Genomic DNA, 115,343 nt, shown 5'->3' with positions numbered 1-115,343 from the left:
TTTAAGACTTTTGTCATGTGTCATATTCGTCGCATCAAACAATGATATGCTAGGACTGAGCAGTATAAAATCGTCAGGGTCATGAAAACAATCTTAATTGCAAATCAGAAAGGTGGATGTGGCAAAACCATTACCGCAATCAGCCTCTCTGCTGCGTTAGCACAAAAAGGTTACCGTGTTGCATTGGCGGATGCCGATAAGCAGAAATCAACTTTGCAATGGCTTAAACACCGCCCTGAAGATGCTGCCCCGATTCAAAGCCTGGACTGGCGTCCGGGAAAATCCATGAATAATGTGCCTAAAAATTTGGAATATCTGATTATAGATGCGCCCGGAGCACTTTCTGGTGAACATTCAGAACAGCTGATTGGTGAAGCTCACGCCATTATTACCCCATTACAGCCCTCATTTTTCGACATCGATAGTACGCGCCGTTTCTTGAAGCATTTACACGACATCAAGCGTATTCGTAAAGGCAAAGTACAGATTTTACTTTTGGCCAATCGGGTTAAAGCCAACAGTGCCAGTACCAAAGAAATTCAGGAATTTTTCAATAAAATTGAACAACAACCTGTCGCCTGGATTTCTGAACGAAGCGCTTATAGTCAACTGGCCATGCAAGGTTTAACCATATTTGATAAAACGCAAAAAAACTATTTAAGCATGCAAAATCAGTGGCAACCGGTTCTAAATGCCATTATTGATGATCCGACCAAATGGTTTTAGGTTCATCTAGGCCATGCCTTCGCACCTAGAAAGCAGAGTTGTTTATTCATTATTCACTAGAACTTACTCGGCTTTCATTCTCGCGAGCTTTTTTTTCAGTTAAGATGGCATGGACCTTAGAAACAAATCAGTGAATGCAGTGCAACAGTACGCGCCAACATTACAAAAAGTATTATTATTTGGATTGTTTTTCATCCTCCTTTTCTTGAGTTTTAACGTCCTCAAATATTTTATTGTGCCTGTACTTTGGGCAGCTATTATTGCTTATATGACCTGGCCTTGGTATCAATGGATTTATCGCAAGACTGGCTCACGTGCCATGCTGAGTGCGACCATTATGATCACCCTGATCATTTTGCTGATTGGCATTCCGCTGACCTTCGGTATTTTCATGCTGCAGCATGAAGGTCGAAATTTATATTATGAATTGCAAAAACAGGTGTTCTCGGGTCATTTAAATGTTCCGCAATTTATTCGCGATTTACCGTTTATAGGCAAGGAAGTGAATCGCACCTTACATGACATCAATACTGACCCGAACAGTATTGTGCAAACGGTTTCCAGCTGGATTCAAGGTCATCTCAATTACGGTCGTTTCGTTTTAAATGAAATTGGTAAAAACATCGTTAAACTGTGTTTTGCCGTATTGTCACTGTTCTTTTTTTACCGCGATGGCCAAACCATTCTGAACCAGGTCAGCAAAGCCTTGGAAATGATTATTGGTCCACGTGTCCATCATTATTTAGATACCATTTCTGAAACCACGCGTGCTGTGGTGTATGGCGTAGGTTTAACCGCAGTGGCACAGGCTGTTTTAGCCGGTTTAAGCTATTTTGTTGCCGGTGTGCCCAATCCGATGGTACTCACTATCGTCACCTTCTTATTGGCGCTGATTCCATTTGGAACACCACTGGCTTATGGCTCAGTCGCATTATGGCTGTTCTCGCAAGGACAAACTATGGAAGCCATTGGAGTGATGGTCTGGGGTGTCTGTATTGTCAGTACTTCGGATAATGTGATTCGTCCTCTGGTGATTTCGGGTGCCACACAAATTCCCTTCTTGCTGATTATGTTCGGGGTATTGGGCGGTATTGCGAGTTTTGGTCTGGTCGGTCTGTTTATTGGTCCAGTGATTCTTGCAGTCTTGCTGGCGATTTGGCGCGAATGGCTTCATGAAACCAATGAAGTGGGGCCATTCATGCTGCCAAAATCCACCATGGCCTATGATCTTGACGATGATAAAGACCTATCCAATCCAGATCAAAGCTAAGCTTTAAGTTTAAGAAACTCATACATTCAAATACTTAATCCTTATTGAATTGCATCTGATGCCTTGTTTGAATGGTCAAGGTCATAATAAAACAAAAGGATGTAATTCAATGTCGTCTTCACTGTTCAAATTAACGACGCTCTGCGCCCTTGCAGGTGTTGCAATGCTAGGCTGTACACACTCCCCGACCTCATCTACAAATGCTGAACATAAAGCCACTGTTCACGCCGTGTCTGCTCAAGGCGTAGGTAAAGAAATTGGTACCATTAAGTTCAAAGACAGCCCAGCAGGTTTAGTCATTAATACTCATTTATCTGAACTGCCACCCGGCCCTCACGGTTTCCATATTCATGAAAAAGGTTCATGTGACCCTGCTGAAAAAGATGGAAAAATCGGGGCTGCGATTGCAGCGGGCGGTCATTTCAACCCGAATCAGGCACCGCATCACGGCACACCGATTACTGGTCATTTAGGTGATTTACCGCTGTTAAATGTCGATGCTCAAGGTAACGCTAAAGTCACTTTAGTGGCACCTCGCTTAAAACTGGCCGATGTTCAAGGCTTGGCAATCATGGTTCATGCCGGTGGCGATAACTATGCGGATCAACCTAAACCTTTAGGTGGCGGCGGAGACCGGATTGCCTGTGGCTTAATTCAATAATTATTCTTCAAAAACATCAACAAAAAGCAGGCTTAATGTCTGCTTTTTTTGCTCCCTAAATTGCAAAATAACTCAAACAAATCCCGCAATTAAAACGATCATAAATTGACAGCACAGCGAAAAAAGCTCACGCTATATTCACAATAATTTATCTTTAGAAAAAACGTGAATAGCCTGAAAGATTTGCTTCAACGCTTTAAATCCAATTCCATTCTGATCTATTGCTTCCAGATTTTTATTGTTCTGACGGGCACAACCTTAGGCTTGCTGTTTTTAGGTTATGAAGCCTTAATTGTTCCGGTAACCTTAGGTGCTATTGCCACGGCTCTGACCGATTTTGATGATCGCCTAAGTATTCGCCTGCGCAATCTGGTCTATGTCTGCATTCTGTTTTTTGGCGTCAGCAGTATTCTTGAATTTCTCTATCCCTATAAACTGCTTTTTATTCTGTATTTATCGCTGTCGAGTGCCGCTTTTATTTTAATGGGCGCTTTGGGGCAGCGTTATGCCACCATTTCTTTTGGCACCATTTTATTGTCCATTTACACCATGTTTGGACTGGGTGAATACAGCGAATGGTACCAGCAGCCGAGCTATTTCGTGCTGGGTACAGTGTGGTATGGACTGACTTCAATCATCTTTTATTTACTTAAACCGACTCAGGCCGTCCAAGACAATTTGGCTGCCAACTTCAATGCCATTGCTGCATTACTGCTTGCTAAAGCCCGTCTGTTTGACCCGGATAATACCGACAATATTGAGCCACTCCTGTATGAACTTTCCTTAAAAAATAGCGAAGTAGTACAAAGCCTGAATACCACCAAGGCCTCTTTACTGACCCGTTTAAAAGCCTCTCGCGCCAATAAAAATACCATTTACTGGCTGAATCTTTATTTTCTGGCGCAAGACATTCATGAACAGGCGACCTCCAATTATCTGCATTATGAAAATATTCATAAAAACTTTAGCCGTACAGATCTGATCTTCCGCATTCAAAAGAATGTAAAACTGCATGCTTTATCCTGTCAGAAACTGGCGCGAGATATTCTCAGCCATCAGAGCTATCAGTCGAATCCGGATACAGATATTGCCATTGCCAATCTGGAAAGTTCCATTCAATTATGGATTGAAGAAAATCCGCAGAATCTGGAAGTGAAAAATCTGCTGCTGATTTTAAGGAATTTGAAAAAAATTCAGGAACAGTTCATCAATTTAAGTCATGAGCAAAATAACTATCGTCAAAACTACCTTCAGCATCAGGAAAATATAAATCTGCTCGACGATGATATTCATGATGTGCCCGATTTATGGCTGAAACTCAAACAGCATCTCACGCCTCATTCAGCGCTATTTCGTCATGCGGTGCGCATTGCCTTTGTTTTTGCCGTAGGTTATGCCATCTCATTGCTGCCATTTGCCAAAAATGGTTACTGGATTTTACTCACCAGTTTATTTGTCTGCCAGATCAGTTATTTCGCCACCAAAAGCCGTTTAAAACTGCGTACTTTAGGCACGATTTTAGGGGTACTTTTAGGCATTCCGGTTTTATATTTTGTTCCGAGCATTGAAGGACAACTGGTGCTGACCATTATTTCCGGGGTGTATTTTTTCTATTTACGTTCCAAAAAATATGCCATGGCAACGCTGATGGTCACTTTAATGGTTTTACTGATTTTCAATTTAAAAGGTGCCGGTTATGCCATTATTTTACCGCGGATTGTCGATACCATTTTAGGCTGCTTAATTGCATGGTTTGCAGTCAGTTTTATCTGGCCAGACTGGAATTTCCGTAATATTTCCAGCACCATCAAAAAAAGTAACCAGGCCACTTTGGACTATTTCGATGCGGTGGTGAAGCAGTACCAGTTCGGCAAAAACAACAGTCTAGATTACCGCCGTGCCCGTCGTACCGCACACAATGCGCAAATTGAACTGTCGAGCATGATTTCCAGTTTAAGTACCGAACCCAATCCCAATCAGGCGCTGATTCATTCTGCCTTTCGCTATCTGGTCTATAGCCACAGTCAACTCAGTTATGTTTCAGCTTTGGGCAGTCACCGTGAACAGGTAACGGATGCGCAAGTGCTAGATTTAATGCTGTGGTGTAAAGACACATTGTTCGCCGTGCTGTTACAGCAACAGCCTTTAGCTGAAGATAAAATTCAAGATAAACTTCAAGAAATTAAACAGATGAGTACGCAGGAAAATCTGTCTGAAGATTTATTATTGGTACTGAAACAAATCAGCTTATTACTGGAAACACTGCCTGAATTATTGAAATTAAGAACCGAGTTATGGGCACAGGAAATTAAATAATCCGAGTTAAACAGTTGGATATAAGTGATTGATATATTTTATAAATATATTTATTTTTAATTCCCTGCTACTGCAATATTCAGTACACTCATGCTTGATTCTGATTAATTTAAGCATGAGCATGAATATTCAAACTTTACGTATCATTGGTCTTTTGGAAGGAATTTCCTTTCTGCTGCTTTTGTTTATCGCAATGCCGATGAAATATATGCTGGATAATCCGGTCTTGGTGAAATATGTCGGCATGGGGCACGGCGTACTGTTCATGCTGTTTTTAATCGTGTTGTTTACGGTATGCGAAAAACAGAAATGGTCAATTTATATGTTTATTCTGGGCTTAATGGCATCCATTCTACCGTTCGGCACTTTTGTTTTCGATCGGAAATTAAAAACTTTTCAGCAGCCAATTGCTGAGTCCAAGATATAGTTTCTAATTAAAGAGTTATTCCCTTTTTCAGCAAATAATAATGTTCCCTTTCCTTCTAGAAGAGGTTGTTTATTCAATTTGTAATTTTATTTTTTGATAAAGCGATCTGATCTTGAATAGAATGCTTGGAAAGTGAGTTAAACAAATTCCCTCACCCCAGCCCTCTCCCTGAGGGAGAGGGAGTATTTTTTATTAAAAAAATATAAAGACATTAATTTCAAACCCATATGTTCCCTCTCCTTTTAGGAGATGAGCAGCGCTGCTGCGCAAGGGAGAGGTCATTTTACAATCTAAATAAACCTTCATCCCTTGCAGGATATATTCCTCGTCTCCCACAGGGAGAAGGTGCTTTTCTCTTTTTAAATGGTAAAGAGCTAAAACCTTCCCTGCTCTACCCGTTCTTTTAAAATCTGTTTCAGCATGCTTCGGGGAAAACTAAACCATAGCACGATTAAAACAAAACACGCCACGCTATATGCCCACAAATGGTACTGTTCATACATCACCCGCACCAGTTCAATAATAATAAAGAAGCTGAACATCAGCAGCATCGACACGGCTGCTGCAACTGTGCCTTTGGATACTTCTGATGACATCAGTGCAAAACGGTAAAGCACCGAAAAACTAATCCCTTCACCAAAACTGATTAAAGTCATGCCTGCAATCAAGCACCAGATCAGATAATCCGTCCAAATCACACCGGCAATTAAAACCACTGTTCCCAGCAACATAACCGGTAAACCAATCAATACTGATTTACCCAAAGCCAGTTTGTCGATAATTTTGATCAACACGATATTGCCGAGGATTAATCCACCCAAGACCGGAAATTGTGCCAAGCCATATTGCATGCTGCTAAAGCCCAATTCTTCGACCAATATTACAGGTGAAAGTGCAATCCACAGCATCAGCGGCATACTGACCATAGGTAGTGCCAAAGTCATGCCTAAAAAACGTTTATTTTTATAGACCTGTTTAAAGTCATCCAGCACATAACTCAGTGGCTGTTTCGGAATGCTTAATTTGGTGTCCGGCATTTTGGCGTTTAAACCAAACCAGCTTAAAAAAGCCAAAAATGCGATACCAATAAAGCCCCAATGCCATGACACATGATCAATCAGGAAGGCACCGACCACAGGACCGAGCAAGGGTGCAAGCAAGGAAATATTTGCCATCAGCGCCATGACTTTAATCGCGTCACGTTCTTCAAAAGTTTCCTGAATAGCGGCATAACCGACAGCGGTGATTACAGTTAGACCGATCCCCTGTAAAAAGCGCAGCGCTAAAAAGCTTTCAATATTTTGTGTGAATAAAATCAGTAAGCAACATAGTACAAAGAACAGCACACCCGAAAGTAATACTTTTCTGCGTCCCAAACGGTCGGACAATGGACCCAGTAACCATGCCACGCATGCCCCACCCAGCAGGTAAAATGACATGGAGGATGGTGCCCATGAACTGCTCACGCCAAAGTCTTTGGTAATGGCGAGCATGGCGGGTTGAACCAAGTCGTTGCCGATATAGACGGAAAATTCAAACAGGACCAATGCCAATGGAAACATGAGCGTGGCACGGTTTAAGGTGGTGGTTTGAACTTTTTGCATTGTTTTTCTACATAGGGTTATAGGCTTGCGGGACGAAATACTATTTTTAGGGAGATCAGCATTCGCCCAATGACAAGCATTGAGTATTTAAATTAAATTTTGAAAATATATAAAGCAATAAAAGGTTAAGAGCATGATTTTTAAGTCATGTTTCATTCATAAGACAATTAGATTTCAAAGATGGGCACTCAAACAAAAACACCTACTTGGCTGAGTAGGTGTAGTTTAGCAGAGGCAGTTTAAAGCGTCGATCAAGCTTTAAAATTCAACTGAGATTTTGCTTCATTTTCAGAGATTCTGCCAGAACTTTATTTACTTCAGCTATTAACTTAACCTGTTCAATTGAAACATCATTGAAATTTTTGATATTTGATGAGTCATTATAAAGTTCCTGTCCAAAGAAGCGATCAGCAAGAATTTTACGTAATTCAAGTCGATCTTCATCTTTAAACTCACGTGCATATAAAGGGAATGAGGCGAGTTCAGTACCTAACATTTTTGCTTTATAAGCTACTTTTCGATGCTTAGAAGATTCTCGAGTTAAATACCAAGCAGGTGTTGTTAAGCTAAAAAGCATCAACGTTTTTAATAAACTGTCCCAGCCAAAAGGAATATAAATATAAGAACTATCTCTCAAGTGATTCCAATTTTGAATTGATAAATTTAGGAATCCAAGTAATAGGAATGCACCTATCACAGCGAAAATTAATAATGCCCAATTTCTATATTTGTCTGCTAACAAAATTTCTTGGTCAGAAATATTATCATATAAACTCTGTATCTCAGAGTTGCTTCCTTTATCAATCAACTCATTTAAAAAGCTATTTTTATTCTTTATTTCTTGAATAATATTTTCAGCATCTTGTGCTAATGATTTTATTTCTTTATTTTCCTCGACTACTTTTTTAGAAGTATGAGTGATAATCTCCATTTCCTTTTGTAAGGATTGAATTTCTTTTTTAAAACTTTCCACGTTATTAGTAAGGTAATAATAATTTTTAAACTGTCTTAAAAATTTCCTTAAATTTTCCGCTGAATTTTTGTCTATATTATTAAAATCTTTAATATCTATATTTTTTAAGTCATCAATTAAAATTGAAGATATTTTCTCTAAATTAGATAGAATTTGATTAATTTTTTCTTCAGCACTATGATCATATAAATAATATAAATCACTTAGTTGAGCTAACCAATCTATCAATATTCTTTCATTTGGTAAATGATAAAAATATTCCCATTCATTATTAGCATTATCTATATTTTTGTAAAAGTTATTTAGATTTTCAAAATTGATTAAATTAATCCCTGTATTAGACAATACATATAATTTCTCATGAATTTCTCTAATTATTTCATTGATTTCCAATTGATTCATATTTCCCCCAAACGTAAAAAAGCGCATCAATCGATACGCTTTTTATGAGGCATCACAGCCTAATTTTCAACTATAAATCAAATATTTATTAAGAGCATTTTGCTTTTTGAAAAGACTTGGTATTTTTGCTGCGCATACATTGATACTCAGCTTGCGTACCTGTTTTCTTCCAGTCACCATCTACATTTTTAAAACTGTACGTGGTACGAATCGAACGAACGGAATCATCCCTTAAACCTGTTTCGGTTACTTTTACCTGTGCAGCTGTTGGTGACTCAGCACTGTTAAAGTATTGACGAATCTCAACCGTTGCCGAGTCCTTACGCAAATCAGGTCTTTTTTTCAAGACTTGCTGCAATGGCGTACCGGATGAACCAAGATTCACTTTAGAGGCTAATTTTTGGGTCGTTGCACAGCCCGACATTAACCCTAAACAAATGACTGAGGCAGAGAGTAGACGTAACATTGGGAAATCTCCCCCATAAAAAAAAGGCACTGCATCCATGATGCCATGCCTTTTTTTCTGACTCGATAACAGTTATGTAGTCATCGGTAAAACAACTTATAGATCAAATATTAAAGATCGAATAATTTACCTGGGTTCATAATACCGTTTGGATCGAATACCTGTTTCAAAGCTTTCATGTAACCAATTTCTTCTTCAGAACGGGTGTAATCAAGATATGGCTTTTTGGTCATACCCACGCCGTGTTCCGCAGAAATCGAACCGTCATATTTTTTCACGGTTTCGAACACGTATTTATTTACCACCTGACATTTGGCAAAGAATTCATCTTTACTTAAATCAGCAGGTTTCAAGATATTCAAGTGCAAGTTACCGTCACCAATATGACCGAACCAGCAGATTTCAAAGTCTGGGTAGTTTTCAGCAACAATTGCATCAATTTCTTTAATAAATGCAGGAACGTGAGTAATCAGTACTGAAATGTCATTTTTATATGGTGTGAACGGTGCGATCGATTCAGAGATATCTTCACGTAAACGCCATAAGCTATGCACTTGGTCCAGGTTTTGGCTCATTACGCCATCAAGCACCCAACCTTGTTCCATACAATGCTCGAAGATTTCCATCGCAGCATCCATGATTGGTTCAAATGGCGCTTCAAATTCAAGCAATACATAGAAAGGACAAGCCGTTTCAAATGGACGTTGTACATGACCATTGTCCAGCACTTTCTGCATTGCGAGTTCACCAAAGAATTCGAATGCAGTTAAATCGATTTTCTTCTGGAATGCGTGAAGTACCGGCATGATCGCATCAAAGTCAGGCACACCCAGTACCATCACTTGTAAATCATGCGGTTGACGCTCAAGCTTAATTTCAGCTTCAGTGACTAGACCTAAAGTACCTTCACCACCAATGAACAAATGCTGTAACGCATAACCGGTCGCGTTTTTAATCATGCCTTTGTTCAGGCGCAGGATGTCACCTTTACCTGTCACGACAGTTAAACCCAGTACCCAGTTACGTGTCATGCCGTATTTAATCACTTTAATACCGCCTGCATTGGTACCAATATTGCCGCCAATGTGTGAAGAACCTGAAGATGCAAAATCGACCGGGTAATACATGCCCTGATCGGAAGCATAATTCTGCAATTGTTCAGTCACTACACCGGCTTGCACACGGACCATACGGTCTGCAGGGAAAAACTCAAGAATCTGGTTCATCTTTTCCATGCTAACGACAATTTCACCGTTCGATGCCACAGCACCGGCAGATAAACCGGTACGGCCGCCAGATGGGGTAATCGCAACATTAAATTGATTTGCCAGTTTTACAATCTGTTGCACTTGTTCCGTGCTAGATGGAAAAACGATGACCGATGGATTTGGATCAAAATGTTTCGTGTGATCTCGACCCCAATTTTGAAGGCTATCCGCATCAGTTTTAATGCGGTTTTCACCGACAATGGCTGTCAATTGGTTTAATAACTCAGGTGTTAAAGCGACTGGAGCATTCATCGTTTGCAGACCTAGCAAGAAATATACAAGTGGTGGATGGTCTATAGAGCATTCATTTGTAAAAAGATTAACAATGCAATGGTGTCCTAGACTGGCGTGAACATAAAAGCAACAGCATGGCTGTGGCCTTTTTCACTGCACAGCATTATAAGGCATTTTCCACTGAAACCCTGCGGAAATAAACATTTTGACAATCTCGCCTTAAATATTACAGCTTTAGTTAGACCAAAATCTGTAGGGCACGGCGTATGTATTGTAAAAATACCTATGCTCTCCGTCATAAAGGAAATGTATATAGACCCTCCTCGTATGTTATCATATCGCGACTAAATTTGGCCTTTGTAGCGGAGCCGTAATGAGCCAACATCTTTCTCTACCTAAAGATAAAATTCGTTTCTTGTTGTTAGAAGGCGTTCATCAAAACGCAATCGACACATTAAATGCTGCTGGATACACCAACATCGATTACCGTAAAACTGCGCTTGAGGGTGAAGCGTTGAAAGAAGCGGTTAAAGATGCTCACTTCATCGGTATTCGTTCACGTACTCAACTGACTGAAGAAGTATTTGAAGCAGCCAACAAGCTGATCGCTGTTGGCTGTTTTTGTATCGGTACTAACCAAGTTAATCTGAATGCTGCGATGATTCGCGGTATTCCAGTATTTAACGCACCGTATTCAAATACCCGTTCAGTTGCTGAACTTGTACTTGCTGAAGCAATTCTTTTACTTCGTGGCGTTCCTGCGAAATCTGCTTCTACTCACCGTGGTGGCTGGAACAAATCTGCAGTGGGTTCGTTTGAGACACGTGGTAAAACTTTAGGTATCGTGGGTTACGGCTCAATCGGTTCTCAACTTTCAGTTCTTGCTGAAAGCTTGGGTATGCACGTGATTTATTACGATGCAGTGACCAAACTTCCTATGGGTAATGCGCGCCAAGTCGGTTCTCTTGCCGAGTTGCTTGCAAACGCTGACGTTGTATCTCTACACGTTCCAGACGTTCCATCAACACGCAACTTCTTTGGCAAAGACCAGTTTGCACAAATGAAAGAAGGTTCGATCTTCATCAATGCTGCACGCGGTACATGTGTGCTAATTGAAGACCTTGCTGATGCGATTAAAACAGGTCACATTGCCGGCGCTGCAATTGACGTATTCCCTAAAGAACCTAAAGCCAACGGTGAAGAATTTGTTTCTCCACTTCGTGGCCTGGACAACGTGATTTTGACTCCTCACGTGGGTGGTTCGACCATGGAAGCACAAGCAAACATCGGTTTAGAAGTTGCAGAGAAATTTGTGGCTTACTCAGATAAAGGTATGACCTTATCTGCTGTGAACTTCCCGGAAATCGCGTTGCCGTTGACTGAAGGTAAACACCGTTTACTTCACATTCATAAAAACATTCCTGGCGTTCTTTCTAAAATCAACAACCTGTTTGCTGAACACGGCATCAACATCTCTGGTCAATCATTGATGACTAAAGGTGACGTTGGTTACTTGGTGATGGATGTTGACGCAACTGCTTCTAAAGAAGCGCTGGATACACTTCAGGAAGTTGAAGGTACTATCCGAGTTCGCGTATTGTTCTAATTTAAGATTTAAAAAAAACCACAGCATTCGTGCTGTGGTTTTTTATTTTTTAAGCCCAAAATTTAATATCCTGAACGGAATTGAATTTCGTGACAAAGCCATTCGCAACTGTTCGAGGCAGATCAACATTTCAGTAAATTATGTTTCTGCGATAAATAAAATTAGATGGAAACATTTGACGAGTTTTGCGATGAGAACATTTGAAACATGTTTCAAATGTTCGTAAAGTGGTTTTGTTCTTGCGCAGTTTTGCTGCTCATGCCAAAAAAAAAGTAATAAAGTCTTTCAAGAAGGATTACCCGTCCCAATGGAAAGACTCCGTCGTGGAATTTATTCAATGTTTTTGAATATAAACAAAGGCTATGAATTTTTTACAGTTTTTATTGCTGATCTCCCGCTATTCGAGAAATCGAAACAAATTTAGTCGATGTTGAATTTTAAAAATACCCCCCATGTTCAGGCACTGCTGTTATTGCTGATTGCAATGATCAGCGTGCAGAGCAGTGGCTCGCTTGCCAAAATCCTGTTCGGCCAGTTTCCCATTCTGACCGTTGCTGCTATGCGTCTGTTACTTGGTGCTGTTATTTTGGCGCTTATTTTTAAAATTTGGCAGATCAATTTCAGACAGGTGAAATGGAAAGCCATTATCAGCTACGGTATCGCGCTCGCTGGTATGAATGCCATGTTTTACCTGTCGATTAATCGTCTCCCCCTCGGTATTGCCGTTTCTTTTGAATTCATTGGTCCACTCAGCGTCGCACTATTTTATGCGCGGCAAAAATTCGATTTTGTCTGGGTTGGACTGGCCATACTTGGCCTGATTTTATTGTTTCCGTTCGATCAGGTTTCACAAAATCTGGATTTGATCGGGATTGCTTTTGCCTTGGCTGCAGGCGCTTGCTGGGCGCTGTATATTGTTGCCGGACAAAAACCTTCGGGTATTTCAGGCAATCATACCGTGTGTCTGGGCATGTTTATCGGCATGCTGTGTTTAATGCCCATTGCGCTATTTTCAGGCATGTCACCCCATGTTTTTGAACCGTCAAATTTGGTTTATTTTATTACTTTGGCGGTGCTTGCCAGTGCCCTGCCTTTTACTTTGGAAATGATTGCACTTCGTAATTTGACTGCGCTGAGTTTCGGTACATTGATGAGCGTAGAACCTGCGATTGCCGCATTATCTGGATTTATATTTTTAGGCGAGCAGTTGTTATGGAATCAGTGGCTCGCATTGGCAACCATTATTGCTGCATCCATTGGCTGCACCTATACCACGCAACAAGCCAAGAACAAGGCTAAAGATAAATAGAAAATACATCATTTAAATTCAAATCAATCGAGCCAAATCTACGCGCTGATTTTTAAATTCAAAGTTTTAAATTTAAAGCATTTAAGCCTGTTCAATCCCCTCAAAAATTAAACAGAATTGCTATACTGGCGCCATCTTTCCTAGTGGATTCACCTGACTTGGTGATCCTGCGTGTCACATGCCTAATTCACAACTTACTGCTGTCCTATTCATGGTTTTGTCCATGGTGGCATATCAGATCAGTGCCTCTTTTGCCAAGCAACTGTTTGAAGTGCTCGACCCACTCACTGTGGTGACTCTACGCCTCTGCTTTGCCTCCATTTTAATTGTGCTGATGTTCCGTTCTTGGAAAATCATCAACCGCCTCCCCTATTTAAAATGGAAAGACTTGCTGTTTTATAGTGGTTCTGTCTGCTTAATGAATGTGTTGTTTTATGCATCCTTAGGCAAGTTACCGCAAGGGATTGCAGTCGGTTTAGAATTCTTGGGCCCGCTGACACTGGCGCTACTTTCGATTAAACAAAGAACTGATTATCTTTGGGTCTGTCTGGCTATTTTAGGCGTTGCGCTGATGGTGCCATGGCAAGATACATCCGCTGACAACTTCTCATATTTAGGGGCGGCTTTTGCTTTGGGTGCAGGGATCTGCTGGGCGATTTATATTTATTTCGGACAACGTGTGGTACGGCAAAATATTGGCATGCATGCACTGAGTATTGCCATTGTGCTGTCTGCCATGGTGATGTTGCCGATCAGTGCAGTGCATAACCCTACAGCACTGATTCAAACCCAATATTGGGGACAAGCCTTGGTCATTGCCCTGCTCGCCACCGCGATTCCTTATGCTTTAGACCTGATGGCACTGAAGCGATTAAGCAAGCTCAGTTACGGCACACTGTCCAGTTTATCCCCGGCCCTCGGTGCTTTGGCAGGCTGGTTCTTGCTTAAAGAACAGATCACCGTTCTGCAAACTATTGCCTTAGTTTGCATCATGATTGCTTCGGTGGGTGTGACCTTTAGAGCCAGTAAAAATAAACCGCTTCAAGCTGAATAATCAGGAGTTCAGCATAAAAAAGATGGCAATCATGCCATCTTTTTTATCATACAAGCTTGAATTTAAATTTTAGCTTTGTACCAGCATATCTTTTTTCATGTCTTTATAACGCTGATATTCATTCTTGTACTGCACGGCTAAAGCTGTTTTCTGATCCTCTCCCAGAATTTTTCCCGCCTGCTGAAAAAAGCTGTGCTCTTCCTCTTTCAGGTGATGATGCACCTTATCAGAAAGCTTTTTGGCTATCGCGATCCAGCCGGGATTGCTGAAATCAGTTTCACTCAGTTCTTCAATCATCTCATCCATTTCATGATGTTCTGCCAAGGCATGACGGGTAATGCTCAGTCCAGAATCTGTCATCATCAGCGGAATATAAAAATAACGGTCTTCAGCCGTTTCATGGGCAAATAATTCATTCTTGAGTTGTTTAAACAGCTCATGGCGTTCTGGGCTATCTCCAGAAGTTTGCAGTAATTTTTCTGACAGATCACGCTGGATTTCATGACTTTCACGTAATGCTTCAAATATATTCATTATTTTAATGACCTCTGGCTATAGGCTATATGATCGCGAAAAAATTTATATAAAAGGGCGAATCCACCCTTTGTAGATCTCTTATTCTTATGCCAGACGATTCGAAAAAACTGTTAATTTTTGTGAATGTTTTTATTAACTTACAAATAACATTTGATAACTTAAGCGTAAAATCAGCATGGAAACCAGAATCAAAAACAGAATCCGGATAAAACCGCTACCGTATTTCAGGGCCATTTTCACTCCGACCAATGAGCCTGCGACATTGGCAACAGCCATCATCAAACCTAGGCCAAACAGCACATGACCCGTCGGGGCAAAAAAGCTCAGCGCAGCCAGGTTGGTGGTTAAATTGGCCACCTTAGACAAAGCGGAGGCATGCAAAAAGTCAGCTTTCAAATAACGAATAAAAAAGAAAATGAAAAAACTGCCGGTTCCCGGACCAAAAATACCGTCATAAAAACCAATCGCAAGACTACCAACAGCGGCCAGAAGCAAAATTTTAGGCGTTAATTCCTGCTGCACATGCACTTGCCCAAACTGCTTTTTCATAAAGGTATAGATTGCAATCACAATCAGCATAACCAGTACAAACGGACGCAACACTTCTTTGGGAATCATGGTGACACAGGCCGCACCAGCAAAGGAGCTGATAAAAGCACAGCTGGCAATAATCGCCAGCAGCTTCCAGCGCAATTTGACCTTGCGCACAAATGAATAGGCGGCCGATGCCGTACCGCAGATGGATGACAGTTTATTGGTGCCGAATACAGTGGCCGGCGAGAGTTGCGGCATGGCATTCATAATTGCTGGAATCTGAATCAGACCACCACCGCCTACTGCTGCATCAATTGCACCTGCACAGAATGCAAAAAACAGTAGGCTGATGATGATATCGATTTCCATATAGTTTTATCTACTCTGAAATAATGATTAGAGATTTAACACGCGTTTTGGCACCAGGCGTTTTTTATCGGTGATTTCAGCCAGACCTAAACATTTCTCACCATCAAATACCAATACTTCTGCGACTGCTTCATGCTCAATATTGCTTTCCATACCATGTCCGAAATATTCTGCACGCCCTTCAGGAATCTGAACCCGAGGGAAATGCTCGACCGGTGCAAATACAGGGAGTAACAAGGCTTCACGTTCCCATTCAGTCAAGCTTTCCAGATACTCAATGGTATAGCTTGGAATCAGATCAAACTGACCGGTTTTAATCCGGTGCAGATAAGTCAGATGTCCAAAAGTGCCTAAGGCTTTGGCAATGTCTTCACCCAACACCCGAATGTACGTGCCTTTAGAACAGGTAATATCCAAAGTCAGGCTATTTTCGGTAAAGGACAGTAATTCAATTGCTTCAATGGTGATTGGGCGTGCTTCACGTTCAATCTCAATACCTTGGCGCGCCAATTCATACAGCGGACGCCCTTCCTTTTTCAAGGCAGAATACATCGGTGGAACTTGCTGAATCTCGCCGACAAAGCTTGCCAGAACCTGCCCAATTTTTTCTTCAGTCAGCGCAGGAACAGCCTGTTCCAACAGCACTTCACCTTCGACATCACCCGTCGTTGTGCTATGACCTAGATGAATAGTGGTTTGGTAACGCTTGGTCGAATCTAATAAATAGTGGGAAAATTTAGTCGCTTCACCTAAACAAATGGGTAACAACCCGGATGCCAGAGGATCTAAAGCACCGGTATGCCCCCCTTTTTGTGCTCGATATAAGCCACGTACTCGCTGTAAGGCAGCATTAGAACTAATTCCCAAAGGCTTATTCAGTAAAAACACACCGCTAATATGCCGGCGTTGAATCTTAGGTGAAGTCTTTTTCATAGCGAAAGATCAAGCAAGTTGAAACGGCTGACATGTTAACAACCGCTCACTATTCTTTACAACTTATCTACGTTGCATTTACGTCTTTAATGGCAAATTTAAGTCCTATTTTTAAACTTATAAAAACAAAACAATAAGGTTGCATAGGAAATGCAGAGATATAAGTTATGGATTATTTTGGCGCTTATTCTTGTGGGGATTGGTGCACTCTTATTTTGGCTAGCTCCCTCGCAATCGAGTGCCGAAAAAGCGCCTACCGCACAAACTGCTCATCCTCAAGGAAATACCTTAGCCGAAAATACGCCAGAAAATTTAGTTCAAGGCGGGGCTTTTATGAGTAAAAGCCAACAGGACACTGAAGTAAACTGTCAGTTGCGCCTCGATGGGGCCAACCGTTTAATTGTAAATGAACAAACACGCAACTGTTTTGAATATTTTATTACCCAGTATGGGGAAAAAGATATCCAGCAGATTAAAAATGATTTTAAGGCTTATATCCAGCAAACCTATAAAGCACCTGCCCGTGCACAAATTCTAGATTTGTGGAATCGCTATATCGATTACCGTGAAAAACTGGGTGACTTACAGGCACCCAATATTGATAAAGAAGATCCGAAATATTATCAAAGCATCTTTGCCAATATGAAAAATTTGCGCAAACAACTTTTCTCGGACTACGAAATTGAAGGCTTATTCGGGACTGAAGATATTTACCATGAATACACCTTAAGCCGTATGACAGTGATGGATGACGAAAGCTTAACTGAAGCGCAAAAAGCACAAAAATTAAAAGACTTGTTTAATCAATTGCCCCAAGACTGGAAAGAAAATTTAGAGCAGCTCAACAAACTTGAAGACTTGCGCAAACTGACCGCAGACATTAAAGCACGCGGTGGTTCAGCGGAAGAAATTCATCAAATGCGGATGAATCTGGTCGGTCCCGAGGCCACACAGCGTTTGGAAAGCCTAGATGGAGAACGCAGTGACTGGAAAAACAAGGTCGATGGTTATTTAAAAGAACGCGATAACATCATAAAAAGTGGCATGAGTGATGAGGCCAAGCAAAAAGCCGTTCAACAATTAAGGACGCAGCATTTTAGCAAACCAGAAGAACAACTCCGGGTAGGAACGTTTGAATCCGTTCATGATCAGGGAGGAAAATTACCCTATGGCGAGTAATCGCAATGTAGCCCCATCAGGTGACTAGATTGATCATCTGATTTATGTGCTTATATAAATAAAAACAAAAATATTTAAGGAAAAGTCGATGAAAACTTTAAAAAACAAAAAAGTAATCATGCTTGCGCTAATGACCACCCTGACCATGGGTCTAACCGCTGAAACACAAGCAGCAAAAGGAATTTTGCAAATCAAAGAAACGGTCAAATCTGACTATGCAAAAACCCGATATCCCATTGTCATGACCCATGGCTGGCTGGGCTGGTCACGTATCGGAAATGATAGTTTCAACATTGATTATTGGTATCAAATTTTGCCCGATATGGCGCGTAATGGTTCAACCGTATTTGCAGCCCAGTTATCCCCTGCCAATACCACCGAGTTTCGTGGTGAACAACTCATTACTCAGGTTGAAGAAGTGATTGCCCTTACCGGTAAAAACAAGGTAAACCTGATCGGTCACAGTCATGGTGGTCCAACCGTACAATACGTAGCAGCAGTGAAACCTGAATACGTCGCATCGGTGACCGGCGTGGGTGGAACATATCGCGGTTCTAAAGTGGCCGATGATATTCAAAACAATATGCTTAGCCGTACTGCCTTCAATATTTTGGGACAATATATCATTGGGCCACTGATGACCTGGGCTCAAGCCAATCCGGATATTCCAGTGAACTTTGATGCTTCGATGAAGTCATTGACCGAAGTAGAATCGGCAAACTTCAATAAACGCTTCCCGACCGCTGCTTTAGCTTCTGACTGTAACAAGAGCGGGGCGGAAGTGGATAAGGAAATTTACTACTATTCCTGGGGTGGAACTGCGCAAACCACCAACCTTCTGGACATTGATAGCATTCTGATGCAACTCGGACCATTGTCTTATGGCAACAAAGACAATGATGGTATGGTTGCCCGCTGTAGTTCACATATCGGTCAAGTCATCCGTGATAATTACAACCTCAATCATACTGACCTTGCCAACATGATGTTTGGTTTAAAAGGGATGTTTGCTCCTGATCCAGTGGCCCTGTTTAGACAACATGCCAATCGTCTAAAACTTAAGGGTTTATAAACCGAGCTTCTAAACAAATCCATGCCCATAAAGGCACTATTTTTATGGGCATTTTCATATTCATACCTTGTTACAACTCTATATTGCATTGGTCTGTTAAATTTAGAAATCAGACCACTTATATTCAATACTAAATTTTGACAATTTAAATTGTCTAATAAAACAACTGGTTTAAAACAATAATATTTTGAGGATTCAATATGAAATACGGACTCTTCATTGCTGGCCTAATGTCACTCAGTGCTTTTAGCCAAGTACAAGCAGGTAACGCTACCCAAGTCACGGGAAAAGCAACCTCAAGCTATGCAAAAACCAAATACCCGATTGTTTTTAGTCATGGGATGGCTGGTTTTATCACTGTAGGAACCGACCAGTTTGGTCTCGACTACTGGTATCAAATTCTGCCGGACTTGGCCCGTAACGGTGCCAACGTCTGGGCAACCCGTGTATCGCCATTTAATTCATCTGAAATTCGTGGTGAACAACTGGCACGACAAGTCGAAGAGATTCTGGCATTGACCGGGGCAGAAAAAGTCAATCTGATTGGCCACTCGCATGGAGGTCCAACCATTCGCTACGTTGGTGCAGCCTTACCGGGTAAAGTTGCCTCAATGACGGGAGTAGGTGCGCCACATAAAGGCTCGCCTGTAGCGGACTTGATCTTGTCTGCTGAAGGTACGGCTATTGAAGGCCCACTCATAGGTATCATCAATTTTGTTTCCAAAGCGATTACCTGGGCACAAGATCTTGACCCGCAAAGCTTTCCGCATGATTCTTTAGCCGGTGGTAAAAGTTTAACTCTTGAAGGCTCTGCACAGTTTAATGCCAATTTCCCCATAGGCATGCCAAGCACAGCATGTGGAGAAGGCAAGTTCCTAGATCAGGGTATTTATAACTATTCCTTTACCGGTATCGGTACAGTGACCAATTTACTGGATCCTGATGGTGCTTTAAAGGTCACCAGTTTGTTGATTAATGGCGGTAAAGAAAATGATGGCCTGGTATCCCGTTGCAGCGCAAAGTTTGGTAAAACCATCCGTGACAATTACAATTGGAACCATTTAGACGAAGTCAATCAGGTACTCGGTCTGAAATCGTTATTTGCACCCGATCCGGTCGATGTCTATCGTCAGCATGCTAACCGCTTAAAAATGCAAGGTTTATAAACTAAAAAGATTCAGACATAAAAAATGCGCCTTTAGGCGCATTTTTTAACTCGTAATAAAACTTAACTTTAGCCTAAACTTAAGAAGCTTTAACTTTACGAGCTGGTAATTTTTCACGAATACGTGCAGCTTTACCAGACAATTCGCGTAGGTAGTAAAGTTTAGCACGACGTACGTCACCACGACGTTTTACTTGGATACCAGCAACGATTGGAGAATGTGTTTGGAAAACACGTTCAACACCAACACCGCTAGAAATTTTACGTACAGTGAATGCAGAGTTCAAACCACGGTTTTTGATTGCGATTACAACACCTTCAAAAGCCTGAAGACGTTCACGGTCGCCTTCTTTTACTTTTACTTGAACTACTACAGTATCACCAGGTGCAAAAGCTGGGATATCAGTTTTTAATTGAGCATTTTCAATAATTTGAACTAAAGGATGTTTACCACTCATGTGGGAATCTCCAATGTGCGGGACAGAAGAGGTCTGTTACCGCTGGGGACAGAGGCTAAAGCGCATATCGACCCGTTTATCTTTCCCTTTACCACCTCAGTCTTCACTTCGGTCGATAAAGAGCCTGTTTAAAAATACTTAAAGTCGACTTTAAGTATTCGAATCTTTTAGCCATTTTTTTTGCTGCTTGGTCAACTCAACTTTCTCAACAAGCTCAGGCCTGCGATCGAGGGTTCGTTGATAGCGCTGCAAGAACCGCCATTTATCAATGTTTGCATGATGCCCAGACTTTAACACCTCAGGCACATCCAAACCTTCAAACTGGTCTGGCTTGGTATATTGCGGGCAGTCTAAAAGACCATCCACAAATGAGTCTTGTATTGCCGATTGTTCATCCGACATCGCACCCGGAAGTCTCCGGATAATACTGTCTAGTAAAACCATCGCAGGAAGTTCGCCACCCGACAAAACATAATCACCAATGGACCATTCCTGATCAACATATTGCTGGATCAAACGTTCATCAACACCTTCATAACGACCACACAGCACAATCAATCCGTCATATTCAACAAACTGCTGTACTGCCGGTTCATTTAAGGTTTTTCCTTGTGGAGACATATACACCACAGGAACCTGAACACAACCCGCTTGCACTGCAAGCTCTTTGGCATGGTTAATTGCTTGAGACAAAGGCTCAGCCATCATCACCATACCCGGACCACCGCCAAATGGACGTTCATCCACTCTTTTATAGTTGCCCGTTGCAAAATCGCGTGGATTAATACAAGTGACTTGCACTATTTCACGTTTTGCCGCACGCCCGCTAATACCGTAGGCTGTAATCGCTTCAAACATTTCAGGAAAAAGCGTAATGACTGCAAAAAACATCGCAGACTCCTCTATTTTCCTGCTGCGTTCATCCTTAAAGGATTAATAATCTACGCCCCAATTGACGTAGATACGACCAGCTTCAAGATCAACGCGCTGCACCACATCTTTATGCCATGGAATCATGCGCTCTTCAGCATCAACGCTGTCTGGTGTTGCGTGAACCACCATTACGTCATTGGCACCGGTCTCGAACATTTCATGGATTTTACCGAGATTTACTTCTTGTTCAGCATCATCCAAACCTAACACTGTTAAGCCTTTCAAATCTGTCCAGTAAAACTCGTCCATTCCTGCTTTCGGAAGTTGCGATTTTGAAATCCAGACATTGGTGCCAACCAAGCCATCTGCCGCAGTGCGATCGCTCACACCTTTTAAGCTGACAACCAAGCCTTTACCATGCGGTTTCCAGCGTTTTACATCTACTGTTTGCCAACCTTCTTTGGTCTCAATGTACCAAGGAAGATAGTCAAAGATGTTGCTCATGGGTTCTGTATTGGAATAGACCCAGAGCCACCCATTTAATCCATATGCTGAACGTAGCTGTCCAATCTGAATACGATCTTCGGGAACATTCTGTGTTGGTGTCATGGGTTACCTACTACTTAATTCGCAATAAATTATGCAGTAGCTGCAGCAGCTTTCTTAGCTTGAGCAGCTAAAGAAGCAACACGTTCAGACGGTTGAGCGCCTTGAGCAACCCAATGAGCAAAACGATCAGCATCTAAACGAAGTTTTTCTGCTTGACCTTGAGCTGTAGGGTTAAAGAAACCAATACGTTCGATGAAACGACCGTCACGCGCATTGCGGCTATCAGTTACAATAACTTGATAGAACGGACGTTTTTTAGCACCACCGCGTGCTAGACGAATTACGACCATGATACAACCTTATAGTTTTTACGGATTATCCCTGTGCCGACCATCGGCAGCATTTCAAACCCCTTTCATAGAGGGCAATATTTTACGTTATATTTGCTATGAAAGAAAGATCAAATTTTAAGTTATCCACAGTTTAAATTTAATTAACGACCGTCCCAGTTGGAGGTGGCTGAAGGAACGCAAGCTATACCACCACTTTTATCACTACCTTTAGTCCAACAGCGCTCTCCACGATGATTGAGAACAATATGACCATCTCCCAATTGAGCCGAACCGGACTTTGGTGTAGCTATGAGAGTCCATGTTCCGGCATTCACATTGGTTAAAGTTAAATCGTATAATGGTGAAGCCGATGTTGGTAGTACTGAAGGTACCCCCGCATCAACCAATGTTATTGCTGTTGTAGTACCTGCCTTAAAAAATGTAAAGTTTGCTATTTTATAGCGTTGTAATTGTCCGGCAATTTGCAGCATAGAAGCTTGTGCATCTGTTCTCTTGGTCTTACGCACAGACTCTTGATATGAAGGATAAGCCACCATTGCAATAATCGCGATAATTGCCACAACGATCATAAGCTCTATGAGAGTGAAGCCTTTTAGATTTTTTACCATTCTTCACGTCCTGTAACATCGGTTCCACAAGTCGCATCTGTAATGTTATTTGCAGTGATATTTGCAAGGGTTTTATTTTTGCAACGTGTTCCCACACTGGTCATTAAAAAGTTAAAGTTTTTTGTATCCGTACTTTCAGCACGGATTACCCAACTCTGCCCAGCAGCAGCATTATTTGTAAGAGTTCTGGTGGTATTTTCCCCATCTCTTACAGTAATCCGGTATTTAATGGAGCTGCCTGTAGCACCAACCGGTAATATTAATGGATCAGAAGTAGTCGAAAAACCTAAATAATTAAAATTACGTGTTTTATTTTTTTCTAGTAAATTTGCTAATTGTTGAATTTCCTGTTGAGCCTGAGTAGCAAATGTCCGTCGTACATATTCCTGATAACCGGGGATAGCAATAGCCGCAAGAACTGCGACTATTACAACCACGACCATTAATTCAATAAGTGTAAAGCCAGATACAGGGTGCTTTTTTTTAAAATTTATCATTTATCCCTCTTATCTAAGACCAGAAAACTCATACCAACGTTGTGGTACCAAGCAAATTTTACTGCTACCCGCCGAAATAATACCCGCTATTGTGGTCGCGCCACGATTTCCTGTAGAGATACAATAATTTGAATTATTAGTTGGTGGTGGTGGAATCTCCTCACACGTTTCAACCGCAGGGTTACATTTCTTATCATCAACAACGGTTGTCAGTTGAATACCTGAGCCCGTTGAACATCCATCTGGTGATGTACATTCTGGATCTTGCGAATCTCCAGTTCCACCATTATTACCAGTTGCTTTAACGCACTGACCATATGGCATACAGAACTGTTGTAAGAAACTTTCACCTTTAACCCCAGCACCACAGTCGCCCGATAAACCAGGCTTACTACCATCAAATGTTGAAACAAACATTCTTGAGTTTATAACAATTGGGGTCGCAAAGACTTTGGCACTTTGCAGTTTCGCAGCTGAACCTGACGATTTAAAACGATAGAACCACCCATTACCAGTATATGGTGCAACAAGTGTTGTAGCATCATTCCGATTAGCTTGAGTAATTTCGCCTAGATCGGCTTTTGTTAATGTCTTGGTAAATGTAGTAGCGGTATATAAGTCTTTACGCGCCACATCTTTATCATAAATATTATAAACTGCGTCATAATCATAACCAGATATTCCTACAGTATAATCTTTCAAAGGTTGACTACGGTTACCCGTTCCAATAGAAATTGCAGCAAAGGTTTTTCCTGCATAATCATAGATAGAGAAACCTGGCATTTCGTAAAATCTTGGGCTTTTTTCAGCAGCATTTAAAGTCAGTAACAGCCTCGGAGTCTTCGCAAATGCGCCTAATGTTGCTGCATTATTATTAAGATCGATACGGAATAACTGACCACCCAAATCACCGAAATAAAGATGATCAACTAACCCATCAGCATTTCTATCTTCAGTGCGTATTTCGCTGACTACGCTATATTTTAAATTGGCGTCATTTAAACCAATTACGCCGCTGTCTGTTGAAACTCCACTGGTTGTTGCATTTTTACTAGCCCACCATAACAAATCACCAGTATCAGCATCAAACATATAGACACCGCCACCTTTGGCATTGGTTTGATTATATGTATCACTTTCATAACCCGCATATGCACCTTTAACACCATTGGTACGAGCATCGCCATCGTCACCACCTGCATCATATCCTCCACCTACAAACATGACACGTTTGCGACTTTTACCCCATTTCACCCAGGCAATTGCAGGCTTAGACCAACTTTGCCCCATATATTGTAAGGCAGGTACTGGTTTACTGCTTCCGTTGTAATACACTTTTTGATCTGAAGGAGAAATTTGGAACTGAAGTTTAGGGTTATTTATATCTGCCAGATCTAGAGCATAGTAACTACGCCCCCCCATACGTAAACCACCATAAGCGATCTGTTTACCTTTTTGTGAGTTACGACCTGTACCAACTGTTAAGTTATTTGAACTATCAATGGCATATTCAGTATAAGTTGTCCATGGAGCATCAATACCATAATACAATTTACTCAAACCACCATTTGTACTGTCATATTTCAGAAAAGTATCCTTTTGATTTTCAACCATTTCATTGGGCACAAATGCAAATTTCTCTTTTCCTGTTTTTGCATCTACCACATGTAAAAGTCCTTGAGTAGTACCAAATAAAACATAATCCTCACGGTTTGTAGAACCTAAAATATTATTCGTATAGGTAATTTTACCTTTGTTTGTGACCAGTAAAGGTGATGAATGCATAACGGCACCTATCTGGCGTAACTCTGGTGCTGTTGTTAAATTAATCCCTGTTGGATTCGCTGCATCCACACCATAACCCAACAAACTAATGAGATAACCGCGATTCGAATCATTTTTATAAGTTGTATCGGTTAAATCTGCAATTCTAACTTGACGTAAAGTGGTGCTACTGCCAAAAGTTGCTGTCGTTCCTGTCCCATTTGCTATACGATTTGTAAGCAGTTTACGATTTTCTGTGTTTGCATCGGTACGTAATTTGAGTTGTGACTTTACACCACCCATTAATGCAAATTTGGTACTACCATAAGTTGTCTCATCTGCATCCTTAACACTTGGATCCACAGCAGGCGCCCATAGGTCATAGTTATCAATAATACGGCCTTTATCATCGATAATTTTATTACTGCCTTTATCTCTTAGTATACCTTCAATCACATTGTATTTCTTGAGGTTACCTGCCCAGAGTTGATAGGTTTTATCAGGGGTTGGTTGAAATTGTGGATAATAAGCTTCTTTTTGTAAAACTGATGGATTAAGACTATCTCTAGGCACAGTTGGAGAACCAGTTGTAACTGCAGGGATATCTGCACTCAAACTACTGATAAACTCATTGACGCTATCAACAACGTCCTGTGAACTTGCCCCAGAGTACCATCCTCCTTCACCAATAATTCCCCAATAAGCAGCTCGCTTTACATTGGTATTAATTGTGCCTAAATTAGTAATATTCTGTTCTTGAGTTAAATTTTTACTAAAAGAAGCAACATTATTAAAGCTACTTCCAAATCCTACAACTGCTGTTTTAAATTTTATGTTTGCAGGGTTTTTAGTAGGATCAAGTAAAACTAAAGCTAGTTTATTCAGACAATCATAACTACTGTTATCACAAGTGAAATTTTGTCCCTGCAAACCTAATGCACCCTGAATTAGAGGTAATGAGTTAGTATCTTCTGATGGATCACCATCAGTCAGAACATAAACACCTTGCCCACTACATTTTTTAATATCCTCTTCTTGAGTTAAAGAAGTTGGTGCACTATATAAAGTTTGATCTACATTTTTTGTATCGGTTGTCGAATAAGTAAAACCAGAATTACTATTCGTGATATCAATCACCCCTGTATAATTATAACAAATTTTATTTTGATAATAGCTACCTGAAGTACTAATGGTACACGCAGAACTGTTAATAGAATCATTTAATTCTGGTAAGCTTTCCGCACTAGAAAAAGCACTCCATGTATTACACGTAGAATAACTCGTATTCCACGCTGTACACTTACTCACATATTGCACCCAGGGATTAGTAGTCTTAGATCTATACTCGTACGATCGATAATAAGGCATATCAGATACAGTTCGCTGTCTTGAGGCAGTTGTAGTACCCATTAAATATGATACAGTTTCAGCATAAGATCGAGCCGTTGGTGTATTGGTAGATGCTGAAAGCCCTTTCACGTAACTTAATAAAATATCTCGTTGTTTTTGACTTCCTACATCAACTCCCAAAGCTCGTGCTGGTACTAACACGCGTCCCGTATCATAGTATCTGCTTGTATAAACCCCGAGTGTTGAAAGTCCAATGATTTTTCGATCATCAAGCTTAGTTATTCCTTTAGTGGTATTCCCTTGTAAAAGATCAAAAACACCATCTTTAAGTCTTGAAATCCGATCATAGCAACGGTAAGAAGTACCCACTAAGGTACATCCAGTTTTTGTATCTTTTACTGTTGCTGAAGCACTACTTTTACTAACGGAACAATAATTACGAGTATAGCCACCTGGCGCAGTATCTGCACTTGTAGTACAACTAACTCCATAGTCATTACTAATTGATCGGGTATCCATACTTCCAGAAATATCAAGCAAAAGCATGAGTGTAATATCACCTGACTTTGCTTCCTGATAAATATCAATATCACTTGCCTGAACTGTACTATTAACAATAAGACCTGTACACAATGCAGTAATAGTCGTTGCCAATAACTTTTGACCACATTCTTTAAACTTCATTTTATTTTTTAATCTCTTCATTTCCCCTTCCCCCATTATGTAAAGTTCTGCGCAATGGTGTACTCACTCACCTGAGTCGTGAAAGGTACATTTAAACTAGTTAAACAATCAGTTACGCTAGTCAATGGATTATCCTTAACTGCTGTTCCTGAAGAGATTGTTGGTTTTGTCGTATCACTAGGTACAGTGACCTCATTCATATGAGATTGAAGACAAGTATTAATATCTGCACGAGGAACACTTGTAAGAGCAGGCATAAGTGATACCGAAAATATTTTTACCCGTTTAGTCTCTTCAACTTGCCCTGTTTTGGTATCTGTAGCCCGTGTTCGGTCATAGAAAGGATCCAGCTCTTCAGCTGTTGAAAATTTAACTGAAACCTGGGTCATTACCGCGCGGCGCCCACTTGTAAACCAGTTATTACTACTTTGTGTAGCATCACAATATCCATTTACACCGAAATTATTATTTGTTGGTTTCGTCCCAGCAGGCTCCCATTCAATGATATTTGCTCGGCCAATATCAAAGAAGTCAGATTGGTCTCCACGATAACAAAAGACCAGTTCCTTATTTTTATCGTTAGCATTACTCACATAGCCAAACATTCCACTTCCGCTCAAAGCTTGAGCCAAGTTATTAATGTCTTCTGTACTAAAAAATGCTGAATCTGAATTTTGAGTTAATAACTGCTGAACCTGACTGTTTGTTGCAATGCTTAAGCCCACCATACTTTGACGAATCGCAATTGTTCCGATCACCATAATAGCCACGAGAAAAACAAGTACTACGATCAAAGCTGCTCCTGATTGAGTTCTTCTCATTTTCCGCGCTCCCCTAAAGAATTTCTTAAGGCCACTGTTTGTGAAATAACTTGACGCACGTATTTTGTGGTCGTAGTGGGTTTCTTCACTTTTACAGTTTGATCCAATACGACAAACTCTTGATCGTCTTTAATCAAAGAATCATTTCCGACATTTTGAGAAGATCGGGTTAATAAACCAATTTGTAGCGAAATTATTCGAGGTCTTGGTGCAGGTAGCCCCATATAATCATTTATTGATACATATCTATGCTGAGTGCCATTCTGAACACCTAATAACACACGAAAATGATCAACCCGTTTCATCATAATTTCACCCGCATCTCCATATCTGTTGATAACATTAGGATTGCCTGTGGTTGAATAAAATCCTGAATCACAAGCAAGTGCCAAAGGCTGGTTAGGTTCAGCTTGCTGATTGTTAGCATCTACACGTAAAAAATAGCGTTGAACAATGACCTGTGGACCAAAAGCAGCTTTTTTTGTTAGATCTGGTTCTGTAGGCTTAGGATCATTTAATAAAAATTCTAATCGATTACCTTCACAATCAAAGCCACCAAATAAAACGTCATCACTTGTAATGGTGGGCGTATTTTTTTGATCTGTAATGTATTGCGGAATATATTGAATTACTAGTTGGTCACTTGATATATCAGAACTGCTAACTTGAACATTGGATGCCCCTGACCAAGCCGGCGCTGTACTCACCGACATCCCATTACTTCTCGAAAGTAAATTGACTGCAGCCGTATTTCCTACAATAGTATTAGCGAAATTACTTAAAGGCGTAGCAGGAGTAGTTTTTGTATCTTTAATTGCATTCACTGATGAAGTAAGGACAATTCCACCAAATGCTGTTTCATCATTTAAAATTGATTTTTGATTATTTAAGTTTGCTATTCGAATATCTTTAGTTAAATAATTTAAGCCGAAATTTGCATTATCTTGAATATCGGAAATACCCTGCTGCATAGACAAACTTCTTTGACTTGTCAAAAACAATAAAATTGCAGCTGCAGTAATAATCAAACCTAATGTTAGAGAAAGCATCAGCTCAACTAAAGTAAAACCTGATTGTCTGATCATTTTAATACGCCTCCATAATCACGCAGGTTGAGGCAGGATTGTAAGCATTACCATTTGTACAATCTCCTGTTCCTGTTCCATCTGTGGCGCTCGAATCTCCCCAAGCAACATATACACAGCTACGGTTATTATTATTTCCCTGACAATTCATAATATTCATGGTCATACCAAAAGAGGCAGCCTTATTCGTGACTTGAGCTACATCAAAATCTGCAAGATCTGTTTCAGAACAATTAGAAGTAAAACAATTTGTTTTATATGCCTTTTGATTGGCGGGAGTTTTTATTTGAGATTCATAAGCTGTAACAGCAAAACGATTAACACGTATTTTTTCAGCTAGATCTCGCGCTATACTAATTGCCTGTACACGTGAACTGGCCTCAGAAGTTGCTTCTACTGCACGATATTGCAATGCAACAAAACCGAGTACGCCTATCGCTAATATCAATAGAGCTACGAGAATTTCAACCAAGCCGACGCCTTTCTGTGTTGTCATTGATTTCACGAACAAGTCCCCTCTGTCGTCTGCTGAATTGTTCCCATTCTAGAAAGCCTTACCGTTTTCGATTTCGTACCGCCTGATTTATTACAAATCTGAAATACATCAGTATTCTGATCAAGTGGTCTTAAACACTTTGCTGGATTGCCTGAATCTGAAATACAAACGCCCCCATTGAAATCAAATAGTAGTGAAATAGGTACTCCTGTTTTTAATTGTGCTTTACCTTCAGGTTTCCAAAGAAAAAACGTTTTTCTTGTTAAATTATCTCTTTGAACGGCTGTTAAGTTATTATCAACTATATCTTGATAATCTTTATTTTCAGGTACCAGATAAATTTCAAAGGACATACGCTTAGTGACTGCCTGGGAACGCGCTTCATTTAAAGTAAGAATTAAATTTTGTGTACTTTTATTTAAATTTTGACTTAACATCATATCGCCAAAAGAAGGAGCTGCCATCATTGAAATAATTGCAAATATAGCTATTGTTATCATCAGCTCAATTAAAGTGAATCCCTGTTCTTTTCTTTGCATACTCCCCCCAAGGCAACAAAACTTTACCCTATTAAAAATAATATCTAATTAACTTACAAAACTGACACAAATAGAGATAAAAGGTATAAAAAAACAGATAATTGTCAAAATACAATTATCTGTCAATTTTTTAAAATTTTCAGAATGTTAATTCATTCACGCTTTAAGCCTGTGTTACAGAAATACGTAACTCTTTCGGTAAACTAAAAGTAATATTTTCTTCACGCCCAGCCAGTTCTTCAGGTGCTTTAGCACCCCAATCTTGTAAACGCTGAATCACTTGCTTGATTAAAATTTCTGGTGCCGATGCACCAGCAGTAACGCCAATTTTCGTATTTTCATTAAACCATTTTTGATCAAGCTGATCTGCATTATCTACTAAATAAGCCTGTTTCCCCATACGCTCAGCCAATTCACGCAAGCGGTTTGAATTCGATGAATTTGGCGAACCTACCACTAAAACAACATCACACTGCAGTGCTAAATCACGCACTGCATCTTGCCGGTTTTGAGTGGCATAACAGATATCATCTTTGCGTGGACCCTGAATTTCAGGAAATTTTGTACGCAATGCATCAATCACTTTAGCTGTGTCATCAATTGACAATGTGGTCTGAGTGACAAAAGCCACTTTTTCAGGATTATGTACTTTTAAAGTAGCAACATCTTGCTCATCTTCGACTAAATAAATCTCACCACCATTTTTTTTGTCATATTGCCCCATCGTCCCTTCTACTTCAGGATGACCTTCATGACCAATTAAAATCGCTTCAGTCCCTTCACGCGCATATTTAGTCACTTCAATATGAACTTTAGTCACCAATGGACAAGTTGCATCAAAGACTTTTAAACCACGACGTTCAGCTTCAATTTGTACCGCTTTAGAGACCCCATGAGCACTAAAAATTACGATATTATCATCGGGAACTTCATCCAGTTCATCGACAAAAATTGCACCGCGCTGACGTAAATCATCGACCACAAATTTGTTGTGCACCACTTCATGACGGACATAAATCGGAGGATTAAAACATTCAAGTGCCCGATTAACGATCGCAATTGCTCGGTCGACACCTGCACAAAAACCACGTGGATTGGCCAATACAATTTCCATAAGACCCTCAATGTTCACTTGAATTTAGACTGAATAATTTGAAATAAATGCAAACAACCTACGAACAGCTATTTAGTTTGCGGGCTGTCTGCTCTAAAATAGAGAAGATATTTTATCATATCAGGAAAAATATCATGTCGGGTCTCTTGTTTGTCGTTTCTGCTGCATCTGGAACAGGCAAAACATCTCTCGTTAAAGCCCTACTTGAGCGTGTGAACAATTTACACGTTTCTGTCTCTCACACTACTCGTGGTCAACGCCCTGGTGAACTCGAAGGTGTGCATTATCATTTTTCCCAAAAAGAAGATTTTCTTGCTTTAGTTGAGCAAGGTGGTTTTATTGAGTATGCCGAAGTTTTTGGTAACTATTACGGTACAGCTCAAGCCACAGTAAAACAGCAACTGGCTAAAGGTCATGATGTTTTACTTGAAATCGATTGGCAAGGTGCAGATCAGGTTCGTAAACTTTTCCCGGAATCTAAACAAATTTTCATTTTACCGCCAAGCCAGTTTGATTTGCGTCAACGTTTGTCGAACCGCGGCACAGACTCTGTTGAAGTGATTGAACATCGTTTAAGCTGTGCAGTTGAAGATATGCGACAGTATACAAACTTTGACTATGTCATTATTAATGATGACTTTAATAAAGCATTACATGATTTGGAATGTGTGATTATTGCCAATCGTTTGGTGCTGTCTCAACAAGCGACTCGTCAGCAGGAATTGATTCAAAAATTAATTACTCCTGTTGAATTGTGATTAAAACTTGAGTCTACAGGCAAAGCCTTTTATACTGCTCAGTCTGTTCAAATTTAATATTCAAACGAGAATTCTTATGGCACGCGTAACCGTTGAAGATTGTTTAGACCATGTAGACAACCGCTTTGAGCTTGTACTAGTGGCAAGCAAACGCGCGCGTCAATTGGCACGTCAAGGTATCGAACCAACTGTAGAGTGGGATAACGACAAACCGACCGTTGTTGCTTTACGTGAAATTGCAGCGGGTCATGTATCTAAAGATATTTTGAAACAGCGTGATCAGGACTATCAAACATCTAGTCTTGACCTTGCACTTTCTGCAAACAACTTGAATTTAGATGGCTTTTCTTTCCAATAAGAAAATAAATCTTAAGAAAGCCTAGTTTTTAACTAGGCTTTTTTTATTGGATAACTTTTATATTTGCTCAATAACCGTTATAACATAAGTAGAAAGATACGTTATTCACGATGTATCTTTTTGCTTTTTTTTAAATGAAAAATTTGACAAGTCATGCAATATGTTTTTCATTAAAGGGCTAGCGATTTAAACTGTAAAAACTGAAGTAATAAAGGTGTTATATGCCAGGCCCACAGGTCAGCCAAGCCAGACAACAGCTCAAAATTATTATCGACGCTTACTTAAGTGCAAGCGATGTCGAGCGCGTGCTTGTGGCTTGCGATTATGCCGATATTGCACATGATGGAATCACCCGAAAAAGTGGTGAACCCTATATCCTGCACCCTATCGCGGTGAGTAGCATTCTTTCGCATATGCGTCTGGATGCAGAAACCCTGATGGCTGCGCTTTTACATGATGTCATTGAAGATACTGACTTCAATAAAGAAGACATCACTGAAAAATTTGGACGTACCGTTGCTGAACTGGTTGATGGTGTGACTAAACTCAGCCATTCCAGTGATAAAGAATATAATAAAGCCGCCTCTTTCCGTAAAATTCTGCAAGCAACCCTACAAGATCCACGTGTCATTATTATTAAACTCGCAGACCGTTATCATAATATGACTACATTGGGTTCATTACGCCCCGATAAACGTCGACGTATTGCCCAGGAAACCTTTGATATTTTTGTTCCGATGGCACGTATTGTCGGCATGAATGAGATGGCCGATAACTTGGAACATCTGTGCTATCAAAATCTCGATCTGGATATGTTTAATAATGTGCAAGAAGCATTATTTCAAACCAAACCTAAACGCTGTGAATATCAAAGCATTTGGGAAAAAAATCTTACCCAACTGCTGCAACAGCATCAAATTGCGGGTCGTATTAAAAAGAAAAATAATAATATCGAATTACTGCGTCACTTCGTTAAAAATGATATTAATCTGCAAGAACTGACACATAGCCATGCTTTTGAAATTATTTTACAGAGCATTGCCGACTGTGACCGCCTGGCAGAAATTTTGCGAGAGAATTTCCAGATTCTGCATTATGAAGATCATATCCGCCGTCCCCTTCCCGGTGGCAATCAATCGCTGATGATGCGTTTAAAAGGTGAGAAAACTACTTTATCACTAACCATTCAAACTGAACTGATGCGCAAAGCTGCCCGTTTTGGCGTGGTCTTAGGTGAAAATGCGCCTCAAGCCTGCCGTTCAGCCATTCAAGCTTCCATGCAAAATCTGAATGTGCTGGTAGATGGCGAATGTGCCAAAACCACCTTTAGTGATCTGTTAGATTATTTACATCAAGAAAAAATTTGGGTTTATACGCCACATGGCAATTTGCATGAACTCCCTCAAGGCGCAACAGCCGTCGATTTCGCCTATTCAGCCAGTCTATTTTTAGGCAACCATGCTGTGGGTGCCAAAGTAAATGGTGAAACCAAACCACTTTCAACACCATTGATTAGCGGACAAGTAATTGAAATTATTACCGATGTTCTAGCAACACCAAATCCAGACTGGCTTAGTTTTATCAACACCCAAAAAGCTCGCCGTGCCTTACAAAATATTTTACGTGATCAAGACATTGAAGAGCAGCAACTGGTCGGTCAACAGGCACTGAATCGTGCCCTAAAACTGTTTAATCGCTCAGTGAAAGATTTAACAGAAGCCGACTGGATTGATATCTTGCAATGGCGTCACATCGAATCTAAAGCGCAGTTATTTGAACAAGTCGCTGTGGGAGACCTACTTCCACAACTGGTTGCCAATCATCTGTTTGCGCAAGATCAGAGTTTAGAGACTCAATCTTCAACCCGCCTGATTCAAGGCACTGAAGGTGTGGATGTCAAATATGCCCATTGCTGCAACCCTGTTCTTGGGGACCCAATTCAGGGACATTTATCGCGCCGTGGATTAATCGTGCATCGTGCCCGTTGTCACAACCTTCTACATGAACAACACCAGCATCCAGAAAATATTATGCCTTTGCACTGGGCTTCTGAAGATGCCGATGATATTAGCTTTACCGCCTATTTAAGCATTGATATGGTCATGAATGATGAACAAATTTCTGAACTCATCTACCAATGCCGTAAAGAAAAAACCGGTGTAGAAATGGTGCATAACCATGAAGGCAAAACTTACGTGAATATTGTGGTGCATAACCGCAAACAAATTGCGCAAATTATTCGTGATTTACGTATGCATTTTGGTTTCCCGCGCATTACCCGTTTAGCCCAACCGATTAATATTACAGAAACATCTAAAGCAAGTTAATTCAATCATATGCAACTTTTTTGACTGATATACGCTATGATGTATGAAGATGATATAAGGAGAAATCAATGTCCCGCCAAGTAATCCATACGGAAAATGCACCAGCAGCAATTGGTACATATTCTCAAGCGATTTTAGTGGAGAATACACTGTATCTTTCAGGTCAAATTGGCTTAGATCCTTACAGTATGGAATTGGTTGAAGGTATTGAGGCACAGATTCGTCGCGTATTTGATAATTTAAAAGCAGTCTGTGAAGCAGCCGGTGGCTCTTTGGCGGATATCGCTAAACTGAACATTTTCCTGACTGATCTTTCGCATTTCCAGCTGGTGAACCAGATTATGGGTGAATACTTTGCACAACCCTACCCTGCACGCGCAGCATTAGGCGTGGCTAGTCTGCCTAAAGATGCTTTAGTGGAAATGGATGGCGTAGTTATTATTAACAAATAAAATCAAATAGTTAAAAAATTGTCTAAAATACCACCGATTAGGTGGTATTTTTTTATTCAAAAACTCAATGAATAAGAATGATATTTCAAATGAATTTCATTGACAAACGATAATAATTATCAATAATATCACTTATCCTATTTCACTATTGTGGCTAGTCGAAAATGTACGTTTGTTTATGCCGTGGTATTACCGATCAAGATATTAAAGATGCCGTAGCCAATGGCGCTGAAAGCTATCGCGAAATTCGTGATTTACTTGATTTGGGTACCTGTTGTGGCCGTTGTGCTCCAGAAGCGCGCGCCATCATTAGCGAAGAACTTTCGGAAATCGCTGCCCGCATATCCATAGCGGCTTAAATACTATAGCCATAATAATTAAAGTTTAATGATCGAAAGATCATTTTCCTCCCCCGCTTATGACTCTAAGCGGGTTTTTCTTATCCATTATTCCATTTAACCTTTAGTCGTTTTTGATTCCGATTTTCATTTGCCGTTCAATAAATTACTCGCCATTATTTCCCGAGTTGTTTAAGATAATTGAAATAATAATTTTTTGATTGCCTGACACATGGTTAAGGCAGAAATTGTTGATGGAGAACTTACAATGAAAGGCAATCGCGATGTGATTAATCAGTTAAATCAGGTGCTCTTTCACCATTTGACGGCAATTAACCAGTATTTCCTGCATTCACGCATGTTTAATGACTGGGGAATTGAACAGCTCGGTTCTGCCGAATATAAAGAATCGATTCGCCAAATGAAACATGCCGATAAAATTATCGAACGTATTTTATTTTTAGAAGGTCTGCCTAATCTGCAACATTTAGGCAAGTTATACATTGGTCAACATACTGTTGAAGTTTTAAATTGCGATGTGCGCAAAGTAAACGAAAACATTGAAGCGCTACAAAAAGCTGTCAGCCTGGCAGAGCAGGAAATGGATTATGTGACCCGTGATCTTGTGCAGGAAATTTTAGAAAAAGAAGAAGAATATTTGGACTGGACCACCACGCAGCTCGATTTGGTTGAGAAAGTCGGTATCGAAAATTATATTCAAAGCCAAATCTAATACTATATAAAAAAGCCAGTCAATTGACTGGCTTTTTTAGTTTTAAGTCTTACTTTTCGGAAACCGGTTGGGCCAATGATGCATAGTCCAGATCAACTTTACGTAATGTTTTTAATAACCAAAGCTGATGTCGAGCTTCTTGCTCATAACCATTAAAAGCCAGAACTTTGGCATATTTAATCAGATCATATTTGGTCGGATAGTTAAGCACCATTTCCTTAATATCTTCTAATTGTTCTACATTCACTTCGCTATATGGATTCATCCGAATCCACTCAATACGCCGGTTAAATTCTTCTAGCAGATAAATTTGATCTTGATTGGTGATTTTCTCAGGCGTTTGCTCATTACGCATCGACTGGTTCAGTTTGGGTACCATCACCGAATAATCTCTGACAATTAAAATCAGCAATACTAAAGAGACTGCATATCCTGCACGCATATAGTTGGGTGAAAGTGTAATGGTTTTAATATTGGATTGCTGAGACTGAACCAGACCAATAATAAAACCTACTGGAAGTAGGAAATAGGCATAATACTGCGGAAACTCTAGCATTGAGTGAATCAACACCGCCCCAATCATTAAAATACCAATCACAGATTCAACTGAATTGACATGCTTGTTGAGTTGATAGCCCCAATAGCCAAAGTAGGCTAAGAATGGTATGCCAATAATTAAGCCATTCCACAGAATAAAATCTAGAATAAAGTTATGTGCGCTACGAACCCATACTGGTCCCTGAAAATGCTCACTAACGAGCGTATAAGCAACGCTGGTCTGATTCCAGCCGTAGCCAAACCATGGACGATCTGCAATCGCATGCAGCATTTGATTCCAAATGGCTAGGCGAGACATATCCCCTGTGGCACGCGCAATTACATCTTTAGTCTGAGCAATATTTGCATCGGTGATTTGTCCAATTAACTGAGTAACAGCAGGCAATATTAAAATGAAGCCAATAAATAATCCAAACCAAGCTAAAGCGTAATACCATTTTAAGCGGATAAAACCTTTATATTGTTGATAAGCTCCATAAATCAAAATACAGCAACACGCCACCCATGAAGTTCTAGACTGACTTAATGCCAAAGCCAACAACATAATCAAAGAACACAGACAGGTTATCCAGATTTTTAATTTCTGTTTTTCATATAAATACAGACAGCCTAGTAATGACATAACCAAGAAGGTCGCCATATTATTGGGTTGAGCAAAATTTGCATAGGGACGAACCGCATTTTGCATATTCACCATACCGGGAATATAAGCATCCAGTGTTAACCACTGGCAAATGGCAATAATTCCGGTCAATGTTCCACATAAGAGTAAAACTATACTAAAACCAGTGAATATACTTTCTCGATCTGACTTTTCTACCGACAAGTTATAGCCGATGACGATGCTCAGCCAAAATCCAAAGACAAATAGCGTACTGGTCAAAGCTTTATCGAAGAAAAATAATTCACCACCCAAGCATTGAATTAGCGGGATAGTAGCAAGAAACAGTAAAGGCAAACTTAATACAGGCAGTTTAATTTTGTCTTTTAAATAAATTGCAACTAATGAAAAAAGAGATAAGAAGGCAAATAGCTCGCCTGTATAAGTGACCCAAGGTCGGTAATGGATAGGCAGGAGCCAAGCCAATGCAATAAGTACACTGGCTAAGAGGAGCAGAAGGAATTTCATATATGAGACATTAAAATAAACTGACGCTATGATAATGAAAAAATAGATAGGATATCAGTTGATTTTTCATTCTAAGTAAATAATTAAATTTTATTTTTAAAATAAAGGCTTAAATTTAAACTCTTATAAATTCATTACTTTAAGCCTGTAATCCATAATTATGAATAGATGATTTATCTTATTTCCAAGGTCTTAAATCAACAATTTTCACGATTTTTGCAGTATCTTTATTAATTAAAACAGTCATATCTACGATACTTGCTTTTAAAGGTAAATATGCATTTGCTTCAGGATATTTCACCAGAACATTTGCAACTTCTTCCTTATCATTTACATCATTTAATTCTTTTAAACTGATCCCGCGTTGTTGAATTTGAGATTTTGCTTGACTCAGCCCTACATAACGTTCTGGTCGTTGGGCAACTGAAATTCCAGAGGTAATTTCTGCAAACATTTCTTTATTTTTTTGTTTTTTATCTTTTGCAAATTCAGCCCCAACAAATTGTGGTTTCAACCAAGATGGCTGCTTAAACTGTGAATGAATCTGTTCAGGATTTTCCATCACAATTTCATTGTTTTTAATTAATTCAAAACGGTCAACATTATAAACCAGCCAGGTTGGGCGACCGTCTGCAATTTTATAGACTCCATAAAACAATGCGATGACTTGTATAAAAATAATCACGATTAAATCAAATTTAAGACTTTTCTTACCTTCCTTGTAAACCAGCCAAGTAAAGAATGGCCCCAGTACCATATCAATGCCGAGCATCATCAGAAAAATATGGGTCACACCTACTGCTTTATTTAAAGGAAAGGGATACCAGCATAAAAATACGATAGCTGCAGTTATACATGCTACACATATAGAAACAATTAAATGGACAGTAACAAACCTAGCTTTAGCTGTTTTCATGTTCTACCTAAAATACTTTCTCAAAAAATCTTTATTTATTATCGACAAATAGAAGGAACAAATTTAGGTTGCATTGTACCTAAAGTTGCACCTGTCATACCATTTAAACTTGCGGTCTGCTGAGTCTTTGAAGAACAAGCCCAATCTACCACCCCACTTTCCCCTGCAGCCAAAGCATTTTTTAATGGCTTGATTACATTTCCATTGACTCTAACAAACGGGCTAATAATTAATGTATTTTCTGTGGGCGCAACACCAATCATAGAAGCTTTAAATGTAATCGTAATTTCCCCAGTTTGGCCATCCGTTAATACACTTTCTACATATTTACTGGTTGCACCTTTATTCATCGCTTGATCATTCCCAGCCTTTGCAACACGCTGTAAATCTCCTGCTGATACAATGGCCTCTGCAGCCATCGATGCTTTTGCACTACTCGCTAAAGTTACGCCTTCTAGCACTCGTGATCGTATGCTGTAGTCCTGATAAGCAGGCAAAGCAATTGCAGCAAGTAGTCCAATAATGGCGACAACTACCATTAACTCAATTAAAGTAAATCCGCGTTGCATAATATTGCCCCTCTATTATTCTTATGAATTTCCTTTTCAAAAAACATACCAATAATTAAATTAATAATTTTCAAATACTTAATAAATAAAATAAAAATAAAGAGGCATAATTTGTCACTTATTCCCACTTTAGTTAACAAACTGTAATTTAAGACACAAAAAAACAGCCCGCAGGCTGTTTTTTATTTAACTCAACACCAATATTAACGGCATTGTGATGGCGCGTATTTCGCACGTACACCAGTTGCACCTACCGCAGCAGCAGCAAGTGATTGTGCAGTTGCAGTCGCATTAGTTTCAGACGTACATGCCCAATCCACAGAACCAGTACGACCAGCAGCTAAAGCAGCAGCTAAAGTTTCAGCAGCAGCTTGAGATTGAACATATGGGCTAAGTCGAATAATATTTTCTGTCGCACCCACACCGACAGCTGTAGGAGTATAAGTAACATCAATAATGCCTGTTGTACGACCAGCTAGAACTGAAGTCACATACTTAGACTTAGCACCAACACCACCAACCTGAGCATTCCAAGTATCTACTGCAACACCAAGATCAACAAGAGTAGGTGCACCTGCAACTTGCTTTTGTACATCACCAGCGATTGTTAAACCTTCAGTAATACGCGTACGAATGGTGTAATCTTGGTACGCAGGAAGTGCAATTGCTGCCAAAATACCAATAATCGCTACTACGATCATTAATTCAATAAGAGTAAAACCCTTTTGTATAGATTTCATAACATTCTCCACAAATGTTTTTTGTTTATTTATAAGCTTTGTAAAGCTAATTTAGCTTAATTTATAGTTAGCACTAACTGTGCCAAAACTGATTATAATAAAATTAACAGAAAAAACAGCAATTTAAAAAAATAAAATTGTTACAACGTAGTTTTAATGTTTTTTTTGGTAAAAAAATGACATTTTTTGTCACTTAAATACGATTTCCTAGCCCAATATGATTGGCTTATTACTCAATTCATTATTCTGATCATCTATTGAGTGCGCATAAAACTCATTTAACACTTCACCTATGCTAAATACACCTGTCATAACAGCTTCTCGATATTGATGTTGTGAAAGTTTTTCAATCATTTTTTGGCAAATCTCATCCCAAACTGCCTGTTCAGTTGCGTTCCTTATTCCTCGATCAATCACAATTTCTACTTTTCGTTCACATAAATTTAGGTATAAAAGTACACCACTATTATATTCAGTATCCCACACGCCCAGTTCAGCAAAGAGTTGTCGTGCACGTATACGTGTATTTTGGTTATACGCTTGATTAGCGGGTATACAACCTTCAATCACCACCTGAATTTCACCCACATGCCCATGCTCTGCCTCAGTAACAGCTTGCGCAATTGCATGTTGATCTTGCTTGGAAAAATAACGTTTAGCCGCAGGCATATAAAGAAAATGCTTTAACCAGCGCTTCAAACTGGGTTGGTTTACTTCTTCTATTTTAGGTTGCGTGACAATCTCTGTCGTTTCTGTTTTTATTACCATGAGCCTGATGCCCCTCCACCGCCAAAGCCGCCACCGCCGCCACTAAATCCGCCACCCCCACCAAAGCCGCCGCCTCGACCTCCGCGACCTCCACCAGAAGCCAAGAACAAATGGAATATAGTTTGTGCAATAGCCGTAATCAGTAAAAAGAAAATCCCACCGCCAATCAATAAACTGGTGACTAATCCTGCACCATTCACCAAACCAGCTACTGTTCCAGCCACTGCGGCAGTCGATGCACTTAGACCCTTGCCAAAAATAAAGGAACCAATAATCCCGGCAATCAAAATAAATAAGGCTGTACTAAAAGTTTTTTCTTTGGCTTGTTGTTCATGCAAAGCTTGCTGTTGGCGTTCTTTAAGTTCTTCAGCTGCTTTCTGTGCGACTTCGGGATCCATATTTAAAATACGTTCTATTTCTACCAGACCTGCATCAATCCCCTGTGCATATTGAGCCTGTTTAAAATAAGGCGTGATCTGATTTCGAATAATCCGGCTTGCCACAATATCCGGTATGACTCCTTCCAAACCATAACCTGTCAGAATTTGAATACGACGGTCATTTATAGCAATCGCCATCAACAAACCATTATCCTGTTTTGCCGAACCCAATTGCCATTTTTCAGCAACTCGCATAGCAAAGTCAAAAATATCTTCTTGCCCTGTGCTTGGAACAATCACCACACCAATTTGTGCCTTGCCTTGTTGATGAAGCGCCAGAATTCGCTGACTAATTTCCTGCTTCTGGCTTTCAGTTAATATATTTGCCTGATCAACAACTGGCTCATTTAAGGTCGGCAATCCACGTATGGATTCTCCTTCCGCCATATCATTGGCAATTGGTAGAGATTGAACCGTTGTTTCAGTATTTTCTTTTCTGGTTGTTTCATTTTGAGACGTCTGCTGTTGATCCTGAATAATTTTGCCGACCACGACAGCATCTGCACCCTCTTCTGTAGCAGTTGCAACTTCACTCCATGTGAGTGTACTCATCAGCACACTACAGCCCAGCAAGAAAACTGCCACTAATCTTGTTATGGGTGAAATGTATTCTTTATAAGAATCAGACATCGGCAATCCTTATTCAGTAATCTATGATTTAGTCGAAAGATACTTTAGGTGCGTTTTGTGCACTTTGTTCCGCACTGAAGTTCGGCTTAGTATCCATGCCAATCACTTTAGCCGTCATGACTTGCGGGAACTGGCGAGAATAGGAGTTGAAGTCTTGGACTGTCGTAATATAACGGTTACGTGCGACTGCAATCCGGTTTTCAGTACCTTCAAGCTGCACTTGTAGATCACGGAATTGTTCATTGGCTTTTAAGTCAGGATAATTTTCAGACACTGCAATTAAACGTGACAATGCACTGGTCATCTGCGCCTGTGCTTCTTGATATCTCTGGAATAAGGCAGGATCTTCCAGAACTTCTTTATCTACTTTTAGGCCTGCAACATTGGCACGTGCTTGAGTGACTTCTGTCAGCACTTGCTCTTCATGTTTGGCATAGCCTTTCACCACATTCACCAAGTTCGGTACAAGGTCTGCACGGCGCTGATATTGGTTTTGTACTTCAGACCAAGATGCCGTCACCGCCTCATCTTTAACTTGTAACGTGTTATAGCCACAACCCGATAATGTTAAAGTACTGACTAGAGCCATAGTGACTAAACTTTTTTTCATTACATTCATATATCTATATCCTCTATATTTCTTTGTATTTGTTTGAATATTTTTATTGTAAACATATTTAGGCCTAGTTTTGTTTATTTTCAGTATTTCAAATCTTTTATAAAAAAAGGCGAATAGATCTATTCACCCTTTATTATTTCACCTATTAACCGAGTAAAACTGGCTTTAATTCATGTTGAAAACTTTCCATCTGATAATCTTCTGCCAAGCGCTCTTTCCAATAATTCACAATTTTAGTGTAATCAATTTCTGAAGGATGAAAATCAGCTTTAAAGTAAGACAGGTATTCTGGTAAAAGCTGGATAAACATTTTGCCGAGTAAATAAAGACCAAAAATATTCCCGCCCACTTTAGGCAAACTTTTCCCTTTGTCTTGTAGAAATAAACGCGTTGCAGAATAAAAAGTTAGGCTGGCAAAACCTGTGGTGACACTTCGCATGATCATACGTCGGATTTTATCATCGCCATATACAGCTTGATACACATCGAAAGCCACTGCACGATGTTCAATTTCTTCAATGGCATGCCAGACCCAAAGTTTCGCAGCATCCTCATCTAAAGTGGCTAAAACTTCCGGATGGCGAAGAATATACCCGCCAAGCAAGGCAGTGAAATGCTCAAAGGCACAGGTAATGGCAAGCTGAATTTTAGGATGCAGATTTTTGACATACTCATTTTTACGTGCAAGCCAAGCCTGAAAGCGATCTAAATTATAATCATCACTTCGCCAGGCATCGTTGAATTCGGCATGTGCTTTGGAATGCATCGCTTCCTGTCCAATAAAAGCCGTGATCTGTGCCTGCAACTTTTCATTTTTGACTTTATCACGCACATTGCGAACGCTATGCACAAAGAATTGCTCACCAATGGGAAATGTCGAAGAAAGTGCTGTGAGCATATGTGACATTACTGGAGAATTGGCGAAATAATGTCGGCGAATTGCTTTGGGGTTAAATTGTAGTTTTCTGACTGTAATCCCGATTGCTTTGGGACGATTTAAATATGATTTTTCTGTCGCCACTTGTGTCATGTTGTTAATCCTAAAAATTTGATCGGACAATGACATCAGTATGGACAGCAATTTTTGTGACAGATATGGCAAAAGCGCTTGTTGAATTAGCGAAAAGGTTCAAAAGTTTATTTTTCTAAAACGCTCCCTATCCTTCTACGCGATGTGTTTTCAGATTCTCATAATCCACTCTTAAGATTCGCCCCTCTCTCTAACTCTCTCCCAAAGGGAAAAAGAACATCCATTAAATTTACTACTTTTTCATTTTCTAATTTTTTAATTTTCTCAAAATAAAAACCCACCGAAGTGGGTTTTTAAAATTCATTTAAAGCTTAATCAGATGAGATATCCTGCTTATATATCCAAGTAATCCAGGATACCTTCAGCTGCTTCACGACCTTCCCAGATTGCAGTCACAACCAGGTCAGAACCACGAACCATATCACCGCCGGAAAAAATTTTCGGGTTAGAAGTCTGGAAGCGGTATTGCTGCTTTTCAGCTGCAACTACACGACCTGAGCCATCCAGACCAATGTTTGCACCAGCAAACCAGTCTGCAGGGCTGGCACGGAAACCGAAAGCTAAAAGCACTGCATCGGCAGCTAAAACTTCTTCTGAACCCGGAACTGGTTCTGGACTACGACGGCCACGGCTATCTGGCTCGCCTAATTGGGTAGTGACCACTTTAACGCCAGTGACTTTGCCGTTTTCACCGACAATTTCAATGGGCTGACGGTTGAACATGAAGTCCACACCTTCTTCGCGTGCGTTTTTCACTTCGCGGCGAGAACCCGGCATATTTTCTTCATCACGGCGGTAAGCACATACCACTGATTCAGCACCTTGACGAATTGAAGTACGGTTACAGTCCATCGCAGTGTCGCCACCGCCCAGTACAATCACCTTTTTACCTTCAACACTGATGTATTCAGCTACGTCTTTTTCCCAGCCTTGCGTACGATTCACGTTGGCAATCAAGAAATCAAGAGCGTCATACACACCATCCAGGTCTTCACCAGCGAAACCGCCTTTCATGTAGGTATATGTTCCCATACCCATGAACACAGCATCATAATCGGCAAGAAGTTGCTCAATGGTAATATCTGTACCAATTTCGGTATTTAAACGGAATTCAACCCCCATACCCGCGAAAATTTCACGGCGGCGTTTCATGACGTCTTTTTCCATCTTGAATTCTGGAATACCGAAAGTCAGTAAACCACCAATTTCAGGACGCTTATCAAATACAACCGGTTTAACACCATTACGCACCAGAATGTCTGCACAGCCTAAACCTGCAGGACCGGCACCAATAATCGCGACTTTTTTATTCGTCCATTTTACGTTGGACATATCTGGACGCCAGCCCAGAGCAAAAGCAGTGTCATTGATGTATTTTTCAGCATTACCAATGGTGACAGCCCCAAAGCCGTCATTCAAGGTACAAGCACCTTCACATAAACGGTCTTGTGGGCATACTCGGCCACACACTTCAGGCAATGTATTGGTTTGATGGCAAAGTTCAGCTGCCTGGAAAATACGACCTTCAGCAATCAGTTTTAACCAGTTTGGAATGTAGTTATGTACCGGACATTTCCATTCACAATATGGGTTACCACAGCCTAAACAACGGTGCGATTGATTACCCGCAATTTCCGCTGTAAAAGGTTTATAAATTTCCACAAACTCTGCTTTGCGGACAGTTAGATCTTTTTTCTCTGGATCTTGGCGTGCTACATCCAGGAATTGAAAGTCATTGTTTAGGCGCTCTGCCATGTCTCTCTCCGTGGGTAGGTGTAGTCGGTTTATTTATCCGCTACACCTGCCTATCAAATCTGCAGTAGTGGAATTATTGTGGATCAGCTTTAGTCGTTTTCAAAAGCGTTTGCAAATTAGCAGCTTTTGGTTTTACAAGCCAGAATTTACGGCTGTAAAAATCAAACTCGTTGCGGATCTTGTACGCCCAAGCACTACCTGTCTCAGCAATATGTTCATCCAAGATGCGGCACAAGAACTCTTGATGTTCTTCCATCGCTTCTGTAGAAATACGATTTAACTCGATCAACTCATGGTTATAGTGGTCAACAAAGTCATTATCAAGGTCAAGTACATAGGCAAAACCACCTGTCATACCTGCACCGAAGTTATGACCAACTTTACCCAGTACAGTCACAATACCACCAGTCATATATTCACAGCAGTGATCGCCCGCACCTTCAATCACGGCAAATGCACCCGAGTTACGCACTGCGAAACGTTCGCCTGCCGTACCTGCAGCAAAGATTTTACCGCCAGTTGCACCATACAAGCATGTATTACCAATGATTGCGGTATTTTGAGTCTGGAACGGTGAACCTTTTGGTGGGAAGATCGAAATACGACCGCCAGCCATACCTTTACCGACGTAATCGTTGGCATCACCTTCAAGCTTGATATGCAAACCACCTGCATTCCAAACACCCAGTGACTGACCTGCAGTACCTTTCAAGTTCATGACTACAGGATGCGCTTCCATACTCAAGTTGCCATAACGTTTTGCAATTTCACCTGAAATACGTGCACCAATTGAACGGTCACAGTTCACAACATTGAAGCTAAACTCACCCGTCTTACCTGCTTCAATGGTCGGAAGCATCTCATCAACCATTCTCTCTGCAAGTAAGCCTTTATCAAATGGTGCATTACCCTGAACTTGGCAATATTGCGCTTTACCTTCAGCAGAAGGATGAGAAGTTAACAATGCACTTAAATCCAAGTGAGCATGTTTATCCGTTTCACCTGGCAATACTTCAAGCAAATCTGTACGGCCAATCAAGTCTTTCAGGCTTGACACACCTAAAGCTGCCAACCATTCGCGGGTTTCTTCTGCAATAAAGTGGAAGAAATTAATCAGCATTTCTGGCTCGCCAATATAATGCTCTTGACGTAAATGATCTTGCTGAGTTGCTACACCGGTTGCACAGTTGTTTAAGTGGCAAATACGCAGGTATTTACAACCCAACGCGATCATTGGTGTTGAACCAAAACCGAAGCTTTCTGCACCCAAAATAGCCGCTTTAACCACATCTAAACCTGTTTTTAAACCACCATCGGTTTGTACGCGTACTTTGCCACGCAGGTCGTTTACGCGAAGCGCTTGATGTGCCTCACTTAGACCCAATTCCCATGGCGAACCTGCATGGTGAATTGAAGACAATGGCGATGCTGCCGTACCACCGTCATAACCAGAAATGGTAATGAAGTCGGCATAGGCTTTTGCAACACCTGCCGCAATTGTACCGACACCGGGTTCAGATACCAGTTTTACCGATACCATCGCTTGAGGATTAACTTGTTTTAAGTCAAAGATCAATTGTGACAAATCTTCAATTGAGTAGATGTCATGGTGCGGTGGAGGTGAAATCAGGGTTACACCTGGTACGGAGTAACGTAAACGTGCAATTAAGCCATTCACTTTACCACCCGGTAACTGACCACCTTCACCCGGTTTCGCACCTTGCGCGACTTTAATCTGCAACACTTCAGCAGACGTTAAATAAGCCGGCGTTACACCGAAACGACCTGATGCAATCTGTTTGATTTTCGAGTTACGGATGGTGCCATAACGTGCAGGATCTTCACCGCCCTCACCAGAGTTTGAACGGCCACCAATGGTGTTCATGGCAATGGCAATCGCTTCATGCGCTTCCGGAGACAAGGCACCTAAAGACATCCCTGCAGAGTCAAAACGTGGCAGAATTTCTTCTACAGATTCCACTTGATCAAGCGCAATTGAATTGTCTGTTTTCAGTTTGAATAAATCACGAATCGTGGTAATCGGACGGTTATTGACCAATTCCGCATATTCTTTAAAGTCAGCATAATCGCCTGAGCGTACTGCTTTATGAAGTGAATTGATCACATCCGGATTAAATGCATGATATTCCTTGTCGAATACAAATTTCAGCAAACCACCCTGATCGATTGGCTTACGTGCTTTCCACGCATTTTCAGCCAATTTTTTAAGATCATTTTCAAGGTCTGCAAATGTTGCACCTTGAATACGGCTTGGCACGCCGGTGAAGCATTTATCAACCACTTCATTTGACAAACCAACAGCTTCAAATAACTGACCACCACGATAAGACGCAACAGTGGAGATACCCATTTTAGAAAGAACTTTCAATAAGCCTTTCTCAATACCTTTACGGAAATTCGCTTGTGCATGAATTGGATCGCCCAACAATTCACCTTTGGCGATCAAATCATTGATCACGTCATAAGCCAGGTATGGATAAATCGCGGTCGCACCAAAACCTAAGATCACGGCAAATTGATGTGCATCGCGTGCAAGACCCGTCTCAACAATGATATTGGCATCGGTACGTAAACCGGCTTGAATCAAGTGATGATGCACCGCACCTGTTGCCATCAAGGCATTGGCAGGTAAATAACCTTCACGGATTTTCTTATCAGAAAGCACCAGTAAAGTTTTGCCATCACGAATCGCTTGAGCCGCTTCCTCACAGATACGTGCAATCGCAGCCTGCAAACCTTCACTTGCAACATAGTTCAAGTCGATGTCTGCAATTTCATAGCCTTTACGACCCAAAGTACGCATTTGGTGCATTTTTGAGTTTGAAAGTACCGGACTTGAAATGATCAGGCGATCTGCATGTTCAGGGCTTTGTTCAAATACATTTTGCTCACGGCCCAAACACGTCTCTAAAGACATCACGATCGATTCACGTAATGGATCGATTGGCGGATTGGTCACCTGTGCAAACTGCTGACGGAAGTAATCGGACACATGACGAACCTGACGTGACAATACCGCCATTGGCGTATCATCACCCATTGAACCCACTGCTTCCTGGCCGCTTTCTGCGATTGGACGAAGCAATTGATCACGTTCTTCAAAGGTTACCATGAACATTTTTTGTGAGGCTTTTAGGGCATCGCCTTTTAAGCCTTGATCACATAAATATTCTTCAAGTTCTGGGCTACCTTGTAAGCGAATTGAGTTTTCACGCAACCATTCACGGTAAGGACGCATTTTTTTCAAATGGTTGCTGACGTCTTGAGTATCAAGCAATTTACCAGTAAGGGTATCAATCACCAGAATTTGCCCTGGACCAACACGACCTTTAGAAATCACGTCTTCAGGTTGATAGCCCCAAACACCAATTTCTGATGCAAGGGTGATGTAACCATTTTTAGTGATCACCCAACGTGCAGGACGCAAACCATTACGATCCAGCATACAGATGGCATGACGACCATCTTGAATCACCAGGCCTGCAGGACCATCCCATGCTTCCATATGTTTAGAGTTAAACTCGTAGAATGCACGAAGATCGGCATCTAAAGTTTCAACATTTTGCCAAGCAGGTGGAACAAGCATGCGTAGCGCACGGAACAGGTCCATGCCACCGCCGACCAGGATTTCCAGCATATTGTCCAGGCTTGAAGAATCCGAACCGGTACGGTTCACAATTGGATTGAGCTCGGTTAAACCTGGAAGTAACGGGTTTTCAAATTTTGGCACACGTGCCATTGCCCAGTTACGGTTTGCAGTAATCGTGTTGATTTCACCATTGTGTGCAAGATAACGGAATGGCTGTGCCAAAGGCCAACGCGGCAATGTATTGGTCGAGAAACGCTGATGGAAGACCACAATGTGTGATTCCAGACGCGGATCTGCTAAATCGGTATAAAAGTCTGCGATTGCTTCAGGCATCATCAAACCTTTATAGGTGATGACTGTTGAACACAATGTTGTGACATAGAATGAGGAATCATTGCTCAGCAATTGTTCCGCACGACGACGCGCAAGGAATAGCTTACGGTTAAATTCAACTTCAGTCACACCCATTGGGCAATTGACAATAACTTGTTCAAATGCCGGCATCGATTGAAGTGCAATTTCACCCAAAGCATCAACATTGGTTGGGATCACACGCCAAGCAAGCACTTTTAAGCCTTCAGATTCAATTTCTTTGGCTAAAACCTGTTTTGAATGCGCAGCAATTGCAGGATCGAGATTTAAAAATACCGTACCGACTGCAAAGACTTCACTTAAAGTGATGTCACTGAGTTTTTTTGCTTCTTCACGGAAAAATGCTTTCGGCATAGCCAGCAATAAACCACAACCATCCCCTGTCTTGCCATCTGCGGCAATACCACCACGGTGGGTCATACAACTTAAGCTATGAATCGCGGTCTTGACCAGATCATGGCTTGCATCGCCCTGCATATGGGCAATTAAACCGAAACCACAGTTATCTTTAAACTCATCCGGTTGGTATAAACCTTGAGCGGGAGCTACAGTATTAGGCGATGGCATGTGCATAGCGTACCCTTCTTTCAACATGGCCCATAAAGCGGGCATCTAACAATCAAATATCTTCTTTGCGATTTAGTCCAATTTACTCACACGCAGATCAAGACTGGGCAGAATCATTTTCTTCACATACTTAAGATAATCGCATTTCATCTTCTATGCATGGATCAATTACAAAAATGTTTTTACTGATGTTACGCACTCTTTTAAAGCAGGTAAATTCAGCAACTTCGCACAATCTTTGAATCTTTTCGCGCCAAAATAGGGACAATAACTCAATTCATGCACCAATAAAGCAAAAATGATGCCAATTAAGAAAAGATAAAGCTAAATGTTTTAAATATAGAAACATTAAAGCTTCATCTGGTTTAGTTTATTTTTTTGGCAGCATTTTTCGCACTATTTTTGTGCATTGAATTATTTTTATAGCTTAATTTGCTCTATTTTAGAACTCTATTTTTAATTAAATGGATCGCTAATTTCAGTTTCTGCTGCTTTATTGCCATTTCTTTTCGGCGCAGGTTCAACTGAGGAATGTGACTGCTGAACATCAACCACATTTCCTTCTTCATCACGACGCGTAACAGTGGTGGTTGTCGTTGCTGCTTTAGGATCAACCACAGGTACAGTCGGTTTGGGTTTAGGTACGACCAACAGACTCTCATCAATGCGAGGCAATGGTGCAGACTTCAAATTGACGGCATATAGTTTGCTATTTGAGCCCATTTCATCTGCGCCCATATCATTGACTAAGGCAGCATAATCTTTAATGTCATAAACTTGAGGTTGAATAGACTTGGGAAACTGGAACGGCAATTGTTGAAGGGCCTGTTTTGCCTGATCACTATTCCGATAGATCCCATAAAGCAGAACATATTGTTCAATTTGATTTTCGCCACTTAAGCGAATGTAGAAAAAGTTCTTACGATCAGACTGTTTTTTTAGAAAACTTCGAATTACATCGTCTTTGCTTGCTCGAAACAGTTCAATCGTGGTGGCATTTTTATTGTCACTGATAAATTTACTGCCACGGAATTCAGGTTCATAGCTTCCCGTATTGACCACACGTGTGGTCATTTCCAAAGGACGTACTTCTTCTTGAAGTGCGCCAAGAAGGCTGGTTGCAGCAACTTTTTCCGGTTGAATTTGCAATTCAGATTCAGTTTCAGCAGATTTTTCTACTTCTACCAAAGCATCACTATCGGTAATTGCCCAAAATATAAGTGCTGCAAACAGGCACACCAACCCACACACCAGCCAGATATAGTTTTGAATACGTTGCCATTGTGTACGGAGGGTTGCCATGACTTATGCCTTCTCTTGATTCGCTAAAATCGCTTGTTTCATCAATTCCACATCAAATTCCTTGCTAATTACAGCCTGCCCTAAAGATTTCATTAGAACCAGACGTAACTGTCCATTCAGCACTTTTTTATCATGTGCCATATATGCGAGAAATTCATCCAGTGGAATAGCGGGGCATTTTACGGGTAAATGGGCACGTTGAATGATTTTTTTTGTACGTTCTAAATCTTCCGCTGAAATCCAGCCCATGCGTTGCGATAAATCCGCAGCCATCACCATACCTGTTGCGACCGCTTCACCGTGAAGCCAAACGCCATATCCTAAGTAAGACTCGATAGCATGACCAAAGGTATGACCTAGATTTAATAAAGCCCGTTCTCCTTGTTCTTTTTCATCATTCGCAACAATACGTGCCTTATGTGCACATGAACGGTAAACTGCTTCAGCCAGTAATGCCGAATCACGCCCAACCAGGCCATCCATATTTTTTTCGAGCCAAACCAAGAAATCCAAATCACCCAACAAGGCATATTTAATCACTTCTGCCAGACCTGCTGACAGTTCACGATCAGGCAAAGTGCTTAATTGCGCCATATCGGCCAATACCACTTGTGGCTGCTGGAAAGCACCAATCATGTTCTTACCCAAAGGATGATTAATACCGGTTTTCCCTCCCACACTCGAATCCACTTGTGACAGAAGCGTGGTCGGAACCTGAATAAAATACACGCCGCGCTGGAAACAGGCAGATGCAAAACCAGCCATATCTCCAATTACGCCACCACCCAGTGCCAGAACGGTAGCATCGCGGTTAAATCCGGCTTCTAACAAGGCATCAAAAATCAAATTTAAATGTTCAATATTTTTATATTTTTCACCATCAGGCAAAATACATGTTGCAACTGTTTTCCCTAAAGCTTCAATCGCACTCACATAATGTTCTAAATACAAAGGCGCAACCGTTGTATTGGTCACAATCATCACTTGCTTAGCTTTAATATAAGGTTCAAGTAATGATTGTGGATTTAAATCACTGCCAATAAAAATAGGATAGCGGCGATCGCCGAGTTCAACATGTAAAGTTTGCATGAAATTAAAACCGTTAATTAGACTAAATCTGCTTCTTGAGAAACTATCAGATGTAAGATTTTTTGGGCTAAATCACGAGCAGCCCCCTGGTTGGTTTCAATAATATAATGCGCAACTTCTCGATACAAAGGATCGCGAAGTGCCAATAAATCACGTAACTTTTGTTCAGGATTTTCAACTTGCAGTAAAGGACGGTTTTTATCCCGGTAGGTACGCTGTAATTGAATTTCGACAGGAGTATAGAGATAAACAACGATTCCGCGTTGTTTTAAAAATTCGCGATTGGGCGCTTGGGTCACTGCGCCACCACCAGTTGCCAGAACCAGTTGCGTGCGAGCAGTGAGTTCATCGATCACCATGGTTTCACGGTTACGAAATCCCTTTTCACCTTCTTTTTCAAAAATCCAAGGAATTGTCGCTCCTGTTTTGCGTTCAATTTCATGATCACTATCAAGAAACTCTCGACCTAACAGTTCCGCTAAATGTCGACCAACAGTTGTTTTCCCAGCCCCCATTGGCCCTACCAAATAAATATTTGGCAGGGTTTCAAACTCATTGCTTGGCAAGGAGTCACCTATTTGTTTTGCTAAATTCAAAATATATTAATGATTTCTTGAAACACTGTCATTAACAATTCGTGGTGTAACAAAAATCAATAGCTCACGTTTATTGTCAGACTTGATATCTTTACGGAATAAACGGCCTACATAAGGAATATCACCCAAGAATGGCACCTTGGTTTGACCATTACGGGTTTCTTGTTCAAAAATACCACCCAGTACTACAGTTTCTCCATTATCAACCAGGACATTGGTATTAATTTGATTTTTATTAATCGTCAATTGGCCGGTTGGTGTCGGATTTCCTGGTGTATCGCTGGTGATGTTGAGTAGCATCTGAACTTTGCCATCAGGCGTAATACTTGGTGTTACATCCAAGCTTAGTGTCGCGTCAATAAATTCAGTGGTTGAAACTGCATTTGCACCGCCACCTTCTGAAGATTGATATGGAATTTGCGTACCTGATGAAACTTTAGCCGTCTGTTTGTCTGCAGTTAAGACTTTAGGTGTGGAAATTACTTCACCATAACCATCTGCTTGTAATGCAGAGAGTTCCAAATCTAACATAAAGTCAGACAAGCTGATTAAACCAAAGGCAATTTTACCTGCTGCATTAGCTACACCTAAATCCACATTTAAGTTCTGTGGACGTTCAATCGTATATTTACCGTCATCATCAGGTGTTTTTAAATCCCATAAAGTTTGATCACTACCGCCGACTAACAAATCATTATTTTGATTAATGCCTTGCGACAAGATCCCCCACTTCACACCCATCTCTTTACTAAACTCTGTTGAAGCACGGACAATACGCGCTTCAACCATCACTTGCTTGACTGGAATATCTAACAAATCGACCATTTTGCGGACTTTATCAATATTCTGGGCAGTATCATTAATAATCAGTGTATTGGTACGTGCATCAGCGGAGATTGTGCCACGTGAGCTTAATAAACTTTCACTAGAATTATTATTGTTACCACTATTCCCAGAATTAGCATTGTTTGAAGATTTTGTCTGCGTAATCAGTTTTTCAATATCAGCCACCTTTGCATAGCTGAGTTGCATATACTCGGTTTGTATTGGCGCCAACTTGACACTTTGCTCTATGGCCTTCGCCTGCTCTTCTTCTGCTTTGATTAATTCCGAAACTGGGGCAATCCAGATGACATTACCATTACGACGTTTATCTAAATTTTTGGTTTTTAGAATAATATCTAATGCCTGATCCCAAGGTACATCTTTTAAACGTAAAGTAATATTGCCTTGTACACTATCAGCGGTCACCATATTAATTTCAGTGAAGTCTGCCAACAACTGCAGCACACGACGTACTTCTATATCCTGAAAATCTAGAGAAATCTTTTTACCAGTATAGCTATTGGCTGCTTTCGGTTTAAGCGGATTCTTATCTTCAGGTCGTTTTAAACTGATGGTCAGTTTATTGTCCGCCTGATAGGCCATATATTCATAGCTACCAGCAGTTTGAATGGTAATTACACCATTTCCACCATTATTATTTGCATCAATCGTAGAAACTGGCGTTGCAAAATCATTCACATTTAAACGACGCGCCAAATGTGCAGGAACTTTGCTTCCTAAAGTACGCACCACAACTTTACTGCCTTGCTGCTGCACATCAACTGGTGTGTTTGTGCCGAGCAAATCAATCACAACCTGCCCTTCACCTTGACCACCGCGCTGGAAGCCAATATTGGAAATGCCTTGGGTTGATCTTTGGCTCTGAGCTGCAACCTGCTGAGGAGCGAATGCATTGCCCGCGGCAGAATTAATTTTTAAAATAAAAGTATTACCTTCCATGCGTGTGGTAAAGGCACCGGCATCCGCTAAATTCACTGTTAAACGTGAACGCTGAGCATCAGAACTCACATCAACAGAACTCGCTTCTTTGGTTGCAACTGCAATGCTATTTTGTTTTAAATTGTGCTGTGCTTTATCAAAATCCAGAATCAGACGTGATGGTTGTTCCAATTGATAAGCTTGTGGTTGTGGCGGCAAGCCGTTAAACATGACACGAATTTCTGTACCCTGACCTGCAACCTGCATAGGTACAATATTGGTAATACTGACTTGTGCATTGGCAACTTGCATTACTGCGATTGCCACAGCACCCATAGAAAATTGACGGAACAAATGGTTCATTGTATTGCCATCCCCAAATATAAAATCTTTCAAACTATTATTCATTTTTATTCCTTTAAACTTAAGGCGCGGGTCCAATTAATATCAGACTTCTTGGACGCTCTACATATCCTTCCCGTCCATCTGGAATAATTTCCATAAGATCGATTTGTGTTGGCGTGATACGCACCACACGACCATGATTCACACCCATGTAGCTACCACGTTGTATACGCTCTATTTCACCATCTGGCGTTTGAATTAATGCCAGAATCTGCCCCGACTGGTTACGCATGCTTCCTTTCATATTCAAGGATTCGATGGCATAGCTTTCTAAAGGCTGCAGTTGACGTGACAGGTTAGGATAGACACGTTTTCCTGCCATAACCCTTAATTCAGCAGCCAGTGAGCTCGGCAAAAAAGGGCTTTTCAGCTGATGCGCTGCATAGTCAAATGTTGGTACAGGTGGAAAAACTGGGGCTGGTTCAATCGGTAATGGTGGCTGATTACGAATACTGGCCATTTGCTCATTGACTGCATCAATACGAGAATCACACCCCACCAATAACAAGCCTAACATCAGGCTCAAAGTCATTCTTTCTATTTTCATTACTGTGCTCCTCCAGCCGGAGCAGCTGAATTCGCATCTGCTGCTTGAGTATCCGTAGCACCGATATAACGATAGGTTTTGGCTTTAACGCTATAGGTAATTTGAGGAATATCGGTTTTTTTCTCTTTATTTTCCGTTCCCGTAATATCAAAATCATGCAAAGTGACAATTCGTGGAAGTGCCGCTATGCCACTCACAAAAGAACCAAAGGCATGATAATCACCTGTTGCTTCAATCGAAATAGGCTGCTCAATAAAGAACTCTTGCTTAATTTCATTTTCTAAACGGATATTTTTAAATTTCAGACCTGAATTCACCCCACTGACGTTGATATCTTCAACCAGTCCTGGAATTTCAGTTTCTTTAGGTAATTGTTCAAGTTGCTGATTAAAATTCGCTTCCATTTCCTGCAACTGCGCTTGCAACTGTTGCAAGTTACGCAGCTTTGAATCTTTTTCACGAAATTCATTGAGCAAGTTTTGCTCTTGAGCGCTGGCATTGGAAATCGCTTCTATCTGACCTTTAATCAGCGCAAAATATCCCAGAATAGCAATCATCATCACAATTAAAATCCAGCAAGTGATTTTAACGGATAATGGCCAGCTCCCGTAGTTATTCATATCCAAGGTATTGAACTGCTGAAGAAACTTATCTAAGGTCATCTTCTTTTTAGGAGCAGCAACACCTTCATTTGGGTTTAATTCATCAAATTCGTCGAGACTCATTGTGCTGCCCCCGCTGCTGAATTAGCTGGATTTTGTTGTAATTCTGGCGTTACCGGTTGTGCGATTTGATCCAAGTCAGCAGTAATCACGAATGCGCCATAACGCTCTTCAATACGTGGAACTACAGAACTAGGTGCCTTGTCTTTTGGCTCTTCAACGGCTAAAAAAGAATTCATAAAGGCATTTCTATACCAGGCTGATGCTTCTAAACTACGCAAAAATTCTGCAACCGTGTTCGGACTTTCTGCCTTGCCTTCAAGGGTGAATTTATCACCGGTACGGACAAATTTGGTAATGTACAAATTGCTTGGTGTCACACGTACCATTTCATCAATCAGGCGAACCGCAATCGGTCGTTGCCCTTGTAAACCTTGAATCAACTTCATGCGTTCAATAATGGCATTTCGTTGAGCTTCCAACCCTTCCAGGGATTTTAATTGCACATCCAAGTTTTGGTTGGTACTGGTAATCAATTGATTCGCTTGTTCTTGATCTTCAAGTTTATGGCCATAATAAAACCATGCCAATGTGACTGCTAAAGCCCCGATTAATGCCATTCCTATACAAATTGTAATAAATTCTTTTTTTCGTTTCTCTCTTAGCTCATCACGCCAAGGGAGCAGGTTAATTCTCGCCATTAATCAAAACTCCTCAATGCCAAACCACATGCCACCATGAGTGAGGAAGCATCGTTCTCTATCTTTTTAATATCAATTTGTGGAGAAAAGCCCATTTGTAAAAATGGGTTGGCAATAGTTACACGGTAACCAAGTTTTTGTTGTAGGAGCTTCGCGAGCCCCGGAATATTAGCATTCCCCCCTGCCAATAAAATATGATCGATCTCATTAAATTGTGAAGATGAGAAAAAGAACTGTAATGATCGTGCTGCCTGCTGAACCACCGCTTCCAAGTAGGGCTCCAGAACTTCAACATCATAATCATCAGGTAATGAACGACTTTTCTTGGCACGGCCGGCTTCTTCAAAAGACAAACCATAACGATTTTGAATTTCTTGAGTCAGTTGTTTCCCGCCAAACACCTGTTCACGCGTATAAATGACTTTATTGTTTTGCATTACAGATAAGGTGGTCATGGTATGACCAATATCTAAAATACCGACAGTATTTACCCCCATAGGCAAAGTATCGGAAAATACTTGATACGCATTTTCGATTGCAAAACTTTCAACATCAGCAGTTTTTGGGGTTAGACCAGCAAGTTCCAACACTTCAGAACGTGCTTCAACATTTTCAAGACGGGTCGCAACCAAAAGTACATTCACCCGATTCGGGTTTGCCAAACGCTCAGGCAACACCTCAAAATCAAGACTCGCTTCATCTAATGGGAAAGGAATATATTGCTCGGCATCCATACGAATCTGAACTTCTCGTTCATCGTCCGTCATGTCCGCATCCATCTCAATTGTTTTGGTAATGACCATTGAAGTTGGAACTGCAAGTGCTGCAGCTGTAGATTGGGTATTGGCTAGATTGAGTGCTCGCTCTAATGCATCCCCGACCGCCTCTGGATTTAATATATTTTTTTCGACAACACTGCCTTCAGGTAAAGGCACCAGCGCATAGCTCTCCACCCAATACCTGTTACCGCTTTTAACAGAAAGTTCTAACAACTTAACAGAAGTAGAACTAATATCTACTCCAATTAACCCCTTATTCGGCTTACGATATAACCTGAGCACTATATAATTCCTATTATTTTTTTATCCCCAATAAAAGTAACCTACTAATCAGTCTTGGTCTATAATTTTATACAGATACAATAACGCATCTAACAATCTGTATGTGTAAAGGCTATACTGACCGCCAATTAGTTTGCCATTAGCTCTTATTAAAACTTACTTGTTATGAAAAAGCTATCTCGTTCGGGCCATGTTCATCCATTTTTTTTGATCATAATTATAGCCTTGGTCGCAATTCCGATGGGATTCTATGGCATGTATCTCTATATTGCCCCATCTTTACCTAAAATGACCACTTTAAAAAAGGCGCCGTTACTCAAGCCCTTACAAGTGTATAGTGCTGATAATGAACTTATTGCAGAGTATGGTGGCAAGTTATCTGTGCCTGTAGAGTACAAACAAATTCCCAAACCATTTGTTTCTGCCTTTCTCGCAGCTGAGGATTCCTCTTTCTTTGAACATAGCGGCATTAGCTTCAAAGGCCTAGGACGAGCAGTCAGTGAAACAATCACAGGATCGAACGTGCAAACAGGTGGTTCAACCATCACCATGCAAGTGGCAAAAAACTATTATTTAAGTCCTGAACGCACCCTCAAACGCAAACTCACAGAAATCTTCCTTGCTCGAAAAATAGAACAAAACTTAAGCAAAGAAGAGATTTTAACCCTTTATGTGAATAAAATTTTCTTGGGGAAAAATGCTTACGGTATTGCTGCCGCAGCGAAAATTTATTACAACAAAAGCCTGGATCAGCTGAGCATTGCCCAAATGGCGATGATTTCAGGCCTACCCAAAGCACCGTCTAAATATAATCCTGTGGCCAATCCAACACGCGCGCTGGAACGTCGCAACTGGATTCTTGGACGTATGCTGCAATTGGGCTATATCAACCAGTCGCAGTATCAAAAAGCCATTGCCGAACCGGTTAATCTGGATATGCCAGACCGCGGCATTAATAATAAATATCCGTACGTCGGGGAAATGGTTCGCTCGGAACTGGTTGAAAAATTTGGCGAACAAGCCACTGATTCTGGTTATAAAGTTTATACAACCGTTGACAGCAAACGTCAGGCCTATGCAGAACAGGCGGTACAAGAAGGCTTAGAGGCGTATGATCGTCGCCATGGCTGGCGCGGTGCTGAAGCAAATGACAAACCGCTTAGCGAATTCAGCGCTTACGCAAACACTTATCCCGCGAAAGTGATTAAAGTAAACAGCAATTCTTTTGATGCACTGATGCAGGATGGCTCTACCGTGACTGTGCCCTGGTCAGGGATGTCATGGGCTTATCCTTATAGAAATGCCAACAGTGTCGGCCCTGCCCCACGTCAGGCTTCTCAGATTGTTAAACTTAAAGATATTATTCGATTACGTCCCAATGACAATAAAACCTCATGGGCACTGATACAAGTTCCTAAAGCGCAAGGGCAGCTGATTGCGATCAATCCAAATAACGGTGCAATTGAAGCCATTGTTGGTGGATACAATTTTTACCAATCTAAATTCAACCGTGCGCTACAAGGCTGGCGTCAACCGGGCTCAACCATTAAGCCCTTTGTTTATGCTTTGGCACTCGAACGTGGCATGACGCCTTATAGCATGGTCAATGACAGCCCGATTACCATTGGCAAATGGTCGCCGAAGAACTCGGATGGGCGTTATTTAGGCATGATTCCTTTACGTCGTGCTTTGTACCTATCTCGAAATACGGTTTCTGTTCGATTGTTACAGACTGTCGGGATAGAACGTACACGCCAATTATTCATGGATTTTGGTCTGCACGAAAATCAAATTCCACGGAATTACACTATTGCGCTAGGCACACCGCAAGTTCTCCCTATTCAAATGGCAACCGGTTATGCAACCTTTGCCAATGGGGGTTACCGTATTCAGCCGCATTTTATTGATCGCATTGAAGATGCGTATGGCAAAGTGATTTATCAAAGCAATCCAGAATATGCGTGTATTTCATGTATCAATCAAAATGATCCAGAACAGGAATCAGCTGAACCCGCAACTCCAGATGATGAAGTGATTGAAGTCACCAATCAAACGTTGCAAGCAGAAAAAGAACTGGCGAAACTGCAATTGGATGAATCGAAAAGTCAATATCGTCAGGCACAGCGTATTTTAAAATCCAGCTCTGCTTATGACATGGCCAATATTCTGCGTGATGTGATTCAGCAAGGTACAGGCCGTGCAGCCCTTAAAATTGGTCGTGGCGATATTGGCGGTAAAACAGGAACCACCAACGATGCTAAAGATGCCTGGTTTGCCGGATTCAATGGCAAGCTGGTGACTGTGGCATGGGTCGGTTTTGACCAACCGACTACACTGGGTCGTCGTGAATATGGGGGTGTTGCAGCTTTACCAATCTGGACCAACTTTATGGGCAATGCCTTAAAAGGCACACCAGCAGCATGGGTTCATTTCGATAAAAATGCCAAAGCACCGACCAACCACACCCAGACTATCACTGTTGGTGAACCAGTCAGAGGGGATCGCTCTTCTCCCCCATTGGCTCGCCCACTGTACCGCCCTGCACCAGTAGCACCGGTACGAGCACCAGAACGTGACTTTGACGACCTGCCTGGAGAAGAAATACAGACTCCAGATCCTGCAGACTCTTCAAACACGCAAAAGCAAAACAATAAGCCGGATGCGCTTGAACGTTTAATTGATGTATTTGAATAAACTCATAAAAAGCCCTCAAATGAGGGCTTTTTATTTGGATTATTTCTTTTTAAACAAATAAATTTGAAACTGCCCTTTTAACTCGAATTGCTCATTCTGCTCTAGCGCCTGGCGGCGTTCTGGTTTTGCTTTATAAGCATACGGTGTCATCGCAACCAGGTTTTTTAAATCTGCCTGTTGCACAGTAAAAGGCGCATCAACAATACTTCCATCTATTAATTCAAAAGCATCTGCCAATTGATCAACAAACTTATGTGGTTCATGCGGGTTCACTTCTTCAAACAAGGCTTCACGCATCGCATATAAGTGTTCAGTCGCAGGGGTCACGACCATCAAATAGGCATTCGGCTTCAGTACGCGCAATATTTCCTGCTTGGGAATAGGGCTAAACAAACTGGTACATAAGTCAATCGAGCTATCTAAAACAGGAAGTGTTGCACCGGTTCCCACCACCCAGGTCACTTTTTTATTCAACTTAGCCGCAACCTGAACCGCATTTTTTGCAATATCCACACCGACACATTGCAGCACTTCTGCCTGCATGGCATTGGTGTAATATCCTTCGCCACAGCCAATATCCAGCAGGTTTTCAATGCGTAAGTCACGAATTTTTTCGACCACCGCCTGTTGTAGCGGTGCATAAAATCCGGCACTTAAAAATGCACGGCGTGCCTGCACCGATTCCACGGTATCGCCCGGGTTTTTACTGTGTTTATGCTGCACCACATGCAAGTTCACATACCCCTGTTTTGCCACGTCATAACTGTGGTTATTGGCACAGCGCCATGTTTTCTCGGTCAGTTTCAGCGCTTCACGACATACAGGACACATCAGCAGATTCATATTTTCTCCAGTGCCTGAAAATCAGGCGTTAAAAAAGCCGGCAGATGTGGGAGCAAATGCCGGCTTTTTCGAATATTTGCTTAACGCAATTTTAAGGTCATTAAGCCTAAAACTACCAGCATAATCGTGATAATCCAGAAACGAATCACCACTTGAGTTTCACGCCAGCCTTTTTTCTCGTAATGGTGATGTAAAGGCGCCATCAGGAATACACGTTTATTTCGCATACGCAGTGAACCAATTTGCAGGAACACAGAAATGGCTTCGACCACAAATACACCGCCCATAATCGCAAACACGATTTCCTGACGAACCATGACCGCAATGGTTCCCAGCATCGCACCCAAAGACAATGCACCGACATCACCCATAAATACCTGAGCTGGATGTGCGTTATACCAAAGGAAGGCCAAGCCCGCACCAATCATTGCTGCGCAGATCACCACCAATTCAGATGAATATTTTACATAAGGCATATGCAGATAATTGGCAAAACGAACATCACCTGCAAGGTAGGCAAATACCCCTAAACCTGCTGCTACAAGCACGATTGGCATAATCGCCAAACCATCCAGACCATCCGTCAGATTGACCGCATTGGATGCACCGTTAATCACCAGATAAGTAAAGATAATAAAACCGATACCGAGAGGAATTGCGGACAAAGGAATACTGATATTTTTAAAGAATGGAATCAGCAGATCCAGCATATTCGCGGTATGCACAGGATTGGCCTGTTGGGTCGCAATCACATACAGCGCAATACCAGCACCCAATGATCCGACTGAAGTCCAGAAGAATTTCTTGCGTGCAGGAAGTCCAGCATTGTCTTTATAACGGACTTTAATCCAGTCATCCGCCCAGCCCACGGCACCGAAAATCACCATAACCCCAAGTACAATCCAGACATAGGGATTGGATAAATCAGCCCAAAGCAAGGTTGAAATACCAATTGAAAGCAGGATCAATACCCCACCCATGGTTGGGGTACCCATTTTTTTGGCATGACCTTCAGGAGCAAACGAACTGACTGCTTGGCCGTATTTGAGAGCTTGCAACCTGCGGATCATCACCGGACCCAAGACCAGTCCAATAGTCAATGCGGTTAAGACACTGAGCAAAGCACGTAATGTTAAATAACGAACCACCTGAAACGAGCTGTGGTAGCCCGCCAGTTGTTCAAATAGCCATAACAGCATTAAAGTTTCTCCATCAAATCAGCCATCAATGTTTCCATATGGGTATAACGAGAACCTTTAAACAGGAAACTCATGGATTGAGGTTGATGTGTTTCAATTAGACTCAGTAAAAAAGGAAGGGCTTGTTCCTGATTCAGGAAAGCCTGCATTTTTTTACCATATTGGGTACTGCGTGCCCCTTCTTGAGTGGCAGGTGAAAATTCACCCACAGCCACTACAAAATTGACGCCTGTCGCAACCAGATCTCGGCCCAACATATAATGTTGTTGCGCCGCACTCGTCCCCAACTCACCAATATCGCCAATCACCATCACTTTTACCCCGTCTTGCTGCGCAAGCACTTCAGCTGCTGCACGCATCGAGGTTGGATTGGCGTTGTAGGTATCATCAATAAATAAATGGTTTTTTGCCTGAATGAAATTCAAGCGACCTTTGGCACCTTTCGCCTGTTCTAAACCCGCCACAATATCGTCTAGAGCAACGCCGATGGCGAGGGCAAAAGCAGTCGCAGCAGTGGCATTTTGCACATTATGTTCACCAGCAAACGGCAGGTTGACCTGGCGTACACCTTGCGGGGTATTTAAAGTAAAACTGGAGGATTGCGGATGTAATTCAATTTCTGTAGCAAAAATATCCCCATTTTCACCAAAGCTTAAGACCTGTCCGGTTTGTACGGCTTGGCGAATCGTATCGGCAAAATCATCTGCAGCAGGAACAATCGAGGTACCGGTTTTGGCAATATGTGCATAAATTTCAGATTTAGCCCGGCAGATGCCATCGCGGCCGCCAAATTCTCCCAAATGCGCAGTACCAATATTAATGATCCCTGCCACATGCGGTTGAACCAGATTCGAGGTGTAATCAATTTCACCCTGATGACTTGCACCGAGTTCCATCACGGCATACTGATGTTCAGCGCGAAGCTCAAGCAACATCATTGGCACACCCAAATCATTGTTCAGGTTACCGCGAGTAATTAGGGTGGGTGCCAAGCGCGATAAAATACTGCCAAGCATTTCTTTAGTGGTGGTTTTACCGCTACTGCCGGTCAGCGCAATCACTTTCAACTGTGAATTTTGTGCGCGGCGATAAGCCCCTAAATGACCGAGGGCCAAACGCGTGTCTTCAACCACGAGTTGGCAAATATCTGCGTCAACCGGATGACTGACGATGGCAATTTCACAGCCCTTGGCTGCGACTTGAGCAACAAAATCATGCGCATCAAAGCGTTCACCTTGCAGCGCTAAAAAAGCATCGGCTTTTTCAGCATTGCGTGAATCTGTCAAAATCCGTTTAATGTTGCCTTGAGGCACTTTCTCATTCAACCAGTAACCTTGAGTGGCATCCGCAAGCTGTGCAGCTGTCCATGGCTCTAAAGGCACTGTACTGGTAGTCGATGTATGCATTGTTGTTTCCTATTGAGCCGGATAAGCTGAATCTGGGGTGTGATGCTGTGTATCGATTGCTGATTGCACTTCGATCACATCGTCAAACCAGTGACGCACACCGTCAATTTCTTGATAATTTTCATGGCCTTTACCTGCAATAACGACAATATCGCCTGCCTGGGCGTTTTGCACGGCAAATTTAATCGCTTCACGGCGGTCATGAATTTCATGCACAGCATGGGCTGAAAAATCGATGCCAGCTTTCATGTCCGCAAAGATTTGTTCCGGGTTTTCGGTACGTGGATTGTCTGATGTAATCAAGGCAACATCTGCACCATCTAGCGCTGCCTGAGTCATCAGTGGACGCTTGCCACGATCACGATCGCCACCACAACCAAATACGGCCCACAACTGACTGGATACATGACGTTTTAAGGTTTTCAGCACCTGAATTAAGGCATCAGGCGTATGCGCATAATCCACCACAAATAACCGCTCTGCATCACGGATGACCTGCATACGGCCCGGTGCACCTTTCAATTGTGCAACGGTCGAAATCAGTGCTGCAAGATCAAAGCCGGCTTGCTCTGCACTCACCAAACTTGCAACCAGATTTTCCACATTAAAATGACCCAGCAATGGACTCTGAACTTCAAATTCACCTTGTCTGGTAATCAATCTAAAGTTTGCACCATTCAAACTGTATTGAATATCTTCAACCTGATAATCGGCAGTTTGCGTGGTTGAATAGGTCAGAATTTTCGGTTGCGCAGGATTGGCTTTCGCAGCATCGATCATGACCTGGGCATGCTCATCATCGATATTGATAATCGCCACTTTTAAACCCGGGAATTTAAATAAGCGCGACTTGGCTTCCGCATAGGCTTCGAGCGTACCGTGATAATCCAGATGATCACGGCTTAAATTACTGTAGGCCGCAATTTCAATATCACAGCCATTCAAACGGCCTTGTTCCAGACCATGTGAACTGGCTTCAATCGCGGCAAATTCAGCACCTTGCTCTGCATAATCATGCAAGGCATTTTGCAAATGCAATGCATCCAAAGTGGTATGCGAAGACGCTTCCAGATTCGGTAAAATTCCGTTTCCGGTGGTTCCCATCACTGCACATTTTTTTCCCTGCAACATTAATAATTCAGCAACAAGTCGTGAAATAGTGGTTTTACCGTTGGTCCCGGTGACTGCAAGAATTCGTGCCGCTGGTATGGGCTGAGTCGCTTGTAAATATTGCTTTTGCCACGCTCCCATCAGATGACGGACATTCGGCACAACAACACTATTATCCAAGCCTAAATCGGCTTCGCTGACCACAGCCAAGGCACCGTTCGCCAAAGCTGACTGTGCAAATTGCAAGGTTTTTTCCGGTTGAGAAAAACTATTCAGGGCAATAAAAATTTGCCCTGGCTCAACGTTACGACTATCTAAACCAAAGCCACTGAATGGCTTGGTCATCCATCCAGTGATTTTGTCAGCGGTGTAGAGATCTTGAAATGTAATGGACATTCATCACCTATTACTGAATTTTGGGAATATCTAAAGGTCTATCTAAAGGCACATTCATTAAACGTAGTGATTCTTGCATTACGCGTGCGAATACAGGCGCAGATACCGTCCCCCCATAGTAAGAACCTTGAGGGTTTTCCACCACGACAATCATGGCCAAACGCGGATCGCTCACTGGGGCCACACCGGCAAATAAAGCACGATATTCGCTGGTTGAATAACCTTTTCGGTCAGCACGCAGTTTATGTGCGGTACCTGTTTTACCGGCCACACGATAGCCCGGAATAGTGGCACGTGTAGCCGTTCCGCCTGGCAATGTCGCTGTTTCCATCATCAACAGCACTTGATCGGCAATTTTCGCATCAATGATTTGCTCACCCTTGGGTGGCTGTTCCAGTTTATATAAACTTAAAGGAACCTTGACACCTTTATTGGCAAGCATGGCATAGGCATCCGCAATTTGCAGCACGGTCGCATTCAGGCCATAGCCATAAGCCATGGTGCCCACTTCAGAGACATTCCATTTGCTGGGCGGCAAGATTAAGCCTCCACTTTCACCTGGGAATTTCACTGCTGAACGCTGGCCCATTCCTACACGCTTATAAAAAGTCGGCAAGGTAGCATAAGGCAAGGACAGTGCCAGTTTAGCAACACCCACGTTAGATGATTTCTGGATAATGCCGCCTAAAGTCAGCGCGCCATAGTTATGCGTATCACGGATGGTATGGTTACCAATACGCATACTGCCCGGTGAAGTATTCACTATGGAATTCGCAGTGTATTTGCCACTTTCCAAAGCCATCGCCACAGTCAACGGTTTCATGGTTGAACCCGGTTCAAAGGAATCGACGGCACCACGGTTACGCATGGCATCTTTATTCCCCAGACTTTTTTTATCATTCGGGTTATAAGAAGGCCAGCTGCTCATTGCCAGAATTTCACCGGTTTTCACATCTACCGCAATGGCTGTTGCTGAACGGGCATTATTGGCCACACCGGCCGCCGTCAATTCACGGTACATAATATATTGCAGACGTGAATCAATACTTAAGGTGATATTTTCCCCTGCTTCAACTTCTTTAGTCACTTCAGGATCTTTAAAACGATTGCCTTTTTTATCTCGCACCACTTGTTGTGCACCATCCTGACCGGATAAAGCAGTATTGAGCTGCATTTCCAGACCTTCAATCCCCATCCCTTCACTATTGGTTAAGCCAATAATCTGTGCATTCGGCTGCGGCTGAGGATAGTAACGTTTATAGTTTTTCTCGGTATAAACCCCTTGGAACTCCCGTTTGGCAATCAGTTCAGCTTGCTGCGGTGGGATTTCTTTTTGCAGAACCAGATAGCGTGAACGAGGTTTCTCGTTCATTTTCTTTTTCAACTCGGCACGATCCATGCCCACAGCGTCGGCAAGTTCATCCAGGTTTAAGTTTTTATTCGGTAATTGACGTTTTAATTTACGGTTAGTCGGGTCTTTGGCCAGTTCAGCAGTAATGTCATCAAACTGTTTCTTAGTTTCAAAATAATCACGCGGATCAATCACCACTTTCATGACCGGTGTACTAATCGCCAAAGGCACCCCATGACGATCATAAATCACGCCACGCATCGCCTTGACTTTTTCCGTTCTTAAAATGTTGGCATTGGCTTTGTTTTGCAAAAAGTCCTTGTTGATAACCTGCACATAAAATGCACGACCGACCAAAGCTAAAAAGCAGAGTAAAACCACACTCCACATCAAATAAAAACGCCACATATCCACGCTAAGGGTGTTTTTATCCGTAATAGACTGCTGTTTTTTACGCACTTGCTTGTTTCTCTTGTCCACCATATTACAGCTAGCCTTATTTTTTATCTTCTGAAGTCATTGGTAAAGAAATCACAACCGTCTGTGTTGCAGGTGGCGAATACATCCGCAACTGGGTCACAGCACGTGTGCCAATTTGCGCTGTCGCACCAAAGGTTTGCTGCTCGATGAGCAAACGCCCCCACTCTGCATTCAGATCATCCTTTTCTCGGTTAAAGGCACTTAATTCACGGTAATCATGACGGTATTCAAAGACTTGAAACACCACCATAATTGCGCTAAAAAAGACCAATACCAGTAAAACGACATAACTGATGAGTTTTTTCATCGCCAATTTTTCTGTTTTCTTTTCAACAACTTCAGTTTTCATTATTCGCCTTTTGAAGCTAAGCGTTCTGCAACTCTAAGCCATGCACTACGTGAACGAAAATTGGCTTTAATCTCTTCTTCACTGGCACGTACTCGGGAAATTTTCTTTAAACGACGGGTATCTTCCCGTTCTTGTGGCATACCCCAACTGGTATCTTCCGCTAAAGTCGATTCTTTTTGAATAAACTGTTTAATTAAACGATCTTCCAGCGAGTGGAAACTAATGACAGCTAAACGCCCCCCAGTTTTTAGCACATCCACCGCTTGCGGCAAGAATGCTTCAATATCTTCTAATTCTTTATTAATGGCAATACGGATCCCCTGAAAAGTTCGGGTTGCCGCATGTTTATTTTTTTCCCATTTCGGATGGGCAACTTTCACAATTTCAGCCAGTTGTGCAGTCGTTTCAATATAGCCAGCAGCTTTAATGGCTTTGGCAATACGGCGACTATAACGTTCTTCACCATATTGGAAAATAACATTGGCCAAGGCTTCTTCTTCAATATTCACCAGCCATTCAGCCGCAGTCGGACCTTTTGAATTGTCCATGCGCATATCAAGCGGGCCATCTTTCATAAAGCTAAAGCCACGTTCAGCCTGATCAAGCTGTGGAGATGACACGCCTAAATCTGCCATCACGCCATCAACCAGACCTATACCTCGAGCTTCAAGTTCTTGTTTTAAATCAGCAAAACTGGCATGAATAATTTTAAAACGTGAATCTTCCTGTTCCAGTATGGCCGCAGCTTCCAGCGCCTGTGGATCTTTATCAAACCCATATACCCGTGCATTTTCATCTAATTTGGAAAGCAATAAACGGGTATGCCCCCCTCGGCCAAAAGTGCCATCGACATAAATTCCTGTATTTCGATCTGCCAATAAGGCATCAACAGTTTCGTGAAGTAATACAGAAATATGCGACATAAGGGTTCTATCAAGACTAGGAAAAATTTAACTGCACATTATTACCTTGTTTTGACAAAGCTCCAAACGACTTTTTGTAGGGAAATATTACTTTTCATGGGGAAAACCGTTTCTGGATTTATTCCACTCAAGTTCATGTCATATTTCATGTGCTTTTAGAGCATTTTAAAATGCTTAATACTGATGCGGATTGTTTATTAAAATAAAGTGCTCTACCACGATTAAGCAAAGAAAATTTATATTTTTAATTCAAAATTTTTTTTAAAAACAAATCTTATCAGAAATAAAAAAGCCCCCAATGCAGGAGACTTTTTAAATCATAAATCAATTATTTACGTGTGTTATAAATCTGATCGAAAGTCGCACCATTCACAAAATGAGTTTTTTGTGCCTGAGCCCAGCCACCAAATACTTCATCAATGGTAAACGTTTTAAGTTTAGGGAATTGAGCAGAATATTTAGCGAGCACTTCCGGATTACGTGGACGGTAGAAATATTTTGCTGCCATTTCTTGACCCAATGGTGAATACAAGTAGTTGATATAGCCTTTGGCTAACCACTTGTTGCCATCTTTTTCGACATTTTTATCCACGATTGCTACTGAAGGTTCAGTTAAGATGGACATAGAAGGATAGACAATGTCGAACTTGTTTTTACCCATGGTTTTTTGAGTGACTAAAGCTTCATTTTCCCAAGTCAACAACACATCACCAATGCCACGTTCAGCAAAAGTCGTCATCGATGCACGCGCAGCAGAATCCATGACTTTTACGTTGTGGTACATTTTACCGACAAAATCTTTAGCCTTAACGTCAGTACCACCCGGTTGTTTAAGTGCATAACCCCAAGCGGATAAATATACCCAACGTGGTAAACCGCCAGTTTTTGGATTTGGGGTAATAATTTGTACGCCCGGTTTGGTTAAGTCAGACCAGTCTTTAATATGCTTTGGATTGCCTTTACGTACCATAAATACGATGGTAGAGGTATAAGGCGCAGAGTTATGCGGGAATTCTTTTTGCCAACCGGGCTGGATTTGACCTGATTTTACAATTTCTTCAATATCATTGGCCAAAGCCAAGGTCACCACGTCAGCTTTCAAGCCATCCACGACTGAACGCGCTTGTTTACCTGAACCACCATGCGACTGTTTGAAATTTACGCTACGGCCGGTACGTTCTTTCCAGTAAGCACCAAATGATTTATTGAATTCATCGTAAAATTCACGAGTTGCATCATAAGATACGTTTAAAAATTCACGATCTGCTGCCTGAGCAGTGGTTGCAGTAAAAGCAATGCCGGTTGCCAGCAATGCCGCACTGAATAACGCTTTAAATTGAGTTTTCATCACAGTACAGACAAGTTATCTTCATTACTGCTAAATATATGAAATAAAATCATAAATCGCAATGAATTAAACCCTTTAGCATTCAACCAAATACTTCTCTCGCATATTAAATTCATGTTTTTATTCAAAATAAATTAAACAGTTTACTTATTCCGTATATATACTGTTTTCTGAATTACATATGCAAAAAAACGGATAAACATTATTATCTGTTTCTTGTAAAAATCTTTACTCATCAATCCAGTTTATTTTTTCTCACTGTAAATCTGATCGAAAATCGCACCATTCACAAAATGGGTTTTCTGTGCTTTTGCCCAACCGCCAAAAACATCACCGATGCTAAACAGTTTAATTTTTGGAAATTGTGCTGCATATTTTGCTGCAATTTGCGGATTACGTGGACGGAAGAAATACTGGGCTGTCAAATCCTGTCCTTTGGGTGAATATAAATAGTTAAGATAACCTTTGGCTAAATTACGGTTACCGTCTTTATCCACGTTTTTATCGACAATCGCGACCGATGGCTCTGCCAAGATTGAAATGGATGGATAAACAATTTGGTATTTATCTTTACCCAAGCCCTGAGTCGCCAGTAAGGCTTCATTTTCCCAAGACAGTAATACATCTCCAATACCGCGTTCAGCAAAAGTGGTTAAAGAACCACGTGCACCCGAATCAAGCACCTTCACGTTTTGATAAAGTTTTTTCACCAATTCTTTGGCTTTGGCATCGTTACCGCCCGGTTGTTTTAGCGCATAAGCCCCAAGCCGAAAGATAAATCCAGCGTGGCGCGCCACCAGTTTTAGGATTTGGCGTGATAATTTCAACACCCGGCTGGGTTAAATCATTCCAGTCCTTAATCCTTTTAGGATTGCCTTTACGTACCAGGAACACTACGGTTGATGTATAAGGTGCTGAATTATTCGGGAACTGTTTTTGCCAGTTTTTATTGATCAATCCCACATTTACAATTTCTTCAATATCGTTGGCCAAAGCCAGAGTCACCACATCGGCTTGCAAACCATCAATCACTGAACGCGCTTGTTTACCTGAACCGCCATGTGACTGTTTAAAATTCACTTCTTGTCCAGTGCGCTGTTTCCAAAATTCACCAAAAGCCTGATTATACTCCTGGTAAAATTCACGCGTCGGATCATAGGAAACATTGAGAAAATCTTTTGCAGCGATGCTATGTGAAGTGATTCCCCCTAACACCGCAAAAATGGTTGATGCTATTATTTTTTTCATGCGCTTTAAGCTCATACTTAATGATCAAAGCACTATATAAATCTAAAAAAATTTTAACAATCATATGCTTATATTGTTTTATTGATTAAAAATCAGTTTTAGAGATATTCACTAAAATGCTTTTCTACGCATTTTTACTACTAAAAGATGCATAAACTGCTGCATATCTCCATCTTTCGCCTGGTTCTCCATGCTGTCTCCATAGTTTTTTGATACAAAGTAGCTACATTGAATTAGTTTCTTATCATTTTGTAATAAAGTGTGACCTAGTTCTACTTTTGTATTTTTTTATGTGTTTAAATGGTATCTCTAGAATAGAAAAATAATATCTAGGGAATTCCAACACCAGTAAGGGGAATGTGGAAATGAAATTTACACCAGTTATTACAGCATTGAGTTTAAGTCTAACTTTAGGGTTGATGGCCCAAATCGGACACGCGGCTGCCATTAAAGCCACCGATACCAAACTCAGTCTTTCACCTGAAAAATCTTCACTGATTGAAAAAGCATTGCAACAGCAAAAGCAAGGCACAAACACTTTTCGTAACGACAATGATTTAAAAGTCCTGACTGAAATTAAAGTTGCCCCTACACAAAGCTTTTTTGCTTCACAAAATCAAAAATTTACCCGTTTTGTTCAAGTCTTCTTCCCGCAAAATAATTCTTAATTTAATACCGAACTTCTTGCCCCTTTAAGAAGTTTAGATGAAGCCTAATCATTGCAATGTTGAATTTAACATTAAGTGATTAGGCTTTTTCGTTATAATACTTTCCATTCACATTCTGAAAAATATTGATTATGACTGTTCGTACTCGTATTGCCCCTTCTCCTACAGGCTTCCCACATGTAGGCACTGCATATATTGCCTTGTTCAACTTATGTTTTGCCAAACAGCATGGTGGTGAATTTATTCTTCGTATTGAAGACACCGATCAACTTCGCTCAACCCCTGAATCTGAAAAAATGATTTTAGATTCATTACGTTGGTTAGGTTTGAATTGGTCAGAAGGTCCCGATGTCGGTGGTCCACATGCGCCATATCGCCAATCGGAACGAATGGACATCTATAAAAAATATGCTTTAGAACTGGTTGAAAAAGGTCATGCATTTTACTGCTTCGCAACGAGTGAAGAACTGGATCAAATGCGTGCTGAACAGCAAGCCCGTGGTGAAAGCCCGCGTTATGACGGCCGTGGTTTACTTTTATCTGAAGATGAAGTTCAACGTCGTTTAGCTGCAGGCGAAGCACATGTGATTCGCATGAAAGTGCCTGCTGAAGGCAGCTGCAAATTTGACGATATGCTACGTGGCGAAGTGGAAATCCCATGGGCACAAGTTGATATGCAAATTCTGCTTAAAACAGATGGCTTGCCAACTTACCATTTGGCCAATGTGGTCGATGACCATTTAATGGAAATTACTCACGTGATTCGTGGTGAAGAATGGATTCCATCTGCACCTAAACACCAGTTGTTATACCAGTACTTTGGTTGGGATATGCCTGTGCTTTGTCACATGCCATTATTACGTAATCCGGATAAATCAAAATTATCGAAACGTAAAAACCCAACCTCAATCAATTATTACAAAGACATTGGTGTACTTCCAGAAGCGTTGTTGAACTATCTGGGTCGTATGGGCTGGTCTATGCCGGATGAAAGTGAAAAATTCACTTTGGCAGAAATGATTGAACATTTCGACATTAAGCGCGTATCCCTTGGTGGTCCAATCTTCGACGTTGAAAAACTCAACTGGTTGAATGGCCAATGGATTAAAGCGCTTTCTCCTGCTGAATTGTTAAATACACTGTTGGCTTGGAAATCAGACCGTAAAACTCTGGAAGATATCGCTGCTGCGATTCAACCGCGTATCAACTTGTTGTCTGAAGCAGTCAACTGGGCCGGTTTCTACTTTAACCAATTCCCTGTGCTGTCAAAAGAACAGTTTGAAAGCAAAAAACTGTCTGAAGAACAAGTGCGTCAAAGCCTGCAATTCGCGATTTGGCGCCTGGAAAGCCTATTTACTTGGAATAATGACACGGTTAGCCAAACTTTAATGGACTTGGCAAGCCAGATGGAAGTTAAGCTGCGTGATTTCATGCCAACTTTCTTTATTGCAATTGCGGGTTCGACCAGTTCGACTCCGGTTATGCAATCTATGGTGACAATTGGCCCTGACTTAACTTTCGCACGTTTACGCCATGCGCTTGAAATTGTCGGCGGTCCGAGCAAAAAAGAAGCAAAAGTTTGGGAAAAACTCAATGAAAGCTTAAAATTGCCGAAAAATGACGCAGTTGATGAAGCATAATTGATTTTATAGTTGACGTATGAGCGCAATGCCCCTAATATTGCGCTCACACAGACTGGGGGTTATAGCTCAGTTGGTAGAGCGCTACAATGGCATTGTAGAGGTCAGGAGTTCGATCCTCCTTGACTCCACCATCTCATGTTTTACCTGTGTTGCCTCGATAAGTCCCTATCGTCTAGAGGCCTAGGACATCGCCCTTTCACGGCGGTAACCGGGGTTCGAATCCCCGTAGGGACGCCAAATTCAAAAAAGCCACTGACCTATTCAGTGGCTTTTTTATTGTCTAAATTTTTTATTCACGGTATTTTATGAGCGGTATTTTTGCTTTCCGTGACATTCAGATTAGAATAACCCATAGATTAAAATTCTGGAGTTGTAATGCAATACCGTTGCCCAAAATGCCAAAGCCCTAAAATTATGCCTGTTGCACAATCCGGCGGACCTGCGGTACGACCAGTGGTACCTAAAAGCTTAGTCTTGTTAATTCCTGCTGTTTTCATCTTATTGCTGTTGGTTTTAATTAGTATTGCAATGTGGATTTTTGGTGATGGTGCAGGAACAACACTACAATCTGCAACTGTGGTTGTATTTGTGCTGTGTCTGATTGCAGGCTTTATGTTCTACCGCGATCTGCCCGATTTTAAAATTTCGATGCAAGGCTTTATGCAGTCACAAAAGAAATGGAAATGTCGTGAGTGCAACCACGAGTGGGAAATTTAAAATAAAATTCATTTCACATCAGTCCCCGGTTCTGTCTCGGTGCTGATGTGAATCTTCAGCATGATGATGGGGATGCTTTGCTTGGGTATCTGGTTGACAATGTGAATGTGCAAGACATTCATCTTCTTCAATCTGTAGCGTCATTTCAGTGATACCATGAATATGGCTTAACATTTCCAAAGCTTGCTGATACAAGGCATTACGGTCTGCCTGTGGTGCATATAAATGCACAGTCAGATGCACATTTTTTGAAGTAATTGCCCAAACCTTGAGTTGATGAATGCTTTCAACATCTTTCAACCCCAAAAGATCATTCCGCAATTTTTCAATATCAATTTCTTCCGGTACACCTTCAAGCAAAATATTGATGCTTTGCTTCAGTAAAACCCATGTTCTAGGCAACACCCAAAAACCGATCAGCACCGCAATGAAGCTGTCGACCCAGACCCAGTGAGTAAAATAAATAATCACTGCCCCAATAAACACACCTACAGAACCCAGAGCATCACTGAAAACTTCCAAGTACGCGCCTTTTACATTCAGACTTTCCTGGCTACTTGAAAATAGGATTTTCATCGAAATCAGATTAATCACCAAACCAATCATCGCGACAATCATCATGCCGATACTTTGAATTTCAGGCGGGTTTGAAAAACGCTGATAAGCCTCGTACAAAATATACATCGCCACCACAAACAGCATAGATGCATTGAACAGGGCCGCTAAAATTTCAAAGCGCTGGTAGCCAAAATTGCGTTTATCGTCGGCCGGAAGTTTGCCTATTTTTATGGCGACAAGCGCTATCGCAAGCGCGGCAGCATCGGTAAACATGTGGGCTGCATCGGAAAGTAGAGCCAAACTTTGCGTGATAAAGCCTGCGACCACTTCAACAATTAAAAACGTGGTGGTCAGCAACAAGGCAAAGCTTAATTTTCTGGCATTATTTTCGGTCACAACCGCATGACTATGGTCATGTCCATGATGTTCACCCATTGCACCTCCTGTTTATTTTTATTTATGTCAATAACTTATGTAAGCACATAGATGAATGCTCTATTTTTTTAGCATCCATCCCCTATAAATCGATCTCTTTAGCAGGGTCTAATATCTTTAACAGGCAGTAAAAAGATCTATGTAAAATATGAAAACTATTCACTTTGATATTATATGAATAAACAACATTGAACCCTTTTCATTTTTTTGAATTAACAAAAAAAATTCATTTACTTACAAACAGCTTGTGCTTAGAATAAAAAATAACCGTTTCATTAAAATAATTAGATTATGATAATTCAATGCTTAAAGAGGAGTTGATTATGATCGTGAATAAGATAAAAAAAATAGTAAATAGTTTACTTAGTCCTTCAGATCAACCTTCGCAAGGTATGCAAAATATAAAAATAAATGAAGCAAATCTGGCATTTGAACAAGGCCAAGTTTTCGAGCAGCTTGCAATCAAACATCATTACATGCTTGATCATGATCAATCCGTTCATAATAATCGAAATGCAATGTGGAACTTTTTAAGTGCTGCATTAAAAGGCCATAGTGAAGCGCAATATAAATTAGGTTTAGGTTATCTTCAGGGGCAATTGGGCCTAGATAAGAACCCTACCCATGCGCAAGAATGGCTAACAAAAGCGGCTAAGCAAGGTCATAGTGAGGCGCAATATAAATTAGGTGTAGCTTATCTGCATGGGCAATCAGGCCTAGATAAAAATTATACCCTTGCGGAAGAATGGCTAAAAGAAGCGGCTAAGCAAGGCCATCATGAAGCACAAATGACCTTAGAAAAGGCATATAGCCAATTGGCATTTTCCTAAAAATTATCAATAAAAATCACCAACAAAAAAACCAGCCCGCAGGCTGGTTTTTTAGTCATACAAAAACAAGCGGTTAAACGCCGATTTTTTTGTATTTAGAACGCTTTTGTACAGCAGCATCACCCAAACGTGACTGGCGATATGCTTCATACTCAGCATAGTTACCCGCGTAGAATTCAGGCTGTTCATTTTCAAATGACAAGATGTGTGTCGCAATACGGTCCAGGAACCAACGGTCATGCGATACCACCATTACCGTACCCGGGAATACAAGAATTGCATCCTCAAGCGCACGTAAAGTTTCAATATCCAAGTCATTCGATGGTTCATCCAGCAAGATTACGTTTGCACCTTGCTGCAAGATTTTTGCAAGTTGCAGACGGTTACGCTCACCACCAGACAAGCTGCCAACACGTTTTTGCTGATCTTGACCTTTAAAGTTGAAACGGCCGATATAAGCACGTGATGCGATTTCGTAATCGCCCACTTTCAAGATATCCAAACCGCCAGAAATTTCTTCCCAAACGGTTTTATTGTCATCTAAAGTATCACGTAACTGACCCACGTAAGCCACTTTAACCGACTCACCCAGCGTTACCGTACCGGTATCTGGCTGTTGCTCGCCCGTCATCATACGGAACAATGTGGTTTTACCTGCACCATTCGGACCAACAATACCCACAATCGCAGTTGGTGGCACAGAGAAAGTTAAGTTCTCATAGAGCAAACGACCATCAAACGATTTACTGATTCCTTCAACGTCTACAACCTTGTTGCCTAAACGTGGACCAGGTGGAATGTAGATTTCAGAGGTTTCGTTACGTTGCTGGAACTCTTTAGAGTTTAGCTCTTCAAAACGCTCCATACGTGCTTTGTTTTTCTTTTGCTGACCTTTAGCATTCGAACGAACCCATTCAAGTTCTTTCTTCAATGCTTTGGCAAAAGATTCTTCCTGCTTGTTTTCTTGCTCTAAACGGGCATTTTTCTGTTCCAACCAAGAAGAATAGTTGCCTTGGTAAGGAATACCATGTCCACGGTCAAGCTCCAGAATCCACTCGGCCACGTTATCCAAGAAATAACGGTCATGCGTAATCGCAACGATTGTACCGGCGAAGTCTTTCAAGAAACGTTCCAACCAAGATACAGATTCTGCATCCAAATGGTTCGTCGGTTCATCAAGAAGCAACATGTCTGGTTTAGATAGCAATAAACGACAAAGTGCAACACGACGACGTTCACCACCTGAAAGCAAGGCTACGTCTGCATCCCAAGCTGGAAGGTTTAATGCAGCTGCTGCCTGATCCATCTGGTTGCTTAGGTTATGTGCATCCCAAGTCTGGATAATCGCTTCCAGTTTCTCTTGTTCTTTTGCAAGTGCATCAAAGTCAGCATCTTCTGCTGCATATTCTGCAAATACTTCATCCAGACGCGCCAAGGCATCTAGCGGTTCACGCAAACCATCTTCAACGTTACCACGAACGTCTTTATTTGGATCTAATGGTGGTTCCTGCTCAAGATAACCGATTTTAATACCCGGTTGAGCACGTGCTTCACCTGAGAAATCTTTATCTACGCCCGCCATAATACGAAGCAAGGTAGATTTACCTGCACCGTTTAAACCAAGCACACCAATTTTTGCGCCTGGGAAAAATGATAAAGAGATGTCTTTCAGGATTTCGCGCTTAGGCGGAACCATCTTCGACACACGGTTCATCGTGTAAATATATTGGGCCACGTAGGACTCCTCTATAGAAAAAACAACATTCGCATAGCAATAATATTATGCGAACAAATAATTGCCGGCATTATACGATGAAAGTGCCGAAAAAATAAGGCATAGCTTGCATCTTCAATAGAATGTTACAACTCAGGGCATGTTTATTTTTTAAACATATTCATACACAGTTAATTTTGTTCAGCTTGTACTAAAATTAGCATCATATGAATATTTAAGATAACAATTTCACTTAAATAGCACTTTGACTTATATATAGAAATGCTAAACTCGATCAATATTTAACTCACGAAGATGATGTAAACATGACTTATAAAGACGAAACCCTGGCCATCCATGCCGGTTATAGCCTGGACCCAACAACGAAAGCCGTGGCTGTACCGATTTATCAAACCACATCTTATGCCTTTGACAATACGCAACATGGGGCCGATTTGTTCGATTTAAAGGTTCAGGGAAATATCTACACCCGTATTATGAACCCGACTACAGCTGTTTTAGAGCAACGTCTGGCTGCGCTTGAAGGCGGTATTGGCGCATTGGCTTTGGCTTCGGGCATGTCAGCCATTACCTATTCCATTCAGACCATTGCCGAAGCCGGTGACAATATTGCCTCTGTGTCCACTTTATATGGTGGAACTTACAACTTGTTTGCACACAGTTTGCAAAAACAAGGCATTGAAGTACGTTTCTTCGATTATCAAGATCCTGAAGCGCTACGTGGTCTAATTGATGACAAAACCAAACTGGTGTTTGTGGAATCGATTGGTAATCCCCTTGGCAATATCATTGACCTGGAAGCCATTTCGAAAATCGCCCATGAATATGGCGTACCCGTTATTGTCGATAATACGGTTGCCACCCCTGCTCTGCTGAAACCCTTCGAACATGGGGCAGACATTGTGGTGCACTCACTCACCAAATATATTGGCGGTCACGGCAACTCGATTGGCGGCGCCATTGTAGATAGCGGCAAATTCCCTTGGGGCAAATATCCTGAGCGTTTTAAAGTGTTGAATACACCTGATCCAAGCTATCATGGGGTGAATTATGTGGAAGCTTTAGGTGAAGCAGCTTATATCGCGCGTGCCCGTGTGGTGCCATTACGCAATACCGGTGCCGCGATTAGTCCTCTCAGCGTATTCCTTATCCTGCAAGGTTTAGAAACTTTGAATTTACGCATGGAACGCCATACTGAAAATGCGCAAAAAGTAGCGGAGTATTTAAAGCAGCATTCAAAAGTGAAATGGGTCAATTATGCTGGCTTAAAAGATCATCCGCAGCATGCTTTGGCGCAAAAATATGTGAAAGGCAAACCATCTGCGATTCTGTCTTTTGGTGTACAAGATGGCCTTGAAGGCGGCACTCGCTTTATTGATGCGCTGCAACTCTTCACCCGTCTGGTGAATATTGGCGATGCAAAAAGCCTTGCTTGCCACCCGGCTACCACAACCCACCGCCAGTTGAATGAAGAAGAATTAAAGTCGGCTGGCGTCAGCACGGATATGGTTCGCTTGTCAGTTGGAATTGAGCATATTGATGATTTAATTGCAGATTTAGAACAGGCGCTTGCTCAAGTTTAATGTTTGGTCATCCATTTTAAATCTGGCCTTCTTCCTCATCGGGAAGAAGGTTTTTTATTTCTTAATTACTTTGTGCTTATTTCTCTTTGCTTTGTTTTGAATTCGTGGTAAAAATTAAGTTATAAGAAGAACAATAATAGAGCAATTACTCTAATTATATTTGTAAATTCAATAACTTATTTATAGATTTTTTTTCAACATTGGTTATCATAACCCAGATGAGAAGAGCTCAATTCCCCAATATTTTGAGCCAAATAATCAACTACAAAAAACATAATCTAGAATTTAGTTTTATTTAAATCAGGAAAAAACAGCGTGAATTCAAGACTAGAGAAACTCTTTCGAAACCGAGTCAACGGTAAAGTGGTTTTAATTACAGGTGCATCCAGTGGTATTGGCTTAACTGCTGCACATAAACTTGCCGATGCCGGCGCACATGTTTTATTGGTTGCACGTACCAAAGACACATTAGATCAAGTTAAACAAGAAATTGAAGCAAAAGGTGGACAGGCTTCAGTCTATCCATGTGATTTAAATAACATGGAATCCATTGATGAAGTCTCTAAACAAATTTTAGCGTCTGTCGATCATATTGATATTTTAATTAACAATGCAGGACGTTCTATTCGTCGTGCAGTACATGAATCATCAGACCGCTTCCATGATTTTGAACGCACCATGCAGCTAAATTATTTCGGTGCCATCCGTTTAGTGATGAATATCTTGCCACAGATGATGATTCGTCGTGATGGCCATATCATTAACATCAGCTCGATTGGTGTATTGGCCAATGCGACCCGTTTTTCCGCTTATGTCGCATCTAAAGCCGCACTGGATGCATTCAGCCGCTGTCTGTCTGCTGAAGTTCACTCACATAAAATTGCGATTACTTCGGTTTACATGCCGTTGGTGCGCACACCTATGATTGCACCAACCAAAATTTATAAATATGTGCCAACCCTTTCTCCTGAACAGGCAGCAGATTTAATTGCTTATGCAATTGTGAAACGTCCGAAGAAAGTGGCAACTCACTTAGGCCGTCTGGCTTCTATCACTTACTCTATTGCGCCAGACATCAACAATAAATTGATGTCGATTGGTTATAACCTGTTCCCAAGCTCTTCAGCTTCGGTAGGTCAGCCACAGAAATTGAATTGGGTTCAAAAAGCGTATGCACGTTTGTTCCCGGGTGAACATTGGTAAGATTGTGCAATATTAAAGCCAGTCATTAGACTGGCTTTTTTATGTTATAAACACACATCATTTTTTGCTTTTAGATTTTTTATGCGGATTGCTGCTGTTATTTTTCAATGTGCCTGTTTGGCTTTTGCCCTGTTCCTTTGCTACCAAATAGCGACTTCTCTCTATCAACAAGATTATCAATTGATGGATATCGTCAGTGATGTCGGCAGTATTTTAATTTGTATCGATCTGGCTATATTTTTACATTTCAATAAGTCGATGGCATCGATAAAACTGAAAGGGACTTCTCAACAGCCTGCTGTGCAAGTTTCAACATTAGAAAAAGTGAGCCGCAAGTTGGGACATTTAGGCATTATGCTGATTATTTGTAGTTGGATTGTGCCAAAGCTGGTATAAAAAAACCTCCCTTAAAGGGAGGTTTTTTAAATCTTAAAGAACTCTAAAAATTATTTAGAACCTTTAATCCCCGCTTGTAATAACAATGCACCCAAACCACCAATTTTTTGCTCTTGTGGTTTAGCAGATTGAGGTTTTTTCGCGTGTGGACGATCACCCTGAGGACGTGCATTTTGTGGACGCTTCGCTTGTGGCTTACGTTCACCACGTTGTTCAGTATGAGCATTTTGCTCACGGCGTGGCTGACGTAGTGCTTTCGCCGGTGCTTCTGAACCTTCAGGACGCATAGACAAGTTGACACGGTTACGTTCAGCATCTACTTGTAATACACGTACTTGAACGATTTGACCCGGTTTCACCACTTTGTGTGGATCCGATACAAACTCATTGGCAAGTTCAGAAATATGCACTAAACCGTCTTGATGTACGCCGACATCCACGAATGCACCGAAGTTGGTCACATTGGTGATCACGCCTTCAAGTTGCAAGCCTTCAGTCAATTGCGATACTTCGGTAATGTCTTCACGGAATTTTGCAGTACGGAATTCTGGACGTGGGTCACGACCTGGTTTTTCCAGTTCGCTCAGTACGTCTTGAATGGTAGGCAGACCGAATTTGTCATCTGCAAATGCTTCAGCATCGACTTGGCGAATGATTTCAGAATTACCAATAATATCTTTTACAGTGGTTGCTTTTGCTTCAACAATTTTGCTCACCAAAGCATAAGATTCAGGGTGAACCGCAGATGCATCCAGTGGCTCAGAACCGTCTTGAATACGCAAGAAACCCGCTGCCTGTTCAAAGGTACGCTCACCTAAACGAGGTACATTTTTCAAGGCCTGACGGTTGTCAAAACGGCCATTTTCTTTACGGTATTCATAAATTTGTTGCGCAATCGATTTGTTCAAACCTGCGATATACGACAGGATTGCAGGAGATGCGGTATTTACATCCACACCAACCGAGTTCACACAGTCTTCAACCACAGCTTCAAGGGTTTTCGCCAAGCCTGTTTGGTTCACGTCATGTTGATATTGACCTACACCAATCGACTTAGGATCAATCTTCACAAGTTCAGCCAATGGATCTTGTAAACGACGGGCAATTGAAACTGCACCACGAATTGAAACGTCTAGCTCTGGCAATTCTTGTGATGCCAATTCAGACGCTGAATAAACCGATGCACCCGCTTCAGATACTGAAACGCGAGTTAAGTTTAAGTCTGCGTTTGCAGCCATCATTTCAGCAACAACTGCTTCAGTTTCACGGCTAGCGGTACCATTGCCAATTGCGATTAAATCGACATTGAATTCACGGCAAAGACGTGCAAGTTCAGCAATTGAACCTTCTTTGTCTTCTTTTGGCGCAAAGGGGTAAATGGTGCTATGGGCAACTACATCACCTGATGCATTGACTACAGCCAGTTTCACGCCGGTACGGATACCTGGATCGACACCCAAAGTAGTACGCGCGCCTGCTGGTGCAGAAAGCAATAAATGACGCAAGTTTTCTGCAAAGACTTCCATCGCCTCGCTTTCAGCAGCCAAACGTTTTTCAGTCAGTAATGAATGTTCGATTTGTGGACGAACCTTACCTAACCAGAACAGTTTAGCGGTCTGTTTCAAGTAATCTGCACGCGCTTGTGGTTGAACCGAATCAAGATTGTATTCAGTTTCAATACGCGCCAATAGTGCATCATCTTCACCATCAACCTTTAAGCCCAATACGTTTTCTTGACGGCCACGTAACATTGCCAGTAAGCGGTGTGAAGGGACTTTGTTGAAGTTTTCAGAGAAATCGAAGTAATCACGGAATTTCTTGCCAACTTCTTTTTTCTCTTCACTTGCAACTGCACTTTTTAATACTGCTGTTTTGGCAAAGGTTGCTTTTAATTCTGTGGTTAAAGCAATGTTCTGCGCCCAGTCATCAATCAGGATGTGCTGGATCGCATCCAACTGACTTTCCACATCAGGATAATTTTCATGGCTAAAACCGGCTAAAGCTTCGGCTGGATCAATGGCTTCAGCAAAGATTTTTGCCGCGATTGGACCTAAACCTGCTTCTTTGGCTTTAAACGACTTGCTGGTACGTTTTGGACGGTACGGTGCGTAAAGTTCTTCTAAAGCATTCTTGGTTTCAGCAGCGTTTACGCGGTTCAGTAAATCATCTGACAATTTATTTTGTTCTTTCAGAGATTCAATTACTTTTTCACGGCGCTCAAATAAATCGCGTAAATACGATAAACGCGTATTGAGTTGGCGTAACTGCGTATCGTCTAAGCCCTGAGTTACCTCTTTACGGTAACGTGCAATAAATGGAACGCTTGCACCTTCATCAATCAGCTTGATGGCAGCTTCTACTTGATTTGGACGTACGGCAATTTCTTTTGCTAACTGCTGAACTAAGTCAGTCATCGTGTTTGATCCCACAAGGATAAGTACTAAATGGCATGATTATAAAGACCAAGACCATAAAATCCACAATTGTTTTTATTAAATTTATAAGTGGTCAATATTGCCAATTCATGGCATTTTCATAATTCCCTACAAAATTAAGTGATAAGTCGTTTTTTAAAGGGCATATTGGGCGGGATTTACCCTAATTTAGATGTATACATTTGGTATCTATGTCTTGATTTTACCTGCTATATTTGTTGCTTTAGAGCATAGTAAACAGATGCAAATGAATCGTATACTCAAGGCTATCCGAACTTTTGTTTACGATGACAATAAAGAATAAAGGAGCACATCATGAGTTTAGTTGTACCTGCTGAAAAAACAGATCCAGTACAAAACGAAACTGATCGCGTCGAACGCATTCTCGTTGTAGATGATGATGTGCGTTTACGTACGTTATTACAGCGCTTTCTAGAAGATAAAGGCTTCGTGGTCAAAACTGCACACGATGCGACACAAATGGATCGTTTATTACAGCGCGAACTTTTCTCCCTGATCGTGCTCGATTTCATGTTACCTGTGGAAGATGGCTTAAGCATTTGCCGTCGTTTACGCCAGTCCAATATCGATACACCTATCATCATGCTGACTGCACGTGGCAGCGACTCTGACCGCATTGCAGGGCTTGAAGCCGGCGCTGATGACTACTTGCCTAAACCATTTAATCCAAATGAGCTGTTAGCGCGTATTCGTGCAGTACTGCGTCGTCAAGTACGTGAAGTTCCGGGTGCGCCTAGCCAGCAAATGGAAGTGGTCAGCTTTGGCCCATGGTCACTAGATTTGTCTACGCGTACGCTGACGCGTGAAGGTCAAGTGGTGACACTGACTACGGGTGAGTTCGCTGTACTTAAAGCACTGGTACAACATCCGCGTGAACCGTTGACGCGTGACAAGTTGATGAATCTGGCGCGTGGTCGTGAGTGGGGTGCAATGGAACGCTCTATTGACGTTCAGGTGTCCCGTTTACGTCGTCTGGTTGAAGAAAACCCTGCCCGCGCACGTTATATCCAAACGGTTTGGGGCGTAGGTTATGTCTTTGTTCCAGATGGTGCGGAATAATGACTACTATGTTTGAATACAAAGCTATTTGTTATTCAAACTGAGATTAGATACGCATGCACGCCATTCACAACCGCCCTTCATTCGATAAATATTGTTTCTGCGATGCGCTGAGTAAACAGATAACAGTGAACAGGTTTTGTGAATGGCAAAAGTTTTTGGTTACTTTTTAAAAGTAACACAACAAGCTCCTTCCATCGAAGGTACAGGCAGTCAAATTCCACACCGCGAATATTATTACTGCTCAATTTAAAAAATACCTACAGGAAGCTGGTGTGAAACTCGAACCCATCGACCCACAGAAATTTACTGATTTTGAGACTTATTCGGAAAAGAAGCGCACCCGTTCGGAACGCTTTTTTGACAAAATCAAGCCGCGTTCTGCTGCAATGCGTACCACAGTGCTCGTGTTATTCATTGTATTTTTCAGTTTATTTATGTCGTTATGGTTCTTCTGGCGCACCCTATATCTTCCAGAAATTCAGCAACACGCCCGATATTTAGGTGTTGAACTGGAAATCCTCAACAACCCCGACTTACGTATTTTTCATAATGATGCCGAAGTGGATGTCGATACCTGGCTAAAAAACCGGGTTGGGATTGAATACATTACCGATCCGAAAGAATATCCGAGTGTTCGTGACAAAGTCATTGCCGAATTTTTTACCAATCAAATTGAAAAAAAGTTAGCCAAGGAACTGAAAGTTAAGCAAGTAACGGTTTATTTCCAGTTTAAACCCAGCCCGCGTATTTGGATTCAGACCCCGGAAATGAACGGACATTGGGTGCGCGAACCGTTAAAAACCTATGCCAATTATAGTCCTGAACTGGTGTTTGGCTGGTTGCTGGGTGTACCCCTTATTGCCGCTGCCATCATTTTGACTCTGGTTCGCCAGTTAAATCGCCCCTTACGCCGCCTGCAACATGCGGCAAACAATTATAGTAAAAAGGGTTCTGCACCTTATCTCGAAACCAATCATGGTCCCCAAGAAATTCGCGAAGTCAACCAAGCCTTTAATCATATGATTTATACCCTGGATCAGACTGAGCGTGACCGCCGTATTATGCTGGCCGGGATTTCCCATGACTTGCGAACACCACTGACCCGAATTCGCTTAAGCGCCGAAATGATGCCGGATGAAGACTTTCTGAAAGAAGGCTTAATTTATGATGTCGAAGATATGGATGCGATTCTTGATCAGTTCATCTCATACATGCGAGATGGCTCAGATGAGGAACTTCAAGACACTGATATTAATATGCTATTACAAGAATTAGTCATTCAGTTCAAACCCTTAGATATCCGTTTTACCGTCCAAGATGTTCCGATCATTCAGGCACGTAGCCAGTCTTTAAAACGTATGATTGGCAATTTAATTAACAACTCGAGACGTTATGGCGCTGAACCGATTGAATTGTCAGCGAAAGTGGAAGATGAGCAAATTTTTATTCGTGTTGCAGACAATGGGGAAGGTATTCCTGAAGATCAGATTGAAGACTTGATGCAACCCTTTGTGCGAGGTAATGAAGCGCGTACGGTGCAAGGCAGCGGTTTGGGTTTAGCCATTGTGAAGCGTATTGTCGACATGCATCAAGGGCAACTTAGCATTCACAATCGCCCTGAGGGTGGTTTAGAAGCAGTGATTTGTTTACCTATACTTCACGATGAAATTGAGGAAAATGTACCCCACAGTGCCTTGGGAAAAATTAAGCAAACTTTCACCGGACACTTTTAGCCATTGATTAATTAATAAACAAACAGTTTTGTTTAACTATTAAGCTCTTGGTTTTTACATGATTTAAATCAATCAATTAAAAACCATCAAAAATTGTTATACCCACATTTTTTCAAAAAATTAGACCTTAGCCTAACAGGCATGCACAATTCCTTTTTGGGACGGTACAATCCGTCTAGTTTTGAACAAGAATTGAGCGTAAACCATGTCTTTAGATCGTATTCGTTTAGCGTCACTTCATGACAAAGTCATGAGCGCAGAACAAGCTGCTACTTTTATCCAAGATGGTATGACTGTAGGTATGAGTGGATTTACTCGTGCAGGTGAAGCAAAAGCTGTTCCTTTGGCACTTGTAAAACAAGCTCACAGTAATCCTTTGAAAATTACTTTAATTACTGGCGCCAGTCTGGGTAACGACTTAGATAAACAATTAACTGAAGCTGGTGTTCTTGCTCGCCGTTTACCTTTCCAAGTAGATAGTACTTTACGTAAAGCCATCAACAAAGGCGAAGTCATGTTCATCGATCAGCATTTGTCTGAAACCGTTGAACAAATGCGTAACCTTCAGCTTAAAAAACCGGATATTGCAATCATTGAAGCAGTTGCCATTACTGAAGATGGCGGCATCATTCCAACGACCTCTGTGGGTAACTCTGCAAGCTTTGCCATTTTTGCTGAAAAAGTAATTGTAGAAATTAACACTAATTTAAGCCCTGCTTTTGAAGGCTTACATGATATTTATATCCCGACTTACCGTCCAACACGTCAAGCGATTCCTTTGACTCAAGTCGATGAACGTATTGGTACGCATGCAATCAATATCGATCCTTCTAAAATCGCAGGGATCGTATTTAACAACGATTACCACGATTCCCCATCAACTGTGACCCTTCCGGATGATGAAACTCAAGGGATCGCCAACCATTTGATCAATTTCTTTGAACAAGAAGTTGCTGAAGGTCGTTTACCGAAAGATCTTGGCCCATTACAGGCAGGTATTGGTTCGATTGCCAATGCGGTATTGACCGGTCTTAAAGACTCTAACTTCGAAGATCTTGTGATGTATTCAGAAGTCCTTCAAGACTGTACTTTTGAATTGATCGATGCAGGTAAAATGAAATTTGCGTCAGGTTCTTCTATTACACTTTCTGCTAAATATGGCGAAAAAGTATTTAACAACCTTGAAGCGTACAAAGACAAGTTGGTACTTCGTCCACAAGAAATTTCAAACCACCCTGAATTGGTTCGTCGTTTAGGTATTATCGGCATCAACACTGCGCTCGAGTTTGATATTTACGGTAACGTAAACTCAACTCACGTTTGCGGTACTAAAATGATGAACGGGATCGGTGGTTCAGGTGACTTCGCACGTAATGCACACTTGGCAATCTTTGTAACCAAGTCGATTGCAAAAGGTGGCGACATCTCTTCAATCGTGCCAATGGCGTCACACGTAGACCATTCTGAACATGATGTGGATATTCTTGTGACTGAACAAGGTCTTGCAGACTTACGCGGTTTAGCGCCACGTGAACGTGCTCGTGCCATCATCGACAACTGTGCTCACCCAATGTACCGCGATGCATTGAATGATTACTTTGACCGTTCATGTGCAAAAGGTGGCCACACGCCTCACCTTCTTCGTGAAGCACTTTCATGGCACTCTAACTTTGAAGAAACTGGTCATATGCTAGCAGCTCAAGCAGAAGCTAAAATTGCTTAATTGAATGCTCATAAAAAAACGCCCCGAGGGGCGTTTTTTTATGAGCATGTTTTAATCAAATTTCATCTGATCAGCGATTGCATTACCCATCTCTGTGAGACCATGAATGGTTAATGAAAACTCAAGAATGCCTATACTCACAACATCACGATTTATCTGAAAAACTCTAGCCCCCGTTCATTGGTATAAAATATATTGCTGAATTGATTTAAATCTCCATCGATTTCTCGATCAACCCATTAATTCAAGACTTTAATAGTTTTATATCCATATAAACGATGCGGATCCGTCGCAGTCTGTATTGAGTCGTCTTGACCTAAAATCCAGGCCAAACCCTCATCATCTAAACTTTGCAGACTTGCCGAAGAATAGAAGCGAGCCATGACCGATGTCGTCATACCCATAACCAAAGTTATGAAAATATTGATACGTTACTGCTAAACAGGCAAGTTTATAACTTGAAGTCATTGGTATCTATCTTGAAATATCAAATTCACTAATGATTTATTTAAGATAAAACCCAACTCAAATGTTATAAGCGCTGCTCAACCGCCTTGCGATTTTGCTTTTTAATTTTTTCCATTTCTGCATTTAACTGCAACACTTCTTGATACAAGGCATTAAACTGCTTTAAAGGCTGATCTTCATAAAACATAAAGGTTTTGTTCTTTTTCTGCCATTTATTATTTTTCAGAATTTCAAACAGAGCATCGGCTTTAGTTAACATTTGCAATTCCAAAGCAAATAAAGCGTGGGTTTTATCGTTATCACGACTTTCGCGTAGGCTGTCCGTTAATTGATGGCGCAGATTAGATCTAATTGATAAATGTTTGGCTCTTGCCAAGGTATCTTCTTCACGTTGCTGGGTTTGCTCTTGATACTGCGCAGCCAGAAGATGGGCCTGTTTCAGCATCTGTTCCGTTTCTACATACTTCTGTTTACGGTCTTTGTCTAAGCGGTCGATATTTAAAAACTCATCCCAATGGATCGCTTTAAGCTGGCGTAGATACTCATTCCTGGCTTCAGCATTTTGAATCATCTGACTCAGCACAAAATCTGCCATCACTTTATAATCGCCCTGTAAACGCTTATCTGCCACATTGACATCAATCGGCTCAGACCAGTCTTGGGCTTGCTCATAAATGAGTTCAGCCTTTTCATACAATACAGTTTGGTAATTATGGAGTTGGCCCAGGTCATTTTGCTGTACTGAATACTGATAAAACATCCAGCCAAATACGGCACATGTCGCCAATCCTAAAATGAGAAAAATCCTTGGCACGTAAAACTCCGTTCTACTGACTTTTGAATAGCATAACCCGATTCAGAACCCTTCTGGTTATTTATTCAGCTCAAACTTATTAGGTTTTTCTCGCTCCATTCAGCTTTAATTCAATTTTCATGCTTTAAATTTTGCTCCGCACCCCCATCAATATAGGCAATAAAAGATTAGAGATTTCCCATGCGCGTAGATATTTGGTCAGATGTGGTGTGCCCTTTTTGTTATATTGGCAAAAAACGTCTTGAAGCTGCTGCTGAACAAGCAGGTTTAGAACTTGAAGTTCATTGGCATAGTTATGAACTTGATCCAGAAGCACCCATCCGTCAGGAAGTTTCAAACTCTGAACGTCTCGCGCAAAAATATGGCCGTACAGTTGCAGACGTTGAAGAGATGCAACGTAATATTGCCGCTATGGCCGCTGAAGAAGGCATCCAGTTCAATTGGGAAAATGCCAACTCGGGTAATACCTTCAATGCACATCGCATTATTCACCTGGCTCAAAGTAAGGGCTTGGGTTCAGAAGCCAAAGAAGCCTTTTTTTATAGTTATATGACCCAAGGTTTACCGATTGGCGAACGTGAAACAATTGAAGATGTTGCTGCACGCATTGGCTTAAATCCAGTGGAAGTGGAAGATGTTTTAAATTCAGAAGAATATGCAGATTTTGTCAAATTTGATGAAGAAGTGGCGCGAGATCAATTAAAAGTGACCGGTGTACCGTTCTTTGTTTTTGATCAACGTATTGCATTAGCCGGTGCACAACCGCGTGAAGTGTTTTTGCAAGTCTTTGAAAAAGCCTTGGAAGCACCGCAAGCGAAAATGGAAACTGAAGACGCAGCAATCTGTAAAGATGATATCTGCGATGTTCCAGAAAAATAATCTATTTTCTGATTAAGGACCTAGATTTACTGCAACTGCTCGTAAAAAAATCCCCATATCAGGGGATTTTTTTATTTTATCATTCATCAATCTAGTCGACCAAAAAACTAATTTTCAAATTCACGCGATACTCAGTAATTTTATTGTCCTTAATCACTACTTTTTGCTCGTTGATCCAAGCACCCTGCACATTTTTTATTGTTTCGGTTACTTTCTCAATCCCTGTTTGAATTGCATCTTCAAAACTTTTATTACTACTGGAATTCACTTCAACAATTTTTGCGATAGCCATTTTTTTTAACCTCGAGTTTTATTCTTGTGAGTCCTGATCATAGGATATTTTCTAAACAAAACTTTGGGTTTTAACATTACACCGCAAAAACTTACACGTAAGAAACAATACCAATATCAGCAATTTGCTTCTTACAAAACACAACTTATATATACAAGCCTTTGACACAAGCAGATGCACAATTCGCTAGGCTGGTATACGGGACATTTAAGTTCTCAATCATGCAACTTTATAAGAGGTAAATATGAATACTGATACTCAAAATTCTAGTGCTGATTCAACTGTCGACTCTACCCCTAACCAGCGCTCAAGCATGAAATCACCTTTTTCTCCAACCGTAACAGGTGCATTAGTCGGTGCAGTTGCAGGTAGTATACTTCCTGTCTTTGGTACCGTGAGTGGCGCTATTATTGGCGGCATTTCTGGTAAGGTTTACGAGAAAAGATGTCAAAGCAATTGCCAGAACAAAGGCCATAAAAATTAATATTTCCTTGTATTTTCAAACTCTTTAAGACAGGTTGTTCAAACACAACCTGTCTTAGAGTAAAAACTCTAAATACATGATTTATATAATAATTTAAACTCACCGTTCATCTTTTTTCACCCTTTATCACTTCCTTAATTTGATTATTTTTTGATATTATTTACGTGAAATTTATTTTATTTCTCTCCCTTGCCCTGTTTTCTCGGGCATCCTTTCACTTAAAGGAAATGATGATGAACCGTATTCAATCTGTTTTGGCTATCGCTGTTGTGGCTTTTTCTGCAAATGTATCTGCTCAAATTGTTTTTATTCCAGATTTTCCTGCTAAAAAAGCAGTTAATACCGTAAATACCGACCAAAAAGTTGCAACTTCGGAAGCGGTCATTCAAGATAAAACTGCCACTGAAAAAGCAGCTTAAAAAGTTATCTTATTCCATTAAAAAACAGACTAGTCTAATTCAGTCTGTTTTTTAATGATGAAAAAAATCATTTTATTTACTTCCTTCCTGTTCAGGATCGACAGCAGATTTTAACGATAAGTTAATCTATTTATTTTCAATATGATGAAAAGCCAAACGATAAATCACAATCTGTTTTTCCAAATCCTGCTGAAAAAATTTGAATATTTTTTATCTAAAATCTACATTTTTTGCTATTTATGTCTATAAATGCTCAAAACATGACAATATTTTTTCATGCTTTTTCTTTTTAAATCCATATAATCAAAGCATTAAATTAATAATTCATTGAATGAAACCGTTTTCTTATGCAAGAACTTCAAGCATTGATTCAAGGTAAAATTCCACCGCAAACCATCCATATTGATCGTTTGATTGTGCTCGCTGAACGCCACCCGACACCCACGTCTACAGAATACAAATTACTTGAACTTGCTATTAATATTGTATTGGCAAGTTATCTAGAAAAAGCACAAAAACATCTCTAGAGGTCAGTTCATGAATGCCTTAGAAAAAGCGCTACTGATTAAAGAATTAAATCAACTGCTGGAAGGTTTGGAACATCGTTCTTTATCTTTTTTTGAAACGGCAAAATCAAAATCGCGTTTAACCGAAATTTTTCGCTTATGTGATGAACCGATTTTTAAAAAACAAATTTTGAAATTTAAGTCTCAAACTCAACCAGAGCAAGCCGCAACAGATTTTGCAGATTACACCCTATTTAAACTCTCTTATCGTGGTCTTTTCCGGCAGCAACGTACTTTACAACAGGCGCTATACCAAAATACTGAATCAGGTTGGGCCATTTTGTATCATCCGGCACAAGGCTGGCAAATCTGGTTAATTCCAGCGCCAAACCGTAGTGCATTGATCAGTCAATGGGGAAGTCTGGATGACATTTATCAGTGGATGCTAGAACAGCAGCAACGCTATAGCTGCCTAAAAACTGACGATGAATTAAGACAGAAACCTGTTCTTTTAGAAAAGCCATTTGTACCTATTTTAATTGAGACCGAGACCGAGACCGAGACCGAGACCGAGACCGAGACCGAGACCGAGACCGAGACCGAGACCGAGACCGAGACCGAGACCGAGACCGAGAAAAAGTTAACGCTGTCTACACTTCCTCTACCAGAACAAAATCAAATCAATGAGCCAGATTTAATCCAGTCAGATGAGTATATTATTGATCAATTGCCGCAAAAATTAGCAGATGATCAACAGGTAATTCCTGCAATAATCACTCAAAAAAGTATCAGAAAAGATTTTCCACAAAGCTTAGAACTAGGCCCATATATTGCGCATATTCATCCTCTTGCTGAGGAAAATGCTACCGCACAAGAGTTGCATGTTTTAGAGATTCCAGACCTTGCAGAAATTTCTCAACATCTCGATATGCTTATATATGCTGCAGATGTGCAGGACTGGCCACAACGCCCCATTTATCTGGCTGAACAAATCAATTCGCAAGGCTGTTTCATCAAATACTTAATGTTGCTGGGTGCAGAGAATCAAGCGCAAGCCATTCATTTAGTGAATGTATTTTCTAAGCAAAATCAACATTGCATAGCTGCGATAAAAGAAATTTCCTGGCATGATCTAGCAGAACACTTCACTGATTTTGAAGCTTTATTTTATAGCTATACAGGAAAAGCAGTCTCAATTTGGAAGAATGAAAACTATCTTCCTTTTATCCCTGCCCAGCTTTTCCAAAGACAAAAATTTATTCAATTTAAAGAAAGCCCTGCTGACTTTAAAACACCGCTGCTGTTATTAAAAGAAAGGCAAAAAATTCGGGTTATTCATGGAAAGAAACGCTTAATTCTGTCTCGAACGGAATTGGCTTATCCTTATCTTTTATTAGAGCGTCATCACGGTGTGAGCTGGCAATTAATTCAGAATACTGTTGCCCAGCTGGAATCACCCATCGATTGTTATCAATTATATGAGACAATTCAAAAGCATATTTCAGATTAAGTTTTATTTTTTTGTAGCCAAAGCTTGCTTTTTAGTCCTTATTTTTACGAGACTATCGAATGATCAGAATTTAAGAGCAAGGATATGCCCCAAAAGAAAATAAGTTTATCAAAACCCCTCTTATTTACACTGTTGTTTGGGATCATGAGCGCCTCAAATGGATCTGAGAGTGCGGAACAAAGCACTGATTCATCCACAAGTTCAGCATTAGCTGAGAATGAAGATAATAATTTGCTTTATCAAATTCCAAACTGGATTGATGCTCTACCGACATTTTTGCCACAACAGTCGAATGAACCAAGTGTTCCTCCGGCTTTACAAACTGCAGACCGAACTTGGCTAGACCGTAACCAGCTTAAAATTCGAGACTGGGCAGATCATACCTCGCATAAAATTGACAATTGGTTTGGCAAAACCGATCCAGAAAAACCGGCATCTGCGACATTACGCGTGATTGTAGATAATAGCTGGAATAAACATGATGGTTATGAAATTAAACCGCGTATTCGCGGTAAAGTAAAACTTCCAACTTTAGAGCGTAAACTGAGCCTAGTCTTTGGTGATGATTCTTTAGATAATGAATTGGATAATAACGTTGCCATTACTAATGAAAATTCGGTCAATAATAATGATAAAACTTTAGACCGACAACGTACCCGTGAAAATAACAGTTCATTTGCATTTCGATGGTCAGATTTCTCTAAGCGCCTGCCTTTCGAAACCGATGCAGATTTGGGTCTCCGTTCAGGAGATGATGTGTATCTGCGCCTAAAAGCCTCCAAAGACTGGCAGCTGGATAACGATTTCAGTTTCCATGCTGAACAAATTTATCGCTATGGCATTGATAGCAAAAATTATTTGAGAACGAATACGGAACTTACCCATGCCCGGCCTAATCAGGCATTTTTATCCAATCAATTCAGCCTGACTTATGCAGATGATCAAGATGATGACTTAACCTGGGATAACAACCTGTTTAGGCAACATCAATTTTTCCATGAAAATAGCTTTAGTTATGGCCTTTATACCGGTGGTTTTTTAAATAATAATGACTTACGTTTAAATAGCTGGGGTCCCTTTGTTTCTTGGCGCCAGCCTTTATGGCGTGAATGGTTCTATGTCCAAGGCAATTTGAATTATATTAACAATCATCGGGATGATCGTAGCCATTTTATTAGTACATCGGTGCGTTTGGAAGCATTGTTTTAATCTCCTTTAGGCATAACTGTTACTCCCGCATTGCGATCCTCCTCAATAAAAAAACCTCCCGAAGGAGGTTTTTTTTGGCTCATGAGAAGCCAGCTTATTTCAACAATAAATTATTGATACGTTTCACGTATTCAGCCGGGTCATCAGGTAAACCCCCTTCTGCAATGACTGCCTGATCAAAGATTACATTGGCCAGGTCATCAAACTGAATTGAGCCTTCCAGTTTTTTTACCAAAGGATGCTCAGGGTTAATTTCCAGAATCGGTTTACTTTCCGGCACAGCCTGACCTGCCTGTTTTAACATGCGAATCAGTTGTGGAGAAAGCTCACCTTCACCCGTCACCAAACATGCCGGAGAATCGACCAAACGTGTGGTTACACGCACTTCTTTGGTTTTGGCTTTCAATGAATCTGACAATTTTTCAACGATTGGTTTGAATTGTTCAGCGGCAGCTTCAAGTGCTTTCTTCTCCTCAGCATCCTGCAAATCGCCCAAGTCTACTGCACCTTTAGCCACGTTTTGCATAGGCGTACCATCGAACTCATTGACGAACTCCATCGCCCATTCATCCACACGGTCCGCCATCAATAGCACTTCAATGCCTTTTTTCTTGAACAGTTCCAATTGTGGAGAGTTTTTCGCAGCACTTAAACTATCGGCAGTCACGTAATAAATGGCTTTTTGCCCTTCTTTCATTCGTGCTTTGTAATCTGCCAATGAAGTTGCAATCTCATCATTGGTCGATGTAGAGAAACGTAATAATTTTAAAATACGTTCACGGTTGCCAAAGTCTTCGCCCAAGCCTTCTTTAATTACTGAACCGAATTCAGCATAGAACTGTTTGAATTTCTCCTGGTCTTTTTCATCTTCCGACTTCGCCAAACTATCCAGCATGGTCAAAATACGGCGGGTATTGCCTTCGCGAATGGTTTTAACATCACGACTTTCCTGTAGCAGTTCACGGCTGACATTTAGTGGAAGATCAGCACTATCGACTACACCCTGCACGAAACGCAAATAGTTTGGAATCAGATTATCCGCTTCATCCATAATGAACACACGTTTTACATACAGCTTGATGCCCGCTTTCGCTTCACGTGTGAAAATATTGTGCGGCGCTTTGCTTGGTACATACAGTAATTGGGTATATTCGGTACTACCTTCAACACGATTATGTGCCCAAGCCAATGGTGCTTCAAAGTCGTGGCTTAAGTTCTTATAAAACTCAATGTATTGCTCGTCAGTGATCTCATTTTTATTTCGGGTCCAAAGTGCGCTGGCTGAATTAATCGCTTCCCATTCATCCGTTTTAACCATCTGACCGGGTTTAGGTTCTTCACCTTCAGCCGCTTCTTCTTGCTGCCAGACTTCTTTTTGCATTTCAATCGGCAAGCTAATGTGGTCAGAATATTTATTGATGATTTGCTTAACTTTATAAGACTCTAAATAATCCAGTGCATTATCACGTAAATGTAAAATGATATCTGTTCCACGTGAAGCCTTGCTGATTTGCTCAACTTCAAAATCACCTGTACCGGTACTGATCCAGCGTACGCCATCAGCAGCATCTGCCGCAGCATGACGGGATTCAACAGTAATTTTTTCGGCAACGATAAAACCTGAATAGAAACCGACACCAAACTGACCGATCAATTGCGCATCGGCTTTCTGGTCACCTGACAGTCTAGACATAAAGTCTTTGGTACCAGATTTGGCAATGGTACCTAAGTTATCAATGGCTTCTTGTTGGCTTAAACCAATCCCGTTGTCTGAAATGGTGATGGTTTTATTGTCTTTATCGAGACTGACACGAACATGCAGTTCAGGATCATTTTCATAATATTCAGGATGGTTGATCCCTTCAAAGCGCAACTTATCACATGCATCCGAAGCATTCGAAATCAGTTCGCGTAAGAAAATTTCCGGATTTGAATAAAGTGAATGCGTCACCAAATGTAAAAGTTGGGCTACTTCCGCTTGGAAACTATGTTTTTGTGTACTTTGTTCGCTCATCAGTCGCTCCTTAAATTCATTGAACACTTTTTATTGAATGCTTAATGAATGGAGTGACTTGGGAAATTTTCAATAGCGAGGAATAATTTTTTTTTAAAAAGGGCCTTGTTTATAAACACGATCCATATACATATCCAGTTTTTGCTGGCGCATTTTATACACTTCAGTTAAACAACGGCTCGAGTTAACACATTGATCACGTAATTGTAACCACTTCACCTGCTCATCCTGAATAACACCCCGAGTCCCCATAGGCACTAAACGTTTCACAATATTATAAGTGGTTGCCATTTTCACATCGGCATCATTTACCGCACGATGCTCACAAATGGCATGTTCTGTTTGGGTTCGGGCATGATCACAATTGAAACTTGCTGCATACACAGATCCACTGAATAGGCTAAAAAAGACCACACCGTATAAATTGAATAATTTCATGATTTATTTTCTCTTTTTAGCTTATTTTCTATAATCAACTTAAACAAGTTTGGGCTTATTAAATAGTATCAAAGTGCTCAATCTCTGTGATTTATTGTAAGTTTTTTATTAAAAAACCCCCTCTATAAAGATGAGGTTTCTTTACGCTAATTTTTTATTTTGGCCTTAGAATTTGTAACTATAACCGATGGTATAAACCCAAGGGTTTACTTCCAATTCACCAATATTTGTACCATTTAACTCCAAGTCTGTTTCAACTTGCGCATAACGCACATCGGCATATACCCCCCAGTTTTTAGCATCTGCAGGCTGAAAATTAAAACCCACTTGCCCCGCAACACCATAAGCTACGTCAGCTTCTAATTTACCTGCGCCCTCCAAATTCCCTTTTACTTTTTCATCCCAAGGGATAACAACTGTTGCCCCTACCCCTACATATGGCGTAAAGCGAGTTGAATTTTTAAAATTATATTTAGCAGTCACTGTTGGCGGTAAATGTTTAAAACTCGCTACATTCTCACCCACACCTTCAATACTTACATCATGCTTGAAAGGAGTCGCTAATAATAATTCTACAGAAATAGGAGAGTTAGCAAAAAAATACTCTACGGAAGGGGTAAAACCTACCTCATTACTTACAGTCGCCTTACCGCCTGCAATAATACCATTATCATCATTTTGTGGTGCCAATGCAGAAGCACCTAATTTAACTTGCCAATCACCAGCCATTGCTGAAACAGACATCCCCAATAATGCAATAAAAGCAGTTTGCTTTAACATTTTAAATACTCCACGGAAGAATAATAACAATAAAAAATAAACATTAATTAATAATAAACACGAGAGAAATTAATATGCAATAGCGATTAATTAATAATAATTATTTTTATTTTTAAGTGATTGATAATATTAAATATTTATTTTAAATAGACCAACTTGGTTGGTTTTAAATACCAACCAAGTTAATCAGGTTTTATTATTATATTCCGAGTATATTAATCAGCTTTATTATATTAAACATTTAAAAGATTTATTTTAAATACATCTATTAGCATTATACATAAAATAAATTCAAACTAAATAAAAATATGCGTTTGAATTAAAGAACCATTGCAGCAATCCATCCAAATACCATTAAAGGAATATTAAAATGGATAAAGGTAGGAACCACACTGTCTTTCATATGGTCATGCTGACCATCCATGTTTAAACCTGAAGTTGGACCTAAAGTTGAATCCGAGGCTGGAGATCCGGCATCTCCCAAAGCTGCGGCAGTACCAATCAAAGCAATTGTTGCGGCAGGGCTAAAACCGAACTGGATACATAAAGGCACATAGATAATGGCTAAAATTGGCACCGTAGAGAACGATGAACCAATCCCTAAAGTAATCAGCAAACCGACCAGCAACATTAAGAATGCAGCCAAACCTTTACTGTTACCAATCCACTCAACAGATGCATTGACCAAAGCAGGAACTTGATTGGTGGCCTCAATGACAGATGCAAAACCTTGTGCGGCAATCATAATAAAACCGACCAATGCCATCATTCGCATACCGGTAATAATCACATCGTCCGCTTCTTTCCATTTAAAAATACCCGCGCAGCTTAAAATCGCCACACCCACCAAACCGGCAAGAATCATCGAATCTGAATAAAGCTGTACACTTAGGGTGGCAATGACTGCAAAAGCGGCCATAAACAAGGTGAATTTTGCGATTTGTGGCTTGGCATTCGCATCGCTAACGACATCGCCCGAAATACTATGATGACTTGGCTCAATCTTGATTTCTTTATAAATTCTTGGCTTGCGATAAGTAAAAAACAGCGCAACCAATAGCCCGATAAACATGCCAAAAACGGGAATTGCCATTGCAGATGGAATTTGATCATAGCTAATTTCAAACCCGTATGGCTTACCAAAAGTATTGATGTTTTGGCCCAGAATATCATTCAGGAAAATGGCGCCAAATCCGACCGGAACCAGCATATAAGTGGCACATAAACCAAAAGTCAATAAACAGGCCACAGCACGGCGGTCTAACTTTAAATGGTTAAAGACACTTAACAAAGGTGGAATCAAAACCGGGATAAAAGCAATATGAACAGGAATCAGGTTTTGCGAAGATACCGCGGCAGCCACAATCGTAAAGAAAATTAAAAATTTAACTTTATTTTGCGATTGAACATTGGCATCTCCTTTTAAGGTGGAAACCAGTTTGTAAGCCAGTAAATCAGGCAAACCGGAGCGTGCCAAAGCAAGCGCAAATGCACCTAAAACACCATAGGCTAAGGCAATTTTAGCCCCGCCACCTAGACCATTATTAAATGCATCTAGCGTTCCTTGCAGACCTAGACCGGCCAGCAAACCACCGGTAACAGCACCGATCACCAATGCAAATACCACAGGTACACGAGCTAATGAGAGTCCGAACATGACTCCGATAGCGGCAATAATTGCGAACATAATTAATTGAGGAAAAGATGAAAAGTCGATATTTTATCAGATTCACTCTTTTGAAACTGTAAATTGATCGCTTTTATCTAGCATCAACTTTTTCATTTAAATTCATACAATTAATTGCAAGCAAATAGATTTAAATCTGTTGCAGTGCAAAGCTTCGGATATAATCTGCGACCAATTTGGGTTGGCTTAATATTGCCCAATGATTGGCATCTACATCAACACGCTGAAAATTTTCCGCCCATTTTGGCATTTCATCAATCATTTCAGGACTGACAAAAATGTCCTGTTTCAGCACGATCGCCTGGACTGGACAAACTGCAAAACGCTGACGTGGCCGAGTTAAGCATGGCACAAAATTGGCCCGATACAGCCCGATTCCATGTTTGCCATCTGAAGCGATATGAGGATTTGAAGGCAAGTTTTTTTTGTGCTCTAACTTTTCAAGCACTTTGCCCCATTTTTCAGGACTGAAAAAACTCCAGACTGTCGGTGCCAGCAATGGCAGCTGGAAAACTGCGATATACCAAGACTTGGTGAGCTGCTTAAACAACTTGCTCTTGTGCTGTTTAAACTGATGACGCATCCAGAAGGCAGCGTGGTCTAAACACGGCCCTGAAATCGTACTATAAGATAAAATTCGCGCTTTAAATTTAGCTTCGGTAACCGACTCCCAGGACTGGATAGAACCCCAATCATGCGCTGCCAGGTGAAAAGGGCGATCGTTTAATGCGGCATTCACGACACTTTCTAAATCTAAACATAACTGTGCCAAGCGGTAGTCGCGAATACGTGCTGGAATAGAGGATTGCCCTGCTCCACGCACATCATAAGTGACAATATAAAAATCCTGAAGCAGCTCCTGAATAACCGGTTCCCATACCTCTTGATTATCCGGATAACCATGCACCAAAACTAAAGCCGGTTTTTCATCACTCCCCCATGTTTTCACATAGAGTCTCTGCTGATCTTGGGTGTTTACCCACTGGGTTTTCGCTTGCATAATTCTGTCCCATTTTTTATTGATTATTTATATTGATGATTAGGCAACCTGATCAATGCCTCAATTTTAGTTCTGCTCTAGTATGGTCTGGGTAGCTATAAAAATAATTGACCCATCAGCGCCTTTAAAAAAAACTACAGACAATACTCGCGATCTCCAAATTCACGATCAATCGCTATGCACCTTAGCCCGGGGCAGGCATTAAGATTGAAAGAATGGATCTGGAAAATTATCATATTCGTGTGAAAATGCCTTTAATACGTAAAAATCAAAATGTGGTTGGAGTGAATTTTGGCGGCAGCTTATACTGCATGGTTGATCCGTTTTTTATACTTTTACTAATGCATCATCTCGGATCAAAATAGATCGTCTGGGATAAATCGGCAAACATTCATTTTCTCTCGCCAGGACGTGACACTGTTTATGCCAATATTCACTTAGATCCTGCTGAAATAATTCATATTAAAGAGCTTACGGCCAATTACGTTCCAGTACATCGCAAATACACAGTCAATATTTTTTGATGATGCAGGCATCCGCATTACAGAAGTTGAAAAAACGGTCTATATCCGTAGAAAAAAATCCAAAATCCGCCACTCGACAATAAAAAAGCGCTTGTCGATCAAGCGCTTTTACTTAAATGAATAGGTTAAATTAACGTTTTTTCTGTTCGATGGCAGCTCCGGCACCGCCACCAATTGCGCCACCAATTGCAGCGCCCGCATTACCGCCGAACACGCCTTTACCGACCGCAGAACCAATTGCACCGCCTACACCACTATAAGTGGCATTACGGTTAGAACCGCCTTGGGTTTTACTGCCGACTGCTGCACCTGCACCACCACCAACTGCTGCACCAACGCCACCGCCGACTTTATTACCTACACCGCCACCCACTGCACCACCCAGAGCTGCTGCACCGATTCGCTGGTCTCTAGTGGACATACTGTCACAACCCGCTAACATAAAAGTGGATAAGGTCGCTACTGCCATTACACTCATTAATTTTTTCATGGGACTTCCTTCTGGTCTCACTTCTCTTAAGCTTAGCTTAAGCCTAATTTGTAGAGAGTAATAAATGCAAAATGTTACCCATCCGCACTGAAATGCTGCATTTTGTAAAAAGTCATGAAATATTTCACAGTTTTTATAAATTAAGTTTATTCATCTTCACTCAGCAGCACAATATCGCGTGTGGTGACACCATTTTCAGTGAAAACTGCATGTGAGGTTTTAGTGCTATCTTCTAAATTCTTTTTCTGATCCAGCTTTAAGGTCCGGTGAACAGGCTGTTGCCCTTGTTTAAACTCGACACCTTCTGCATCAATTTGCTTTGTTTGGGAAAGTATTTTCCCGTCTTGCTTTATCGTGGTATTCAATTCAATTTTTGAGGTCGGCACAATCACACTGCCTTTTTGAATCACAGGAATAGAAAGCTGCTTTTCAGAAAATTGCGTTTGGTTATCTTCTAAATGAACTTCACGCGCAACAATATCTTTGCCTTTATTGGTCACTTCAAAAATTGTGGCATCGACACTGCGCTTGGGTTCTTGCCCTGCAACTCGACGAATCACTTCAGTCTTTAAGATCGGAACAACGGCTTTATCTTCGACCACAATCGTATTTGGCATGGGTGCAGCAATGACAGCAGCAGAAATAGATAAAAGTGAAAGTGCTAAAAGTTGTTGTGTCAGTTTCATCAGTTTGCCCCGTTATGTTTTTAAATATCTAAATAAAATCAAAGTTTTTAACTGTTCTGTTTTTAATATAGGAAATTATAGGACTTGAGGAAAGCGTTATTTTTCATTTATTTGAGATAAAAAAAGCCACCCGAAGGTGGCTTTTTTGTTTAAACCGTCTGATTACAGACCGTTAAACTCATCATTAAATGCTTGGCTTAATGCTTGATCAACATCAGAGAAGTCATTTACAAGCTCATGCTCTGCAGCTTCAGCTTCTTGACGACGGCGTTCTAAGTGATACGCAAGACCAGTACCTGCAGGAATCAAACGACCCACAACAACGTTCTCTTTCAGACCGCGTAGATCATCTTCTTTACCTGTTACAGCAGCTTCAGTTAACACACGAGTTGTTTCCTGGAACGATGCAGCAGAGATGAACGAGTCAGTAGAAAGCGATGCTTTAGTAATACCCATCAATTGACGTTCATACTTCGCAGGGAACTTGTTCTGAGCAAGTACAGCTTGGTTTTCAGCAACCATGCGGATGTAATCCACTTGTTCGCCTTTAATAAAGCTGGTATCACCACCATCAGTGATTTCAACTTTACGCAACATTTGACGCACGATAACTTCAATGTGCTTGTCGTTGATTTTTACACCTTGCAGACGGTAAACGTCCTGCACTTCGTTCACGATGTAGTTAGTCAACGCCACTTCACCTTTCAGACGTAAAATGTCATGCGGATTTTGTGGACCGTCAGAAACTGTTTCACCACGGTTTACATGTTCGCCTTCGTACACGTTAATGGTACGCCATTTCGGAATCAACTCTTCGTAAATTTCAGAGCCGTCGTCTGGAGTAATCACTAAGCGGTTTTTACCTTTGGTCTCTTTACCGAAGCTTACAACACCTGAAATTTCAGCCAGGATTGCATGTTCTTTCGGTTTACGTGCTTCGAACAAGTCAGCTACACGCGGAAGACCACCGGTAATATCACGGGTACGTGAAGTTTCTTGTGGTACACGACCAATAACGTCACCCACACCAATTGTTTCGCCATCACGGACAGAAAGAATGGTGTTTTGTGGCAAGAAGTAGAACTGTTCGCCACCATCTGTAGTATCCAGTACCACTGCAGGACGCATATCTTTACCTGACGCAGGACGTGAAGTCACTGGCAAGATTTCGATAGTCGACATACCGGTTGCATCATCAGTTTTCGATGTAACAGTTACGCCATCAGCGATTTGGCTGAAACGTACTTTACCTGCAACTTCGGTAACAAGTGGATGCGTATGCGGATCCCAAGTTGCAACGATACCGCCAGCTGCTACAGCTTCGCCATCTTTCAGTACGATAGACGCACCGTATGGGATTTTGTAGCGTTCACGTTCGCGACCCAAGTCATCCGCAATACCGATTTCACCTGAACGGGAAGTCGATACCAAGTGACCTTTGGCATGCTGTACAGTTTTCACGTTATGGAAACGTACAGTACCTTTATTACGCACTTGAACACTGTTTGCAGCAGAAGTTCGGCTTGCAGCACCACCCACGTGGAATGTACGCATGGTTAACTGGGTACCCGGTTCACCAATTGATTGTGCCGCCATAACACCTACAGACTCACCAGGATTTACCTGATGACCACGTGCAAGGTCACGACCATAACATTTCGCACATACACCGAAGGTAGATTCACAAGAAACCACTGAGCGTACTTTAACTTCGTCGACACCCGCTTCTTCAATGAAGGCAGCAAGTTTTTCGTCAATAAGCGTATTACGTGGAAGAATGACATCGTCAGAACCCGCACGTTTCACATCTTCAGCAACAACACGACCCAATACTCGAGCACCAAGGTTCTCGATGACATCACCACCCTGAATGAATGGAGTCATGACAAGACCGCTTAAAGTACCGCAATCAGGTTCAGTAATTACCAAATCCTGCGCTACGTCTACTAAACGACGAGTTAAGTAACCAGAGTTCGCTGTTTTCAGTGCTGTATCGGCCAAACCTTTACGCGCACCGTGTGTTGAAATGAAGTACTGGAGTACTGTCAAACCTTCACGGAAGTTTGCTTTAATCGGGGTTTCAATGATCGAACCATCCGGTTTCGCCATCAAACCACGCATACCTGCAAGCTGACGAATCTGAGCTGCCGAACCACGGGCACCAGAGTCAGACATCATGTAGATACTGTTGAATGATTTTTGCTTCTCGTCTTCACCCTGTTTGTTTTTAACAGTGGTGAAAGACAAGTTGTCCATCATCGCTTTCGCTACTTGGTCATTGGTACGTGCCCAGATATCGACAACTTTGTTATAACGTTCACCGGCAGTTACGAAACCTTGTTCAAACTGTTGTTCAATTTCACGAACTTCAGTTTCTGCTTTTTCAATAATCGTATATTTGGTTGGCGGAATAAGCATATCTTCCATACCAACAGATACACCAGAGCGAGTCGCTTGACGGAAGCCCAAGTACATCAACTGGTCAGCAAAGATAACGGTATCTTTAAGACCCAATTTACGGTAGCAAGAGTTAATTAACTTAGAGATGTTCTTTTTCGTCATCTCAACGTTAATTTGCTGGAAGTCCATACCTTCAGGAACAACTTCCCAAAGTAAGCAACGGCCAGGCGTTGTATCAACAATAATGGTTTGCTGTTCGCGGTTACCATCTTCATCAATCACAGTCTGGTGTACACGTGCTTTTACGCGAGCGTGCAAGTTCACTTGACCAGTCGCCAATGCGCGGTTTACTTCGTCAGTATCCGCAAACACCATGCCTTCACCTTTGGCATTGATTGCATCACGCGTGATGTAATACAAGCCCAAGACAACGTCCTGAGACGGTACGATGATTGGTTCACCGTTCGCTGGAGACAAGATGTTGTTTGTAGACATCATTAACGCACGAGCTTCTAACTGAGCCTCAAGTGTTAATGGAACGTGTACCGCCATTTGGTCACCGTCGAAGTCGGCGTTGAACGCAGCACATACGAGTGGGTGTAGACGGATCGCTTTACCTTCAATCAGGGTCGGTTCAAATGCTTGAAGACCCAAACGGTGAAGTGTTGGCGCACGGTTCAACATCACTGGATGTTGACGAATCACATGAGCAAGAACGTCCCAAACTTCTGGAGTTTCGCGTTCAACCATTTTCTTCGCAGCTTTAATGGTTGTTGCTTGGCCAGACGCTTGTAGTTTCGCAAAGATAAATGGTTTGAATAATTCAAGTGCCATTTTCTTAGGAAGACCACATTGGTGCAAACGTAAAGTCGGACCTACTGTAATTACCGAACGACCTGAATAGTCGACACGTTTACCCAATAAGTTTTGACGGAAACGACCTTGTTTACCTTTGATCATATCTGCCAAAGATTTAAGAGGACGTTTGTTTGAACCCGTGATTGCGCGACCACGACGACCGTTATCAAGCAATGCATCTACAGACTCTTGCAACATACGTTTTTCGTTACGTACGATGATGTCTGGAGCTGAAAGGTCAAGAAGACGTTTCAAACGGTTGTTACGGTTGATCACACGACGGTAAAGGTCATTCAAGTCAGAAGTCGCGAAACGACCACCTTCAAGCGGAACCAACGGGCGAAGATCTGGTGGAAGGACTGGAAGTACAGTCAACACCATCCATTCTGGCTTGTTGTTCGAATCGTTAAATGCTTCCATCAACTTCAGACGTTTAGAAGCTTTCTTAAGCTTAGTTTCTGAAGTTGTTTGTGGAATTTCTTCACGAAGACGTGCAATTTCAGCTTCAAGATCGATGTCTTTCAACAGGTCTTGAATCGCTTCTGCACCCATTTTCGCGCTGAATTCATCACCGTGTTCTTCTAACGCTGTGAAGTATTCTTCATCGTTAAGAAGTTGGTATTTCTCCATTGGAGTCATACCCGGATCTGTTACAACGTAAGATTCGAAATACAATACACGTTCGATATCACGTAAAGTCATGTCTAAAAGAAGACCGATACGGGATGGTAATGATTTCAAGAACCAGATGTGTGCAACCGGTGACGCAAGGTCAATATGACCCATACGCTCACGACGTACTTTCGCAGTTGTTACTTCAACGCCACATTTTTCACAAATGACGCCTTTGTATTTCATACGCTTGTATTTACCACACAAGCATTCGTAATCTTTTACTGGACCAAAGATTTTGGCACAGAATAAACCATCACGTTCTGGTTTGAACGTACGATAGTTAATTGTCTCAGGCTTTTTAACTTCACCGTGAGACCATGACTTAATCATTTCTGGTGACGCAAGACCAATGCGGATGCGATCAAACTCTACTGGAGCATGACCGTCTGAATCCGTCTTTTTGCGCATGATATCGAGCAAGTCTTTCAATTTTTTTCTCCGTGTGTCGAGGAGTTTTTCTCCTCCCCGACTGGGTCACAAATATTGTTTTTAACTGAATCTAATCTCCCTCACTCCACCTTTGTTAAGGGGGAAGCCCCTCTTTTCAGAAGAGCTTGCGGAACAGTGTTCCTCAGGGGAGATTTAATGGAGATTCTTAGTCACCATTTTTCAGTTCAATGTTGATACCTAAAGAACGGATCTCTTTAGTCAATACGTTGAACGATTCAGGCATGCCCGGATCCATATAATGGTTACCATCTACAATGTTCTTGTAGATGCGAGTACGGCCTTCAACGTCATCCGACTTAACAGTAAGCATTTCTTGAAGCGTATAAGCTGCGCCATATGCTTCAAGCGCCCAGACTTCCATCTCACCGAAACGCTGACCACCGAATTGAGCTTTACCGCCCAATGGCTGTTGAGTCACAAGTGAGTAAGAACCTGTAGAACGCGCATGCATCTTGTCATCAACCAAGTGATTCAGTTTCAACATGTACATGTAACCTACAGTTACTGGACGGTCAAAACGTTCACCTGTACGTCCGTCAAACAATACGGTTTGACCAGAACGTGGAATGTCTGCAAGTTCTAGCAACTCTTTGATTTGGCTTTCATCCGCACCATCAAATACAGGAGTTGCTAAAGGAATACCTTTACGCAAGTTTTTAGAAAGTGCCAAGATTTCATCATCAGTCAGGCTATCAAGATCTTCTTGCTCGCCACCAACTTTGTTGTAAATCTTGTCTAAGAAAATACGCAGTTCGGCAATGGTACGCTGTTGTTGCAACATCTTGTCGATTTTGTCGCCAAGACCTTTTGCAGCCATACCCAAGTGAGTTTCAAGAATCTGACCCACGTTCATACGTGAAGGTACACCTAGTGGGTTCAACACGATATCAACAGGTACACCGTTGGCATCATGCGGCATGTCTTCTACTGGCAAGATGTTAGATACAACACCCTTGTTACCATGACGACCCGCCATTTTATCACCCGGTTGGATGCGACGTTTTACAGCCAAGTAAACTTTAACAACTTTCAATACGCCAGTTGTAAGCTCATCACCTGTAGAAAGTTTGCGTTTTTTCTCTGCAAATTTCTCGTCAATTTCAATGCCTTTCTCTTTCAAGAACACTTGAATTTGAGTTAAGCGTTCAGCAATGCCTTCATCAACAGGTTGAATTTCAAGTAGATCAACAAGCTCTAAACCAGATAACAAATCTTCAGTCAGTTTGTCACCGCGTTTAGTAGTACCGCCACCGTTCGATTCTTGACCTTTCAACAAGCGCACAATACGTTCACGTGCAGCTTCTTCGAAGATTTTGAACTCTTCTTTCAAGTCTTTACGGTAAGCATCTAATTGCGCTTTTTCAATTGCTTGAGCACGTTCGTCTTTTTCAAGACCGTCACGTGTAAACACTTGAACGTCAATGACTGTACCTTTAACGCCTGAAGACACACGTAATGATGAGTCTTTAACATCAGCTGCTTTTTCACCGAAGATTGCACGAAGCAATTTTTCTTCCGGTGTTAACTGCGTTTCACCTTTAGGCGTTACTTTACCTACTAGGATGTCACCAGCAGTTACTTCAGCACCGATATAAACGATACCTGATTCATCAAGCTTAGACAGCGCAGCTTCACCCACGTTAGGAATATCGGCAGTAATTTCTTCTGCACCTAACTTGGTATCACGAGCAACACATGACAACTCTTGAATATGGATCGAAGTCAAACGATCTTCTTGAAGAACACGTTCCGATAACAAGATCGAGTCTTCGTAGTTGTAACCGTTCCAGGTCATGAACGCTACGCGCATGTTTTGACCAAGTGCCAATTCACCACCGTCAGTCGATGGACCATCAGCCAATACGTCGCCACGACCTACTTTATCGCCCAGGTTCACAAGAACTTTTTGGTTAATACAAGTGTTTTGGTTCGAACGTGTATATTTGATCAGGTTGTAGATATCTACACCTGCTTCACCGGCGATCATTTCTTCTTCGTTTACACGAATAACCACACGTGACGCATCAACAAATTCAATACGACCGCCACGTTTCGCAAGAACACATACACCAGAGTCATGCGCTACGTTTGCTTCCATACCGGTACCGACAAGTGGTTTGTCAGCAATCAGCGTAGGAACAGCCTGACGTTGCATGTTTGAACCCATCAACGCACGGTTGGCGTCATCGTGTTCAAGGAATGGAATAAGTGATGCCGCAACAGACACAACCTGCTGAGCAGATACATCCATATGCGTTACTTTTTCAGGAGGCATACGTACGAAGTCACCTTGGTGACGAACTGATACGAATTCTTCTGTTAAGTTACCGTCTTTATCTACACCAGAATCGGCCTGTGCAATTACAGTACCTACTTCTTCAATCGCAGATAAATACTCAACATCATCTGTTACACGGCCATCAATAACTTTGCGGTATGGAGTTTCCAAGAAACCGAAGTTATTACATTTTGCATAAACAGAAAGCGAGTTAATCAAACCAATGTTTGGTCCCTCAGGAGTCTCAATTGGACACACACGACCGTAGTGAGTTTGATGTACGTCACGTACTTCAAAGCCTGCACGTTCACGAGTCAAACCGCCGGGTCCAAGTGCTGATACACGACGTTTGTGTGTAATTTCAGACAATGGATTATTTTGGTCCATGAACTGAGACAACTGGCTTGAACCAAAGAATTCTTTGATTGCAGCAGCAACTGGTTTCGCATTGATCAAATCTTGCGGAGACAAGTTGTCAGTTTCTGCCTGAGATAGACGCTCTTTAACAGCACGTTCTACACGAACCAGACCCACACGGAATTGGTTTTCTGTCATTTCACCAACAGAACGAACACGACGGTTACCCAAGTGATCGATATCGTCGACTTCACCTTTACCGTTACGGATTTCAACTAATGTTTTTAGTACATCAGTGATATCTTCATTCGAGAGAATACCTTCAACTTCGCGAGACTTCTGATCAGTACCCACTTCGTAAGGACGACCCAAACGACGGTTGAACTTCATACGACCCACTGGAGACAAGTCATAACGTTCTGATGAGAAGAACAAGTTGTTGAATAAGTTTTCAGCAGCTTCTTTTGTTGGTGGCTCACCTGGACGCATTACTTTATAGATTTCTACAAGTGCTTCTTCACGACCTGAAGTCGTATCTGCGCGTAAAGAGTCCGCAACGAAAGAACCGCGGTCGATATCGTTGGTGAACAGAATATTAAACTGCTTCACGCCGCCTTCTGCAATCTTCACCATGATCTCATGGCTCAATACTGTGTTTGCAGCAATCACGTCGCCATCTTTTAATGGGATGTCTTCAGCAGTAATACGTTCATACAAATACTCATCAGGAACAGAAAGCTTGGTTAAGCCAGATGCTTCCATTTGACGTACATGACGTGCATTAATACGTTTACCTTGTTCAACAATCACTTTGCCGTCAGCATCATTAATGTCGAATTGAGCCATTTCACCGCGCAGGCGTTCAGGCACAAGGTCAATTTGGTAGCTACCCATGTCAAGATAGACAGGTACTTTTTCATAGAACATGTCTAGGACTTGTTCGTTGCTATAACCTAATGCACGAAGAACAACAGTCGCGAGTAATTTACGACGACGGTCAATACGCACAAAGACTAAATCTTTTGCATCGAATTCAAAGTCTAACCATGAACCACGGTAAGGAATGATACGTGCTGAATAAAGAACTTTACCGCTAGAGTGAGTTTTGCCTTTATCGTGGTCAAAGAATACACCTGGTGAACGATGTAATTGAGACACAATTACACGCTCAGTACCATTGATCACAAAGGTACCGTTTTCAGTCATGAGCGGCATTTCGCCCATGTACACTTCTTGTTCACGTACGTCTTTAATTGATTTGGTTTCGCGATCTTTGATGATCAAACGAATTTTTACACGCATTGGCGCTGCATAAGTCGAACCACGTAAAATACATTCACGTACGTCAAACTCAGGCTTACCAAGACTATACTCAACAAATTCTAAAGCAGCATTGCCAGAATAACTTTCAATAGGAAAAACTGAACGAAATGCGGCTTGGAGACCGATATCTTCGCGGTTTTTTGGTGTTTTGCCATCTTGTAAGAATGTTCGGTACGAGTCGACTTGAATCGCGAGCAAGTACGGAGCATCCATGACGCTAGGCAATTTACCAAAATTCTTACGGATCCGTTTCTTTTCGGTATATGAGTATGCCATCTGGAGTCCTCGGAAAGTAAACTAAGCCCGCCTGCAGAACGAGCCTAGAAGGAATTACACAGGCCGATATGGCCACCACTTTTTACAAATGCTGCAATTTTTAGTGGTATTAAAACGCTTAGCAATATTTTCAAATATGATAAATATTGGTAAACATTTGATTTTATTGATTTATTATAATAATTGACGGTTTTTACATCAATCAAACAAAAATCGAGCCGATAATTGTAACGCAAAAAGGCTGATGACCCAAGAGCCATCAGCCAAATTTCGGGATCAATTTAAAAATTGACCCCTGGCTAAATTACTTAACAGTAACTGTAGCACCAGTAGTTTCAAGCTTAGCTTTAAGTTCTTCAGCTTCTTCTTTAGAAACGCCTTCTTTAAGAACCTGTGGAGCGCCTTCAACTAGATCTTTAGCTTCTTTCAAGCCAAGACCAGTAACTTCACGAACTGCTTTAATTACAGCAACTTTGTTCGCGCCAAAAGAAGTCAATTCAACATTGAATTCTGATTGCTCTTCAGCAGCAGCAGCAGCAGGACCCGCAGCTACAGCTACAGCAGCAGCAGATACGTTGAATTTTTCTTCGAAAGCAGAAATAAGTTCAACAAGTTCAAGAACAGTTTTTTCAGCAACTGCGTTTAGGATTTCTTCGTTTGTTAAAGCCATGAGAGTAACTCCAAATGGGTATTGAATGGTGTGAAAGTGAATTTAAGCTTATGCAGCTTCTGATCCGTTTTTCTCTTGAAGCGCTGTAAGTAAGCGACCCAATTTCGAAATAGGAGCCTGAAGAACATTTGCAAGCATAGTAAGCGCTTTTTCTTGGTTTGGAAGATTTGCGATAACGCTAACTTCGTCGCCTTGATAAAGTTTGCCATCAAATGCAGCAGCTTTAAGTTCAAATGCTTTGTTAGTTTTAGCGAATTCTTCGAACAAACGAGCAGCAGCGCCCATGTCATCTTCAGAAGTCGAGAAAGCTAAGATTGTTGGGCCAACAAGGTTGTCGTTCAAGATATTGAATGGAGTATCTTGAAGAGCGCGTTTAGCTAGAGTATTACGTACAACACGTGTAGCAACACCTAGTTTACGAGCTTCAACACGTAGAGCAGTTAATTGCTCAACAGTTAAACCTTGGTAGTCAGCAACAACAGCAGCAAATGCAGTAGAAGCAACTTCAGTTACTTCAGCTACGATCTGTTTTTTGCCTTCGATAAGAAGAGCCATTGTAAAACCTCCTAACGGTGATTTATGTGCTTACGCGAAGCACACTCCCAATTCGTAAATTCATTGCTGAATTTACACGCGGAGGATGAACAAATCACACCACCGCGTCTACTCGGACTGGACTTTTAAGAAGTGAGTCCCGAAGAACCCCCCTCGCCCGAGGTCTTTGACGCTGATAAACAAATATTTATCAATTCAAAGTTTGCCTGAGAGGCGATCAGCAAAGCATGCTTTGCCGACCCGCAAGACGAGAAGCTACGCTTCGAGTGAAGCAACATCCGCATCTTGCGTGAAAATCAAAGCAGTGCTTTGATTTTCACTCAGGGCTTTAAAATTCTGTAATAAGTCGAGACTTATTTAGAAACGTTGGCTACATCAACAACAAGACCAGGACCCATAGTTGAGCTCAAAGTGATCTTTTGGATGTAGATACCTTTAGAAGTCGCAGGTTTTGCTTTCTTAAGGTCAGCTACAAGAGCTTCAACGTTTTGACGGATCGCAGCAGCATCAAAGCCAACTTGACCAATCGCAGCATGAATGATACCCGCTTTGTCTACACGGTAACGTGCTTGACCAGCTTTAGCGTTTTTGACAGCGCCAGCTACGTCAGGAGTTACAGTACCCACTTTAGGGTTAGGCATTAAGCCACGTGGACCAAGAATCGTACCCAACTTACCTACTACGCGCATTGCATCTGGAGCAGCAATTACTACGTCGAAGTCTAAGTTGCCAGCTTGAATGCTTTCAGCAAGATCTTCGAAACCAACGATGTCCGCGCCTTCAGCTTTAGCAGCTTCAGCAGCAGCGCCTTGAGCAAACACAGCAACACGTACAGTTTTACCAGTACCTGCAGGAAGTGTAGTCGCGCCACGAACAACTTGGTCAGATTTACGAGGGTCAACACCAAGGTTTACTGCAACATCCAAAGATTCTTTGAATTTAACAGCTGGAATAGTGTTAAGAACTTGTACTGCTTCTTCCAAAGTGTAAACTTTGTTCGCTTCAACAGCAGTAGCGATGGCTTTTTGACGTTTAGTTAATTTAGCCATGTCTTATAACTCCACTTCCAAGCCCATAGAACGCGCAGAACCAGCAATGGTACGTACACGTGCGTCTAAATCAGCACCAGTTAAATCTGGTTCTTTAGTAGTCGCAATTTCTTCTAATTGAGCGCGAGTCAACTTACCAACTTTAGTTTTGTTAGGTACAGCTGAACCCTTTTGAATACCAGCAGCTTTCTTAAGAAGAATCGCAGCAGGCGGAGTTTTCATAATGAATGTGAACGACTTATCGTTGTACACAGTAATCACTACAGGAATTGGTAGACCAGCTTCAAGTTTTTGTGTAGCAGCATTGAATTCTTTACAGAATGCCATGATGTTAACACCACGTTGACCTAGTGCAGGACCAATCGGTGGAGATGGATTCGCTTTACCAGCTGGAACTTGCAGCTTGATATAGCCGTCAATCTTCTTAGCCATTTCAAATTACCTCTGGGTGCAAACGCCGATGAAGGCTCCCCAATGATTCTAAGTAACGATAACCGTTACAATAACAATGCCCGATCCATAACAAACCGGGCGTTTTCCAACCAACTTAAATTAGTTCGCTTTTTCGACTTGGCGAAATTCGAGCTCGACTTGAGTTGGTCGGTTAAATACATTAATCGTCAACGTTAAACGTGACTTCTCGTACTGAACTTCTTCCACCACGCCTTTAAAGTCGGTGAATGGACCGTCAGTCACGAGTAATTCTTCGCCTGGTTCAAACATCGTCTTAGGACGAGGTGCTTCACCAGTATTGCGTACACGCGCAAGAATCGCATCAGCTTCTTTTTGCGTAATAGGTGCAGGTTTTTCAGCCGTACCACCGATAAAACCTAATACTTTTGGACATTCTTTAACAATGTGCCAGGTATCATCGTTCATTTCCATTTCAACTAATACATAGCCAGGAAAAAATTTACGCTCTGATTTACGCTTCTTGCCATCCTTCATTTCTACGACTTCTTCAGTCGGAACGAGGACTTCACCAAAGCTATCGGCTACAGCGCTACGCTGGATTCGATCATTAAGCGAGCGTAACACCTGTTTTTCATAACCTGAATAGGCATGAATAATGTACCAACGTTTCATAGCTCTCTTACCCGATAATAAACTTCATTAACCAGCCTAAAATGTAATCAAAACACCATAAAACAATGGCAGCGATTACAACAACTGCAAGAACATGCCAAGATGTGGTCACTGTTTCTTGCTTGGTCGGCCAAGTCACACGACGTAACTCAATTCGCGCATCTTTCAATAAACGAACAAAGCCTTTGCCTTGATGGGTGGCGTATAATAAACCTAAAGCCACTACGATACAAGCCAAAATCACAGCAACGCGCACACCGACATTATTCGCAGGCGCCCAATATGCTGGCAAATACTGACCCGCCATGGCTGCACCGACTAATAAAATCAATGCGATAACCCATAGAACTATATCTAAAGGAGACCCAGAATTAACAACTTCAGCAGGATTATTTCTTTGTGGAATTGGCGCTTCGCTTAATGCGTCACGCGATTTATCATTCGACATTTTTGTACTCGTCGTAGGCTTCGCGACTTATTATATGACAATTTAAACAGCATCAAGTTTTTTTTTAAAAAAATGGCAGGTCAGGAGGGACTCGAACCCCCAACATTCGGTTTTGGAGACCGACGCTCTACCAATTGAACTACTGACCTAGCATACAAATCGGGGAATAGAATCCCCGAGCTGTATTTTTAACTTTTCGTATTATGCAGTTACTTTAGCAACAACACCAGCACCAACTGTACGACCACCTTCACGGATCGCAAAACGTAGACCTGGGTCCATTGCGATTGGGTGGATCAATTCTACTGACATTTCAACGTTGTCACCAGGCATTACCATTTCCACGCCTTCTTGTAATTGGATTGCGCCAGTTACGTCAGTTGTACGGAAATAGAATTGTGGACGGTAACCGTTAAGGAATGGTGTATGACGACCACCCTCTTCTTTAGAAAGTACGTATACTTCTGCGTCGAATTTAGTATGCGGTTTGATTGTACCTGGTTTAGCAAGTACTTGACCACGTTGAACGTCTTCACG

The 115,343-nt window shown here is 41.3% G+C and carries 100 protein-coding genes, 3 tRNA genes and 3 pseudogenes; 37 read left to right on the top strand and 69 right to left on the bottom strand.

Features of this window, described 5'->3' with window-relative positions; genetic code table 11:
- Window positions 1-81: 81 nt before the first annotated feature.
- From ACU0NF_RS01780 to ACU0NF_RS01760, 5 genes are all read left to right on the top strand, one after another.
- Window positions 82-726: a ParA family protein gene (locus ACU0NF_RS01780; RefSeq protein ID WP_171535406.1), complete on the top strand. Its 645-nt coding sequence runs from the start codon at window positions 82-84 to the stop codon at window positions 724-726.
- Window positions 727-865: 139 nt separating this feature from the next.
- Window positions 866-1,996: an AI-2E family transporter gene (locus ACU0NF_RS01775; protein ID WP_171535412.1), complete on the top strand. Its 1,131-nt coding sequence runs from the start codon at window positions 866-868 to the stop codon at window positions 1,994-1,996.
- A gap of 109 nt (window positions 1,997-2,105) precedes the next feature.
- Window positions 2,106-2,657 carry a superoxide dismutase [Cu-Zn] SodC gene (gene sodC, locus ACU0NF_RS01770; RefSeq protein ID WP_445659941.1) on the top strand — a complete coding sequence of 184 codons (552 nt, stop codon included), beginning with the start codon at window positions 2,106-2,108 and terminating at the stop codon, window positions 2,655-2,657.
- A 165-nt stretch (window positions 2,658-2,822) separates the two neighbouring features.
- Window positions 2,823-4,973, top strand: coding sequence for a YccS family putative transporter (gene yccS, locus ACU0NF_RS01765; RefSeq protein ID WP_445659940.1), 2,151 nt, complete (start codon window positions 2,823-2,825; stop codon window positions 4,971-4,973).
- Window positions 4,974-5,094: 121 nt separating this feature from the next.
- Window positions 5,095-5,400, top strand: a complete 306-nt coding sequence (locus ACU0NF_RS01760) for a DUF3817 domain-containing protein (RefSeq protein ID WP_445659939.1) — start codon at window positions 5,095-5,097, stop codon at window positions 5,398-5,400.
- A gap of 374 nt (window positions 5,401-5,774) precedes the next feature.
- Here the strand turns inward: ACU0NF_RS01760 and craA are convergent, their stop codons facing one another.
- The 4 genes from craA to ACU0NF_RS01740 form a co-directional block, all read right to left on the bottom strand.
- Complete coding sequence (craA, locus tag ACU0NF_RS01755; protein WP_445659938.1) at window positions 5,775-7,004, bottom strand: chloramphenicol efflux MFS transporter CraA; 1,230 nt, start codon at window positions 7,002-7,004, stop codon at window positions 5,775-5,777.
- 265 nt (window positions 7,005-7,269) lie between these two features.
- Window positions 7,270-8,379, bottom strand: a complete 1,110-nt coding sequence (locus ACU0NF_RS01750; protein ID WP_445659937.1) for a hypothetical protein — start codon at window positions 8,377-8,379, stop codon at window positions 7,270-7,272.
- Window positions 8,380-8,467: 88 nt separating this feature from the next.
- Window positions 8,468-8,845: a hypothetical protein gene (locus tag ACU0NF_RS01745; RefSeq protein WP_445659936.1), complete on the bottom strand. Its 378-nt coding sequence runs from the start codon at window positions 8,843-8,845 to the stop codon at window positions 8,468-8,470.
- 110 nt (window positions 8,846-8,955) lie between these two features.
- Entirely contained in the window at window positions 8,956-10,365 is a 1,410-nt protein-coding gene (locus tag ACU0NF_RS01740; RefSeq protein WP_445659935.1) for an FAD-binding oxidoreductase, read from the bottom strand.
- A gap of 355 nt (window positions 10,366-10,720) precedes the next feature.
- Here ACU0NF_RS01740 and serA point away from each other — a divergent pair, with 355 nt between their 5' ends.
- From serA to ACU0NF_RS01725, 3 genes are all read left to right on the top strand, one after another.
- Window positions 10,721-11,953: a phosphoglycerate dehydrogenase gene (gene serA, locus ACU0NF_RS01735; RefSeq protein ID WP_445659934.1), complete on the top strand. Its 1,233-nt coding sequence runs from the start codon at window positions 10,721-10,723 to the stop codon at window positions 11,951-11,953.
- Between the two features lie 427 nt (window positions 11,954-12,380).
- On the top strand, window positions 12,381-13,262 hold the full coding sequence (locus ACU0NF_RS01730; RefSeq protein ID WP_445659933.1) for an EamA family transporter: 882 nt from the start codon (window positions 12,381-12,383) through the stop codon (window positions 13,260-13,262).
- 178 nt (window positions 13,263-13,440) lie between these two features.
- Entirely contained in the window at window positions 13,441-14,316 is an 876-nt protein-coding gene (locus ACU0NF_RS01725; RefSeq protein WP_445659932.1) for an EamA family transporter, read from the top strand.
- A gap of 69 nt (window positions 14,317-14,385) precedes the next feature.
- Here the strand turns inward: ACU0NF_RS01725 and ACU0NF_RS01720 are convergent, their stop codons facing one another.
- The 3 genes from ACU0NF_RS01720 to truB form a co-directional block, all read right to left on the bottom strand.
- Window positions 14,386-14,850 (bottom strand): hemerythrin domain-containing protein, encoded by a 465-nt coding sequence (locus ACU0NF_RS01720; RefSeq protein WP_165494439.1) that lies wholly within the window; start codon window positions 14,848-14,850, stop codon window positions 14,386-14,388.
- Window positions 14,851-14,985: 135 nt separating this feature from the next.
- Window positions 14,986-15,756: a sulfite exporter TauE/SafE family protein gene (locus ACU0NF_RS01715; protein WP_445659931.1), complete on the bottom strand. Its 771-nt coding sequence runs from the start codon at window positions 15,754-15,756 to the stop codon at window positions 14,986-14,988.
- 27 nt (window positions 15,757-15,783) lie between these two features.
- Window positions 15,784-16,689, bottom strand: a complete 906-nt coding sequence (gene truB / locus ACU0NF_RS01710; protein WP_445659930.1) for a tRNA pseudouridine(55) synthase TruB — start codon at window positions 16,687-16,689, stop codon at window positions 15,784-15,786.
- Window positions 16,690-16,839: 150 nt separating this feature from the next.
- Between truB and ACU0NF_RS01705 the strand changes: the two genes are divergently transcribed.
- From ACU0NF_RS01705 to ACU0NF_RS01695, 3 genes are all read left to right on the top strand, one after another.
- Window positions 16,840-17,868 carry a lipase secretion chaperone gene (locus tag ACU0NF_RS01705; RefSeq protein WP_445659929.1) on the top strand — a complete coding sequence of 343 codons (1,029 nt, stop codon included), beginning with the start codon at window positions 16,840-16,842 and terminating at the stop codon, window positions 17,866-17,868.
- 88 nt (window positions 17,869-17,956) lie between these two features.
- Window positions 17,957-18,940: an esterase/lipase family protein gene (locus ACU0NF_RS01700; protein WP_445659928.1), complete on the top strand. Its 984-nt coding sequence runs from the start codon at window positions 17,957-17,959 to the stop codon at window positions 18,938-18,940.
- Between the two features lie 200 nt (window positions 18,941-19,140).
- The gene (locus tag ACU0NF_RS01695) at window positions 19,141-20,106 is read left to right on the top strand and encodes a lipase family alpha/beta hydrolase (RefSeq protein ID WP_445659927.1); all 966 of its coding nucleotides are present in this window, start codon (window positions 19,141-19,143) and stop codon (window positions 20,104-20,106) included.
- A gap of 79 nt (window positions 20,107-20,185) precedes the next feature.
- On the opposite strand, the gene rplS is transcribed toward ACU0NF_RS01695, so the two are convergent.
- From rplS to ispH, 12 genes are all read right to left on the bottom strand, one after another.
- Window positions 20,186-20,563, bottom strand: a complete 378-nt coding sequence (gene rplS / locus ACU0NF_RS01690) for a 50S ribosomal protein L19 (RefSeq protein ID WP_445659926.1) — start codon at window positions 20,561-20,563, stop codon at window positions 20,186-20,188.
- A gap of 150 nt (window positions 20,564-20,713) precedes the next feature.
- Complete coding sequence (gene trmD, locus ACU0NF_RS01685; RefSeq protein WP_445659925.1) at window positions 20,714-21,454, bottom strand: tRNA (guanosine(37)-N1)-methyltransferase TrmD; 741 nt, start codon at window positions 21,452-21,454, stop codon at window positions 20,714-20,716.
- 42 nt (window positions 21,455-21,496) lie between these two features.
- Window positions 21,497-22,045 (bottom strand): ribosome maturation factor RimM, encoded by a 549-nt coding sequence (gene rimM / locus ACU0NF_RS01680; RefSeq protein WP_445659924.1) that lies wholly within the window; start codon window positions 22,043-22,045, stop codon window positions 21,497-21,499.
- Between the two features lie 29 nt (window positions 22,046-22,074).
- The gene (gene rpsP / locus ACU0NF_RS01675) at window positions 22,075-22,335 is read right to left on the bottom strand and encodes a 30S ribosomal protein S16 (RefSeq protein ID WP_067868778.1); all 261 of its coding nucleotides are present in this window, start codon (window positions 22,333-22,335) and stop codon (window positions 22,075-22,077) included.
- Window positions 22,336-22,478: 143 nt separating this feature from the next.
- The gene (locus ACU0NF_RS01670; protein WP_445659923.1) at window positions 22,479-22,946 is read right to left on the bottom strand and encodes a type IV pilin protein; all 468 of its coding nucleotides are present in this window, start codon (window positions 22,944-22,946) and stop codon (window positions 22,479-22,481) included.
- Window positions 22,940-23,443: a type IV pilin protein gene (locus ACU0NF_RS01665; RefSeq protein WP_445659922.1), complete on the bottom strand. Its 504-nt coding sequence runs from the start codon at window positions 23,441-23,443 to the stop codon at window positions 22,940-22,942. The genes ACU0NF_RS01670 and ACU0NF_RS01665 overlap by 7 nt, the downstream gene beginning before the upstream one ends.
- 9 nt (window positions 23,444-23,452) lie before the next feature.
- Window positions 23,453-27,262, bottom strand: coding sequence for a PilC/PilY family type IV pilus protein (locus ACU0NF_RS01660; RefSeq protein ID WP_445659921.1), 3,810 nt, complete (start codon window positions 27,260-27,262; stop codon window positions 23,453-23,455).
- A 14-nt stretch (window positions 27,263-27,276) separates the two neighbouring features.
- On the bottom strand, window positions 27,277-28,062 hold the full coding sequence (locus ACU0NF_RS01655) for a pilus assembly PilX family protein (RefSeq protein WP_445659920.1): 786 nt from the start codon (window positions 28,060-28,062) through the stop codon (window positions 27,277-27,279).
- On the bottom strand, window positions 28,059-29,147 hold the full coding sequence (locus tag ACU0NF_RS01650) for a PilW family protein (protein WP_445659919.1): 1,089 nt from the start codon (window positions 29,145-29,147) through the stop codon (window positions 28,059-28,061). Before ACU0NF_RS01650 ends, ACU0NF_RS01655 begins: the two co-directional genes overlap by 4 nt.
- A 1-nt stretch (window position 29,148) precedes the next feature.
- Window positions 29,149-29,643, bottom strand: a complete 495-nt coding sequence (pilV, locus tag ACU0NF_RS01645) for a type IV pilus modification protein PilV (protein WP_445660007.1) — start codon at window positions 29,641-29,643, stop codon at window positions 29,149-29,151.
- A gap of 5 nt (window positions 29,644-29,648) precedes the next feature.
- Window positions 29,649-30,182 (bottom strand): pilus assembly FimT family protein, encoded by a 534-nt coding sequence (locus ACU0NF_RS01640; protein ID WP_445659918.1) that lies wholly within the window; start codon window positions 30,180-30,182, stop codon window positions 29,649-29,651.
- A 163-nt stretch (window positions 30,183-30,345) separates the two neighbouring features.
- A complete protein-coding gene (gene ispH / locus ACU0NF_RS01635) occupies window positions 30,346-31,296 on the bottom strand; it encodes a 4-hydroxy-3-methylbut-2-enyl diphosphate reductase (protein ID WP_445659917.1) in 951 nt (316 codons plus the stop codon).
- 134 nt (window positions 31,297-31,430) lie between these two features.
- On the opposite strand from ispH, the gene gmk reads away from it, so the two are divergent.
- The 6 genes from gmk to bfr all read left to right on the top strand — a co-directional run bounded on the left by gmk (window position 31,431) and on the right by bfr (window position 36,262).
- Window positions 31,431-32,054 carry a guanylate kinase gene (gene gmk / locus ACU0NF_RS01630; RefSeq protein WP_171537989.1) on the top strand — a complete coding sequence of 208 codons (624 nt, stop codon included), beginning with the start codon at window positions 31,431-31,433 and terminating at the stop codon, window positions 32,052-32,054.
- A 76-nt stretch (window positions 32,055-32,130) separates the two neighbouring features.
- Window positions 32,131-32,412: a DNA-directed RNA polymerase subunit omega gene (gene rpoZ, locus ACU0NF_RS01625; protein WP_004650579.1), complete on the top strand. Its 282-nt coding sequence runs from the start codon at window positions 32,131-32,133 to the stop codon at window positions 32,410-32,412.
- A gap of 221 nt (window positions 32,413-32,633) precedes the next feature.
- The gene (locus tag ACU0NF_RS01620; protein WP_445659916.1) at window positions 32,634-34,739 is read left to right on the top strand and encodes a RelA/SpoT family protein; all 2,106 of its coding nucleotides are present in this window, start codon (window positions 32,634-32,636) and stop codon (window positions 34,737-34,739) included.
- A 68-nt stretch (window positions 34,740-34,807) separates the two neighbouring features.
- Window positions 34,808-35,191 carry a RidA family protein gene (locus ACU0NF_RS01615; protein ID WP_067726797.1) on the top strand — a complete coding sequence of 128 codons (384 nt, stop codon included), beginning with the start codon at window positions 34,808-34,810 and terminating at the stop codon, window positions 35,189-35,191.
- Window positions 35,192-35,355: 164 nt separating this feature from the next.
- Entirely contained in the window at window positions 35,356-35,550 is a 195-nt protein-coding gene (locus tag ACU0NF_RS01610) for a bacterioferritin-associated ferredoxin (protein WP_131268380.1), read from the top strand.
- Window positions 35,551-35,797: 247 nt separating this feature from the next.
- Window positions 35,798-36,262, top strand: coding sequence for a heteropolymeric bacterioferritin subunit Bfr (gene bfr / locus ACU0NF_RS01605; RefSeq protein WP_445659915.1), 465 nt, complete (start codon window positions 35,798-35,800; stop codon window positions 36,260-36,262).
- 49 nt (window positions 36,263-36,311) lie between these two features.
- On the opposite strand, the gene ACU0NF_RS01600 is transcribed toward bfr, so the two are convergent.
- From ACU0NF_RS01600 to ACU0NF_RS01515, 18 genes are all read right to left on the bottom strand, one after another.
- Complete coding sequence (locus ACU0NF_RS01600; RefSeq protein WP_445659914.1) at window positions 36,312-37,949, bottom strand: Wzy polymerase domain-containing protein; 1,638 nt, start codon at window positions 37,947-37,949, stop codon at window positions 36,312-36,314.
- 178 nt (window positions 37,950-38,127) lie between these two features.
- A complete protein-coding gene (gene tfpZ, locus ACU0NF_RS01595) occupies window positions 38,128-38,865 on the bottom strand; it encodes a TfpX/TfpZ family type IV pilin accessory protein (RefSeq protein ID WP_445659913.1) in 738 nt (245 codons plus the stop codon).
- 38 nt (window positions 38,866-38,903) lie between these two features.
- The gene (locus tag ACU0NF_RS01590; protein WP_445659912.1) at window positions 38,904-39,434 is read right to left on the bottom strand and encodes a pilin; all 531 of its coding nucleotides are present in this window, start codon (window positions 39,432-39,434) and stop codon (window positions 38,904-38,906) included.
- A 203-nt stretch (window positions 39,435-39,637) separates the two neighbouring features.
- Complete coding sequence (locus ACU0NF_RS01585; protein ID WP_445659911.1) at window positions 39,638-40,174, bottom strand: pilin; 537 nt, start codon at window positions 40,172-40,174, stop codon at window positions 39,638-39,640.
- Window positions 40,175-40,381: 207 nt separating this feature from the next.
- On the bottom strand, window positions 40,382-40,942 hold the full coding sequence (locus tag ACU0NF_RS01580; RefSeq protein WP_445659910.1) for a TPM domain-containing protein: 561 nt from the start codon (window positions 40,940-40,942) through the stop codon (window positions 40,382-40,384).
- A complete protein-coding gene (locus tag ACU0NF_RS01575) occupies window positions 40,936-41,934 on the bottom strand; it encodes a TPM domain-containing protein (RefSeq protein WP_445660006.1) in 999 nt (332 codons plus the stop codon). Before ACU0NF_RS01575 ends, ACU0NF_RS01580 begins: the two co-directional genes overlap by 7 nt.
- Window positions 41,935-42,040: 106 nt before the next feature.
- Window positions 42,041-42,631: a LemA family protein gene (locus ACU0NF_RS01570; protein ID WP_131268394.1), complete on the bottom strand. Its 591-nt coding sequence runs from the start codon at window positions 42,629-42,631 to the stop codon at window positions 42,041-42,043.
- 145 nt (window positions 42,632-42,776) lie between these two features.
- The gene (locus ACU0NF_RS01565) at window positions 42,777-43,661 is read right to left on the bottom strand and encodes a metal-dependent hydrolase (protein WP_445659909.1); all 885 of its coding nucleotides are present in this window, start codon (window positions 43,659-43,661) and stop codon (window positions 42,777-42,779) included.
- Window positions 43,662-43,994: 333 nt separating this feature from the next.
- Window positions 43,995-45,416 (bottom strand): FAD-dependent oxidoreductase, encoded by a 1,422-nt coding sequence (locus tag ACU0NF_RS01560; RefSeq protein WP_445659908.1) that lies wholly within the window; start codon window positions 45,414-45,416, stop codon window positions 43,995-43,997.
- A 73-nt stretch (window positions 45,417-45,489) separates the two neighbouring features.
- On the bottom strand, window positions 45,490-49,965 hold the full coding sequence (gene gltB, locus ACU0NF_RS01555) for a glutamate synthase large subunit (protein WP_445660005.1): 4,476 nt from the start codon (window positions 49,963-49,965) through the stop codon (window positions 45,490-45,492).
- A gap of 456 nt (window positions 49,966-50,421) precedes the next feature.
- Window positions 50,422-51,267: a hypothetical protein gene (locus ACU0NF_RS01550; RefSeq protein ID WP_445659907.1), complete on the bottom strand. Its 846-nt coding sequence runs from the start codon at window positions 51,265-51,267 to the stop codon at window positions 50,422-50,424.
- A 3-nt stretch (window positions 51,268-51,270) separates the two neighbouring features.
- The gene (aroB, locus tag ACU0NF_RS01545) at window positions 51,271-52,356 is read right to left on the bottom strand and encodes a 3-dehydroquinate synthase (RefSeq protein WP_445659906.1); all 1,086 of its coding nucleotides are present in this window, start codon (window positions 52,354-52,356) and stop codon (window positions 51,271-51,273) included.
- A gap of 17 nt (window positions 52,357-52,373) precedes the next feature.
- The gene (aroK, locus tag ACU0NF_RS01540) at window positions 52,374-52,922 is read right to left on the bottom strand and encodes a shikimate kinase AroK (protein WP_131268406.1); all 549 of its coding nucleotides are present in this window, start codon (window positions 52,920-52,922) and stop codon (window positions 52,374-52,376) included.
- Window positions 52,923-52,958: 36 nt separating this feature from the next.
- The gene (gene pilQ, locus ACU0NF_RS01535; RefSeq protein WP_445660004.1) at window positions 52,959-55,079 is read right to left on the bottom strand and encodes a type IV pilus secretin PilQ; all 2,121 of its coding nucleotides are present in this window, start codon (window positions 55,077-55,079) and stop codon (window positions 52,959-52,961) included.
- A gap of 61 nt (window positions 55,080-55,140) precedes the next feature.
- Window positions 55,141-55,668, bottom strand: coding sequence for a pilus assembly protein PilP (locus tag ACU0NF_RS01530; RefSeq protein ID WP_445659905.1), 528 nt, complete (start codon window positions 55,666-55,668; stop codon window positions 55,141-55,143).
- Window positions 55,668-56,393 (bottom strand): type 4a pilus biogenesis protein PilO, encoded by a 726-nt coding sequence (locus ACU0NF_RS01525; protein ID WP_445659904.1) that lies wholly within the window; start codon window positions 56,391-56,393, stop codon window positions 55,668-55,670. The genes ACU0NF_RS01530 and ACU0NF_RS01525 overlap by 1 nt, the downstream gene beginning before the upstream one ends.
- Window positions 56,390-57,031, bottom strand: a complete 642-nt coding sequence (locus tag ACU0NF_RS01520) for a PilN domain-containing protein (RefSeq protein ID WP_131383103.1) — start codon at window positions 57,029-57,031, stop codon at window positions 56,390-56,392. The genes ACU0NF_RS01525 and ACU0NF_RS01520 overlap by 4 nt, the downstream gene beginning before the upstream one ends.
- Window positions 57,031-58,092 (bottom strand): pilus assembly protein PilM, encoded by a 1,062-nt coding sequence (locus ACU0NF_RS01515; protein WP_131318153.1) that lies wholly within the window; start codon window positions 58,090-58,092, stop codon window positions 57,031-57,033. Before ACU0NF_RS01515 ends, ACU0NF_RS01520 begins: the two co-directional genes overlap by 1 nt.
- 165 nt (window positions 58,093-58,257) lie before the next feature.
- On the opposite strand from ACU0NF_RS01515, the gene ponA reads away from it, so the two are divergent.
- Complete coding sequence (gene ponA, locus ACU0NF_RS01510) at window positions 58,258-60,786, top strand: penicillin-binding protein PBP1a (RefSeq protein ID WP_445659903.1); 2,529 nt, start codon at window positions 58,258-58,260, stop codon at window positions 60,784-60,786.
- A gap of 39 nt (window positions 60,787-60,825) precedes the next feature.
- On the opposite strand, the gene ACU0NF_RS01505 is transcribed toward ponA, so the two are convergent.
- From ACU0NF_RS01505 to ACU0NF_RS01465, 9 genes and pseudogenes are all read right to left on the bottom strand, one after another.
- Complete coding sequence (locus ACU0NF_RS01505; RefSeq protein WP_445659902.1) at window positions 60,826-61,629, bottom strand: putative RNA methyltransferase; 804 nt, start codon at window positions 61,627-61,629, stop codon at window positions 60,826-60,828.
- An 80-nt stretch (window positions 61,630-61,709) separates the two neighbouring features.
- Entirely contained in the window at window positions 61,710-62,828 is a 1,119-nt protein-coding gene (gene mraY / locus ACU0NF_RS01500) for a phospho-N-acetylmuramoyl-pentapeptide-transferase (protein ID WP_370982827.1), read from the bottom strand.
- The gene (locus ACU0NF_RS01495) at window positions 62,828-64,234 is read right to left on the bottom strand and encodes a UDP-N-acetylmuramoyl-tripeptide--D-alanyl-D-alanine ligase (protein ID WP_445659901.1); all 1,407 of its coding nucleotides are present in this window, start codon (window positions 64,232-64,234) and stop codon (window positions 62,828-62,830) included. The genes mraY and ACU0NF_RS01495 overlap by 1 nt, the downstream gene beginning before the upstream one ends.
- Window positions 64,235-64,243: 9 nt before the next feature.
- Window positions 64,244-65,740 (bottom strand): UDP-N-acetylmuramoyl-L-alanyl-D-glutamate--2,6-diaminopimelate ligase, encoded by a 1,497-nt coding sequence (locus tag ACU0NF_RS01490; RefSeq protein WP_445659900.1) that lies wholly within the window; start codon window positions 65,738-65,740, stop codon window positions 64,244-64,246.
- Window positions 65,741-65,750: 10 nt separating this feature from the next.
- Entirely contained in the window at window positions 65,751-67,574 is a 1,824-nt protein-coding gene (ftsI, locus tag ACU0NF_RS01485; protein ID WP_445659899.1) for a penicillin-binding protein PBP3, read from the bottom strand.
- A gap of 13 nt (window positions 67,575-67,587) precedes the next feature.
- Window positions 67,588-67,920, bottom strand: a complete 333-nt coding sequence (ftsL, locus tag ACU0NF_RS01480; RefSeq protein WP_445659898.1) for a cell division protein FtsL — start codon at window positions 67,918-67,920, stop codon at window positions 67,588-67,590.
- A complete protein-coding gene (gene rsmH, locus ACU0NF_RS01475; protein WP_445659897.1) occupies window positions 67,920-68,843 on the bottom strand; it encodes a 16S rRNA (cytosine(1402)-N(4))-methyltransferase RsmH in 924 nt (307 codons plus the stop codon). The genes ftsL and rsmH overlap by 1 nt, the downstream gene beginning before the upstream one ends.
- 328 nt (window positions 68,844-69,171) lie before the next feature.
- Window positions 69,172-70,191, bottom strand: coding sequence for a sulfate ABC transporter substrate-binding protein (locus tag ACU0NF_RS01470; RefSeq protein ID WP_370982822.1), 1,020 nt, complete (start codon window positions 70,189-70,191; stop codon window positions 69,172-69,174).
- 245 nt (window positions 70,192-70,436) lie between these two features.
- A pseudogene (locus tag ACU0NF_RS01465) lies at window positions 70,437-71,439 on the bottom strand (sulfate ABC transporter substrate-binding protein).
- 365 nt (window positions 71,440-71,804) lie between these two features.
- Here ACU0NF_RS01465 and ACU0NF_RS01460 point away from each other — a divergent pair.
- The 5 genes from ACU0NF_RS01460 to ACU0NF_RS01440 all read left to right on the top strand — a co-directional run bounded on the left by ACU0NF_RS01460 (window position 71,805) and on the right by ACU0NF_RS01440 (window position 74,467).
- Complete coding sequence (locus ACU0NF_RS01460; RefSeq protein ID WP_131383114.1) at window positions 71,805-72,107, top strand: hypothetical protein; 303 nt, start codon at window positions 71,805-71,807, stop codon at window positions 72,105-72,107.
- 131 nt (window positions 72,108-72,238) lie between these two features.
- Window positions 72,239-73,747, top strand: coding sequence for a glutamate--tRNA ligase (gene gltX / locus ACU0NF_RS01455; RefSeq protein ID WP_370982820.1), 1,509 nt, complete (start codon window positions 72,239-72,241; stop codon window positions 73,745-73,747).
- A gap of 58 nt (window positions 73,748-73,805) precedes the next feature.
- Window positions 73,806-73,881: transfer RNA gene (locus ACU0NF_RS01450), tRNA-Ala, on the top strand.
- A gap of 30 nt (window positions 73,882-73,911) precedes the next feature.
- Window positions 73,912-73,987, top strand: a tRNA-Glu gene (locus ACU0NF_RS01445).
- A gap of 138 nt (window positions 73,988-74,125) precedes the next feature.
- The gene (locus ACU0NF_RS01440; RefSeq protein WP_131268439.1) at window positions 74,126-74,467 is read left to right on the top strand and encodes a hypothetical protein; all 342 of its coding nucleotides are present in this window, start codon (window positions 74,126-74,128) and stop codon (window positions 74,465-74,467) included.
- A gap of 18 nt (window positions 74,468-74,485) precedes the next feature.
- On the opposite strand, the gene ACU0NF_RS01435 is transcribed toward ACU0NF_RS01440, so the two are convergent.
- Window positions 74,486-75,460 carry a cation diffusion facilitator family transporter gene (locus tag ACU0NF_RS01435; RefSeq protein ID WP_445659896.1) on the bottom strand — a complete coding sequence of 325 codons (975 nt, stop codon included), beginning with the start codon at window positions 75,458-75,460 and terminating at the stop codon, window positions 74,486-74,488.
- Window positions 75,461-75,762: 302 nt separating this feature from the next.
- On the opposite strand from ACU0NF_RS01435, the gene ACU0NF_RS01430 reads away from it, so the two are divergent.
- Complete coding sequence (locus ACU0NF_RS01430) at window positions 75,763-76,290, top strand: tetratricopeptide repeat protein (protein WP_445659895.1); 528 nt, start codon at window positions 75,763-75,765, stop codon at window positions 76,288-76,290.
- 73 nt (window positions 76,291-76,363) lie between these two features.
- On the opposite strand, the gene ettA is transcribed toward ACU0NF_RS01430, so the two are convergent.
- Window positions 76,364-78,025, bottom strand: a complete 1,662-nt coding sequence (gene ettA / locus ACU0NF_RS01425) for an energy-dependent translational throttle protein EttA (RefSeq protein WP_131383118.1) — start codon at window positions 78,023-78,025, stop codon at window positions 76,364-76,366.
- A 305-nt stretch (window positions 78,026-78,330) separates the two neighbouring features.
- On the opposite strand from ettA, the gene ACU0NF_RS01420 reads away from it, so the two are divergent.
- The 3 genes from ACU0NF_RS01420 to ACU0NF_RS01410 all read left to right on the top strand — a co-directional run bounded on the left by ACU0NF_RS01420 (window position 78,331) and on the right by ACU0NF_RS01410 (window position 81,207).
- Window positions 78,331-79,608: an O-acetylhomoserine aminocarboxypropyltransferase/cysteine synthase family protein gene (locus ACU0NF_RS01420; RefSeq protein WP_445659894.1), complete on the top strand. Its 1,278-nt coding sequence runs from the start codon at window positions 78,331-78,333 to the stop codon at window positions 79,606-79,608.
- Between the two features lie 315 nt (window positions 79,609-79,923).
- Entirely contained in the window at window positions 79,924-80,811 is an 888-nt protein-coding gene (locus ACU0NF_RS01415) for an SDR family NAD(P)-dependent oxidoreductase (RefSeq protein WP_131268448.1), read from the top strand.
- Window positions 80,812-80,892: 81 nt separating this feature from the next.
- Window positions 80,893-81,207, top strand: coding sequence for a hypothetical protein (locus tag ACU0NF_RS01410; protein ID WP_445659893.1), 315 nt, complete (start codon window positions 80,893-80,895; stop codon window positions 81,205-81,207).
- Window positions 81,208-81,257: 50 nt separating this feature from the next.
- Here ACU0NF_RS01410 and ACU0NF_RS01405 read toward each other — a convergent pair whose 3' ends face one another.
- A complete protein-coding gene (locus ACU0NF_RS01405; RefSeq protein ID WP_445659892.1) occupies window positions 81,258-83,621 on the bottom strand; it encodes a Tex family protein in 2,364 nt (787 codons plus the stop codon).
- A 336-nt stretch (window positions 83,622-83,957) separates the two neighbouring features.
- On the opposite strand from ACU0NF_RS01405, the gene ompR reads away from it, so the two are divergent.
- The 3 genes from ompR to ACU0NF_RS01390 all read left to right on the top strand — a co-directional run bounded on the left by ompR (window position 83,958) and on the right by ACU0NF_RS01390 (window position 88,181).
- Window positions 83,958-84,722, top strand: coding sequence for an osmolarity response regulator transcription factor OmpR (gene ompR, locus ACU0NF_RS01400; protein ID WP_131289339.1), 765 nt, complete (start codon window positions 83,958-83,960; stop codon window positions 84,720-84,722).
- Window positions 84,723-84,997: 275 nt separating this feature from the next.
- A complete protein-coding gene (locus tag ACU0NF_RS01395) occupies window positions 84,998-86,458 on the top strand; it encodes an ATP-binding protein (RefSeq protein ID WP_445659891.1) in 1,461 nt (486 codons plus the stop codon).
- Between the two features lie 205 nt (window positions 86,459-86,663).
- Complete coding sequence (locus ACU0NF_RS01390; RefSeq protein WP_445659890.1) at window positions 86,664-88,181, top strand: acetyl-CoA hydrolase/transferase family protein; 1,518 nt, start codon at window positions 86,664-86,666, stop codon at window positions 88,179-88,181.
- A gap of 239 nt (window positions 88,182-88,420) precedes the next feature.
- Here the strand turns inward: ACU0NF_RS01390 and ACU0NF_RS01385 are convergent, their stop codons facing one another.
- Complete coding sequence (locus tag ACU0NF_RS01385) at window positions 88,421-88,579, bottom strand: hypothetical protein (RefSeq protein ID WP_445659889.1); 159 nt, start codon at window positions 88,577-88,579, stop codon at window positions 88,421-88,423.
- A 134-nt stretch (window positions 88,580-88,713) separates the two neighbouring features.
- Window positions 88,714-89,463, bottom strand: a complete 750-nt coding sequence (locus tag ACU0NF_RS01380) for a hypothetical protein (protein ID WP_445659888.1) — start codon at window positions 89,461-89,463, stop codon at window positions 88,714-88,716.
- Window positions 89,464-89,643: 180 nt separating this feature from the next.
- Between ACU0NF_RS01380 and ACU0NF_RS01375 the strand changes: the two genes are divergently transcribed.
- The gene (locus tag ACU0NF_RS01375; protein ID WP_445659887.1) at window positions 89,644-90,342 is read left to right on the top strand and encodes a DsbA family oxidoreductase; all 699 of its coding nucleotides are present in this window, start codon (window positions 89,644-89,646) and stop codon (window positions 90,340-90,342) included.
- A 91-nt stretch (window positions 90,343-90,433) separates the two neighbouring features.
- On the opposite strand, the gene ACU0NF_RS01370 is transcribed toward ACU0NF_RS01375, so the two are convergent.
- Window positions 90,434-90,634 (bottom strand): dodecin family protein, encoded by a 201-nt coding sequence (locus ACU0NF_RS01370; protein ID WP_131268460.1) that lies wholly within the window; start codon window positions 90,632-90,634, stop codon window positions 90,434-90,436.
- A gap of 244 nt (window positions 90,635-90,878) precedes the next feature.
- On the opposite strand from ACU0NF_RS01370, the gene ACU0NF_RS01365 reads away from it, so the two are divergent.
- The 5 genes and pseudogenes from ACU0NF_RS01365 to ACU0NF_RS01345 form a co-directional block, all read left to right on the top strand.
- A complete protein-coding gene (locus tag ACU0NF_RS01365) occupies window positions 90,879-91,118 on the top strand; it encodes a glycine zipper domain-containing protein (RefSeq protein ID WP_131268462.1) in 240 nt (79 codons plus the stop codon).
- Between the two features lie 233 nt (window positions 91,119-91,351).
- The gene (locus ACU0NF_RS01360) at window positions 91,352-91,537 is read left to right on the top strand and encodes a hypothetical protein (protein ID WP_445659886.1); all 186 of its coding nucleotides are present in this window, start codon (window positions 91,352-91,354) and stop codon (window positions 91,535-91,537) included.
- 347 nt (window positions 91,538-91,884) lie between these two features.
- On the top strand, window positions 91,885-92,064 hold the full coding sequence (locus ACU0NF_RS01355) for a hypothetical protein (RefSeq protein WP_445659885.1): 180 nt from the start codon (window positions 91,885-91,887) through the stop codon (window positions 92,062-92,064).
- A gap of 10 nt (window positions 92,065-92,074) precedes the next feature.
- The gene (locus ACU0NF_RS01350) at window positions 92,075-93,553 is read left to right on the top strand and encodes a hypothetical protein (RefSeq protein WP_445659884.1); all 1,479 of its coding nucleotides are present in this window, start codon (window positions 92,075-92,077) and stop codon (window positions 93,551-93,553) included.
- Window positions 93,554-93,775: 222 nt separating this feature from the next.
- A pseudogene (locus ACU0NF_RS01345) lies at window positions 93,776-94,762 on the top strand (hypothetical protein); the annotation flags it as partial.
- A gap of 94 nt (window positions 94,763-94,856) precedes the next feature.
- On the opposite strand, the gene htpG reads toward ACU0NF_RS01345, so the two are convergent.
- The 5 genes from htpG to ACU0NF_RS01320 form a co-directional block, all read right to left on the bottom strand.
- The gene (htpG, locus tag ACU0NF_RS01340) at window positions 94,857-96,776 is read right to left on the bottom strand and encodes a molecular chaperone HtpG (RefSeq protein WP_445659883.1); all 1,920 of its coding nucleotides are present in this window, start codon (window positions 96,774-96,776) and stop codon (window positions 94,857-94,859) included.
- A 93-nt stretch (window positions 96,777-96,869) separates the two neighbouring features.
- The gene (locus ACU0NF_RS01335) at window positions 96,870-97,214 is read right to left on the bottom strand and encodes a lysozyme inhibitor LprI family protein (RefSeq protein ID WP_131383132.1); all 345 of its coding nucleotides are present in this window, start codon (window positions 97,212-97,214) and stop codon (window positions 96,870-96,872) included.
- A gap of 165 nt (window positions 97,215-97,379) precedes the next feature.
- Window positions 97,380-97,994 (bottom strand): OmpW/AlkL family protein, encoded by a 615-nt coding sequence (locus tag ACU0NF_RS01330; RefSeq protein ID WP_445659882.1) that lies wholly within the window; start codon window positions 97,992-97,994, stop codon window positions 97,380-97,382.
- Between the two features lie 319 nt (window positions 97,995-98,313).
- Window positions 98,314-99,681 (bottom strand): Na+/H+ antiporter family protein, encoded by a 1,368-nt coding sequence (locus tag ACU0NF_RS01325; protein ID WP_370982799.1) that lies wholly within the window; start codon window positions 99,679-99,681, stop codon window positions 98,314-98,316.
- Window positions 99,682-99,811: 130 nt separating this feature from the next.
- On the bottom strand, window positions 99,812-100,681 hold the full coding sequence (locus tag ACU0NF_RS01320; protein ID WP_445659881.1) for an alpha/beta fold hydrolase: 870 nt from the start codon (window positions 100,679-100,681) through the stop codon (window positions 99,812-99,814).
- A gap of 143 nt (window positions 100,682-100,824) precedes the next feature.
- Between ACU0NF_RS01320 and ACU0NF_RS01315 the strand changes: the two are divergent.
- Window positions 100,825-101,329: pseudogene (locus tag ACU0NF_RS01315) on the top strand (PaaI family thioesterase).
- 6 nt (window positions 101,330-101,335) lie between these two features.
- Here the strand turns inward: ACU0NF_RS01315 and ACU0NF_RS01310 are convergent.
- The 12 genes from ACU0NF_RS01310 to ACU0NF_RS01255 all read right to left on the bottom strand — a co-directional run.
- On the bottom strand, window positions 101,336-101,695 hold the full coding sequence (locus ACU0NF_RS01310) for a DNA transfer protein p32 (protein ID WP_131269500.1): 360 nt from the start codon (window positions 101,693-101,695) through the stop codon (window positions 101,336-101,338).
- A 146-nt stretch (window positions 101,696-101,841) separates the two neighbouring features.
- On the bottom strand, window positions 101,842-102,381 hold the full coding sequence (locus tag ACU0NF_RS01305; RefSeq protein WP_445659880.1) for a hypothetical protein: 540 nt from the start codon (window positions 102,379-102,381) through the stop codon (window positions 101,842-101,844).
- Window positions 102,382-102,543: 162 nt separating this feature from the next.
- Window positions 102,544-106,743: a DNA-directed RNA polymerase subunit beta' gene (rpoC, locus tag ACU0NF_RS01300; RefSeq protein WP_131269504.1), complete on the bottom strand. Its 4,200-nt coding sequence runs from the start codon at window positions 106,741-106,743 to the stop codon at window positions 102,544-102,546.
- Window positions 106,744-106,909: 166 nt separating this feature from the next.
- Entirely contained in the window at window positions 106,910-110,998 is a 4,089-nt protein-coding gene (gene rpoB, locus ACU0NF_RS01295; protein ID WP_445659879.1) for a DNA-directed RNA polymerase subunit beta, read from the bottom strand.
- Window positions 110,999-111,302: 304 nt separating this feature from the next.
- Window positions 111,303-111,668 (bottom strand): 50S ribosomal protein L7/L12, encoded by a 366-nt coding sequence (gene rplL, locus ACU0NF_RS01290; RefSeq protein ID WP_131291169.1) that lies wholly within the window; start codon window positions 111,666-111,668, stop codon window positions 111,303-111,305.
- Between the two features lie 48 nt (window positions 111,669-111,716).
- Entirely contained in the window at window positions 111,717-112,223 is a 507-nt protein-coding gene (gene rplJ, locus ACU0NF_RS01285) for a 50S ribosomal protein L10 (protein ID WP_131383138.1), read from the bottom strand.
- A gap of 353 nt (window positions 112,224-112,576) precedes the next feature.
- Window positions 112,577-113,272 carry a 50S ribosomal protein L1 gene (rplA, locus tag ACU0NF_RS01280; protein ID WP_445659878.1) on the bottom strand — a complete coding sequence of 232 codons (696 nt, stop codon included), beginning with the start codon at window positions 113,270-113,272 and terminating at the stop codon, window positions 112,577-112,579.
- A 3-nt stretch (window positions 113,273-113,275) separates the two neighbouring features.
- Window positions 113,276-113,704, bottom strand: coding sequence for a 50S ribosomal protein L11 (rplK, locus tag ACU0NF_RS01275; RefSeq protein WP_004813566.1), 429 nt, complete (start codon window positions 113,702-113,704; stop codon window positions 113,276-113,278).
- 120 nt (window positions 113,705-113,824) lie between these two features.
- Entirely contained in the window at window positions 113,825-114,358 is a 534-nt protein-coding gene (nusG, locus tag ACU0NF_RS01270; RefSeq protein WP_067869011.1) for a transcription termination/antitermination protein NusG, read from the bottom strand.
- Window positions 114,359-114,365: 7 nt separating this feature from the next.
- Complete coding sequence (gene secE, locus ACU0NF_RS01265; protein ID WP_131383140.1) at window positions 114,366-114,806, bottom strand: preprotein translocase subunit SecE; 441 nt, start codon at window positions 114,804-114,806, stop codon at window positions 114,366-114,368.
- A 73-nt stretch (window positions 114,807-114,879) separates the two neighbouring features.
- A tRNA-Trp gene (locus tag ACU0NF_RS01260) sits at window positions 114,880-114,955 on the bottom strand.
- A 52-nt stretch (window positions 114,956-115,007) separates the two neighbouring features.
- The coding region (locus ACU0NF_RS01255; RefSeq protein ID WP_445659877.1) for an EF-Tu C-terminal domain-related protein at window positions 115,008-115,343 on the bottom strand (336 nt) is incomplete at its 5' end.

The organism is Acinetobacter sp. F16, assembly GCF_052712855.1.
The sequence above is the reverse complement of the archived record's forward strand: the minus strand, read 5'-3'. Positions and strand labels throughout refer to the sequence as shown.

Excerpts from the sequence above, each read along its gene's own strand:
- ACU0NF_RS01780 (WP_171535406.1), top strand. The coding sequence starts at position 82 with ATGAAAACAATCTTAATTGCAAATCAGAAAGGTGGATGTGGCAAAACC.
- sodC (WP_445659941.1), top strand. The coding sequence starts at position 2,106 with ATGTCGTCTTCACTGTTCAAATTAACGACGCTCTGCGCCCTTGCAGGT.
- ACU0NF_RS01760 (WP_445659939.1), top strand. The coding sequence starts at position 5,095 with ATGAATATTCAAACTTTACGTATCATTGGTCTTTTGGAAGGAATTTCC.
- craA (WP_445659938.1), bottom strand. The coding sequence starts at position 7,004 with ATGCAAAAAGTTCAAACCACCACCTTAAACCGTGCCACGCTCATGTTT.
- ACU0NF_RS01750 (WP_445659937.1), bottom strand. The coding sequence starts at position 8,379 with ATGAATCAATTGGAAATCAATGAAATAATTAGAGAAATTCATGAGAAA.
- ACU0NF_RS01745 (WP_445659936.1), bottom strand. The coding sequence starts at position 8,845 with ATGTTACGTCTACTCTCTGCCTCAGTCATTTGTTTAGGGTTAATGTCG.
- ACU0NF_RS01740 (WP_445659935.1), bottom strand. The coding sequence starts at position 10,365 with ATGAATGCTCCAGTCGCTTTAACACCTGAGTTATTAAACCAATTGACA.
- serA (WP_445659934.1), top strand. The coding sequence starts at position 10,721 with ATGAGCCAACATCTTTCTCTACCTAAAGATAAAATTCGTTTCTTGTTG.
- ACU0NF_RS01730 (WP_445659933.1), top strand. The coding sequence starts at position 12,381 with ATGTTGAATTTTAAAAATACCCCCCATGTTCAGGCACTGCTGTTATTG.
- ACU0NF_RS01725 (WP_445659932.1), top strand. The coding sequence starts at position 13,441 with ATGCCTAATTCACAACTTACTGCTGTCCTATTCATGGTTTTGTCCATG.
- ACU0NF_RS01720 (WP_165494439.1), bottom strand. The coding sequence starts at position 14,850 with ATGAATATATTTGAAGCATTACGTGAAAGTCATGAAATCCAGCGTGAT.
- ACU0NF_RS01715 (WP_445659931.1), bottom strand. The coding sequence starts at position 15,756 with ATGGAAATCGATATCATCATCAGCCTACTGTTTTTTGCATTCTGTGCA.
- truB (WP_445659930.1), bottom strand. The coding sequence starts at position 16,689 with ATGAAAAAGACTTCACCTAAGATTCAACGCCGGCATATTAGCGGTGTG.
- ACU0NF_RS01705 (WP_445659929.1), top strand. The coding sequence starts at position 16,840 with ATGCAGAGATATAAGTTATGGATTATTTTGGCGCTTATTCTTGTGGGG.
- ACU0NF_RS01700 (WP_445659928.1), top strand. The coding sequence starts at position 17,957 with ATGAAAACTTTAAAAAACAAAAAAGTAATCATGCTTGCGCTAATGACC.
- ACU0NF_RS01695 (WP_445659927.1), top strand. The coding sequence starts at position 19,141 with ATGAAATACGGACTCTTCATTGCTGGCCTAATGTCACTCAGTGCTTTT.
- rplS (WP_445659926.1), bottom strand. The coding sequence starts at position 20,563 with ATGAGTGGTAAACATCCTTTAGTTCAAATTATTGAAAATGCTCAATTA.
- trmD (WP_445659925.1), bottom strand. The coding sequence starts at position 21,454 with ATGTTTTTTGCAGTCATTACGCTTTTTCCTGAAATGTTTGAAGCGATT.
- rimM (WP_445659924.1), bottom strand. The coding sequence starts at position 22,045 with ATGACACCAACACAGAATGTTCCCGAAGATCGTATTCAGATTGGACAG.
- rpsP (WP_067868778.1), bottom strand. The coding sequence starts at position 22,335 with ATGGTCGTAATTCGTCTAGCACGCGGTGGTGCTAAAAAACGTCCGTTC.
- ACU0NF_RS01670 (WP_445659923.1), bottom strand. The coding sequence starts at position 22,946 with ATGGTAAAAAATCTAAAAGGCTTCACTCTCATAGAGCTTATGATCGTT.
- ACU0NF_RS01665 (WP_445659922.1), bottom strand. The coding sequence starts at position 23,443 with ATGATAAATTTTAAAAAAAAGCACCCTGTATCTGGCTTTACACTTATT.
- ACU0NF_RS01660 (WP_445659921.1), bottom strand. The coding sequence starts at position 27,262 with ATGAAGAGATTAAAAAATAAAATGAAGTTTAAAGAATGTGGTCAAAAG.
- ACU0NF_RS01655 (WP_445659920.1), bottom strand. The coding sequence starts at position 28,062 with ATGAGAAGAACTCAATCAGGAGCAGCTTTGATCGTAGTACTTGTTTTT.
- ACU0NF_RS01650 (WP_445659919.1), bottom strand. The coding sequence starts at position 29,147 with ATGATCAGACAATCAGGTTTTACTTTAGTTGAGCTGATGCTTTCTCTA.
- pilV (WP_445660007.1), bottom strand. The coding sequence starts at position 29,643 with ATGACAACACAGAAAGGCGTCGGCTTGGTTGAAATTCTCGTAGCTCTA.
- ACU0NF_RS01640 (WP_445659918.1), bottom strand. The coding sequence starts at position 30,182 with ATGCAAAGAAAAGAACAGGGATTCACTTTAATTGAGCTGATGATAACA.
- ispH (WP_445659917.1), bottom strand. The coding sequence starts at position 31,296 with ATGGAAATTGTATTGGCCAATCCACGTGGTTTTTGTGCAGGTGTCGAC.
- gmk (WP_171537989.1), top strand. The coding sequence starts at position 31,431 with ATGTCGGGTCTCTTGTTTGTCGTTTCTGCTGCATCTGGAACAGGCAAA.
- rpoZ (WP_004650579.1), top strand. The coding sequence starts at position 32,131 with ATGGCACGCGTAACCGTTGAAGATTGTTTAGACCATGTAGACAACCGC.
- ACU0NF_RS01620 (WP_445659916.1), top strand. The coding sequence starts at position 32,634 with ATGCCAGGCCCACAGGTCAGCCAAGCCAGACAACAGCTCAAAATTATT.
- ACU0NF_RS01615 (WP_067726797.1), top strand. The coding sequence starts at position 34,808 with ATGTCCCGCCAAGTAATCCATACGGAAAATGCACCAGCAGCAATTGGT.
- ACU0NF_RS01610 (WP_131268380.1), top strand. The coding sequence starts at position 35,356 with ATGTACGTTTGTTTATGCCGTGGTATTACCGATCAAGATATTAAAGAT.
- bfr (WP_445659915.1), top strand. The coding sequence starts at position 35,798 with ATGAAAGGCAATCGCGATGTGATTAATCAGTTAAATCAGGTGCTCTTT.
- ACU0NF_RS01600 (WP_445659914.1), bottom strand. The coding sequence starts at position 37,949 with ATGAAATTCCTTCTGCTCCTCTTAGCCAGTGTACTTATTGCATTGGCT.
- tfpZ (WP_445659913.1), bottom strand. The coding sequence starts at position 38,865 with ATGAAAACAGCTAAAGCTAGGTTTGTTACTGTCCATTTAATTGTTTCT.
- ACU0NF_RS01590 (WP_445659912.1), bottom strand. The coding sequence starts at position 39,434 with ATGCAACGCGGATTTACTTTAATTGAGTTAATGGTAGTTGTCGCCATT.
- ACU0NF_RS01585 (WP_445659911.1), bottom strand. The coding sequence starts at position 40,174 with ATGAAATCTATACAAAAGGGTTTTACTCTTATTGAATTAATGATCGTA.
- ACU0NF_RS01580 (WP_445659910.1), bottom strand. The coding sequence starts at position 40,942 with ATGGTAATAAAAACAGAAACGACAGAGATTGTCACGCAACCTAAAATA.
- ACU0NF_RS01575 (WP_445660006.1), bottom strand. The coding sequence starts at position 41,934 with ATGAGTACACTCACATGGAGTGAAGTTGCAACTGCTACAGAAGAGGGT.
- ACU0NF_RS01570 (WP_131268394.1), bottom strand. The coding sequence starts at position 42,631 with ATGAATGTAATGAAAAAAAGTTTAGTCACTATGGCTCTAGTCAGTACT.
- ACU0NF_RS01565 (WP_445659909.1), bottom strand. The coding sequence starts at position 43,661 with ATGACACAAGTGGCGACAGAAAAATCATATTTAAATCGTCCCAAAGCA.
- ACU0NF_RS01560 (WP_445659908.1), bottom strand. The coding sequence starts at position 45,416 with ATGGCAGAGCGCCTAAACAATGACTTTCAATTCCTGGATGTAGCACGC.
- gltB (WP_445660005.1), bottom strand. The coding sequence starts at position 49,965 with ATGCCATCGCCTAATACTGTAGCTCCCGCTCAAGGTTTATACCAACCG.
- ACU0NF_RS01550 (WP_445659907.1), bottom strand. The coding sequence starts at position 51,267 with ATGGCAACCCTCCGTACACAATGGCAACGTATTCAAAACTATATCTGG.
- aroB (WP_445659906.1), bottom strand. The coding sequence starts at position 52,356 with ATGCAAACTTTACATGTTGAACTCGGCGATCGCCGCTATCCTATTTTT.
- pilQ (WP_445660004.1), bottom strand. The coding sequence starts at position 55,079 with ATGAACCATTTGTTCCGTCAATTTTCTATGGGTGCTGTGGCAATCGCA.
- ACU0NF_RS01530 (WP_445659905.1), bottom strand. The coding sequence starts at position 55,668 with ATGAAAATAGAAAGAATGACTTTGAGCCTGATGTTAGGCTTGTTATTG.
- ACU0NF_RS01525 (WP_445659904.1), bottom strand. The coding sequence starts at position 56,393 with ATGAGTCTCGACGAATTTGATGAATTAAACCCAAATGAAGGTGTTGCT.
- ACU0NF_RS01520 (WP_131383103.1), bottom strand. The coding sequence starts at position 57,031 with ATGGCGAGAATTAACCTGCTCCCTTGGCGTGATGAGCTAAGAGAGAAA.
- ponA (WP_445659903.1), top strand. The coding sequence starts at position 58,258 with ATGAAAAAGCTATCTCGTTCGGGCCATGTTCATCCATTTTTTTTGATC.
- ACU0NF_RS01505 (WP_445659902.1), bottom strand. The coding sequence starts at position 61,629 with ATGAATCTGCTGATGTGTCCTGTATGTCGTGAAGCGCTGAAACTGACC.
- mraY (WP_370982827.1), bottom strand. The coding sequence starts at position 62,828 with ATGCTGTTATGGCTATTTGAACAACTGGCGGGCTACCACAGCTCGTTT.
- ACU0NF_RS01495 (WP_445659901.1), bottom strand. The coding sequence starts at position 64,234 with ATGCATACATCGACTACCAGTACAGTGCCTTTAGAGCCATGGACAGCT.
- ACU0NF_RS01490 (WP_445659900.1), bottom strand. The coding sequence starts at position 65,740 with ATGTCCATTACATTTCAAGATCTCTACACCGCTGACAAAATCACTGGA.
- ftsI (WP_445659899.1), bottom strand. The coding sequence starts at position 67,574 with ATGGTGGACAAGAGAAACAAGCAAGTGCGTAAAAAACAGCAGTCTATT.
- ftsL (WP_445659898.1), bottom strand. The coding sequence starts at position 67,920 with ATGAAAACTGAAGTTGTTGAAAAGAAAACAGAAAAATTGGCGATGAAA.
- rsmH (WP_445659897.1), bottom strand. The coding sequence starts at position 68,843 with ATGTCGCATATTTCTGTATTACTTCACGAAACTGTTGATGCCTTATTG.
- ACU0NF_RS01470 (WP_370982822.1), bottom strand. The coding sequence starts at position 70,191 with ATGAAAACTCAATTTAAAGCGTTATTCAGTGCGGCATTGCTGGCAACC.
- ACU0NF_RS01460 (WP_131383114.1), top strand. The coding sequence starts at position 71,805 with ATGAAATTTACACCAGTTATTACAGCATTGAGTTTAAGTCTAACTTTA.
- gltX (WP_370982820.1), top strand. The coding sequence starts at position 72,239 with ATGACTGTTCGTACTCGTATTGCCCCTTCTCCTACAGGCTTCCCACAT.
- ACU0NF_RS01440 (WP_131268439.1), top strand. The coding sequence starts at position 74,126 with ATGCAATACCGTTGCCCAAAATGCCAAAGCCCTAAAATTATGCCTGTT.
- ACU0NF_RS01435 (WP_445659896.1), bottom strand. The coding sequence starts at position 75,460 with ATGGGTGAACATCATGGACATGACCATAGTCATGCGGTTGTGACCGAA.
- ACU0NF_RS01430 (WP_445659895.1), top strand. The coding sequence starts at position 75,763 with ATGCTTAAAGAGGAGTTGATTATGATCGTGAATAAGATAAAAAAAATA.
- ACU0NF_RS01420 (WP_445659894.1), top strand. The coding sequence starts at position 78,331 with ATGACTTATAAAGACGAAACCCTGGCCATCCATGCCGGTTATAGCCTG.
- ACU0NF_RS01410 (WP_445659893.1), top strand. The coding sequence starts at position 80,893 with ATGCGGATTGCTGCTGTTATTTTTCAATGTGCCTGTTTGGCTTTTGCC.
- ACU0NF_RS01405 (WP_445659892.1), bottom strand. The coding sequence starts at position 83,621 with ATGACTGACTTAGTTCAGCAGTTAGCAAAAGAAATTGCCGTACGTCCA.
- ompR (WP_131289339.1), top strand. The coding sequence starts at position 83,958 with ATGAGTTTAGTTGTACCTGCTGAAAAAACAGATCCAGTACAAAACGAA.
- ACU0NF_RS01390 (WP_445659890.1), top strand. The coding sequence starts at position 86,664 with ATGTCTTTAGATCGTATTCGTTTAGCGTCACTTCATGACAAAGTCATG.
- ACU0NF_RS01385 (WP_445659889.1), bottom strand. The coding sequence starts at position 88,579 with ATGACGACATCGGTCATGGCTCGCTTCTATTCTTCGGCAAGTCTGCAA.
- ACU0NF_RS01375 (WP_445659887.1), top strand. The coding sequence starts at position 89,644 with ATGCGCGTAGATATTTGGTCAGATGTGGTGTGCCCTTTTTGTTATATT.
- ACU0NF_RS01370 (WP_131268460.1), bottom strand. The coding sequence starts at position 90,634 with ATGGCTATCGCAAAAATTGTTGAAGTGAATTCCAGTAGTAATAAAAGT.
- ACU0NF_RS01365 (WP_131268462.1), top strand. The coding sequence starts at position 90,879 with ATGAATACTGATACTCAAAATTCTAGTGCTGATTCAACTGTCGACTCT.
- ACU0NF_RS01360 (WP_445659886.1), top strand. The coding sequence starts at position 91,352 with ATGAACCGTATTCAATCTGTTTTGGCTATCGCTGTTGTGGCTTTTTCT.
- ACU0NF_RS01355 (WP_445659885.1), top strand. The coding sequence starts at position 91,885 with ATGCAAGAACTTCAAGCATTGATTCAAGGTAAAATTCCACCGCAAACC.
- ACU0NF_RS01350 (WP_445659884.1), top strand. The coding sequence starts at position 92,075 with ATGAATGCCTTAGAAAAAGCGCTACTGATTAAAGAATTAAATCAACTG.
- htpG (WP_445659883.1), bottom strand. The coding sequence starts at position 96,776 with ATGAGCGAACAAAGTACACAAAAACATAGTTTCCAAGCGGAAGTAGCC.
- ACU0NF_RS01335 (WP_131383132.1), bottom strand. The coding sequence starts at position 97,214 with ATGAAATTATTCAATTTATACGGTGTGGTCTTTTTTAGCCTATTCAGT.
- ACU0NF_RS01330 (WP_445659882.1), bottom strand. The coding sequence starts at position 97,994 with ATGTTAAAGCAAACTGCTTTTATTGCATTATTGGGGATGTCTGTTTCA.
- ACU0NF_RS01325 (WP_370982799.1), bottom strand. The coding sequence starts at position 99,681 with ATGTTCGCAATTATTGCCGCTATCGGAGTCATGTTCGGACTCTCATTA.
- ACU0NF_RS01320 (WP_445659881.1), bottom strand. The coding sequence starts at position 100,681 with ATGCAAGCGAAAACCCAGTGGGTAAACACCCAAGATCAGCAGAGACTC.
- ACU0NF_RS01310 (WP_131269500.1), bottom strand. The coding sequence starts at position 101,695 with ATGAAAAAATTAATGAGTGTAATGGCAGTAGCGACCTTATCCACTTTT.
- ACU0NF_RS01305 (WP_445659880.1), bottom strand. The coding sequence starts at position 102,381 with ATGAAACTGACACAACAACTTTTAGCACTTTCACTTTTATCTATTTCT.
- rpoB (WP_445659879.1), bottom strand. The coding sequence starts at position 110,998 with ATGGCATACTCATATACCGAAAAGAAACGGATCCGTAAGAATTTTGGT.
- rplL (WP_131291169.1), bottom strand. The coding sequence starts at position 111,668 with ATGGCTTTAACAAACGAAGAAATCCTAAACGCAGTTGCTGAAAAAACT.
- rplJ (WP_131383138.1), bottom strand. The coding sequence starts at position 112,223 with ATGGCTCTTCTTATCGAAGGCAAAAAACAGATCGTAGCTGAAGTAACT.
- rplA (WP_445659878.1), bottom strand. The coding sequence starts at position 113,272 with ATGGCTAAATTAACTAAACGTCAAAAAGCCATCGCTACTGCTGTTGAA.
- rplK (WP_004813566.1), bottom strand. The coding sequence starts at position 113,704 with ATGGCTAAGAAGATTGACGGCTATATCAAGCTGCAAGTTCCAGCTGGT.
- nusG (WP_067869011.1), bottom strand. The coding sequence starts at position 114,358 with ATGAAACGTTGGTACATTATTCATGCCTATTCAGGTTATGAAAAACAG.
- secE (WP_131383140.1), bottom strand. The coding sequence starts at position 114,806 with ATGTCGAATGATAAATCGCGTGACGCATTAAGCGAAGCGCCAATTCCA.